Here is a 115,343-nt window from a genome sequence, read left to right as displayed (position 1 = left end):
TTTTATGGTTAATTTCGTCTATGTACTCGCCAGTTGAGTCCGATCAAGGATTTAATTTTAAACCTGAACCGCCTACGAGTTCTGCATATTATCGCCTATTGAAAAAACTTCGCCGTCAAGTAGGTCATGCGATCCGTGATTATAAGATGATCGAAGAGGGTGATAAGGTCATGGTCTGCGTGTCTGGTGGTAAAGACAGTTACACCATGCTCGATATTTTGTTGCAGTTCAAACGTATCGCACCGATCAATTTTGACGTTGTCGCAGTGAACCTTGACCAAAAGCAACCCGGTTTCCCTGAGGATATCTTGCCACGATATATGGAAGAAAATAACATTCCGTATTATATCTTGGAAAAAGATACCTATAGCATCACGAAGAAGTTGACCCCGGAAGGGAAAACCTATTGTGCCGTATGTTCACGTCTACGTCGTGGCTCATTGTACGGTTTTGCTCAAGAGATTGGCGCGACTAAAGTGGCTTTGGGGCATCATCGTGATGACATCATGGCAACATTCTTCTTGAATCTTTTCCATGGTGGTAGCTTAAAAGCAATGCCGCCTAAATTGTTATCTTCTGACAAAAAGAACATTTTGATTCGTCCTTTGGCTTATGTTGAAGAGAAGGACATTATCAAATATGCAGAAATGCGTAATTTTCCGATCATTCCGTGTAATTTATGTGGTTCGCAGGAAAATCTGCAACGTGCCATCATCAACGACATGTTGCGTGAGTGGGATAAAGCGCATCCTAAGCGCTTGCACAGCATTTTTGGTGCAATGCAGAATGTGTCGCCATCTCAATTGGCAGATCGTGACTTATTTGATTTTGAAGCCTTAGATGCGCAACGTGAACTTGATTTCACGGGTAGTTGCTCAACTGAGGAAGATACAATTCAAAACAAGCGAATTAATATGGTCAATTTAGGCTTTGCAGCAGAATAATATCTGCTGAGTCAGACCATGTTTTGATAAGAAAGGCGCTTTTTAAAAGCGCCTTTTTTTACGTCTTTCAAAAAGGTGATTTTGGATTGTTGCTATAAATAACCCGAATCGCGGATAAGGATTCTTCTTTAAAATCATAATATAAATATAATTTTATGATTGATTTTTAGCGCTATCAGATCAAGGAACAGACTTTTTTATGATCAAAATGATGGATAAGCCTCAAGATAAATGGTCTTATTTTCTTAAGCAGGATTCGGGTTATAAATAAAATTGTACTTTAAATAAAACTGAACTTTTGATTATTTGAATAGACGATGAAACATTAAAAAAATGGATGAAAAAAAGTGAATCTTTTTGAGAAAATGATTTTTTATATCATTTTTTTAAACGGCAAGATATTTTAAATCATTGACTAAAATAGCTTCGAAACCAAATTTAGATTTGTTAATGATTTAATAATAAATTCCGATAAAAATTGAACAGTGAGTACAAAAAAAGGGGTGGATTAATGAAATTTACGTGCTATAACAATAAGCAAGCATTATGCTTCATCATGTGGTTATCTTGGATTGGTAACACAATAAATTGAATAAATATATCGAGGAAAGAACATGCCTGCATTTTTAACTGATGATTGGTTTGCGAATGTTGAAAAATTAACTGCTGAAGCTGGTGACTTAAATCTACCTGCATCATTATCTAACCTAGCATTGAATTTGGTGGTTACTGGTGGTGAAGGAACAACTGAACTTGCATTAGACAGCGGTAAAATCGTAAAGGGCGCGTCTGCAAATGCAAAAACGACATTAACGCTCGATGCTGAAACACTTCGTAAAGTGTTCCTTGAGTTTGATATGGCTGCAGCAATGCAAGCATTTATGACAGGAAAAATCAAAGTACAAGGTGATATGTCTCAATTGATGGCGCTTCAAACAGCGAAGCCAAGTCAAGAGCAAAAAGATCTATTCAAAAAAGTACTAGAGCAAACTTCTTAAGTTTTATCTTGATTCTTTTGAATCAAAAAAAGCTTACCCGAGGGTAAGCTTTTTTATTGCATTTAAGAAAGTATCTTAGATCTAATTAGATAAATCCCAATTAAATGCTCTGGAGTTGGGGGGTAGTCTTAATATGCTCTAAATAGGCACGAATACGTGTTACATATTGAACAGCTTGCTTGTAGCGACTGTTACGAGATTGATTGCGATTTAAGTACTCATACACTTCAATCCAATCATGTGGGTTTTTACCTTGAGCGCGTAAACGCTTCATGATTTGATCTGTCGCACCAGGTCCCATGTTATAAGCAATCAAAGCATACCAATAACGATCTCGTAATGGGATTTGCGCATAGCGCGACATCATGAGATCAAAGTATTTTGCACCACCGTGTATACTTTGTGATGGATCTACTCGATTAGAAACACCCATCGCACGGGCAGTACCGTTCGTTAGCATCATAATGCCACGTACACCTGTTGGTGATACTGAGTCTGGCTTAAGATAAGACTCTTGATAACCGACTGCTGCTAGGAAATGCCAATCGAGATTGTATTTTTTTGCAGACTGTTTAAAGCTGGCTTTATAAATCGGCATACGATTACGTAGATCACGTTGAATCGTTTTCCAATCATTTTCCTTCACAACTTTACGGTTGTAGAAAGAAGCCATTTGCTGAATCGAACCATCTTGTTTACTTTGGCATACAAATCCGCTGGCAATGTCTGTCAGAGGATCATCAGCACGTTTGAACACCCAGTTAATGTCGGCATTCAAACCATTTTTGTTCAGACTATTCAAATCACCGCAGGCAGCTGAAAAGCCAGTGAGGTTTTTAGATTCGATGGTGGCGGTTGAGGCCGTGGTCATAGCAAAGTTAGCCTTACCTTGCTGAACCATTTTCAAAGCAGCTTCATTTGAGGAAACTGTTTTAAAATCAAGTTTTACATTCAGACTTTCTGCATAGCTGGTGACTAAGTCATAACCGAAACCATGCTTGAAGTTACCATCTTTAAATACAACCGTAGGATTGGATACAGCAACGACAGTTAATTTATTGCTGTTGACCACTGAGTTGTACTGATTGGTCTTTGTTGCATTGATCGAATGAAATGGAATAAATGCTGTAGCGAGAACCAACGCTTTAAATGTGAGAGAGGAAGTAAAAGAATTAAGGCTAGGCCTAGATCCTGACTGTGAACTACTGTGCATGTTGTCTCCGCTACAAGTAATTTATGCCCAAAAAAAGCAAAAGCGAACCCGCTTTAAAACTTTAATTTAAAGTTGATAAATTCAATAAGGGTGGGCGTCATGAACGTCATTCAAAATGACATGTGGGTGATGAAAAATAAAGAAGAAACCTTCTTTGTATAAAAAGTAAGCAAGCTAAACAATGAGCGCATAATAAACATCGAAATATACATTGTCAAATTTTGTACATGAAAAAAAGAAAATTTGACAATTAACACCATGATAAATATAAGAAATAAAAATTATAAAATGATTGTTTGTGGAAATAGGGTATAAAATATTGCAATGTGTAGCCACTTTGTAAGCAAATTTGCTGAAAAATTAATGAAAAAATCGAACCTGATTACACGTTCTGGACACGATAAGTTGGTCGCAGAATTAAAGCATTTATGGCATGAAGAACGTCCTGAAATCACTCAAAAAGTCAATTGGGCGGCCAGTCTCGGCGATCGTTCTGAAAATGCAGATTATCAATACAACAAGCAAATTTTAAGAAAAATAGATCGCCGTGTTCGCTATTTGGGAAAAAGACTTGAGGAGCTCAGAATTATAGATTTTTCACCTGAACAGGAAGGGAAAGTTTATTTTGGTGCTTGGGTCGAAATAGAAAATGAACAAGGCGAAGTGAAGACTGTGCGTATCGTGGGCATTGATGAAATTTATGATCATCACCCACAACATATCTCGATTGATGCTCCTATGGCACGAGCGATGTTGTCAAAACAAGTCGATGATGAGTTTGAAGTCATTACACCTCTTGGTAAAAAAACCTGGTTCATCAATAGTATTCGATATGAAAAACTCGATAATTCATAAAATCATCCCATATTGAATTAATTTTGAACATTCGCGAATAAAAATGAATAAAAGTATTTGCCAAGCTTGGTTTTTATTTATATGATAGCCGCCATTGGAAGCGTGGCAGAGCGGTTTAATGCACCGGTCTTGAAAACCGACGAGGGCTTATACCCCTCCGTGAGTTCGAATCTCACCGCTTCCGCCAAATACAAAAAACCCTGATCATTGATCAGGGTTTTTTATTTTTAGTTGCTTATTTACAGTCAATTAATTTTCATTGTGATGTGCTAATGAAAATCATGCGAGTATTACAAGCAAGGAGCAGTGAGTGATAGATCAAATTCTTCGATTTTATATTCAAGTTATAGATAAATAGCTTTATAACTTGAATAGTCGACACTGAAATTAGCGAGGTAAATCAAACCAAATCATTTGTGTGTTTTGATTTGCTTTAACACTGGAATCCTCATCAAACATCAGTGCATCGCCTGTTTTTACAATCTGACCTGCAATTTCAACTTCTCCTTCAACCACATGAATATAGTTAAAAGTTTGCGTTTTATTTACATCCAAACATTGACCTGCTTCTAATACAGCAGTTTTCACCTCAGCATCTTGACGTAAATGCATAAGGGCATTGTCATTTGGACCTGCAATCAAGTGCCACTGATTCGGTATATCTTTAGGATCAAGTTTAATCTGTTGATAGGTTGGGTCGGCATCTTTAATATTGGGAATAATCCAGATTTGAAATAGATGGACATCTTCGTCATATTGATTGATCTCGCTATGGCGAACACCTGTACCTGCACTCATCAACTGCCATTCGCCAGCATTGATATCACCCGCATTTCCCATACTGTCTTTATGGGAAATGGCACCTTTAAGCACACAAGTGAGAATTTCCATATTGTCATGTGGATGTGTCCCAAAACCATTATATGCTGCAATATGATCATCATTAATCACACGTAGCGGGCCAACACCCATCAAGTCAGGGTTATACCAGCTACCGAATGAAAAGCTGTGATGCGTGTTGAGCCAACCTGCTTGAACATGACCACGATCTTCACTGCGGTGTAAATAAGTTGTCATCTCGGTTCTCCAATTCTTAGTATATGTTTAATAAAGCTATCTTAGCTGAGCTTTGATTGAGATGAAATTGAATAAAAGAGACATATTGTTTTATTTATAGGATGATGACTGATTATTTTTTGAGTGTAATTGAGCTTAATGTTTGATAGAAAAAAACCCACCCGAAGGTAGGTTTTAATATTCCTTTGAAACCAGCTTCGATTACTCTAGGAAACGAACCGTCACGCCAGATTTCACTTTTTTACCTAAATCATTTGCATCCCAGTTGGTTAAGCGAATACAGCCATGGGAAGCAGTTTTAGAAATAGTCGATGGGTTTGGTGTGCCGTGAATACCAAATGATTTTTTACTCAAACCAATCCAAATATTACCCACTGGACCATTTGGGCCTGGTGGTAAAGATAATGGTTTTAAGTTTTTACCTTGTACGAAGTTACTTGGTGAATAGCTATACCATGGATTTGGTGCTACACCTGTTATTTTATACGTACCTGTAGGTGATGGTGTGTCTGAGCTACCAATCGTTGCAGGGAATGATCCCACCATTTGGTTTTGCGCATTAAACAGGTACAACTGTTTTGCACCTTTATGTGCAACGATCAAATGAATGTTCTCTGGTAATTCATTGCGAATATTCGTCACAATGATTTTTTCACCCACTTTGTTAAATGTTGCTTTTGGATTCAGTTTCTTCAAGAAACCTTCATCCATGTGAAATTTTTCACCCAACATTTCACTAACACGTGTGTAATACAATCCTTTCATTTTTGATTGTAATGCATAGTCATGTGGAATTGATTTCGCATATGGACCTTTTAAATCCGCGGCAGTAATGGTGTATTCCACATAAGCAGGTTTACCCGCTTGACGTGCAACCAAAGCATCCCAAGTTTCTTGCGTCAATACGCCAGTGGCTTTGATTCCATTCATCTGTTGGAAAGAAGCAATGGCTTTCAGCGTATTTTTACCGCTAGTACCATCAATTGCACCTGGAGAAGCGTGTGCATTGTTCAACATCACGTGAGCACGTGCATAAACAGGGAATTGACCTTTACCAATATTATCTGACCACGATGCGTTATTTAAACCATCGAGTGTCCATGAGGCTTTCGCTGCAGAACTGGTTGCTTCAGAAGAAGCAGTAGTATCAGGTGTAAAGGTTGTTGCAGTTGATGCTGGAGCAGCACCAATATCAGCTGTCGTATCTTCAGTACTTTCTAAGTTTTGTAATGTTGAAGCAGCTTGATTTAAATCTTTTTGTTCTTGCTGAGAAATTTGAGCTTCACCGCCCTGTGTACCTGCAGATGAATCAACAGCTAAAGGATCAATCGGATCTTGGATAGCAGCAACTTGATTCACTTTTTTGGGTGCTAGGGGTTGTTCCGCATTTGTATTTGCGGCAAATGCCGTACCTGACAAAATACAACTCAGACTCAAAGCAAGGATTGAGCGAACGAACATGTAATTCAACCTTAAGAATTATTCATTTAGAATTTTAAAAAACCTGTCAAAGTATTGCAGAAAAAATAACGTTATGCAGTAATTGTTTTGTTTAAAATCACATTTTTTAGATCGTGATCATCATGATTTTTAATCTTGGGAATCGTTCCAGTCACACCCTTTTTTGGTATGATGAATGAAAATTAACTTTTGCATTGGAAAAGTAAATGACGACCCTAAAGAATGATCGTTTTCTACGTGCTTTATTACGTGAACCTGTAGATTGCACGCCAGTATGGATGATGCGCCAAGCAGGCCGTTATTTACCTGAATATCGTGCGACACGAGCAACTGCGGGTGATTTTCTTTCACTGTGCAAAAACCAAGATTTTGCTTGTGAAGTGACTTTACAACCACTGCGCCGTTACGATCTTGATGCTGCGATTTTATTTTCTGATATTTTGACTGTGCCCGATGCATTAGGTTTAGGCTTATATTTTGAAACGGGTGAAGGACCAAAATTCCATAAAACGATTCGTACAGAGCAAGATGTCGCAAACTTACCTAAGTTTGATGCCAAGTCCGATTTGGATTATGTGATGCGTGCAGTGAGTACGATTCGTTCTGCATTGGGTGGTCAAGTGCCACTCATTGGTTTCTCTGGCAGTCCATGGACACTTGCAACTTACATGATTGAAGGCGGGTCAAGCAAAGACTTCCGTTTCACGAAGCAAATGATGTACTCGCAGCCTGAAGTGTTGCATGCGCTTTTAGATCGACTAGCAGATGCCGTCATTGATTATTTGAATGCGCAGATTGATGCAGGGGCTCAAGCGGTTCAAATTTTTGATAGTTGGGGTGGGGCGCTTGCACACCGTGAATACTTAGAATTTTCGCTTAAATACATGCAAAAAATTGTTGCAGGTTTAAAACGTGAAAATGAAGGACGAAAAGTACCTGTCATTTTATTCACTAAAGGTGGTGGTCAGTGGTTAGAGCCAATGATTGCGACAGGTGCAGATGCATTTGGTTTAGATTGGACAACGCCGTTAAATGTAGCGCGTCAAACCGTAAATGGTCGTGCCGCATTGCAAGGTAACTTAGATCCTGCAACGTTGTATGGCTCACCAGCAAGTATTGAAAAAGCAGTAAAGTTAATGCTTGATGATGCTTATGCCAATGGTGAAAAAACCGGTTATGTGGCAAATCTTGGACATGGCATTACTCAATGGGTAGATCCTGAACATCCCAAAGCTTTCATTGATACGGTGCATGAATACAGCGCAAAATATCTATAATAAATCCCTTAAAATTGAGTACTATATAGAGGTACCCAATTTTAGAAAATCGATAATGATCTTTTTAAAAGGAATTTTAGAGTTCATCCATAAGGCAGCCTTCGCTGCCTTATTTGGTATTTTATTACTTATTGCATTTGCAGTGACCGCACCAATGGGTAGTCAGGAATATTGGGGTTTTTTTCGTTATGATTATTTGTTGTTCTATGCACTCATTATTCAAATTTGTTTAATCTATACCAAGCTTGAATCTTGGGCTGAAGCAAAAGTGATTGCGCTGTTCCATATATTGGCGATGATTATGGAGATTTTCCTCACTCATCCGCAGATCGCTTCATGGGTCTATCCCCAACCCGCTCTATTCAAAATCATGACTGTGCCGCTTTTTGCAGGCTTTATGTACTCTGCTGTCGGGAGCTTCTTTGCACGTTGTTTAAGATTATATAAGGTTTCTTTTACTCAGTTACCTACTTTTTCAATGATGCTGACCTTATCAGTCCTTGCTTATATTAACTTCATGTCGAAATTTTTTATCCATGATTTTAGATATCTATTGTTTTTGTGGAGTATGGTGATTTTTTGGAATACCAAAATTCACTTTGAACTTCAACAATACAAAGTTAGGCTGCCGATGTTGCCCATTTTGTTGGTGTTGGCCTTTATTATTTGGGTGGCGGAAAACATCAGTACTTTTTATCAGATTTGGCTTTATCCGTCACAGCAAGATGGTTGGCATATGGTGGGGTGGGGGAAACTCGGATCATGGTATTTATTGTTGTTATTGAGCTTAGTGTTGGTGCTCAAAATCCTCGGTACGCGTGAAAAAGATGGAGCATGGAAACTAAAAGATAAATAACCCGAATCGCGGATAAGGATTTTTCTTTAAAATCATAAGCTCAATGTAATTTTATGATTATTTTTTAGTGTTATCAGACCAAAGCATAGACTTTTTTATGCTCAAAATGATGGATAAGTCTCAAGATGAATGATCTCATTTCCTTAAGCAGGATTCGGGTTATTTTATGATTTTTTTTAAATTTTTAGATGGTTTCAATGTTGAATGTGTACTCTATTTTAAATAACCCGAATCGCGGATAAGAAATTGACTTGAAAAATAAGAGGACTAGAGCCATCAGTTGAGTTACCACACCAAACTCATAGCTCTAGTCCTAATGTTCAATAGTACAGAATTATTCTGCGTAATTGATGATTTCTTTCTCAAATTTGAAGCAACCTATTGGAATTTTCTTAAGCAAAGTAATCGTTCCTTAAGAATCAGAACTGCTCATTTAACCATTTCAGAAATCTGTTTTATCGCTATTTGGTACAAATGTTCTCATTTCAATAATTTCAAAGCCTTTTTCACTTGGTTAAAAGAAGATAAAAACCATTTATTTAAGTACTTGCCTTGCTACCAACGGATGATTCATCTAATCAATAGGCATCAATTAGCACTACATGCTTTACATGTGTCGCTGATGAAAGACCAAGACACACAATATTTATGGATTGATTCAACAACTCTGCCAGTTTGTAAAAATCAACGTATTCAGCGCCATAAATCATTAGTCCAAATTGCATCACGTGGTAAAAGCTCAATGGGCTGGTTTTATGGCTGTAAATTACATATTGCGATGAATCAATTTGGTGAAATTGCCTGTTCTGCTTTGTCGAATGGACATGTTGCTGACATAAAAATGGTTGAACAATTGGTTGCTGGTATAAAAGCAAAACTTTATGGGGATCGAGGTTACATCAGCCAAGAATTAAAAAGCAGGTTACAAGATCAAGGTATTGATTTGATTACTTATCATCGGAAGAACATGGAATCTGTTCAACTCAGTGCATCAGATGAATATCACCTAAGGCAACGCAATAAGATAGAAACGTTATTCAGCTTATTGAAAGGTCAATACAATTTAGTGACAAGTAAAGCACGCAGTGTTCGTGGATTTCTCAGTGGAATTTACGCCTCGTTATGTGCATATCAATTAGCTCATCAAAATAAACCAACAATTCAAATTATTGATTCATCGGCTTAAGCAGGATTCGGGTTAAATAAGATGAGTGATTTAAAAAATAATCATCAAAAATGAATAATTTTGTTTTGCGTTATCAAAAAGATAACGTTATCTTAGCTGAATGCTAATTAAGCATTAATAATGAAATAAAATATTCTAAAATTGATAAATCTGGAGAACTATTATGTTAAAAAAAATCGCTTTAGCTGCTGTTTTGGCTGTAGGTTCAACTGCTGCATTTGCTGATAAAGATGTAGGTTGTGGTATCGGTTCTCAGGTGTGGGCTGGTCAATCTGGTAAAGTGCCTAAAATTTTAGCTGCAACAACCAATGGTTTGTTTGCTAACCAATTGTTTGGTATTACTTTTGGTACTTTAGGTTGTAGCGGTACAGGTACGGTTACTGCTCAGGCTGTGACTTTTACCAATGAAAACGCTGAAACGATTGCACGTGATATGGCTGTTGGTCAAGGCGAAAGCTTGAATGTTTTAGCTTCACTTCTTAATATTAAAGCTGAAGACAAAGCACGTTTCTTCGCTGTATCTAAGCAAAATTTCTCTGAAATCTATTCAGCTGACAACAAAGATTCTTTACAAGTATTGGCTTCTTTACAGTCAGTGATGGCGAAAGACGAAGTATTGAAAGCTTACGTTTAATACTTGATTAAAACCCTGTCACATGACGGGGTTTTTTCTATCTAAAATTATTAAACCTTAAAAAGGTTATATCAAAATTTCAGCCATCCGATTGAACAGATTTGCATGATCAAACAAAAGTTATCTCTTATTTTACTTAGTCTTTGTGTATTGACGCCTCAAATTGTATTTTCAGAAATGATTGAGCATCCAAATTCTTCACTCAATAGTAACCTCGCTGATCACACACAAAAATATATTATAAAAGCAGATGCATTGAATCTAGAAAATCATCAAACATGGCAAGGGCTGATGTATGTTGATCCTAAAAATCAGCAAAGTGACATCACGTATAAGGGCTACTTTTTTTCTGATTTAAGTTCATTTAATTTAAAACAAGAGTTACAAGCGAATATTCAACAACTTTTTCTAACGACAGATGCAAATCAATCCATTCGATGTCGTTTTCCTGCGAGAAGCGAATGGCTCATACAACAACTGTCGATTCAAAAAGATGAATTACCACAAGTGCAATGCCCTGAGTTAGAGGAATGGCTCGGGCAGATCAAGCCTCACAAAGCCACATTAATCTACGCAACAGATTTTATGGGTAATCCAAGCTCCATGTTTGGGCATACTTTATTGCGGTTAGATCCTAAGGATCAGCAAGAATTAAATTTAGTCTCGTATGCGGTAAATTACGCGGCAACAGTCACCAGTGGTGATGATTTGGCTTTTGCATGGAAAGGCCTAACAGGACAATATCCGGGCGAGTACTCGTTGATGCCATATTATCGAAAGGTCAAGGAATATGGTGATTTTGAAAGTCGTGATTTATGGGAATATGAACTGGCACTGAATCCTGAAGAAACCTCATTTTTAGTTAAACATATTTGGGAAATGAAGCATGTCACTTTCCCTTATTATTTTGTCAGTGATAATTGTGCCTATCGACTCTTGGGTTTAATTGATCTCGTGAGACCTGAGGCAAATTTGACGGAAAAATTCAAAGTTGCAGCAATTCCCATTGAAACCATTAAAGCTGTACAACAACAAGGGTTAATTAAAGATACAGTTTATCGCCCAGCTTTAGAGACGCAATTGTTGGCACAAGCTAAGCGACATGGATATGACTTGGCGAAAGTGGCACATCAAGTTGGATTTACTGAACCTGAACTGATGTCTGAATCTTTGGATAAATACTCGGTATTAGATCAAGCTAAGATTCTAGAAATGGCGTATGACGATTTATATCTACATTTTATTGGGCGTAAAGTAGAGGAGTCTTTTGCGCAACCTAGACTGAGGACGTTATTGCAATTGAGAAGTCGTAGTACGGCAGACAAACAAAGAGCGAATCCTGAACAGCCTAAAACAGATCCAACGGCATCACATAAAGCTCGCCAGTTATCATTTCAAGCAGGCGAAGTTCAGGGTCAGAAATATGTGGAGCTGGGTCATCGTCAGGCTTATCACGATTTAATCGATCCTCAAGGTGGGTTTCGTACAGGAACTCAGTTGATGTTCTGGGATGGATCAATTCAGTATCGTGATGATGAATTGAAATTTAATCATTTTGATTTTCTGAGTGTGAATTCCTATAACCCCATCACGCCATTTAAAATGCCACTCAGTTGGGGCTTTAATTTGGGCTGGCAACAAGAGGCATTGGATGCCGATGGAGAGTTTAGTGAATTCGAGCAGCATGGCGTTGCAAGCCTGAAAACACAGTTTGGCTACACGATGGCGGATCAAGATCGCCAGCATCTATGTTATGCACAAATTCAGAATCAGGTTCAAGCATCGAAAGTACTAGATCAAGGTTGGCGAATTGGGGTGGGGCCAACCTTAGGCTGTCAAAATATTTGGTCAGATCAAGTAAATTCCTTGGTACAAGTTGAATTGCCGTATTGGGAAGACCATCATCAATGGAATTTAAAGCTCAAGACACATCTTCAATATGTTTTAAATCAGCAAAATGCATTAAGACTGGGTTGGGAATATCAATCGCAAAAGGGTCTGGATTGGGATAAATGGAGTTTAAGCTACGTCAAATTTTTCTAAGTTCGCATTATCAATTTTTTCTAAGTTCGTATTATATGGATAATGAAATACATAAGAATATAGAGTTATCTAAATTGACTAAAGCAATGAAACATTTTTGGATCATTGCTTTTAATTTGCTTACACGACTCGAAAATCAGCATCATTTTTAGCATAATATAAGTATTACTAATTATTTATATCATGTTTTATTATGAATGAGTTGTTGTCGGCTTTTATTGGCGGTGCCCTACTTGGTTTGTCGGTCATTGGTTATTTGTATGTGCATGGTCGAATTGCAGGGATTAGTGGTTTAATCGGTCAAATCTTAAATCCAAAGACAATCTTCAAAACGCCTGCGCTATGGTTTATTCTGGGTATTTTAATCGTCCCATTTTTCTTTCAAACTCAATTTAGTCAATCTGTCGAATTAAATGCTACGCCGTGGTTGATGGTGATGGCAGGTTTAATTGTCGGTATAGGAACTCGAATAGGTTCGGGATGTACCAGTGGTCATGGTATATGCGGAATTAGTCGTCTATCCAAACGTTCGTTGATTGCGACAGCTTGTTTCATGTTGACAGGAGCGTTCACTGTATTTGTGATGCGTCATGTGTTGGGAGCAAATGGATGAAAAATTTAATTGCCTTTGGATTGGGTGGATTATTTTCATTGGGCTTGATGTTGTCTGGTATGGCAAATCCTGAAAAAGTATTGAACTTCTTAGATGTTTTTGGTGCATGGGACCCAAGTCTTGCATTGGTGATGGCAGGTGCGATTGCTGTCGCATTTATACCGTTCCAAAAAGTGCTTCGACATCCTGAAATGAAGACTATTTATGGTGAAAAAATTCAATTACCCACCAAGCAAAACATCGATAAAAAACTCGTTTTAGGAAGCGCTTTATTTGGTATAGGTTGGGGCATAGCAGGGATTTGTCCAGCGCCAAGTTTCACCTTGATTGGTCTAGGTCATTATCAAGCACTGTACTTTATCTTTGCTATGTTTCTCGGTATATGGATTTATGACTTTTTTAAGCGCTAAGTTCATGTGATTTGATTAGATTTAGATGCCTATAAGACGATAAATCCTCGGCGGAGGACAACAGTGAGGTCAATAGGAAAGCAGGTAAACTGGGCGAGCCTGAATCCAATGGTTAGAGTTAGTTAAAATTAATGTTGAATTGCTTTCAATAGGGTTATTCATATTATGAGCGTTGTGTTCACGTATTAATTTCTGCTCCAATAATAAAAAACCTGCCGAAGCAGGTTTTTTTAATTAAGCAGGTATTGCTTTGGCTTTTTCTTCACGTTCCCACAGTCGATGGGATTGAATTGCTTTTTTAAAGTCTTTTTGAACATCTTTAAACGATTTAGAAATAAAGATCGCATCATCTTTTTCTAAACCAAGTTGTTCAAGAAGTGTCTCTTTGTCACCTAACAGGACAAAGGGTTTTAAATGCTTATAAGTTTCTTGAACATAATGTTTTGCAACACCATCTGCTTTGAAAGCATCTAAATTATTACCATCAATAACAACTACTGCATCATAAGTAATCGAAGGCTCACCATTTTGTCGACCATCAACCGCAATTTCCTCACCATTTTTTGATTTAACTGGTGCCGCATTTGGAGCGAGCACTTCAGCGATGGCATTCTCTGATTTAGCCCAAGCTTTGACTGCATCCACCGAAGCAGAATTTGCACCATCATGCACTAAAACGGCAATTTTACGTTGTTTAATATCGGGTGCAGGGAAGGCTTCAATGGATAACTTTTTAGACACCTGAATCGAAGATTTTGATTTAGGTGTTTTTGTCGCATCTTGAGTTACTTTTTTAGACACTTTAAGACCAAGTTCATCTGCAACAAACTTTGCTAGATCAACATCAATATTTACTAAAACTTCGTCAATCACACGTTGTCGAATCGCAACACGATTGACTTTAGAAAGTTCAAAAGCATAAGCGTCCTTAATATGTTGCTGTTCGTGTTTTTCTAGACTGCTATAGTTTAACGTTGCTTGTGAGAAATGATCGGCAAAGCTTTCTGGTCGAACTCTTAACTTGCTGCCTTCCACTTTTTCTGCATGTGTGCGATAAGCATGCTGATCCTCAGTAGCTTCACGCGGATAGTTATCATCTATAGAGTTGGGTTCATAATTGGCTTGACCCTTATGAATATGATGATTTGCGAAACCGCCACGTCGGTTGGTATGGAAAGGGCAGACAGGCTTGTTAATTGGAATTTGATTAAAGTTAGGCGTGCCTAGGCGATGTAAATGCGTGTCTGTATAACTAAATAAACGACCTTGTAGTAATGGATCATTACTGAAATCAATACCTGGAACTATATTCGCAGGGCTGAAAGCAACTTGCTCCGTTTCAGCAAAGAACTCATCGGTATTGCGATTGAGCACAAACTTACCCAATGGCGTTACAGGGACTAATTCTTCAGGTACGAGTTTTGTCGGGTCAAGAACATCAAAATCCCATTTCGCTGCATCTTCTTCAGTAAATATTTGTGCACCAAGTTCCCATTCAGGATAGTTACCTTGATTAATCGCATCCGTTAAATCACGACGATGGAAGTCGGGATCTTTACCATTCAGTTTTAAAGCTTCATCCCAGACCACTTGAGCAACCCCTTGCTTAGGCGTCCAATGGAACTTGACTAAATGAGCTTCGTTCTTTGCATTAATCAATCTAAAGGTATGAACACCAAAACCTTGAATGCTTCTTAAATTTCGTGGAATAGCTCGATCTGACATGACCCATGTGGTCATATGTGCGGTTTCAGTGTTTAAGGAAATGAAGTCCCAAAATGTATCGTGTGCAGATTGACCCGTTGGGATTTCATTATGATCCTCAGGTTTAACCGCATGTACAAAGTCTGGAAACTTGATTGCATCTTGAATAAAGAATACAGGAATATTATTGCCGACTAAATCATAGTTGCCATCTTGTGTATAAAATTTAATGGAAAAACCACGAACATCGCGGACGACATCAGCTGAACCACGTCCCCCTTGGACAGTTGAAATACGTACAAATATAGGTGTTTGGTTTTTTGTATCTGTTAAAAATTGTGCTTTAGTCCATTTTCCATTGCCTTCATAAGCCTCAAAATAACCATGTGCACCAACACCACGCGCATGTACAACGCGCTCAGGAATACGTTCACGATCAAAGTGAATCAGTTTATCTCGTAGTAAGAAATCCTCAAGCAATGTCGGTCCGGTACTACCCGCTTTTAAGCTATTTTGATTATCTGTAACTTTCACCCCAAGTGAAGTGGTCAGCGTTGTATTTTGAGGGTCTGAAAAAGCTTCATTTTCAAATTGTTTAATTTTTTGATTGTCTTTCTTTTTCATGTTCATCTCGCTATAGATTAAATATCAATAATAATTTGGCTGATGAAAAAACTTTTAGGTCATTAAAGACTTTCTAACTATGATTAGTTGTAGATAGTAAAGAGCACCTCAAAGTGATTCACTCTTTGAGGTGTCAAAATTTATTTTGCTTTAGATTTAGTTGGCTTTTTAGCAGTTGCTTTTACGCCTTTGGATGTGTCACTTTTAGACTGAGTCGTGGCTTTAGTCTTTGATGTTTTAGAGGTCGATTTTGCTTTACTCTCCTTCGCTTTTGAGTCTTTTGACTTAGAATCTTTATCTTGAGTCTCTTTAGCTTTAGCGGATTTTGTACTCGTTTTCTTGTTGGATTCTGCTGCTTTACCATCTTTTGCTTTGCTATCTTTTTTAGCAGCCGTTTTCGTTGATGATTTGGCTTTAGAATCCTTTGTGCTCGATTTTTCAGCAGATTTTTTAGTCGATTTCTCTGCCTTACTATCTGCTTTGTCATCTTTGGCTTTTGTCGATGATTTGGCAGGTGTTTTCTTTTTGGTTTCTGCAGTTTTTTTAGATTTTGAACCTTTATCTTTATCTAAAGATTCAATGGTTTTTTCAAGTTCTTCTTTTACAGTTTTTAAAAGCTCTTTTGCTTTGCTAGAACCTTTAGAATTAGTGGTTTGAGTCGTAGATTTCTTAGAAGTGTTTGTTTTCTTTTGTGTAGTAGCCATGGGCAAAATCCTTTATCAAATACGTTGTTGGAATGCCGAAAAAATTCGTCACAACTTCAATGTAACGTTTTAAAAATTAAGTTGTGTGTACAATATGTGACCAATTATTTAATTGTAAATTTTAAATTATAAGAGCTTGATAAACTTATGAAAATTAAAGTTTAAATGTAATTTGTATTACATTATTATTACATATAAGGTGAGAAATCTAAAATTAGTTGAAGAGAATGAGTATATATCTATCTTAGAAATAGCAAATTATATTGAATAAATTTAAAGTCTTAGAGTGAGACTTCAATATTTTAAAGAATCATTTATTAAAAATTGATAAGTTCAGACTTCAACGACAACATAATATTTTTTAACTGCTTTAATCACTTCAAAAGTCCCCTGAAATGCAGGAGGAATAATGCCTGCTTGACCCTCTGTCACTTCAATGAAGTTTCCTGAATGATCGTGTATACGGACTAGACCTTCAATCACAGTAAAGAATTCTTGTTTATTGTCCGCGAATACAATATTCCAAGCACCCACTTCGCACTCCCAAAGGCCGCAGTTCATATTTGGATGTTCATAAAGAATATGTGTAATTCTTTGAGGATTTCCTGAAACCAAACGATCTGGTCTAGGATAATCGATCGTCGGTTCTGCTTGGCTGAGACCTTGACCTGCAATAAAAATAGATGTCATTTTAAATATTCCTAAATACACATTAGAAATCAGAAAGTACTAAAACATGTTTTAAAGTTAAGACAAAATAAAACCCCAACATGGGTTGAGGTTTTGAGACAACATTAATGGCTTTCAGGGACGGCACTTAAGAATTCACGACGGTCTTCTTTATTGGTTTTGAAGTCACCGATGAATGACACGGTTCGAGTCGTAGACGCTTGTTTACCCACACCACGCATCATCATGCACATATGCGCAGAATCAATCACGACAGCTACACCGCGAGCACCTGTCACCTCAGCAACAGCTTCAGCAATTTGCTGTGTTAGATTTTCTTGAATCTGTAAGCGACGTGCAAACATTTCCGTGATTCGAGCAAATTTAGATAAGCCCAAAACATTGCCTTCAGGTAAGTATGCAATATGCACACGTCCATAGAACGGCAGTAAATGATGTTCACATAATGAATAAAATTCGATGTTTTTCACCAAAACCATTTCACGGTTATCTGAAGGGAAGACCGCATTGTTGGTCACTTCTTCAAGCGTTTGGCTGTAGCCCGACGTTAAATACGAAAAAGCTTTTGCAGCACGCATTGGCGTATCTTTTAGACCAGGACGAGTAAGATCTTCACCAACGGCTGTAAGGATGTTGGCGTAGGATTGCTGCATAGACATAAGACGTGTTCACTTACACTGATATCGAACAAGGACGGCATTGTAGCAGAAAACTATTACAATGCCCTGATTTGGGGAAAAAATCCGATTATTGATTAAATTTTGGGTTCTTTTCACTGCGTTTGAGTAAAACAAGCACAGCACCTGTGCCGCCTTGCTTTTCAGGTGCGCTGACAAATGCCAAAACATCACGATGTTGACGAAGCCAACCATTGACATACGTCTTTAAAATCGCATCAGGCCCTTTACCATGTACAATTTTTAAGACATTTTGATTTTCGTCTTTGGCAATTTGAATGATCTGTAATACAGCCTGACGTGCTTCTTCTACGGTACAGCCATGTAAGTCGACCGCTTCAAACCAACGTAGATTTCCAGCTTTTAAATCTTCAAACACTTTATGTTGAAGCGTAGCAATTCGATAGCTGAGATTCGCTTGACTGCCAACAGGGTTGAGCATTGCTTGAGTATCTGATAATTCAGCTAAGTCCGTTTGCATTGGACCTTCTGCAGCAGCACGTTTTGCAAGAATTTGAGCACTGGGCTTTTTTGAATTTGATTTGTCAATTTTCGCAATATTGCTGTTATCCATTTTTTGGACACCTTGCATTTGTTTGCGAAATAATTCGAGATCATCTTCAGGCTCGGATTGGACTTGAGCTTGTTCCTCGACAGCCTGTTTGATGGCTGCGGTGTGAGGATGGGTGATTTGCTTTTTAAATGATTTCAATAAGTCATACTGCGCTTTTGAAAGCGAAGAATCATGTTTACTCATAGTTGAATGAAACATCTAAATAGAGGGATTTGAAGCTTATTATAGTCGGAATACTGATAATTTTGAACAGGATTGGGATTTCAGGTGATTTTTTAATCGTCTTATCCGTAGCTTGATAACAACCTTATTAGAAGAAATAGGAAACCTTCTTAGCAGTTTCCTTAAGAGAATATAGTTTAATTTTTTGTGATGCTTAAATTTTTCAATTTTTTTTTATAGTCCGTCTTCTCGATAAGATAAGTATGAGGCGTATCTTTGTTTCAACTGATTGATGAGATTCTCGTTGGGAATGATAAGATCTATCCCACCATCATAAGGGGCAATAATGATATTTTTTTCAAAAGAAATGAAAAAAGCATGAGTTTCGTCATTGGCTATTTGGGTGAGTAAGCCATCGTGTAAATTTTTCGACCATATTGATTGAATAAAGTGTGGAATAAAGTATCGATTGTTATCTTCACCATCATCAAAATATGTTGGATCTATAGTATGTAAATGAATTGGTTTACCTATTTCAAAATCATAAAGATGAAAGGGACTGAGACTGTCATCAGGTGAGCTAATATCTCCATAGGAATATTGACCCGAAACAATATGGATCATAGCTTCTGAGCCAAAACAATCTGAAATGATTTGGTTTTGATGGCGTAGCAACTGTTTCAGCTCAATTTTGCTTTCAGCGTACCTTTTGGCATGAGGAAGACTGTAAATGCGTAGCCAGCTTTCAGAAAAATAATATTTAAACAAATAGCTTATTGGAATTTTTTGAGGGTAAAAGAGATTCCACGAAATTTCAAAATTATGATCTGATGAATTATTCATATTTTTTTAATGATCAAATTGAAGTAAAAAAGAAGAGGGTAAACAAACCCTCTTCTTAAATTTAGTTATAACTGTATTGGCTTACCAAACAATTCTGCAAATGCATGATCAGGGCGTGGCTGTTTCATAAAACTTTCCCCAACTAAAAATGAATGAATGTTATTTTCTTGCATCATGGCAACGTCAGCAGGCGTCGCAATACCGCTTTCAGTCACCAACAGGCGAGACGGTTCTAATAACTTCTTCAAACGGATCGATGTATTTAAATCGACATCAAATGTTTTCAGATTTCGATTATTGACACCTAAGATACAACGCTCATTCAAGAGAAGTGCACGTTCCAATTCTTCTTCATCATGTACTTCCACCAAAACATCTAAGTTCTGCTCAAACGCAGTTTTAGACATTTCTTCCAGTTGTTGATCCGATAAACACGCCACGATCAATAAAATACAGTCAGCATGCAAAGCACGAGCTTCGATCACACCATAAGGATCAATTAAGAAATCCTTACGTAATGCGGGTAAAGCGCAATGATTACGTGCAATCTGAATATTTTCATCCGCGCCTTGGAAGAAATCCACATCAGTCAAAACCGATAAGCAAGCAGCACCTGCAATTTCATATTGCTCAGCAATTTCTGCTGGATTAAAGTTTTCACGAATAATCCCTTTAGACGGAGACGCTTTTTTAATTTCAGCAATCACGCCTGGTTGTTTACTCATTAAAGATTGAGCAAAACCACGAACAGGTGTTGCGGCTTGAGCAAATTGTTCTACATCATACAAACTATGTTGCTTTAAACGAAGTGCAAACTCTTCATGTTTACGATCAATAATTTTACCTAAAATCGTATTTGCGATATTCACCATGAGTCGTTTCCTTGCTTAAGCTTCGTATTGTTTTAGTGTTTTAGTGAATTCAGATAGTACACTGAGTTTTTCTAAAGCTTGTCCACCATAAATAATGTCATGCGCCAGTGCCACGCCTTGTTTATAGCTTGTGGTTAAACCAGAAACATAGATGCCTGCACCTGCATTGAGTGCAATCATGTTGGCAGCTTTCTCACCAATCGCTGATTTCTTTTTACCGAGTGCATCTTGGATCAATTTAAAGCTGTGCGCAGAGTCTTCGATCATCAGACCCGTTAAAGTCTGAGATTCGATATCAACGTCTTCAGGTGTAATGGTATATTCTGTGACTTCACCATTTTTAAGCTCAGCAACATAGGTGGTTGACGCTAGGCTGATTTCATCTAAGCCATCACGTGAATGAACAACCATTACATGTTCAGCACCAAGTTGTTGCATCACTTCTGCAATCGGACGGCATAGTTCTTGCGAGAACACACCGATCACTAAACGTTTTACTCCTGCCGGATTCGTAAGCGGGCCAAGGAGGTTGAAAATGCTTCGGAATGCCAATTCACGACGTGGACCAACTGCATATTTCATTGCTTTATGATGATTCGGTGCAAACAAGAAACCCACACCCATTTCACGGATACAGCGCTCAGTCTGAGCCATGTTTAGATCAAGATTGATTCCTGCAATTTCTAGCAGATCAGAAGAGCCTGATTTGGTTGAAACACCACGGTTGCCATGCTTTGCAATAGTTGCACCAGCGGCTGCGATGACAAAAGCAGACGCCGTCGATACGTTAAACAAGTTTTGACCGTCACCACCTGTACCCACGATATCAACCAAGTAGGGTACATCGCTGACATCAATCTTGATGGCAAATTCGCGCATCACACGTGCTGCTGCGGTGATTTCATCAATACTTTCACCTTTTTGGCGAAGTCCCATCATCAAAGCGCCAATTTGGGCATCAGTGGCTTCACCATTCATGATGATACGCATCACGTCTTCCATTTGCGGTTGAGTGAGTTCGATATTTTTAGTGATGTTATTTAAAGCTTGTTGCATGTTCATAATCTGTTTCGCACTCTATCTAAGCGTAAATTTCTAAAAAGTTTTTAAAGACTTGATGACCGTGTTCACTGAGAATTGACTCTGGGTGATACTGCACGCCTTCAATAGGCAATGTCTTATGTTTCACACCCATAATTTCTTCCATCGAACCATTGGCTTGATTGGTCCAGCATGTGACCTCTAGGCATTCCGGTACAGTCGCCTGATCAATCACCAAAGAGTGATAACGCGTTGCAGCAAATGGAGAAGGTAAATTACTGAAAATACCAGTATTTGAATGATACATATCTGAAAGACGACCATGCATCACTGTTTTTGCACGAATGATATCACCACCAAAAGCTTGCCCAATCGCTTGATGACCAAGACAAACACCTAAAAGTGGAATCTTTCCTGCAAAATGCTGAATCACAGGAATCGAAATCCCTGCTTCAGAAGGGGAACATGGACCAGGACCAATCACGATGTATTTCGGTTGCCATCGCTCAATTTCTTCTAATGTGACTTGATCATTCCGAACAACTTTTACTTGTTGATCTAACTCGCCGAAATATTGGACGATGTTATAAGTAAAGCTATCGTAATTGTCTATCATTAAGAGCATGAGACTGAACCTACTAACCTATTGAAATTTATGCACTGAATTGTGCTTTATAATCCGTTTGCTATCCATGGCATAACGTTTAACATTCATTTGAAGAATGTCCATGTAAGAAATGGATATAGCGCCATCATAGCAAAAAATTAAATATAATCAGTTTAAAAATTAAGTTTTACTGATCACAGTTGCAACTTTTAAAAATGACGCACCTCACTGCATATTCAAGATGATCAAAACAGTATTTTTCAAACAATTTATAAATGTGTGTTTAATTGATATTTAACTGTATCTAAATAATATGCATTAGATCCTATCTGATTGAAAATGAAAACTAAATTTCGTCAATTTTGAGTTATAAAGTTTCGAAACAAATGCTATATTCGAGTTTAAACATAGAGTGATAAATCATCATTTATATGCTTAAAAAATAATTCATAGATCTAGTTAGATGAATATTTTTTACAAAGATACGTCGGCTCTAGTTAGAGTTGTTTTTAAATTTTACATTTTATCGTTATTAAAATGAGAGGGTTGAATGAAAGAACAGATCAAAATTGCAGTCTTTGGTTTGAGCCTGAATGTGCTGGAGAATTTTAAATATAAATTAAGCAGTATGTTCGAAGATCTGTTCAAAATTTCTTGGGTTAATATTGGTGATCCGCAGCTAGAAATTTTATTGGTGAATGATATGTTTTTTGGTTCACCAACCATTCAAAATCTGGTGAGTTCCAAACAGCTCCCGTATTTACGCTTGATTACTCAAGCAGAAAGATCGGGATCGATTGTGAATGACACCCTGTATTTACCCTTTACTGAAAATGATCAGGTGAGAATCTGGTTCAAGGACCGTTATGCCAAAGTTCCGCTTAATCAAAAGTTGAGTAAAGAAGTCACTCAAAAACAGTTTGAAATCTCAAAAATTTTAGAAGAATTGCTAAACGAGCGAAACGGAAACCTACAAGTTTTTGATTCTAATGGCCCTATAGGATTGGTAAATACTCGTTCAGAACAAATTTGGTTAGATCCATCTCGGAAAATTGATGGTACCGATGAAACCTTAAATTATACCTATGCCACCATGCAAATGATGCAAAATGTGAGCTTGACCCAAGGCAACGATTTGCGATCTTTTTTGTGGAATATGATGTGGTCTTCTAATCGGTTGATACAGGTAAAAAACACGCAAAAATATTATAAGTTACAGTACTGGCCACACAGTAATTCAGTCAGAGAGCGTACACAAATTTTTAAAATAGCAGCGTGCTTTGAGCGTGGAAGTAATATTAAGCATGTAGAAAAAAAATTGGGATTATCTGCTGAAATCATTGAAAAATTTGTTTCCATTGGTTTAATCACGCAAATACTCAAAGAAATTGATGAAGAGCAAGCGCAATTTATCTCTGAACAGGTTGTGGAAAAACAAGGTGTGATTAAAGGTTTTTTTGGTAAGTTGAGAAAAAAACTAGGAATTTAAAAGATTCCAATTATTCATAATATTTTGATCGAATTTTATTAAGAGCTTAGGGGACCAAGATGATTCTACAACAATATAAGATTGTATTTGGTGGAAAAATGGGGGCTGGTAAATCTGAGGCAATTCAGTCCATTTCTGAAACAAAGGTTCTTTCCACAGAAGCATTAAACACAGATCAGGATGCACACAGCAAAGCTTTGACAACTGTTGGAATTGATTATGGAGAAATCCAAATCGAAGATGATATTACTGTCGGTTTGTATGGGACACCGGGTCAGGAACGCTTTGATTTTATGTGGCCCGTCATCTGTGAAGGGGCTATTGGCGCGATCATACTGATTGATCATTCTAGCCGCTCAGCTCTAGATGACTTAGCGTATTACTTTGAAACTTTTAGTAAATTTATTTCAAATCTAGTCATTGGAATTACTCATGTTGATGAAGACTCACAACAGTTGTTAAAAAAATACCGAAATTGGATGGATATGAATAATATTCACTTACCAATTTTTGCAGTAGATGCACGTGTAAAAGATGATGTTCTGTTATTAGTTGAAGTGCTTATTGCACGTGCTGAAGTGCAGTATCTTTAGAAAAATCTCTCCGATTTGGTGCAATAAACAATAATAAATACGCAAAGAAATCAAAGATGATTATTTTCTATTTTAATTGAGATTCCGTCTGATCATGTTTAAAAATCCGAATTCTGGTTAAGGAAGTAAGATTTTTCATTTTGAGACCGATTCAGTATTTTAATTATGAAAAAATCTATGATTTGATTTGGTGGCACCAAAATTGGATTCAAATGAACCAAAAATTAAATTTATTTCATAGTCTTGAATAAAAAAGATTAGCCTTGATTCGGGCTAAAGAAGATTTAAATAATCAATAGATAATGGGTAAATGTTGACTGAAGGATTTATTTTTTTCTCAAAGTGGACTTACATTGAGCCTAACGGGGCCTTAAGCTCTTTTTAGAGGTGTAAAATGCACTAAAATGGTGCAGCATAATTTTCTTAAAAATATAAATATAGTTCTATGTGTGAATATGGTGCATTTACTTTTTGACACAGTATAATAAAGACATTAGCAAATAGTCTAAGCTCGTTTTCTCATAAGGATTTCAAGATTTTAGATTTATTTGTGAAAGTTGGTATGAGAATTGCTTAAGCTATATCAACTTCTAACACGCACTTGAAAGTGCAACAAAAAATTCATTGGAGCAAATGAGCATGGCGAACAAGGTCCTTCAACTCATACAAGAAAGTGGCGCAAAATGGGTCGATTTTCGCTTTACTGATACTAAGGGTAAAGAGCAACACGTGACTTACCCCGCTGACACAATCGATGAAGACTCATTCGAAGACGGTAAAATGTTCGATGGTTCATCAATTGCAGGTTGGAAAGGTATTGAAGCGTCTGACATGATTTTACGCCCGGATGCTGAAACTGGTTTTATCGACCCGTTCTTCGCTGAGCCTACAGTTGTTGTGACTTGTGACGTTATCGAACCATCTACAGGTCAAGGTTATGATCGTGATCCACGTTCGATTGCTCGCCGTGCTGAAGAATATTTAAAATCTACAGGTATTGGTGATACAGCATTCTTCGGTCCAGAACCAGAATTCTTCGTATTTGATGAAGTTAAATGGGAAATCGACATGTCTGGCGCTCGCCATACATTGATCGCTGAAGAAGCTGCTTGGTCTACGAACAAAGATTACGAAGGTGGTAACTCAGGGCATCGTCCACATGTTAAAGGCGGTTACTTCCCAGTTCCTCCGGTAGATTCTTCACATGATATGCGTGCAGAAATGTGTGCAAAAATTGAAGACATCATGGGACCTGGTCGTGTAGAAGTTCATCACCACGAAGTTGCATCTTGCCAATTAGAAATTGGTGTGAGTTTCAATACCATGGTGCGTAAAGCGGACGAAGTGCAACAGTTTAAATATGCTGTTTGGAACGTTGCGCACCAATATGCGAAAACTGCGACGTTTATGCCTAAACCAATGGTTGGCGATAATGGTTCTGGTATGCACGTGCATATGTCGATCTCAAAAGATGGCAAGAACTTGTTTGCTGGTGATGAATATGCAGGTTTGTCAGAAATGGCATTGTATTTCATCGGTGGCGTGATCAAGCATGCGCGTTCATTGAATGCAATTACTAACCCTTCTACGAACTCGTACAAGCGTTTAGTGCCACATTATGAAGCACCAATTATGTTGGCTTACTCAGCGCGTAACCGTTCTGCATCTATCCGTATTCCTTATGTTTCTAGCCCGAAAGGCAAACGTATCGAAGCACGCTTCCCTGATCCAATGATGAACCCGTACTTAGGTTTCGCAGCATTATTGATGGCGGGTATCGACGGTATTCAAAATAAGATTCACCCAGGTGAAGCTGCGGATAAAAACTTGTACGATCTTCCTCCTGAAGAAGAAGCAAAAATCCCAACCGTTGCGCATAGCTTGGATATGGCGCTTGAAGCACTTCAAGCGGATCATGACTACCTGCTTAAAGGTGGCGTGTTCACTAAAGAAATGTTGGATGCTTATATCGAGCTTAAAACTGAAGAAGTTCGTCGTTTGAACACGACAACTCACCCAGTTGAATTTGACATGTACTACAGCCTGTAATTTATTTTTAAATAACACTATAAAAAGAACCCGCGCATGTCGCGGGTTTTTTTAATCTCGCGTATTGTTGAGTTAAGATAATGCATTGATTAATAAATTGAGTTGTCATGGCAAAACCACGTAAAAAACATACAGGATTTTTTCCTTGGGTTGATCCACAAGATCATGAAAAAGGTTTTAAGTTGAATTTTTCAGAAGTAATTTATATAGAAATAGGGCGAACGATTGAGGGATATAAGCAAGCTGAATTTATAGAATTGAAAAATCCAGAATTGGCTTTAAGTTTTGATTATCCAAAAAGCTTTTATATCAGTGCTGAAGGTTTGATTTTGATTAAATCACCACAAGGTCAATTTCAAGTGATTGCTAAAACAGACAATGCTTAGTCATTGAAATATTATGGTTTAAATGTATTGATTTGATGAAGTTTTAAAATTAGCCAATGAGTGATTTATGCAGCATATTCCAAAACAACTAAGTCCTTGGCTAAGTGCATCTGGATCATTGACTCAGCAATTGACAGATCTAGCAAACGGATCATTTAGAGTTCAACCTGTTAAAGAGCACTTTCAAAGATTAAGTTTTCAAGATGCCAAATGGATGCAAATGCCCAAGCATCATACTTCATGGGTGCGAGAGAGTTATCTTTACGGTTGTGAAGAACGGCCTTGGGTGAAGGCAAAAAGTATTTTTCCAATCTTAAGTTTGCAAAAAAAAGCGCGAATATTTCAGCACATTGGTACTAAGCCTATAGGATTATTTTTGTTTCAACGGACTCAACCCGCATGTGATCGTCGTGTGATCTTGCTTGAAGATGGTTGGACCCGTCAGAGCTGTTATACTTGGCATGGGTGTAAATTTATTGTTCAAGAAACTTTTTTACAGAGTTTTGAACGATTTATACAACAAAAAACTTAATTAAATGTGGTTAAAGACGAATGACTGTGACGCAGAGTATCACTTGGCGTGAACGCTTAGAAGCCTACTATTATTTATGTCGTTTTGATAAGCCGATTGGTACTGAACTGGTATTTTGGCCAACCATGTGGGCATTGTGGATTGCGAACTCGGGTACACCTAGTTTGCCAATACTGATTCCGATGATTCTCGGGACAGTATTTATGCGTGCCGCTGGCTGTGCCATCAATGATTTTGCAGATCGCAAGGTAGATGGTGCCGTAGAGCGAACTAAAACTCGTCCATTGGCAACAGGTGTGATTCGAGCAAGGGAAGCAATCTACGTATTTTTAGCACTCGTATTCGCCAGTGCGTGTATGTTGTTTTTCTTGCCGATTGAAACGTTTTATTGGTCTTTTGGGGCATTATCTTTAGCTTTCATTTATCCATTTATGAAACGCTACACTCACTTGCCACAAGTGTTTTTAGGCGCAGCATTTTCATGGTCTATTCCTATGGCGTATACCGCCGTTGGGCAAACGCCTGATTTGACATGTTGGTTGCTTTATTTTGGTAATTTGGCGTGGACAGTGGCATATGATACTCAATATGCGATAACTGATCGTGAGGATGATTTAAAAATTGGTGTGAAATCTACCGCGATCTTGTTTGGGCGATTTGATATTCAAATCATTTCAATATTGCAGTTGTTCAGTCTAATTTTATTGGGTTCTGCACTCTGGTTGGAAGGTTTAATCATTCCATTTGGGGGGCTTGCGTTGTTGGTTGTTGCAATGGATTTTATTTATCAATGGACACGAACACGTGATAAAAATCCTCAACAGTGTTTCTGGGCATTTAGACATAACCGATGGGTGGGACTGATGATTTTTATCGGCATATTCATCGCTACCTTATAATTTTTGGTTTTTTGAATAAAAGCATCCTAGCCAGATGCTTTTTTTTATGCTTAATTAAAACAAGCCAAAATGGCTTTGAAAAATATAAGAAAAGGATTTAATAATGAAAAAGGTATTTCAACGATCACTGATCGCCTTGATGTGTTCATCTATATTGTTATTGACAGCATGTAACGATGACGATGATCACAAAGACTATCAGCAAATGCCCTCGGTATATCAATCTGAAGTGAAGTATCAGCTGGACTCATTAGATGAGGCCTCACAGATTAATATCATGACGTATCTTATGCCCAATGTTCAAGGTAAGACATCAAAAGCAACAGCATTGGTGATGTTTCCTAAGACACCCCAGCCTGCAGGTGGGTGGAAGACTGTGGTTTGGGCGCATGGAACAACGGGGATTGGCGACAGTTGTGCACCAAGTAATAATGTATTCCATGAAAGGTTTGAAATCCTAGCCAAAAGTCTTCTAGCGGCAGGTTATGTGATCGTCGCACCTGATCACGAAGGTTTAGGAACACCAGGGATACATCCTTACCTCAACTTAGACAGTGCTGCAAACTCTGCGTTATATGCTGTTAAAGCGGTTCAGGAGAAGTACAAAAATGAGCTGAGTACGTCATGGATGTCGATTGGTCAATCTCAAGGTGGACATGCGTCATTGGGCATTGCTGAACATGCAAATCAAAATCCTAACTTCAAAGGTGCTGTAGCAACCGCACCTGCATCAAGCTTGGGTTATATCATCACTCAAGTCGCCCCTCAGGCGATTGCAGGAATTGAAGCTGGCGAAGGGGTGGGTGATGCGTACCCTTATCCTGTTGGCGCGTCTATAGCTGTATATGCAGAGCTATTGGCTTATGCGGCACTAACGGGAGTAGGGATTAAAGCCTATGAACCTCAATTTGACTTGAGTCAGATTTTTCAGGATGACGCAAAACTGATTGCAGAAAAAGCTGAAGGAACCACGGGTGAGAATGGCTTGTGTTTGGAGCCATTAATGGGCGCATTCATGGCTGATATTACTAAGTTTAAGTTGAGTAATCCTGATAAAAAAATTATGGATTACCCAGGGCTTAAAGCTGGTTTTGAGAAGGATCCCGTGATTGCTAAATTCTTAATTGAAAACCAGCCTGCAACCAAGACCATGAATAAGCCGATTTATGTGGTACAAGGTGAAAAAGATACAGCAGTACCTTATCAAGTAACGGCAGAGCTGGTTCGTAAACTCAATGAGGACTTAAAATCTAATCCTAAAGTACTCCTTGAAATTGTAGCAGATGCAAGTCATACCGAGGCAATTGTCAAAAGAAATGCTGAAGTTGTTGCGTTTATTCAAAAAAATATGCCGGCTCAGTAGTTGAATTAATCATGACTGCATAAGTATGGTATAGGTCTAAAAAGAGGGCATAGTTCCTCTTTTTTGTATATTGATGTTTATGAAAGAAAGGCAGCCGATGTGGCAAACTAAAGATCAATCTTTGACGCTTTGATTGCTCCTGATCATTTGCTTTTCATTGAAGAGTTTAAATAGGCATTGAGCGTGTATAGTCATTTTAAACCTTTTTATCACCTTTTAACTCTGAGTAATATTCGTGTATGGAAATCGAAAGTGATTTGTCATGACGAATGTGTATAATTCGAAGGCTAAGCTGAGACCTATAGGGAGACTACATGATCTTCAATATAAGTTCAGGCTGACGAGATCTATATTTCTTCTGTTCAAGCAGTTAAGGGCAAACGGCATGTCTCAATCTCAAAAAATCCCTAAAGCATTTATATTCGGGGTGATAGGAATGATGATTCCTGCCATCATTATCGCGATTGCATTTATGGCTATTCAAAGTGATGCTAAAAATAAGGCTGAATATGATCGCTTACGTGCAGAACAAGCGCAGCATATCACCGATAAAGCTAAATCTGATGCTACATTGGTACATCAACAAGCAACTTCTACAGCACAGATACTAGAATAAAATCACGAGACAATATCTTTTCTTAAAACTTTAATTGTTGGGATATCTGTATAACGATAAACCTGATATCCCGCTTCATATAGCATCGCATCACGTTGTGCATCTTCAACTTCTTTACCGATATGCGATGGATCGTCAAGTTCAATAATCGCGATGACTTTTAATTCTTGATCTAATAATACAAAGTCAGTGACTTTACGATTAAATTTGGATCGAATTTTTAAATGATCATTGGTGATGAGTGCGCTAAAAGCCACTTGCGCCATCACATGATATTGTGGAAAAGCTTCTTTTAGCCGATAAAACATTTTAGTTTCATAACGTGTGATGATGCGCTTTGCATAATATTTTTGCTTAGGGCGATATAGCTGTTGTAGGAAAATAGTTAGTAATGCAAGACTCGCAATACACCCAATGATAAAGAAAGTAATTTGACTAGAATCGAACACGAACGAAATTTCTAATAAGTAGATAAGAAAAAACCCACTCGATGAGTGGGTTTTTAGAATCTTGGCTCTCCAACCTGGGCTCGAACCAGGGACCTGCGGATTAACAGTCCGTCGCTCTACCGACTGAGCTATTGGAGAATCTGGTACGCATTCTAGGGATGAAAAGTAAATGGGTCAAGGATAAATTGCTAAATTCCACATTAAAAAGTATTGTTTGATAAATATTTGATCAGTATTTGCAAGAATGAACAAATTTTATGAAAATTATAACTTGAATGTTTTGAGGATTTTAATTGTATCGAGTGTACTCAATTTTTGTTGGTGCCAAGGCATTCTTGTGCTATTACTAAAAATAAATTGTTAGGGTGAGTAAATGGTAAATAAAGATGTGAAGATTTTAATCGCTGAATTACTTCGTGAAAAAGAATGGGATGAAGTGTATGAAATGTTCCCTACACAAAATGGTCAAGAGCTCAGTGTACGAACCTTAGTCGAGTATATTCAAGATAATTTTAGTGTACATGAAACAGGGGCTGGAAATACTGGTGTGGCTTTAGGTGAAAATGAAATCAATGTGAAATCTGAGTATGCGGTTGTCAGTCGAAGTGATGAAAACTATATTTTGGAATTAATGGACGATAGTCTCGAATTTTCGATACCACTAAATTTTGATGAGTTTTCAACTGTCCAATTTAAATCAATGGATAGTCCTTATTTTCAATGCTTATCTGTAGGTAGTGATGCGCAAGTGATTGCAACTATGAAATTGGTTTTATTTCGTAGTGCTTTAAATATGTACTTGTATGACGCGAAGGATCGTGGGTATTTATGAGAGAGAACGAAGCTAATCTTCGCTTTTTTGGGGGAATTGAATTTTTATGTTGTTGATTATTCGTATTTTTAACATTTAAATAATGGTTTATTTCTTGTTCATTTCTTTGATGCCACGGTTCAATGATTTGATTTTTAATCGAATGGTCAGCTTTTTTTAAAGTGTCATCTAATTGAAAATTTAAAATAGATTAAATGATATTTTTGAGGTAATAGGCGAATTTGCATGATTTCAATGCGGCTCCCTTATCTTGTTTTTGCTGCCAAAAAGCATTTCATATTATTCCGTGATTACCGATCTTTGATTCACGATTTTATTTAATTATATAAAGCACACAAAACAATGGACAAGTATAAAAATAGGTAATACCAATTTTGATTGAACTTTTTAAAGTTAAAAAATATGTTTATGAGTAGACATGAGGTTTCAGTATTTTTATTAATAATTAGATTTTCATGATCTTTTAAGCTTGTCATAAAAAAAGCCCACTTCATCATGAGTGGGCTTTTTAGAATCTGGCTCTTCCACCTGGGCTCGAACCAGGGACCTGCGGATTAACAGTCCGTCGCTCTACCAACTGAGCTATGGAAGAATAGATGGCTCTCCAACCTGGGCTCGAACCAGGGACCTGCGGATTAACAGTCCGTCGCTCTACCGACTGAGCTATTGGAGAATCTGATGCGGATTTTAGAGATGAAAACCAATAAGGTCAACAGCTTAATTCAAAGAAAGTGTACGATTGCTTTATAAATATTCAGATCTGCACCAAAAAATAAAAAATCACCCATAAAGGGTGATTTTTTAAACTAGAAATCAGGCTTTAAGAAAACCTTATTTCTCTACGCCAGCTTCTTGACCAGCATATTTCGCGTTAGCGTAATCCCAGTTTACAAGGCTTTCTAAGAAAGTTTTGATGTAAACAGGACGTGCATTACGGAAATCGATGTAGTAAGCATGTTCCCAAACATCGATTGTTAATACTGCAACTTTGCCATGAGCAAGTGGAGTATCAGCATTTGAAGTTTTAAGAATAGATAAGTTACCGTTTACTTCATCAGCAACTAACCACGCCCAACCTGAACCGAACTGAGTTGTTGCAGCAGCAGCAAATTCTTCAGCGAATTTTTCATAAGAACCGAACGCTTCATCAATTTTAGCAGCTAAAGCGCCAGTTGCTTTACCGCCGCCGTTTTTAGCCATACAGTTCCAGTAGAATGTATGGTTCCAAACTTGAGCAGCATTGTTGAAAATCCCTGCTTTAGATGCATCACCAGCAGAAGCTTCAATGATTTCTTCTAAAGTTTTGCCTTCAAGATCAGTACCTTTAATTAAGTTGTTTAAGTTAACAACATAAGTATTGTGATGCTTGTCATGATGGAATTCTAAAGTTTCTTTGCTGATGTGTGGAGCAAGATCTTCGTAACCGTATGGTAAAGCCGGTAAAGTAATCGTTGTCATGTTTTCAATTCCTTGCATTGTGCTGGGTTTTGACATTAAGTGGCTTTATTGTAATAGATTCTGAGGGCAAATTGCGCATTGCTTATAAATAACAATACAGAATAAAGCCCGAATTTATACGTATAAAGAAAAATGCCAAACGCAGTCTAGATGAAATTAAATCGGGTTATTTAATTCGAAATAACTATACTCAATATTAAACTGTTCTGAAATAGCTTTGGCTAAACGCTGAACGCCATATTTTTCAGTAGCATGGTGACCACAAGCATAATAATGCACATTCAATTCTTGCGCCTGATAAAAGGTGCGTTCACTGACTTCACCTGAAATATAAGCATCACAATTTTGATCAGCAGCTTTATAAATGTAATCTTGCGCGCCTCCTGTACAGAAACCTACTTTGTAAATAGATGTTTTGTCCGAAGGTAAATGGATTGCATCAAAGCCTAAACGTTCAGAAACATACGTTTTAAATGCTTCAGGTGACATTGCTTGCTTTAAATAGCCGATATTCCCAATTGGATGTCGCTCAGTCGGATCAAGTTGTTCAAGATTTCGCAGTTCGAGTAAGTCGGCAATGGCAGCGTTATTACCTAAAGTAGGGTGACTATCTAAAGGTAAGTGATATCCGACCAGAGAAATATCATTTTGAATGAGGCTTTTGATTCTTTTTCCACGCATACCTGTAATGGGGTAGGGCTCGCCTTTCCAAAAGTAACCATGATGTACCAGTAGCATGTCAGCGCCATATGCAATGGCCGCTTCGATTGCAGTTTGGGATGCAGTCACCGCACAGAGAATTTTTTTAACCTCGGGTTTGCCTTCAATCTGCAGTCCATTGGGTGCATAGTCTTTAAATTCGGGCGATTTCAGGTTTTGATCGCACCATTGAATAATCTCGTTTAACGTTGCCATAAATGTCCAAAAAGCTAAGATATTGAGTAAATCAAAACATATTTTTTATTGTAACTAAAGCTGAACAAAAGTCTTTTGTGAAATTTATGTATAAGTGGCAATTTTGATTACAATAAGCAAATAGAAAATGCTTTCGCATCAATAAATTAAATAATTCTTAGAGGTAAATCAAGTGCGCCGGTCCTTTACATGGTTACCATGGGTGTTACTCATTATTGTGATTATCAGTTTTGTTACTTGGCAGAAGGTACATCAGCCGAAAGCGCCAATAGCAGCTGATGGGGTAAAAATGCCTGCTGAAAAAGTTAAGCCTTTGGTGGACACTTCGCGTTCAGGTGGAGTGGTGTCGTATAGTGCTGCGGTTAAAGTGGCAGCGCCAGCCGTGGTCAATATTTTCACCACGCAGAAAGTTAAACAAATGAATCATCCAGTGCTCAATGATCCTATGTTCAGAGAGTTTTTCGGAGATCAATTACCAGAACAATTCAAACAAGGCCCGAATGAGAATAGTTTAGGTTCGGGTGTCATTGTTCGTCCAGATGGATATATTTTGACCAACAATCATGTGATTGCTCAGGCTGACCAAATTGTAGTCGCGTTACAGGATGGCAGACGTGCTGTTGCCAAAGTGATTGGTACAGATCCTGAAAGTGATTTGGCAGTGATTAAAATTGAACTGGATAAATTGCCGGTATTGCCATTCAAATTAAGTGGTAATGAAGTAGGGGATGTCGTCCTTGCGATTGGTAATCCATTCGGTGTAGGGCAAACGGTTACTCAAGGAATTATTTCTGCGACAGGTCGCTCTGATTTAGGGATCAATACCTATGAGGACTTCATTCAAACCGATGCTGCAATTAACCCAGGTAATTCGGGTGGTGCTTTGATTGATGTGGCAGGTAACCTGATCGGTGTTAATACCGCAATCTTCTCGCAATCTGGTGGTTCAATGGGGATCGGTTTTGCGATTCCAGCGAAGATCTGTCAGCAAGTCATGAATGCGATTTTGAAAGATGGTCGCGTCATTCGTGGATGGCTAGGGATTAGTTTGGTTCCACCTAATCAAGAGGATGTACTTAAACCACGTGAAATGGGTGTAGTGATTGCTGATGTACTTCAGAATGGCCCAGCTGCTGGGGCGGGTTTGAAAGTTGGCGACAAAATTATGCAAGTGAATGGTGAAGTGATTAGTTCATCATCACATCTAATTAATTATGTTGCGCTACAAGCACCCAAGACCACGATTAAAATTTCGATCATTCGTAATGAACAACCTATGGATGTAGATGTTGTTGTGGGAGAGCGTAAAGTTCAACATTCGGATGATTCACAATTCATCCCATTGCCGCAACGTTAATCGTCTATATATTAAAATAAAAAAACCCTCTCTGGAGGGTTTTTTTGATTCAAAATGCTATGCGAATAATTAAATTATTCATTAGTATAAAACCATCTATGGAATACAAAGCAATAAAATGAAAACAATAGGATTAATTGGTGGGATGAGTTGGGAGTCGACAGATTTATATTATCAAAAGATTAATCGGCAAATTCAAGCAAAGCGAGGTGGGCTAAATTCAGCGCAAATTATTCTGTACAGTGTCAATTTTCAAATCATTGAACAGTTTCAACGAGAAAGTAAATGGGATGAAGCTGCTACATATTTAGCGAATATCGCTCATAAGCTAGAAGTTGCGGAAGTAGATGTGATTGGTTTGTGTACCAATACTATGCATAAAGTCGCAACTGATATTCAAAAACAATGTTCGATTCCTTTGATGCATATTGCAGATCCAACGATTAGTGCAATTCAAAGTCAAGCTTTAAAGAAAATTGGGCTTTTAGGGACTCAATTTACCATGGAGCAAGATTTTTATATTTCCAAGTTTATTGAAAAGAATATTGAAGTTATTGTTCCAAACTCTAAAGAAAGATTAAATGTTCATCAGATTATTTTTAATGAGTTGTGCCAAGGCATAGTACGAGCAGAATCCAAAAAAGAATTTCTTAAAATTATCCATACCATGATCAATGATGGAACAGAGGGCATCATTTTAGGATGTACTGAGATAGGGTTACTGATACAACAAGAAGATTTAAATATTCCTGTTTTTGATACAACAGAATTGCATGTTAATGCATTGGTGGCATTTGCATTAAATGAATCATAATTTTTGAGAGTCATTGATCAATATTTAAAAACTTAAATTCTTAAATAAAAAAACCAGTGACGAGTCACTGGTTTTTTTTGAACCAATTAGAAATTAGCTTTCTTGCTGAATACCAGCCACTAACCAATCCTGCGTTGAACCAGCAGGTTTAACAAAATGCCAAACTTCTGCAAATGGTTGAGGCAAGCTGTTTAAGTCTTCACTGACAGTACCTGTAAAACGCACGCTTACAACATACTGACCATTTTCAGTTGCAGTATCAGCAACCATCGCATTCAAGTTTGAAAACTCTGCAACATCTTGATCTTGGTTGGCCATGATGTCTTGATACATTGATGAATAAAGATCAGGTGTTAAATAACGCTGAATTTCACTAATGTTGCTTGCAGTATTCATGGATTGAATATGGTTAAAACGCTGACGTGCAATACGCAAAAACGCAGCAGGTTCAGTACCATCAGGAAGCTGACTACCACTGTTGGTATAAGCCGAACCAAAAGGTGCGTTGTTTACAGGTGTAGCACCGAAAGGAGCATTATTCGCAGTATTTCCACCTACGTTTTGACCGAAGATGTTGCTGTTATCGCCTGTAGAGCGTGGTGCATTGGTTTGACCAAATGGTGCAGATGTTGGACCTGCACTATTTGGTGCATACGGGTTATTCGCTGCTAATTTTTTTTTTGCTCCGAATTTACGGAAGATGAAGAATGCAGCACCAGCAATTAAAAGAATCCAGATCCAACTCGGGATCCCACCTTCTTCTTTTTGCTCTTCAGCGACTTGAGCTTGGCTTGCTGGCGCTGTATCGTCAGCCATCGCATTCGCAGCTACTGCACCAATCGCAGCACCTGCAACACCCGCAGCCACCATACCACCTACGCCTGGACCTGATTTTTGAGGTGCAGTCGCTGGAGCGGCAGGTTGTTGAGCTGGAGTAGCTTGACGAGGTTGTTGGTAAGATTGGCTAGGTGCAGCAGAACGGTTCATACCATGACTTTTACCGCCACCGGCACGTTTCGCTTCCGCAAAAGGAGCAACCAATAATGTTGCAGCTAAAATGGCTGTAACCAAACCACGCTGTCGAACTTCCATCTATTTCTTCCTAAACTTAAAAGTGAATTTGTTAGACTGTATATATGCAGTCTTTTTACTGTTTTTTCAATCAATATTCACAATATTTCAATAAATTTTTTTTAAAATATTTTGTAATGATTAAGTGAGTTCATCAGTTAACTGCATCGCTTCATTGAGTGCTTCATGCAAACGTGCAACTGAAATAATTGTGACACCGCTAATACTTTTTTGAGGGGCATTGCCTCGAGGGACAATAATGTATTTAAAGCCATGTTTAATCGCTTCTTTTAAACGTTCTTGACCATTTGGCACAGGACGAATTTCACCTGATAGTCCAACTTCACCAAAAACTGCCAATTGTTGCGGTAGCGCTTTAGAGCGTAAACTGGATGCACACGCCAAAAGCACAGCCAAGTCTGAACCCGTTTCTGTGATTTTTAAACCCCCAACCACATTGACATAGACATCTTGACCAGAGGTTTGAACACCCCCATGACGGTGCATCACAGCAAGTAGCATGTTTAATCGGTTTTGATCTAAGCCCAGTGCAACACGTCGTGGTTGTCCATGGGCGTCATCCACCAAGGCTTGAACTTCGACTAAAAGAGGGCGAGTGCCTTCACGACTGATCATCACCACTGAACCTGGAATGGCTTCATCATAACGACTGAGGAAAATGGCAGAAGGATTTGAAACCTCTTTCAATCCTTTATCCGTCATACCAAACACACCCAGTTCATTCACCGCACCAAAACGGTTTTTCACAGCACGAATCATTCGGTAACGTGAATCAGATTGTCCTTCAAAATATAGGACACAATCGACCATATGTTCTAAAACACGTGGGCCTGCTAAAGCACCTTCTTTAGTGACATGTCCAACAAGGAATAATGCAGTGCCACTGTTTTTGGCAAAGCGGGTTAATAGTGCGGCAGACTCACGAATTTGAGAAACCCCACCCGGGGCAGATTGAAGTGTTTCGGTATACAGCGTTTGAATAGAATCTAAAATGGCAACCGCAGGGCGAACTTGAGCTAAGACTTCACAGATACGTTCAACACATGTTTCAGCCATGACTTTTAAATGGTCTGTAGGGAGGTCTAAACGCTGTGCTCGTAATGCAACCTGCGAAAGTGATTCCTCACCAGTGACATAAAGCGCAGAGCTTTTTGCAGAAGCCATATGTGTTGCTGTTTGTAGCAAAATAGTAGATTTACCAATGCCAGGGTCACCACCAATCAACACTACCGAACCAGTAACCAATCCACCACCAAGCACACGATCAAACTCGCTGATTCCTGTTTGTAAACGAGTTTCATGAGATACAGAAATTTGATTGAGCGTGGTAATAGCTGAGGCTTGACCTGCATAGCCACCTGTTTTAGGTTGCGCTCGATGTGTGACCGCAGGAGCGATAGTAACTTCTAATAAGCTATTCCATGCACCACATTCAGCGCATTGACCAGACCATTTGGGATGATCTGCACCACATTGTTCACAGCGATAGACACTTTTAGCTTTAGCCATAGATTCAAAAAAAATAAAGCAAATTGGTTTTTACAGCATAGCGTTGAATGTTAGTGAAAACAAAGTCTTTCAATTTTAAAAAAGAAGATTGAGACAATCTATGTCGCTTTGATCAATTATGGCTGTCATCTCATAACATACGAACTATAATGGTGATTAGACTAATTTGAATGGAACACGTCATGCCACAATTACTGAAACATATTGATGCGATAGCGCGTGAAAAAAATCGTGATGTGTTATTTATTCATTTTGAGCATTATGAATTCAGTGAAGAGGGTGAGGAAGACACTGATTCAGTTCGAGATATTGTGATCGCTTGGCTTGAGGATCATGGTATTGGCTATGATCTATGCATGGGTCTAGAGCAAGAAGGCCTCGTTGATACTTATGCGGGGGATATTTATATTGATCTACCTTATGATGAATCTAACCCTGCATATCGTGAATTAAGTCTGTATTTAGAAGATGATCAAGGCAATATGATGATTGAGGGTGTTCTCTTCTTTGTTTTGTCATTGGAGCTTGCTTTGGAAATTGAAGCAGAGCGAAAAGTGTCTGAATTAGATGAACAACTTTGGGCGGGTAAGCCTTCTTAAAAAATAGTGATTTTAAACCGATTTAAGTTCTCTTAATTAAAAAAGCCACTTTTTAAAAGTGGCTTTAATTTAATACATTATAGTTAAGATTGTAGTTTTGGAGTCTGGTGTCGGCTTAGTACAGCTCGCCAGTTTTACGTCGAGCAATGAAGTCTTTTGATTCCTTCACAATCACACTAGAAAGAAGCAAGAGTGCGATACAGTTTGGTGCAGCCATTAAACCATTGAAGGTATCGGCAAATAACCAAACAAGATCAAGCGTCACAACACAGCCAATAAATACCGAAGCGATATAGATCAGGCGATAGATCAATACTGATTTTTCACCTAATAGATAGGTGCAACATTTTTCACCATAATAGCTCCAACCTAAAATGGTTGAATAGGCGAAGAAAATAATACCAAATGTCACCACCCAGCCACCAAAACCTGGAAGGAGTTGGTCAAATACGCTAATCGTCAGCACAGCACCCGTTTGATCACCAAAGCTATTTCCAGCCATGATGAATCCCATTACCAATACAATACCTGTGATTGAACAGACGATAATCGTATCGAGAAATGTTCCTGTCATAGAAACTAAACCTTGACGCGCAGGGTGATCTGTTTGTGCAGCAGCGGCAGCAATCGGTGCAGAACCCATACCTGCTTCGTTTGAAAAAACACCACGAGCCACACCGTAACGAATCGCAGCACCAATCGCACCGCCAGCAGCAGCTTCACCTGTAAAGGCATAGGTGAAAATCATTTCTAAGGCAGGAAGAATTAAATGGGTATTGTTTAAAATGATAATTAGACCACCAATGACATATCCTAATGCCATAATGGGAACAATGATTGACGAAGCTTTAGCAATGGTTTTGATACCACCCAAGATGACAAGTGCAGAAAATGCAGTAATGGCAATTGCAGTTATCCATGTTTCAATACCTAAACTATTCTCTACTGCTAGTGCTACTGTATTCGATTGAACAGAACTGCCAATACCAAAGGATGCAAGTGTTCCAAACAACGCAAAGAGCACAGCTAACCATTTCCATTTAGGGCCTAAACCGCGTTCAATGTAATACATTGGACCACCGTTCATTTCCCCCTTTTCATTTTTATGACGATACTTAACGGCAAGTACACCTTCTCCATATTTGGTTGCCATACCAAATAACGCCGTCATCCACATCCAAAATACAGCCCCAGGTCCACCCAAAACGCATGCCGTTGCAACCCCTGCAATATTACCTGTACCAATAGTTGCAGAAAGAGCAGTCATAAGGGATGCAAACTGAGAAATATCTCCTGAGTCTTTTTTATTGGGATGTTTTCCAAACACTTGTTTAAAGGCCAATGGCAACATACGGAATTGCCAAAACAACAGTCTAAAGGTGAGAAATACACCTGTACCCACAATGAGTACCAGCATGTAAGGGCCCCAAACCAGCCCACTTAAGGTTTCCATAATCGATTGTAATTGTTGCATCATTCATCCTTATTCTTGCTAATGTTATTAACTTTCTTCAAAGCAAGGCCTGTGCCACAACTTTGTTTTAATAGCGAAACTCCTTTCGCACTCTTATTTTTGATACTTAACGTATTCATTCTATTAGTTACATATCTATGATTATTTTTCAATCGATTTGTAGGTTGTATCCTTGATGAATCATCGAGTTGTTGCACAAAAAATAGAGGTATAAGAAAAAGGAATAATATTTTGCAAATAAAAAGAAAATTTAGATGGTCACAGATTTCTTTTTGCAATCATCAGTTTTTGGAGTAATTTGACGACTTGAGTACATAAGGTGAACTTAATAATGTCGGATCAAATAACAAATTCGCCTACTGAAGATGGTGATTTACAACGTAGTTTGTCAAATCGGCACTTGCAGCTGATTGCAATTGGTGGGGCGATAGGAACAGGATTGTTCATGGGTTCAGGGAAAACCATTAGCCTTGCAGGACCTTCAATTCTATTTATTTACATGATTATCGGTCTAATGGTTTTTCTCGTCATGCGTGCATTGGGCGAGCTATTACTATCAAACTTGCAATATAAATCGTTTATCGATTTTTCAACGGATCTGATTGGTCCTTGGGCAGGCTATTTTGTCGGATGGACGTACTGGCTGTGCTGGATCACGATTGGTATCGCGGATCTGTCAGCCATTATTTATTATTTACAGTTCTTTAATAATGGTTTGCCCTTTACGCCTCTAGAAGGGGTGTTGATTAGTGTTGCTGCAATCATTTTCATCACAGGTTTAAACCTTGCAACCGTAAAACTCTTTGGTGAGATGGAGTTTTGGTTTGCGATGATTAAGATCATCGCAATTGTGGTATTGATTGCTGTCGGTGCATGGATGGTCTTTACAGGCTTTACATCTACTGCAGGCGAAGTCGCAGCATTTTCGAATCTGTGGAGTCATGGTGGCATGTTCCCAACAGGCTTGGGTGGTTTCTTAGCGGGCTTCCAGATTGCAATTTTTGCTTTCGTGGGTGTTGAGCTCGTCGGTACGACGGCCGCTGAGACCAAAGATCCTGAAAAGAACTTACCAAAAGCAGTGAACTCTATTCCAATTCGTATCATCATTTTCTACGTACTGGCACTCGTGATTGTGATGGCAGTAACGCCATGGAACAAAATTGATCCGTCGATCAGTCCATTTGTAAACTTGTTTAGCCAAGCCGGTATTGCTGCTGCAGCGATTATCATGAACTTGGTAGTATTGTCATCAGTCATGTCCTCTATGAACAGTGGTGTATTTTCAACGTCACGTATGCTGTTCGGTTTGTCTCGTGATGAACAAGGTCCTAAATCATTTGGTAAATTGAATAAGCGCGCAGTTCCTGCGAATGCTTTATATTTCTCTACCGTGTGTCTGTTGGCAGGTGCTGCACTTCAGTACTTTGTTCCAAATACAGTTGAAGCATTTACTTTGGCAACTACCTTGTCAACGATCTTGTTCATTTGTGTGTGGTTGATGATTATTTGGAGCTACATGGTGTATTACAAAACACGCCCTGAACTTCATGCAAAATCAACCTTTAAATTACCTGGTGGATTATTCACCTGTTGGATTGTGATTATTTTCTTTATTGGGATGATCTATGTTCTTTCACTTGAAGCGGATACTTTAAGAGCGCTGATGGTGAGTCCAATCTGGTTTGTGATTTTGATCATTGGTTATTATGGTTTCTTCAAAAAGCGTTTGAATAAATAAAACCAAGATGAAATAAGCTAGGTTCATTTCAATAATACACAGATAAAAACGTCAGCAATGTGCTGGCGTTTTTTTTGACTTATCTTATAAACTCACTGCTTAAACACTTTGGTCGAAAGCTTGATCAATGTATACTTTCCAAAATTTATAGGATTGGGTGAACAGATGCGTATCGCCATTTGCAGCATGGGTTTATTGGCAACGACACTATTAATAGGGTGTGGGCAAACAGGTAATTTGCAGTTACCGACTGATCCGAATTACGATAAACGTGCTCAATACTTACTCTATAAAGATGGTGAAAAGTCAGTCAATGTGCAGCAAAGTGATGCCTCTCGAGCCACTGAAAAAGTTTCATTAGAAAATAAAGATTTAGATAAAGCAGACTTAGAACGCGCAGATAAGCAACCTGCAGCTTCAGACCTTATTGAAACAAATTAATCTCTCGTTACCGCTTCATTGAAAGGATACATTCATGGGTTTTTCTCGTATTGAAGGTGTTTTGCACGCAGAACAATGTTCATTGGATCAACTTGCTCAGCAGTTTGGCACACCACTTTATGTTTATTCAAAAGCATCATTTGAAAAACATTATTTAGATATGGATCGTGCATTTAGCTTTATTGATCATCAAATCTGTTTTGCTGTGAAATCAAATTCGAATATCGCAGTATTGAATGTATTGGCTAAGCTTGGTGCGGGTTTTGATATCGTCACTGGCGGTGAATTGGCAAGAGTTTTGGCTGCTGGCGGTGATGCATCTAAAATTGTATTTTCAGGATTAGGCAAGTCTGAAGCAGATATTCGTAAAGCACTTGAAGTGGGGATTGCATGCTTCAATGTTGAGTCTTATGCAGAACTTGATCGTATTCAAAAAGTAGCGGCTGAATTTGGCAAAAAAGCCCCAATTTCTCTACGTGTCAATCCAGATGTTGATGCAAAAACACATCCATATATTTCAACGGGTTTGAAAGAAAACAAATTTGGTATTCCTTCAGATGCTGTATTTGAAACTTATGCGTATGCAGCCTCATTACCTAACTTAGATGTTGTGGGTATTGATTGCCATATCGGTTCACAGTTGACTGAAACGCAACCATTCGTTGATGCGCTTGATCGTGTAATCGCAATGATTGATCGCTTGAAAACGATGGGTATTACCCTCACTCATATTGATATTGGTGGTGGCCTTGGTGTGACGTATAAAGATGAAGTTCCACCTACAGTTGCTGAATATGCCAATGCAATGAAACCTGCTTTAGAAAAGTTAGGTTTAAAAGTGTATATGGAACCGGGTCGTAGTATTTCTGCCAATGCAGGTGTACTTGTGACTAAAGTTGATTTATTGAAACCCACCAATCATCGTAACTTTGCGATTGTCGATGCTGCAATGAACGATTTGATTCGTCCTTCTTTATACGAAGCGTGGATGGATATTCAAGAAGTAAATGCAAATAACACGACAGAGAAGAAAGAGTGGGATGTCGTTGGTGCAATTTGTGAAACGGGTGATTTCTTAGGTAAAGAACGCCAATTGGCAATTCAAGCCAACGATAACCTTGCGGTATTGGGTGCGGGTGCATACGGTTTTGTGATGAGCTCGAACTATAATTCACGCGGTCGTGCTGCTGAGGTCATGGTAGATGGTGAAGTTGCACACTTGATTCGTGAACGTGAAACAATTGAATCATTGTGGGAAAAGGAACGTTTATTACCTGCGGAGTAAATGACGATGTTATTAGAATTTACAAAAATGCATGGCTTGGGTAATGATTTCATGGTGGTTGATTTGATCAGCCAACGTGCTTATTTGGATACTATGACGATTCGCCGTTTGGCAGATCGTAACTTCGGTATTGGCTTTGATCAATTACTGATAGTTGAAGCGCCTGAGCATCCTAACGTTGATTTTAAATATCGAATTTTCAATGCAGACGGTTCTGAAGTAGAACAATGCGGTAATGGTGTGCGTTGCTTCGCCAAGTTTGTGCATGACCGTAAGTTGACCAACAAAACCAAATTTAAAGTTCAAACCAAAGCAGGCATTGTTGAACCTGAATTGGGTTTAAATGGTTGGGTTCGTGTCAATATGGGTATGCCGAAATTTTTACCGAATCAAATTCCATTCATGGCTGACCAGCCTGCGGATGTTTATGATATCACTTTGTCCAATAATGAAAGTCTGACGATTGATGTCGTGAATATGGGCAATCCTCATGCGGTCACCATTGTTCCTGATGTATTAAAAGCTGACGTCGCAAAGATTGGACCGCAAGTTGAATCACATGAGCGATTCCCAGAGCGTGTGAATGCAGGCTTTATGCAAATTGTGGATGAAAACAATGTACGTCTACGCGTTTTTGAGCGTGGCGTTGGTGAGACTTTAGCCTGCGGTACAGGGGCTTGTGCTGCAGCTGTATCGGGTATGCGCCGTGGTTTATTGTCCAATAACGTGAAGATTGAGCTGGCTGGTGGGACTTTGCAAATCGAATGGAAAGAGGGAGATGTGGTTTGGATGACCGGTCCAACGGCAACCGTCTATGAAGGTCGATTGGATTTAAGATACTTTCAACCTGAGCAATAATGGATAACTGATGAGTTGTTGCTCTGAAAAGCGCTGATTGATCAGCGCTTTTTTATGCGCTCAATATTTCTATATATGCGAAAATTTATGGTTTGAAACGAATACTCTTCCTTTAAACAAAAACTTTGTGAAGATGAATAGTTTGCTAAACTGTATTTCAATTTGATTCACTTAAAAACGAGGAGGGCTAAATGCAACAAGGCGCAATGCAATTGCTCTCTATATGGCTGAAAGAGCGTAAAATTCAAAATCAATCCGAACATACTTTAGATGCATATTTTAGAGATGTATCAGGCTTTATTGATTTTTGTTATGCCAAAAATCTTGAGTTAAATGCGGTTGAGGCTTCTGATTTACGTGAATATCTTACTTATAAAGTGGAAAATGATGGACTGAATTCAACCAGTTTACAGCGTCATCTCACCTCTATTCGTCAATTTATGAAATGGGCGAATGAAGCCAAACATTTACACATGAATCCTGTGAATGACTTTAAAATCAAACGCCAGTCTCGTCCCTTACCCGGGATGATTGATATAGACACAGTCAAACAAATACTGGATCAAAAAGCTCCAGAAAAACCTTTAGAACATCAACTTTGGCTCAGAGATAAGGCGATTTTAGAGTTACTCTACTCAAGTGGATTACGTTTGGCTGAAGTTCAAGGATTGAATATTCGCGATATTGATTTTAGTCGACAACTTGTGCGAATCACAGGTAAGGGGAATAAAACCCGTATTATCCCTTTCGGTTCAAAAGCTCGGGAGAGTTTAGTTGAGTGGCTTAAAGTTTACCAAATCTGGATGGGTAAGTTTGTTCAAGATTCTCCAGTTTTTATTAGTCAAAAAGGCAATGCACTGACACCACGACAAATAGAAAATAGAGTGAAGTTGCAAGCTCAGCGAGCAGGGGTAAGTGTAGATTTACATCCACATTTACTTAGACATTGTTTTGCCAGTCATATGTTGTCAAACAGTGGTGATCTTCGAGCAGTACAAGAAATGTTAGGGCATAGCAGTTTGTCGACGACACAAATTTATACGCAACTCGACTTCGATCGTTTGGCGCAGGTTTATGATCAAACTCACCCGCGCGCAAGTAAAGTTAAAGCCTAAATGAAATCAAAAATTTCAAATTTAAAAAATAGCATTGAGTGCATCTATTGTAAATTTATCACGAGAAAATAAGCTAAAGGATAATTGTTTTACCTAAAAGTCTACTGTATATGTTTTATACAGATTGAAGTGTTGTGGCAAAGTATGCTGCTGAGCTTTCAATCTGAATAAATGGACAGAATCTTCAATACATTAATTGGACTAGTTAGGCTTAAAAATGATTTCCGACATTCAAATAAAATATGAACAACTGAGTGCCAAGCAAAAAGAAATATTTGCGGGCTATGGTTTACGTCAGGTCAAACACTTTGTGGAAATTAGCCTACCCAATATAGAAGCCGTTTTACCTGATGGCGCAAAGGTTCAAGGGATTAATGGTGAAGGTAAAGTTCAAGCCATTAATGCGCAGAATAACAAAACCTATCTCTGGATTTCGGATCTTCAGTGGCAAGAACGAGCAATTTCTACAGGCAAAGTTGATTTAAAAGAAGATTTAATTGCAGTCTGGAAAATATTTGGTTTAGATCAGTATGAGTTGATTGATTTAAGTCATGTGCATCGTGACTTTTTAAATGAACTTTCTGTCTGATCACATGCAGATTCATTTATTAGGCGTTGCTGTTTTATATGTGAATTAGGTCAAATTCTAAAAGCATAGTTTTATTATGCTTTATGTATTGGGATTTTGAATTTTATACAGAATATGCGGGTTCAAAGCGCTCTTTTCATTAAGATCTGGGTGAATAAATGATTTTACTTTCTTCATGCCTAAGCGTTTCATTAGCTTCTGAGATGGAAGATTTGAGTGAGCTGTAAAAGCCACTATTTCATGGAGTTTTAAATCCTGAAAGCCAAAATCTAAACTCGCCTGTGCTGCTTCAAAAGCAAAGCCTCTTCCCCAAGCTGAACGTTTTAAGCGCCATCCAATTTCAGTGCATGGTGAAAAATCATATTTTGTAGGTTGATGATGTAAGCCTGTGAATCCAATAAACTCTTGCGTTTCTTTTAACGCTAAAGCCCAAAATCCCCAACCTTGAGCATCAATAAAACTTTGGATCAGATTTGCTAATTCGTGACTTTCAGGTTGGGTCAGAATATTTGGAAAATAACGCATGACTTCACTGTCTCGCGACATCTCTGTAAAGGCTGTTAAATCGGATTTTTTCCAAGGTCTTAAGATGAGTCGATCGGTTAGGATTGATATACTCATTAGTAATTACCTGATTCAGATCTGATCCAGGGGTAATTGGAAACTTTGTTTAATAATTTGGCTAGGTAAGTCAGTCTTAACACTGGTAATCCCATTTTTCTTGGTCAAATGAGCCGATTGGAATTTTCGGTAACTTTCCAAATCAGCAACTACAACTTTGAGCATTGCATCACATTCACCTAAAATAATATAGCACTCCATCACTTGGGGAAGTTCTTTCATCGCCTCAATAAACGTGTCAATCGTTTCGGCATCCTGACCGACCAACCAAATTCTTGAAAATAAAATCAGTTGTAAACCAATTTTTTGTGGATCGACAATGGTGGTGTAATTCTGAATGACGTGAGCCTCTTCAAGTAATTTCACTCGTCTGAGACAAGATGAAGGAGAGAGTCCAATTTCTTTAGCAAGATCGTTATTCTGAATTCGACCATTTTTTTGCAAAAACCGAATGATACTTTTATCGATTCGATCTAATTTTACTGAAATTGATTTAGATATAATTTTCATAAATTAGAATTTAATTCGAAAAATAATTTTAATTATAAAATATTTTGAAATCCTATTTTACATATTTTCGCAGATACTATTTTTTCAATTTCAGTTGATTGAAAGGAAAAAGAAATGTCTGTGTACTTACTCTTTGCGCTCACAATCATTCCTCTAATTTTTACTCCTGGTCCAGATATGCTTTTTATCTTGTCGCAAGTTATGGGTAAAGGTACAAAGGCAGGCATTATGGCGACGCTAGGCGTATGTTCTGGATATTTAGTTCATTCGATCTTGGTTGCTTTGGGTATAGCAGCGATTATTGTTTCGTTTCCTGTGCTCTTTGAAACGATTCGTTGGCTGGGGATCGCTTATTTACTTTTTTTGGCACTGACATTAATTAAATCAGTATTTACTCAAAATGAAATTATCATTGAAAATAAGCAAACCTCCTCACCAATCACAAAAGGTTTTTTTACATCTTTACTGAATCCAAAAGGGATGTTGATTTACTTTGCAATTCTTCCGCAATTTATGGATAAATCTGGCAATACCATTGCACAGGGATTATTGCTGTCTTTTATTTTTATTAGCTTGTGTTTGATTATTTATAGTGGATTAAGTGTCGGATTGGCTAAATTGACTCAAAAGACTGCTATCGATGTGAAGAAGCAAAAATGGATTGATGGCGGTTCTGGTGCACTGTTGGCCGGAGCTGCCACATGGTTGATGATGAACTAATCTATTTCCTTCATAGCAAAATTGCGAATGAATTTAAAGGATATAAATTAAAACAGTACTTTAGTATAAAGTACTGTTTTAATTTTAGCCGATAAGGTATACATTGAGTTTAGAAAAAAGAAATGTATCTTTTATGCAAATAATTGATTGAAAATGTCACTAGATTTTATTTTTTCTATCCGAATTGACAGTCTGACTCTCAGGCGAAATGGGCGATTTATTCTCTTAACTAAGCTCAAACAACCTGAGAAAAAAGAAGAGAAAGATCAGAACTTTTGATGAACTAAATCAAATAAAAAAATATTAAAAATCAATATTTAAAATATAAATTAAAAATTTATAGATCTGAACTAATTATTCAACAATTGAAATCTTTGAACGCACCGTTCAACTAAAAATACGCTTTTTTACAACTCTTTTAGTAATTGTGACTTGACCGAAATGCCAAACGCATTGCAAGATAGGACACCTAAAAAATTTGCATGAAGAGTTACTATAACTTTTCTAAACTTTTACTTTTGTTATAACAGCCGAGGATTACATGAAGGCTCTTGTTGCTGTAAAACGTGTGGTTGATGCCAACGTTAAAGTTCGTGTTAAAGCGGACAATAGTGGGGTAGATCTTACTAACGTTAAAATGTCGATCAACCCATTCTGTGAAATCGCTGTTGAAGAAGCGGTTCGACTAAAAGAAAAAGGGACTGTGACTGAAATCGTTGTTGTTTCAATTGGTCCTAAAGAAGCTCAAGAACAAATTCGTTCTGCAATGGCTCTAGGTGCTGATCGTGGTATCTTGGTTGAAGCAAATGATATCGAATTGGGCGCTTTAGAAGTTGCTAAAATTCTAAAAGGTATTGTAGAACAAGAACAACCAGAATTAATTCTTCTTGGTAAACAAGCAATTGATGATGACTCTAACCAAGTGGGTCAGATGCTGGGTGCTTTACTTGGCGCTGGACAAGGTACATTCGCTTCAGTAGTTAAAGTTGAAGGTACGAAAGTACAAGTGACTCGTGAAATCGACGGTGGTTTACAAACTGTTGAATTAAACACTCCTGCAATTATCACAACAGATTTACGTTTGAATGAGCCACGTTATGCTGCTCTTCCAAACATCATGAAAGCGCGTAAAAAACCGCTGGATACTAAATCTCCTGCTGATTATGGCGTTTCTGCTTCAACTAAACTTAAAACAGTTAAAGTTGAGCCACCAGCAGAGCGTAAAGCTGGTGTACAAGTGAAATCTGTAGATGAGCTTGTTGAAAAACTTAAAAATGAAGCGAAAGTGATCTAATACAGAAGGATAAAAATCATGAGTATTTTAGTTATCGCTGAGCACGACAATAAAGCACTTAACGGTGCAACACTAAATGTTGTAGCTGCAGCACAAAAAATCGGTGGTGATATCACTGTATTGGTTGCTGGTTCAGGTGCACAAGCTGTAGCTGACCAAGCAGCTAAAGTTGCAGGGGTAAGCAAAGTATTACTTGCTGACAATGCTGTTTATGCGAACCAATTGGCTGAAAACGTTGCTGCACTTGTGGCCGATTTAGGCAAAGGTTATACACATATCCTTGCTGCATCGACTACAACCGGTAAAAACGTACTTCCGCGTGCTGCTGCATTACTTGATTCAAGTATGATTACAGACATCATTGCGGTTGACAGTGCTAAAACTTTCAAGCGTCCTATCTATGCGGGTAATGCGATTGCAACTGTAGAATCTGCTGAAGCAATCGTTATTGCTACAGTACGTGGTACTGCTTTTGATGGTGTTGCTGCTGAAGGCGGTTCTGCGACTGTCGAAGCTATTAGTGATGTTAAAGATGCTGGTATTTCTAAGTTTATTTCTGAAGAAATCGTGAAATCAGAACGTCCAGAATTAACAGCTGCGCGTATCGTGGTTTCAGGTGGTCGTGGTGTGGGTTCAGGTGAGAACTATCATACGGTACTTGATCCACTGGCTGACAAGTTGGGTGCTGCACAAGGTGCATCACGTGCTGCAGTGGATGCTGGTTTCGTACCAAACGACATGCAAGTGGGTCAAACAGGTAAAATTGTTGCTCCTGACTTGTATATCGCAGTAGGTATTTCTGGTGCAATTCAGCATTTGGCAGGTATGAAAGACTCTAAGGTGATCGTTGCGATCAATAAAGATGAAGAAGCGCCAATCAATGCAGTTGCTGACTACTGGTTAGTGGGTGATTTAAATACTGTTGTTCCTGAATTGGTTTCTAAAATCTAATTCTTTGGAATAACAGAAAGCCCTGTTATTTTGCAGGGCTTTTTTGTATTCTAAATATAATGAAGCCTAATGATAATTGTTATGTTATGTAATGTGAAGTAATTGATAAGATTGGGGAAATATGAATATTTAAGTATGTGGATAGCAGAATTGTTGTTCAATATAGTCTTAATAATCATAAATATACAACAGAGCATTCTGTTTTTAAGACATTATTTTTCTTATAGAAATACTCTGAAATATGATACTATTCGTCCTCATTTTTAAGCTTTACTCATTATTTAATCTATGAATGAGTGAGGGGTGACGATCTTGTTGTTAGATACGCGGCTGACTTGGCCTATTGCTTTTATCCTAATCTTAAGCTGTATATTCCCTGTAATAGAAGCATTTAATCTGTTAAGTTATCTAGCAATTTCAGTACGTTCCATTGAAAATATTCAAGCGATTCTTCTGCTGTCTTTTGCCATTTTCACTTTTGCATTTATGCGTCCTATTCAATTACAGAGTGGCCAAAAACAATTCTGGCTTTGGGCTGTGTGTTGGTGGTTACTGCTATTTGGTCGTAGTACCAGTTGGGGGCGTGATTATTTCCCGGAAGTCCCTAAAGGCTTTTTTAGAGCAATTTCGGTGGTACTCATAGGTTCAGTGTTATTTCCATTAATAAATGGTGTATTACGTCGTGAGATTGCACTCAAGTTTAAAACTGCATCTATTTCATTATGGGGTGTTGTTCTAGCTGTATCAGGTTTGATTATCTCGGATTCTATCGAACATGATCGGATGATCAGTGCTTTTTTTTTACATGATCAAGCACATAAAAATTTTGTAGAAGAGGTATTTGAGTTTCCTCTTATTTTGGGCTTGTTTATCGTCGCTTATGGTTTGATGGTGCAAGATAAGACAAAGTCGACCCAATAAAAAATATTGAATCATTTAAACCTCCGATAAAGGAGGTTTTTTTATAAATGGATGATCAATAATAATCAAATTTAGTGAATAATTTGATGAAAAATAAGGTCATTTCAAAAGCGATAAAAAAACTTAAAAATTTAAGAAAATTAACAAGATTAAGATCAATGATAAGACACAAGAAATTGACTTTTTGTGCTATAATATTTGGCTGAATTTTAGATTTTAACTCTTCATTTTTGGAGTTAATTTTTTACAAGATTGATATATAAAACGAGCGGTTTATTGCTGTTTGTAATAAGGAGTATGCATGAGCCTATCGGAAATTAAACCGATTGCCATTGAGGATGAGTTAAAGAGCTCATATCTCGACTATGCGATGAGTGTAATTGTTTCTCGTGCATTACCAGACGTGAGAGATGGCTTGAAGCCAGTTCACCGTCGTGTGTTATTTGCAATGCACGAGCTCGGCAATGACTATAACAAAGCTTATAAAAAATCTGCGCGTGTAGTCGGTGACGTTATCGGTAAATATCACCCACATGGTGATTCTGCGGTGTACGAAACAATTGTACGTATGGCTCAAGATTTTAGCTTGCGTTATCAATTGGTTGATGGTCAAGGTAACTTCGGTTCTGTCGATGGCGATAGTGCAGCAGCAATGCGTTATACCGAAGTTCGTATGCGTAAGTTAACCCATGAACTTTTAGCTGATCTTGAAAAAGATACCGTTGAGTGGGAAGACAACTACGATGGTTCTGAGCGTATTCCTCAGGTGATGCCTACACGTGTTCCTAACTTATTGGTGAATGGTGTAACGGGTATTGCAGTCGGTATGGCGACCAATATGGCGCCACACAACATGACTGAAGTTGTGAATGCGTGTTTGGCTTATGCAAATAATCCGAATATCAGTATCGAAGGGTTGATGGAACATATCTCTGGTCCAGATTTCCCGACTGGCGGTATTATTTATGGTAAATCAGGCATTGTAGATGCATACCGCACAGGTAAAGGTCGTCTGCATATCCGTGGTAAATATCATTTTGAAGAAGATCCAAAAAACGGTCGTACCACGATTGTCTTCACTGAAATCCCATATCAAGTCAACAAAGCAAAAACTATTGAGCGTATTGCTGAGTTAGTGAAAGAGAAAAAGCTTGAAGGTATTTCTGAGCTTCGTGATGAATCTGACAAAGATGGCATGCGTATTGCGATTGATTTAAAGCGTGGTGAAAACGCTGAAGTGATCGTGAATAATCTGTTCCAAAATACGCAGCTTGAAAACTCTTTCAGTATTAACATGGTTTGCCTAGACAATGGCCAACCGAAGTTAATGAATTTAAAAGATATCATTGCTGCGTTTATTCGTCATCGTCAAGAAGTCGTCACACGTCGTACCATGTACGAGCTACGCAAAGCACGTGAGCGTGGTCATATCTTAGAAGGTTTGACGGTTGCACTTGCAAATATCGATCAAATTATTGAAACCATCAAAACGTCTGCAAACCCTGCCGAAGCTCGCGAACGCTTACAAGCGGGTGAGTGGGCCGCGGGTGGTGTAACAGCTTTACTTGAAAAAGCAGGTTCTGTTTCAGTTCGTCCAGATGTGATCGAAGGCGAAGATCTTGCCAAACCATTTGGCTTTGATGGCAATATCTACCGTCTTTCACCAACGCAAGTGGGTGCGATTCTAGAATTACGTTTACATCGTTTAACGGGTCTTGAACAAGATAAGTTACACGCTGAATATTCTGATATCTTGGCACAAATCGCTGAGTACACAGCGATCTTGAATGACTTCAATTTATTGATGGATGTGATTAAAGAAGAGCTTGCTTTAATTCTTCAAAATTACGGCGATGCACGTAAAACATCGATTATTGAATCTCGTATTGATTTCTCCCGTGAAGATTTGATTCCAGAAGAGCAAATGGTTCTGACGGTTTCAAAAACTGGTTATGCGAAAACTCAACCACTGTCTGACTATGCTGCTCAGCGTCGTGGTGGTCGTGGTAAGTCTGCAACAAGCATGAAAGAAGATGATTACATTCAACATCTGATTGTAACGTCGAACCATGCGACAGTGCTTTGCTTTACCAATGTTGGTAAGGTTTATCGACTGAAAGTATATGAAGTGCCACAAGCATCTCGTGGCTCTAAAGGTCGCCCAATGGTGAACTTGCTACCATTGGATGAGAATGAAACCATTACAGCGATCTTGCCTGTCATTGATGCACCGAAAAAATTTAAAGATCGTTTAACAGATTTCAAAGCGTTTGTGAAAACCAATGCGGCGAAACTTCAAGAAAATGAAGTAATTAATGGTCATTTTGTAGAGCTTGAAGCGGCACTCAATGATTCAGAAGACGGTGCAGATGATATTTCGGAAGCATTGCGTACGCAGTTAAAACAGCTTGGTCTAGAACTTTCTACGACTGATCTTGATGACGACATTATCAATGACTTTGCTCAGCAAGCAGAAGCAGTTCGTAAGAACTTCTATGTGTTTATGGCGACTGAGTACGGCACGATCAAACGTGTTGAGTTAGAACAGTTCTCTAATGTTCGTTCTAACGGTTTACGTGCGATTGAATTGAATGGCGATGACACGTTGATTGGTGTTGCGATTACGGATGGTGAACAGCAAATTATGTTGTTCTCTAATGAAGGTAAAGCAATCCGCTTCGCTGAAACTGACGTACGCTCAATGGGTCGTTCTGCTAAAGGTGTACGTGGTATGCGTGTCACCATTGGTGCGGCAGCGTTACTTGAAGAAAATGATGATAACGACGTTGATTCTGATGATGAAGATGGTTCAGATTCAGCATTGATCAGCCGTATTGTGTCATTGGTGGTTGTGCCTGAAACAGGTGAAGTGCTGTGTGCTTCTGAAAATGGTTACGGTAAACGTACCCCTGTAGATGACTTCCCAACCAAGAAACGTGGCGGTAAAGGTGTGATCGCAATCAAAACTTCTGAGCGTAATGGTCAGTTGGTTGGTGCGGTAGCGATTGATGAAACCAAAGAATTGATGTTGATTTCTGATGGTGGAACTTTAGTCCGTACTCGTGCTTCTGAAGTAGCTCAAACCGGTCGTAACGCTCAAGGTGTTCGTCTAATCCGTCTAGGTAAAGAAGAATTGCTTGTGGGCGTGGTGTCAGTTGAAGCTGTGGAAGAAGAGGAGTTTGTAGAAGCTGTTGAGGGTGCAGAAGTTTCAACAGATTTAGTTGAAAATACTGAAGCACAGGAAGTGGATACAACGGATAATGATGAAAAGTCTACAGATGAATAATCTGTAGAAAATTAAAAAAAGGATGCTGAGGCGTCCTTTTTTTATATTTTTTATTAATTGGTTTAAAGCCGCATTATTGAGTAGAGATTTATTACCAGTATAGTTAAGTTCCATATATTGATTTTATGGAAGATGTATCTTTTATAAAATAAGAAATATAAAAAAGTTAAATTTTTATAATCCAAGGGTAAGCAATGAAAATGTTGAAGCAAATCCTACTGTCTGTCCTATTACTAGGATCACTAACAGCATGTTATAAGTCGGAATCGGCGACTGGTCATGAAGCTGTGGTTTCTAAAGATAAAGAAAGGGCTGCAAGCGCTGTCTATCGTGGCTTAATGTATGGAAAGCTTGAGCAAATCCAACCTTATGTGTCGGTTGATCTATATGAAATATTATCAACCGATTCAGCTCAACTAAAACAAATTCGAGCCACGATTCCTAAGCAAGAGATACTGGAAAAAGAAGTCTATGCAACCAAGTCGAAAATGAACTTACTTTTTTTTAAACATGAGCTATTAGAGGTGGTTTATCATTATAAGTATTCAGATAAAATAGTGGTCTATACGGTTCATTTTGATCATAAAACGTCGCAGATTGTTGAATTTACAATACAGAATACTCCTATGTTCGTAATTGAATAGAAATGGATCAAAGTCTATGTTAGATATTGAACGTAGTGTGATTAAAAATTTATCTATGATCTTAATTGAGTTTTTAACTATAAATAAAAATTTGCATTGAAATTATTGAAGCTTAAATTAATGCAAGCTATGGCGATCTATGATTAAATGCCATGATTTTACTGTGTTTCACTTTGAAAGGAAAAAACATGCGCGCGTACAACTTCTGTGCTGGTCCAGCTGCATTACCCACTGCCGTTTTAGAAAAAGCTCAAGCTGAAATGCTCGATTGGCAAGGCAAGGGACTTTCCATTATGGAAATGAGTCACCGTAGCAAAGACTATGTCGCTGTCGCAGAAAAAGCAGAAGCAGATTTACGTAAACTCATGAATATCCCTGAGAATTACAAAGTCCTGTTCTTACAAGGTGGGGCATCATTACAGTTCTCTGCGATTCCACTGAATTTGTTGGGTAAAAACAATAAAGCAGATTATATTCATACAGGGATTTGGTCTGAGAAAGCATTAAAAGAAGCACAGCGCTATGGCGACATCAATGTCGTTAAAGCAGGTACAACGATTGATGGTAAAAGTGCAATTACAGATCAAAGCACTTGGAATTTATCTGATGATGCAGCCTATGTACATTATGCAGATAATGAAACCATTGGAGGTCTTCAGTTTACTGAAATCCCAAAAACAGATAAACCATTGGTTGTAGATTTATCTTCAAGTATTTTATCTGCACCGATTGATGTAACAAAGTTTGGTTTAATCTATGCAGGTGCTCAAAAGAATATTGGTCCTGCAGGTTTAACATTGGTCATCATTCGTGATGATTTATTGGATCAAGCAAAGCCTGAAATTCCAAGCATTCTGAAATATGCAGACCAAGCAAAAAATGATTCTATGGTAAACACACCATCAACCTATGCATGGTATTTATCGGGTCTAGTATTCGAATGGTTGTTGGCGCAAGGTGGGGTAGAAGCAATTCATAAAGCGAATATCGCTAAAGCTGAATTGTTATATGGCTATATTGATTCTAGTGATTTCTATGCCAATCCAATTGCAGTAGAAAATCGTTCGATCATGAATGTGCCATTTACATTGGCGAAGCCTGAACTTGAAAAGCAATTCCTTCAAGAAGCTGAAGCACATCATTTGTTGAATTTAGCAGGTCATCGCTCTGTGGGTGGTATGCGTGCAAGTATTTATAATGCTGTACCTTTAGAGGGTGTTCAAGCGCTTGTAGACTTTATGGATGATTTTGCGAAACGTAATGCTTAAAATGCATCAATGATTTAAATGTTCCTATAAAAAGCCCTCATATTTGAGGGCTTTTTTGAATTCATCGATAGGAATCAAAACGATTTGATTAAAGTAAAACTAGAATGTTGGTAAAATGCCAGTCATGTGTAAAATTATCGCGGACAGAAACATACCTAAAACAAAAAAGCAAAAAGCACCCGTGTCCACTCGAAAACGAAGACTGCTATGTGAGATTAGAGTTGTTGATTGTTCCGGTATAATTTTCATTTAGGAGCCTAAATTCTAATTTATAGTTAAATCCTATTTATTTGATGTATTTTTAGCATAAATATTCGCCTGAATCCATATGTTTCCACGAATATATTGTCCAATTTCGAATTTTTTATATAAATTATCTTTAGTTGCGATTCGAATCAGGGTTGCAGGCTGATTTTCATCTAAAATCAAGGTCACATCGTAGAGTGTAAAGGTATCATTCATAAATGACATTTCGGTTTTGCCGACAACTTTACCCTGAAACCAAGCCTCATCTTCTAAGCCCATTGTTTCGCCGTACAGATAAGCCACCATCTTCGAAAAATCAACAGTCACAGGCTCTTTGTCGGCTTCAGTTGTAGGTTGCCATGCATCAATTTGTTCTTGCAAGTTGGAAGGTGCAACACCCTTATTTTCACTTAAAATTTCATTTAAAGCACGGTGATGTTTAATCGATGCAGGATCATCCACAATGATTTGTTCATGGTCAGAAACTTTTTCTAGTTCATAAGCCCAAGCATTGAGTTGAACTTTATATTCTTGGTCTTTCTCATATTGGTTGTGATTGACTGAATAAAGAGAATCAAAAGCATAGACGACACTATTAGGGCTCACCTGAAGTTGCAACACAGCTTGTGTATTGGACTTACACGTGATGATACGATCGATTTTAGCAGAAAGCGTATATGGGCTACTAAAAATAGGGAAAGCAGTCTTCACTGTTTTAGGCTTATTGCCTTCAACTTCGATCACTTGTGCAAATTGAACAGCGGATTGATTTGGGCCTTGGATCAACCAAGTGGATGGATCCATATCTGCTTCGTTTAAACACAGTCCCATTGGCATCACAGGAGCATCTAAAGCTAGACCTAACCATTTTGGAACTTCGGTTGCTGGGTTGTCTGTAAGTAAATTCCAGTGCTCTACGTGGCTTCCAAAGTTTTGATCTTCAATGGTAATGATATCTGGTCTATTTTGATTGTTCATATGCTCATTTTGATAGTGAGTGACTTATGACATTAATATCGTGGGTAAATGCTAGATTTCAAGTCCGAATATGTTTTTTTGTGATTTAAAGCAGAGATTTAGATGGATTTTTTTTTCAAGGCTAAAAAAAGAGCACTGAATGTGCTCTTTTTTTGTAAGACATTAGAATTTAAAGGTGATATCAGCGATGAACTGGCGACCGATTTCAGGGTGTGAAGTTCCATCACTCGCGGTAATCGTATTATTCTTATTCGTCACATTGTTAATGGTTAAACCCAAAATGCCTTCATATTGATTTTGAATTGCGAGCTTATAGCTGGCACGGATATCCCAGCTAAACGTACTTTTGTTTTCGTAAGGCATATAGGTGTCATAAGCATTACCATTGTCATCTTTGTAGCTGTCTTTATGTAAATAGCTATATTTTTTCATAACATCGTATGAACTTTTATAGCTTAGAAAGTTGCTGATAGTGAGCGGTAGATTGTTAAAGCCTAGATTCCATGTTGCACGCATAGTCCATGGAATATTGAAATTACTGGATGGAACATCTTCAGCATCAATCAACTTGCCGTCATACATGGCTTGTGTTGTACCATCAATAATACTGTTTGCATAAGTTTCAAAGTTGCGTGTAGATTGGGTATAGTCAGCAGCTAAGCTGAAGTGATGTAGTGAGCCTTTGAATTGTAGAGATTCGATATTTTTGATCGTGAAGGTATAAATATCTGATGCTGAGCGACCTGAATTGTCATAGGTTTTTGATCTCTGATTGGCGTTGCCTGTAATGTTAAAATTTGGTTCACTAACAGTCTGTTTCAGTTGATCTTTATTTTCACGGTTTACCCATTTCAGTCCTATATTTACATTTTGATATTCACCATTAATTCCAAAAACAATTTCATCAGAATGTGGTGTTTTTAAATTAGAGCGATAAGTTGCTGTTGCTCCTGTATAACTTGTATCTTTACCCCAGTTATTTGTCCATTGATTTAAAGCGTCTTTTTGACGGTTTTCACGGATTTGGTATTGATCAACCCGATCCATTAACTCATTCGAATATGAGTTTAGACCGTAGTAGCGATTCCAGCCTGTAAATAGCTGTAAGCGCCGCTCGCCTAACGGACGATAACTGAAACTACTACGAGGGGAAAAATTAGTATCTTTTGTAAGAGAGTCATAATCAGCACGTAAGCCTAGAGTTGTGCTTAGGTATGGATTAAATTTCATGCTATCTTCAAGGTAGAAGTGTAAGCGGTCTTGTGAAACATCAATCTCATGCGCGTAATATGCCGTGCGTTGATCAAAAATATTATTCTTTGTACTCGAGTCATCACAAGCGATCAGATCTATTTCATTTACACAGCTAGCACTATTTGTACGTCTGCTATAAACATAGGTGTTGTCCACACGCTGAGACTTAGCATCATAACGACCATACCCTGTACCTAATTTAATATTGTGTTGAATGAAAGCCGTATTAATGGGTTTAAATTCAGATTTTAATTGGTATTCAAATTTTTCCTCTTGCTGTTTTAAATGACCTAAATTGCCTTGTTGTTGAAATCCATTGAGCAGTGACCAGTCCTTTGCAGGTGACTTTGTCCAGTTGTAAGTGTTAAGTGCAGCTTTTCGCTCAGCTGTTTGGCTTTGAAAATTGAATTGCTGAGTCAACTTGAATAGATCAAATTGATTATCTAGTTTGATGTATATGCTTTGGCTATCTGAACGATGTGTGGAATCTGAATCTTTAATATTGGATTTAAAGTATTCACCATCATTTTCAAATAACTGCGCGCCAATTTTTAATGCAGTTTTGTCATCAGGGGTATACAAAAGCTCTAAGCCAGCATTACTGGAAGTACGATTTTGTTCAAAACTTGTTGGTTCTTTGAGCGTTGTTTTTAATGGAATATCTGAATTACGAAAAGAACCAAAAGCATTAAAACCTAAATGTTCCGAAACATTACCATAAATGTTTGCACTAATACCTTGTTTGGTAAAGAAAGGTTGGCTGTGTTCATCAGTAGATTCCTCAAACGTTGTCTGTTCTTCAGGGGTGGAAAAATTGATTTTAGACCAGTCATCAGAAGTATAGTCATAAGTAATACTACCGTGTATTTCTCCTACAGACGTCGTTGGTTTACAGGTTTCTGCAATGACCACACCGCCTGTAAACTCTCCATATTCTGCACTGACATTGCTATCCAGCAAGGTAATATTGCAGAGCAAGTCTGTATTCACTGAAACCGTTTGAGAGTTTCCAAATAGACTATTAGGGTCATTTGATTGTTGGGCACCAATAGGATTGATATTGTTATTGATGCTCATGCCATTGATAAGGATTTTATTTTCGTATGGCTGTGAACCATTAATGCTGATGTCACTCGCACTGAGCTTACCTTGTTGTAATCCGCTTCGTACATTGTGATCAAATTGCACATTTGGATTCACTTTTAAAAAATCCGTAATATTTTTCGAGCTATTCGGCGTGTTTTGTAGATCTTCTTTTGTATAAACAGTTTTACCCACTTCATTATTCTTATCTGCTTCAACCACAATGGTATTTAGACTGACTAAAGGATCGTCATTGTTGGTTTGAGTCTGGTTTTCGTTAGCAAATGCAGGCGTTGTTAATGTAGCAATGATGGCTAAACTTAATTGTGAGCGAACGAATGACATATTGGTTTAATAGATAATAATAACGAGATTGATTATCATTAAATAATTATAATTAATCAATAATAATGAGAATTATTTGCAATAGAAATAAACAATTAACTCATCGCTCTTGGGTATAAGAATAAAAAAAGATTTTTAGAGGGGAAGGGTAAAACGAGATTGGCGTCCCTACGGGGATTCGAACCCCGGTTACCGCCGTGAAAGGGCGATGTCCTAGGCCTCTAGACGATAGGGACGTTTAGAAGTAGCGGTATCTTATTGATCCGCTACCAAAGTGTCAAGCAGGTGAGGGCTGAGTTTGTTCAAAATATAGCAGAACAGTTCTGCAGTTTTCTGAGTGTCGTAAAGTGCAGAGTGTGCCTCTTTACCATCAAACTCAATTCCAGCTTGAATACATGATTTTGCTAACACAGTTTGACCAAACATCACCGCACTGAGAGTCACTGTATCGAATACAGAAAAACTATGGAAAGGGTTCTGATTTTTAGTCCCTGTACGTGCAATCGCTGCTTTTACAAAACCTAAATCGAAGTGTGCATTGTGACCAACAAGAACTGCATGTGTACATTCTTGTTGCTTACGAACTTCATTGATCGCTTTAAACATCCGCTTTAAGGCAGATTTTTCATCTTCAGCCATAGCAACACGCATAGGATTGAAAGGATCAATACCAATAAAGTCTAATGAGCGTCGATCAAGGTTTGCACCTTCAAAAGGATTAATATGTGCATGGTGAGCTTCACCTGGAACAAATTGACCTTCATCATTGTAAATAATCGGAATACATGCGATTTCAAGTAATGCATCAGTATCCGCATTAAAACCTGCAGTTTCTACATCAACAACGACTGGCAAAAAGCCACGAAATCGTTGTCCAATCACAGGTTGTTTTTCAGTTGTCACACCTTTCTCCAATGGATGGTTTTACCCGCATATAAAGGAATGATTTTCTCTCCATCCAGATAGTCGAAACTTTCAGGGATGATTTGATCTTCCTTCACAAGTGTAATGGTATTGGTATTACGAGGTAAACCGTAGAAGTCAGCACCAAAATGGCTTGCAAAACCTTCTAAACGTTCGATTTTGCCCACTTGATCAAATGCTTGTGCATAGAGTTCAATCGCTGTTGGTGCACTATAGCAACCTGCACATCCACATGCATTTTCTTTCGCATTTTTAGAATGCGGGGCACTATCAGTACCTAAGAAAAATTTAGGGTTGCCACTGGTTGCCACTTCAAGCAAAGTTTGTTGATGTGTTTGGCGTTTTAAAATCGGTAAGCAGTAAAAATGGGGCTTTACACCGCCAACCAGCATATCATTACGATTAAACAATAAATGCTGTGGAGTAATGGTTGCAGCAATATGGCGATCATGTTCTAACACAAAGTGAGCGGCTTCGCTTGTTGTGATGTGCTCAAGCACCAATTTTAATTTTGGAAATTGTTTAAGCAATGGCGCTAACACTTCATCAAGGAAACGTTTTTCACGATCAAAAATATCAACGTGATTATGGGTCACTTCACCATGCAGTAATAAGGGAACTTGATATGCTTCAAGTTGCTCAATTACGCTATACACTTTACGAATGTCGCTTACACCATTATCCGAGTTGGTGGTCGCACCAGCAGGATATAATTTGATTGCATTTACAAACTCAGAATCTTTTATTTTCTTGATTTCATCTGGTGAAGTTTGATCTGTAAAGTAAAGCACCATACGTGGATCAAATTGAACCCCTTCAGGCACATGTGCCATGATGCGTTCACGATAAGCATTTGCTTCTTCAACTGTTTTAACTGGGGGAACGGTATTCGGCATACAGATCGCACGGTGAAATTGTTGTGCAAGATCAGGAACAGTTCGTTTCAGTGCAAGCCCATCACGTAAGTGAGCATGCCAATCATCAGGTTGCAGCAGAGTAATCGTATTCAAGGCAATATACTGAAAAAAATAAATCAAATGATAATCGAATTCTCCCTAAATTGATAACCACAAAAATGAATAAAGCCCATTAATCATGCAGAACTAAAACCATATTTTTTAGAATGGTTTGCTTTCGTATGTTTTGTATTCAATTTGAGCTTGGATTAAATATGAGATGCTTGAATAGTACTGAATCGTAGTCAATTCTCGTTTACAAATAAATTGTTAGACTAGGTTTTATTAATCTTAATATAAGTGTGATATATGTCTCGTATGTTTAATGAGTTCATAAAATAATATTTTGATTTAATTGAATAAATGTTAATCTATATCTATAAGCAATCATAAAATATTAATGGAAAAGGAAAGTAGCTTCCTCGTACATTATTTAAAAATATGAAATTAGAATCAGACGTAGATCAGCTTCAAATTCAAAAAGCGAAGATAGAACAGCTGCTTGAGAATCAGAAGCTCAACATTAATTCCAAGTTTGATGCGGATTTCGAAGCACAGTTTTGGAAGGATCGTGAAGATCGTCTTGTTAAGATGATTGTTAGAGCAATTCGTCCAGCGATTATCATTTTTATTATTTTTGAGCTCATCAGTTTACCGCTTAATTATTTAACCACGACACCAGAACACCGTTTTCATGACGTTGGTTTGACCATGATTTCATATTCAGCGGGATGGATCGCGTTATTTACTATCTTTGCTATGGCTAAAAGACCAGCATGGAATAAATATTATGCACAAGTTGTCGCAAGTATTATTTGCTTTGGATTAACGATTGTCCAAAGTGTTTTGTTATCTACCCATGCATTATCAATGACTTGGCGTGGAACACTGATTATTGCTTTTGCAATCATGTTCGCCTATTTATGTTCTGGGCTGCGACCAAGAGTTACTTTTTTAGCATCAATCAGTGCAGGATTGTTGACTACTATTTTCTTAATATTGACTGGATTTGATTTACCAGCTTGGGTGGTTACGAATACTTTAATTTTATCGAATCTTGTAGGTTTGGCTTTAGCAACATTGACAATTTCTACTGAAAGAATTCGATTTTTACAATCGATTATTATTGATTACGATAAGCAAATTTATTCGAAATTAAATCAGCATTTTATTCTTTTAAGCCATCAAGATACTTTAACCTTATTAGGTAATCGACGTGGTTTTGAACAACAATTGAAAGCGTGTATTGATCATACCAAACTGACGAATTCGCCATTCGCCATTTTGTTCATCGATGTTGATTATTTCAAACTATATAACGATCTATATGGTCATGATCATGGTGATAATGCGTTAATTCGCGTTGCGCAAACTTTGCTTAGACACATTGATGAAGGTGATACTGCGATTCGTTATGGTGGTGAAGAATTTGTGGTTTTAATTAAAGACACAACCCATGATGAAGCAGAAGCCATTGCAAAAGATATATTGGAAGATGTTCGCAATCAAAAAATTGAGCATAAAAACTCATCAATTGCTGATTATCTAACGGTAAGTATCGGTCTGACTTTGTATAATGGTGAGGACGATGTCACTTATCCGGAAATACTTAAATTGGCAGATCAAGCACTGTACTTGGCGAAAAATGAAGGGCGAGATCGTTATCAAGTGCTTAAGATTAATAGTACTTCTGATTTGTATCAGACATCTTAAATTCACAATTAAAAATTATTACTCTGCGCTTATGTAGCTTATGTAATAGGATAAAGTTGTTTTTTGAGCATTAACAAAATATTTTTTAGCTTTATCAATGACAAGCTAATTACTCTTATTGGGTAGGTGTGTTGTTAAATTCACAAAATATTTTTAGTTGTTTTAACAATCAGTAATAAAAAACCGCTCAGTGAGCGGTTTTTTTGACTTTAAACAAACTTATTTGTTTTTGTCTTTCAACTGTGGAACAGCAGAACCTGTACCTACAGCCAATAAACCAGAGTTTGTATAAATACCTAGTTTTTGACGTGTATCAGTAATGTCCAAGTTACGCATGGTTAACTGACCAATACGATCCATTGGAGAGAACATTGAATCACCTTTTTCCATCGTTAAGCGTTCAGCTTCGTAGGTCAGGTTTTCAGATTCAGTGTTCATGATGGTGTAATCATTACCACGACGAAGTTCTAAAGTCACAGTACCTGTCACTGCTTTCGCAACCCAACGTTGAGCAGTTTCACGAAGCATTAGCGCTTGAGAATCGAACCAACGACCTTGGTAAAGTAAACGACCTAGACGTAAACCATTGATACGGTATTGTTCGATCGTATCTTCGTTATGAATACCTGTTACAAGGCGCTCATAAGCAATATGAAGAAGCGCCATACCCGGAGCTTCGTAAATACCACGAGATTTCGCTTCAATAATCCGGTTTTCGATTTGATCCGACATACCTAGACCATGACGACCACCGATACGGTTCGCTTCAAGAATGAACTCAACTGGATCTTCGATACGACGACCGTTGATTGCAACAGGGAAGCCTTCTTCAAAAGTAATTGATACTTCTTCAGCTTTAACTTCTACGTCATCTTTCCAGAACGCAACGCCCATGATTGGATCAACAATTTTGATGCCTGCATCAAGGTATTCAAGATCTTTGGCTTCATGCGTCGCACCCAACATGTTTGAATCTGTTGAATATGCTTTCTCTTTTGACATTTTGTAGTCAAAACCATTGTCGATCAGGAACTGTGACATTTCTGCACGGCCACCGAGTTCGTCAATAAACGTTTGGTCTAACCAAGGCTTATAAATTTTAAGCGCAGGGTTGGTCAATAAACCGTAACGGTAGAAACGTTCAATATCGTTTCCTTTATACGTAGAACCATCACCCCAGATATTTACATCATCTTCTTTCATTGCTGTAACAAGCATAGTACCTGTTACTGCACGACCTAATGGAGTCGTGTTGAAGTAAGGAACACCGCCAGTCGAGATGTGGAACGCGCCACATTGAATTGCAGCAATCCCTTCGAGCGCAAGCTGTAATCGGCAATCAACTAAGCGAGCTTTCACTGCGCCATACGCTTCCGCTTTTTTAGGAATCGCATCGTAGTCGTCTTCATCAGGCTGACCTAAGTTTGCTGTATAAGCATAAGGTTCTGCGCCTTTTTGTTTCATCCACAAAAGAGCAGCCGAAGTATCTAGACCACCAGAGAAGGCAATACCCACTTTTTTGCCAACTGGGACATTCTGCAAGATAGTTGCATTATCAGTCATTGTTAATCCTAATGATAGAAAATAGGTACCAAGAAAAGGTGACCTAGGAGAATACATATTTCTTTAATTGTAGCACTTTTGAATGCAGAATTTTTCTTTAAAAAGTCACTCTACTCAAAAATATTAGATCAAAGTCATGACTTTAATCGTTTCAGAAAATGTTAATTTAATAAAATAGGATGGTTCTTGAGTAGAAGAATCACTAGAAATTAGATTTAAAATGCTGAAAATACAGGAATTGAAGAAATAATGATTGAAGAATTACCTCCTAAAAACAAGGTATTGTCATGGTTGCACTATATCGTTGCGGTGGTTGTCGTTTTTGATGCGGTATATATTTTAAATTACAGCTTGGATTTATCTCAAGACAATTCGAGTTACTTGATTGGAAGTGTGGTCGGGAAGATCATTTTAGTGGCGCTACATGTAACCGCTGCCAAAACAGTGAAAAATGGTCGAACGAAAGATCGTATTTTTTCTCTATTTCTCACATTCTTTGTTTTGGCATCATTTCCAATTGGGACAATGATGGGCATCGTGATGCTATTTTTTATATTTAGATGGCAAGCTGAAACGACTAAATCGACAGTGGATGTTTGATAAGATTAAAAAGATTCATAACTCGTGTTTTGTGATTTGAAGCATTCAAGCTATTTCTTGATAGAGGAAATTGACTTTAGGGTCAGCAAAAAAAAAATTATCAGTCATCCAATATTTAAAAAAACACGTTAATATTTTATGCAACAAGTTGCAAAGCTTATAATTAAAGGACATGCCATGACAACTCGCTATGCAAATATATTAAAACCATTAGATTTAGGCTTCACGACCCTTAAAAACCGTATCGTGATGGGTTCAATGCATACAGGCTTAGAAGACCGCTTTTATAATTATCCAAAGTTAGCCGCTTATTTTGGGGAGCGTGCAAAAGGTGGGGTGGGCTTATTGATTACAGGCGGTATTTCACCTAACCGTTCTGGATGGCTGCTTCCTGCTGGCGGAACGATGAATACTTTGGGTGATGTGGCGCCGCATCGTTTAGTCACTCACGCTGTGCATAAGCATGGCGCCAAAATTCTGATGCAGATTTTGCATGCAGGGCGTTATGGATATCAACCATTTGTTGTTTCTTCAAGTCCAATTAAATCTCCAATTTCCCCGTTCAAACCTCGTCAAATGTCTGAAAAGCAAATTCTAAGTACGATTGATGATTATGCAAATACGGCGAGTATTGCTAAAAAGGCGGGATATGATGGCGTTGAAATTATGGGTTCGGAAGGCTACTTACTGAATCAGTTCTTAAGTCGCCATGTCAACCAACGAACAGACCGTTGGGGTGGGGATATTGAAAATCGTATGCGCTTTGCTGTCGAAATCGTAAAAGCGATCCGTGCAAAAGTTGGTGAAAAATTTATTATTTGCTTCCGGTTGTCGATGCTTGATCTTGTTCACGACGGTAATACCATGGATGAAGTGATTGTCGTTGCTAAAGCTTTAGAAAAAGCAGGTGTAACTTTACTGAACACGGGTATTGGTTGGCATGAAGCACGTATTCCTACGATTGTGACCTCTGTACCCCGTGCGGCATTTGTTGATTATACCGCTGAAGTTAAGAAGCATGTTTCAATTCCTGTGATTGCTTCAAACCGAATCAATATGCCAGATACCGCTGAAGAGATTTTGGCGACAGGCAAGGCTGATATGGTTCAAATGGCTCGTCCATTACTTGCTGATCCTTTTTGGGTGAATAAAGTTGCGACGAACCGTGTTGATGAAATTAATACGTGTATCGCATGTAACCAAGCCTGCTTAGACCACACCTTTAAAAATAAACGTGCAACGTGCTTGGTGAATCCGCAAGCCGCTTATGAGACCGAACTGGTCTACCTCAAAACGAAGAAACCTAAAAAAGTCGCTGTTGTTGGTGGTGGTGTCGCTGGGATGTCTGCTGCGACTGTGGCTGCAAGTCGAGGTCATCAGGTGACATTATTTGAAGCGAGTCACGAAGTCGGTGGTCAGTTCAATTTAGCCAAAGTTGTACCAGGTAAAGAAGAATTTCATGAAACTATTCGTTATTTCAAAGTTCAAATTGAAAAAACAGGCGTAGAGCTTCGTTTGAATACCAAAGTGAATCGTGAGCAACTTGAACGTGAAGGCTTTGAAGAAATTATTGTTGCAACAGGTGTTATTCCGCGTGCACTAAAAATTGATGGCAGTGATGCACCACAAGTGCTGTCCTATGCTGAAGTTTTACGTGGCGCACCAGTGGGTCAAAAGGTTGCTGTCATCGGTGCTGGAGGTATCGGGTTTGATGTCTCTGAGTACTTGCTTAAACCTGAACATCAACCACAACCGCAACCGTTAGAAGATTGGAAACGTGAGTGGGGAGTAGATCCTAATCCGAACTATTTGACTGAAGGTGGTTCTGTGCCTGCACAGGTAGATCATCCTGTACGCGAAATTTATCTACTGCAACGTAAAACCACACCTTTAGGTGCTGGCTTGGGTAAAACGTCGGGTTGGGTACATAGAGCACAATTGAAAAAGCATGCAGTACGCATGCTCCGTGGTGTCCAGTATAAAGCAGTAACGGATGAAGGTTTATGGATTGAGACGGATGGTCAAGCACAACTTTTACGTGTGGATACCGTTGTTGTATGTGCAGGTCAAGAGTCTGTAAAAGACATCATGCCTAGTGAAACAGATAAAACACTGGCAAAATTCCACATTATAGGTGGAGCAAAGCTGGCTGCTGAGCTTGATGCTAAACGTGCAATCCGTGATGGCGCTGAAATTGCAGCCAAAATTTAATGCTTTTGAGTGTTTTTGCTGAAACATTATGCAGTTAGATGCTTTAGTTGAATTTTTTACTTGTCATACTACGAAAAGCTTCGTATTATGGCGCACATGGAAGCGTGGCAGAGCGGTTTAATGCACCGGTCTTGAAAACCGACGAGGGCTTATACCCCTCCGTGAGTTCGAATCTCACCGCTTCCGCCAAATTCAAAAAGCCCCAATCGAAAGATTGGGGCTTTTTTATATTTTACTTATAATAAAAAATCTTATTTTTCATATTTAATGATCTGATTTTAAAAGATTTAATTAATTTTTTTTATAAATAGAATAAGTATATCTAATATTAATGGTTCAACATTTTTTCGATCATTTTTAGACTCATACTCTTAAGCATGGATAAAATAATTTTTAACCATAAGAAACTTAATAGAAATATAAAATGTTAGGGAGGTGTATTTGAATTGGATATATATACAGAGTGTTTTACCTCAGTTTTATACTGCTACGCTCACCACACTAAAGATCTCGATCATTGCGATTATCATTTCGATCATCGTGGGCTTAGTTTGTAGCCTGATTACGATTCATCGTGTTTTTATTTTGAGTAAAATCGTTGCCATTTACATCGAGCTTTCAAGAAATACCCCACTATTAATTCAGCTTTTCTTTCTGTATTACGGCTTACCTAAAATGGGTTTAAAAATTGATGGATTTACTTGTGGAATTATCGGATTAACTTTCTTGGGTGGAAGTTACATGGCAGAAGCATTCCGCGCCGGTTTACAGTCAGTTTCAACAGGACAGATTGATTCAGCCAAGAGCGTGGGTTTAAGCTCATTTCAGGTCTTTCGTTATGTCACTTTGCCACAAGCTTTGGCGTTGTCTATTCCTGCCATTGGCGCAAATTGTCTATTTCTGATTAAAGAAAGTTCAGTTTTAAGTGCCATTGCCATTGTTGAACTTTTATTTGTCACCAAAGACTTGATTGGTATGAATTATAAAACCACGGAAGCACTGTTTTTATTGATTTGTGCTTATCTCATTATTCTATTGCCTGTCTCGGCATTGACCCGTTATTTCGAGTATCGCAGCCGGAAGGTCAGCCATGGGACTTGATTTTCTATTTCAACCCAGCCATGTGCTCAGGCTGCTCTCTGGTTTATGGGTGACGATTCAAATTGCACTGATTTCGGTATTTCTGTCCGCCTTATTGGGCGCCGTTTTGGGTGTGATGATGACCTCAAAAAATGTGCTGATCAAAATCCTCTGTTTTATCTATTTAGAAACGATGCGCGTCATTCCGATTTTGGTTTTGCTGTTTGTTTTCTACTTTGGTTTTGCAACATGGTTGAATTGGCAATTTTCTGCATTTTGGGTCTGCATCTTTGTCTTTGTCCTCTGGGGAACCGCAGAAATGGGAGATCTCGTCAGAGCAGGGATTACTTCTATTGATCAACATCAACGTGATTCGGCTGCCGCATTAGGGTTGAGTACATTTCAAGTGCTTATTTTTGTCGTATTCCCACAAAGTTTAAAAAGAATAACACCAGGTGCGATCAACTTATTTACTCGAATGGTGAAAACCAGTTCTTTGGCGGTGTTAATTGGCGTGGTTGAAGTCTTAAAAGTGGGGCAACAAATTATTGAAAATTCGTTACTGGTTGTCTCGAACGCCTCACTTTGGATTTATGGCTTAATTTTCTGTATGTATTTTATCATTTGTTATCCCTTATCACTGTTATCGCGCCATTTAGAGAAAATTTGGGAATAGCCATGTCATTACTACAAATAAAAAATTTAAAAAAATCGTTTGGTGAATCAGAAATTTTAAAAGGAATTGATCTTGAGGTATCTAAAGGCGAAGTGATTGTTATTTTAGGACCATCAGGTTGCGGTAAAAGTACGCTGTTACGATGTATTAATGGTTTAGAGTCCATTCAAGAAGGACGCATCATTTTAGACAATGTGGGTGTATTAGGCAAAGATCTGCCTTGGAGCCATGTGCGTCAAGAAATCGGCATGGTATTTCAAAATTATGAGTTATTCGGTCATATGAACGTGATCGACAATATTCTATTGGGTCCGGTTCAAGCACAAAAAAGAAAACGTGCTGAAGCAGAGCAGGTTGCCGATGCATTGCTTAAACGAGTCGGTCTTTATGATCGAAAATTAGATTATCCAAGACAATTATCAGGTGGGCAGAAACAACGAATAGCCATTGTACGTTCTTTGGTGATGCAACCTAAAGTGATGCTGATGGATGAAATCACCGCAGCGCTTGATCCTGAAATGGTGCGTGAAGTTTTGGATGTGGTCTTGGGTTTGGCACAGGAAGGTATGACGATGCTGATCGTAACCCACGAAATGGGTTTTGCTCAAAAAGTGGCGGATCGAATCATTTTTATGGATCAAGGCAAAATTATTGAAGAATCCACGCCAGAAACATTTTTCAGTCAGCCCAAAACAGAACGTGCCCGATCATTTTTAAATATTTTAAGTTACTAAACAAATGAATCAGAATAAGAGGATAAAAATGAATCTAACTCAATCCATCACAACCATAAGTACATTGATTGGAGCATGTTTTCTCAGTGCATGCCAGCCAGCTCAACCGACAAAAGATCAATCAGCTTCTTCACAAATATCAACCATTGAGCAGATTAAGAAAAATGATGTGATTCGAGTTGGCGTATTTGCAGACAATCCGCCGTTTGGTTATGTCGATAGTCAAGGTAAACATCAAGGTTTTGATATCGCTTTGGCAAAACGAGTGGCACATGACTTATTGGGTGATGAGAACAAAATTCAATATGTCGTGACTGAAGTGGCTAATCGGGTTGAATTTTTAAAATCAGACAAAGTCGATATGGTGTTTGCCAGTTTTTCAGTGACGCCTGAGCGTAAGGAGGTGGTTGATTTTGCTGAACCTTATTTAAAAGCGTCACTTGGCATCACGTCTCCAAAATCCAATCCGATTACGGATATCAAACAACTGCAAAATCGAACATTAATCGTCAATAAAGGCTCGAGTTCTGACAGTTTCTTCAGCAAAAATTATCCAAAAGTTAAGTTACTTAAATTTGAACAAAATACCGATGCATTTAATGCATTAAAAGATGGTCGAGGCGATGCAATTTCCCAAGACAGTACTTATGCATTGGCTTGGGCTGCACAAAACCCTGACTTTACTGTTGGAATCCCGCAAATTGGTAATGAAGACTTTATTGCGCCTGCAGTCAAAAAAGGCAATGTTGAATTACTCAATTGGCTCAATACTGAAATAAAAGCATTAAGAGAAAGTGGTGAAGTTCAAAAAATTTATGATCAGACTTTGAAACCAATTTATGGGGATAAAGTCGATTCTAAAATTTTCCTTGAAGTTCAAACTAACTCAAAATGAGGTTGAATTTTCTATAGATGATGAAAAGAGTTTATTCAAATCATTGAAAAGAGGTATAAAAATGAATATTAAATTACATTTTAAAAAAGCATTTACAGTTTCATTATTAGGTTTAAGTAGCTTAAGTCTGATTGCATGTAATCAAAGCGCCACACCCAAAAAAGCAGAAGATGAAAACGCTCAAATTTCATCAATTGAACAAATCAAAAAAAATGGGGTGGTGCGTATCGGGGTGTTTAGTGATAAACCACCTTTTGGATATCTGGATGCGCAAGGCAAGAATCAAGGTTTTGATGTGGAAATTGCCAAACATGTGGCTAAAGACTTATTAGGTGATGAAAATAAAGTGGAATTCGTGCTGACTGAAGCCGCGAATCGTGTTGAATATTTAAAGGCCAATAAAGTCGATATTATCTTTGCAAACTTTACGGTCACGCCTGAGCGTAAAGAAGTGGTTGATTTTGCTCAGCCTTATTTGAAAGTGGCTTTGGGGGTTGTGTCCTCAAAAGATCAACCGATTACTGACATTAATCAATTAAAGGATAAAATTTTATTGGTCAATAAAGGCACAACAGCGGATTCGTTTTTCACCAAACAACATCCTGAGATTAAATTGCAAAAGTATGAGCAAAATACAGAGACCTTTGATGCATTAAAGGATAAGCGTGGTGTGGCTTTAGCGCATGATAATTTATTGGTTCTGGCTTGGGCGAAAGAGAATCCTGATTACACAGTAGGGATCGCCCATTTAGGTGAGCAAGATTTCATTGCACCTGCGGTTAAAAAAGGCAACACCGAATTGTTGGATTGGCTAAATAAAGATTTAGAAAAACTTTCAAAGGAAGGTGTGATCCAACAAGCCTATGAAAAAACACTGAAACCTGTTTATGGAAATGGGATTTCTCAGAAAGATTTGTTGGTTGAATAATGGGTTCATTGCATCGATTGAACCGTCTTATGACGGTTTTTTATTTGCTGAGTGTAGATACCATGTTGATATCACAAGGCTCGACATAGTCAGCTTAAGATCAAAGCGCTATCATAGGGTGAATTGGCATTTGGGTTGAATTATGAAAATCGTTGCAGATGAAAATCTAGCATTTACCGACTACTTCTTTTCTGAATTTGGACAGATTGAGCACAGAGCAGGGCGGACACTGACACACACAGATGTGAAAGATGCAGAAGCACTTTTGGTTCGCTCAGTGACTCAAGTCAATGAAACACTGATTCAAAATACAGCCTTAAAGTTTGTAGGGAGTGCAACGATTGGCACGGATCATCTTGATATTCAAGCTTTAGATCAGCATCAAATTGCATGGTCAAATGCAGCAGGCTGTAATGCTCAAGCGGTTGCAGAATATGTCATCACAGCACTGTTAAAATTACGTCCTGAACTGATTGATGCCAATGAAAGCTTTACGCTTGGTATTGTAGGTTTAGGTAACGTCGGGTCGCGTTTAGCGTACATGGCAGGCTTGTTGGGTTGGAATGTGATTGGGACAGATCCATTTGTACAGCATCAGAACATCAAACAAGTCGATTTTAAACAGTTGCTTGAGCAAGCCGATGCGATGTCAATTCATGTACCACTGACCCAGTCAGGTGAATATCCGACCTATCATTTAATCAATGCAGAGGCTTTATCGAAAATGAAGCCTGAAGCGATTTTGATTAACTCTGCACGTGGTCCTGTAGTTGAAGAATCAGCCTTAATCTCAGATATTCAAAATACCCAACGTCAAGTGGTCCTCGATGTGTTCGAACATGAACCTGTTATTTCAGAAGCGTTGCTCAACTTGATTGCATTGGTGACACCGCATATTGCAGGTTATAGCTTAGAAGGTAAAGCACGTGGGACACAGATGATTTATGAGGCATTTTGTAGAACATTTAATCACGACATAAATAAGCGGTTCGAAACACAATTACCTGAATGTGAAGCGTTCCTTCAAGGACAAGATTTGAAAGTTGTCTTAAAAGAAAAGTTATCAGAAATCTATGATATAGAGCGCGATGATCGAAACTTAAGAGCATGCTTAAAAGATGCAAAGGTGGATCAGAAAGCCTTTGATCATTTACGCAAAACCTATCCATTACGCCGCGAATGGGCTGCTTATGGAGGACCGAAAGCGTGAATCACTTGGATCAAATTCAGTATCAACCGACATGCGATTTAAAAGCCATTCAAGCTCGTGCCAAAATGTATGCTCAACTTCGTCAGTTTTTTGCTGAACGTGATGTCATGGAAGTAGAAACCCCAGTTTTGTCGCAAGCAGGAGTGACCGATGTGCATTTGGCGTCAGTTCAAGCATTACGTCATATCGGGGGGCGAAAACAAACGCATTATTTGCAAACTTCTCCTGAATTTCCAATGAAGCGATTACTCGCGAGTGGGAGCGGAGCAATTTATCAAATCTGTAAAGTCTTCCGTGATGATGAACATGGACGTAAACATAACAGTGAATTTACCATGTTGGAATGGTATCGCCCTTCATTCACCCTTAAGGATTTGATGTTTGAAGTCAGTGACTTACTCAATGTAACTTTGGGACATCGCTTCGGTGAAATTCGCCCGACAGTGCTCAGTTATAAACATGCATTTATGGATCGCTTGGATATCAATCCTTTGCAGGCATCTTTGACGGATTTAAAGGATGCTTGCCATCGAGTGGGGTTAACCCTTGATTTGGGTGATGATCGATTAGGCTATATGGATCTGTTGTTTTCACATATGGTTGAACCCAGTCTAGGATTTGATACAGCAGTATTTTTGACCGATTTTCCACCTGAAATGGCATCACTTGCAAAAACGAGAACTGATGAAGAGGGTGAGTTGGTCGCAGCACGGTTTGAACTGTATATCGAGGGTCTAGAACTCGCCAATGCCTATGATGAATTGATCGATGCAGATGTGCTACGTTCACGCTTTGAAGCTGATAATGCAGCGCGTGAAAAGCTCGGCTTGCATGTCATGCCACTCGATGAATATTTGTTGGCAGCTTTACCCAATATGCCTGAATGTTCAGGAATTGCTTTAGGTATTGATCGTTTATTGATGGTTGCGACTGAGAACATGAAGTTGGAGCAAGTGCTAACTTTCCCTGCTGAACGATCTTAAATCAATGTCTAAATACATCCTGAATACATCGTTAACGTTGTATTCAGGCTATGATACTGATCCACATCATTAGATCATGATCTAAAAAATAATCATAAAAGGTAGCGTATGGATGTTCGATTAAGACAATTGGCGATATATCGTTCACTGTATTGCTCTCAACGATCAAAGTGCTCCAATCCATTCCCTAAATCTGATTCTATTCCACAAGGAACACGTGCAACCTTGGATATTATTCAACATTTGGGATATGTTCAGATTGATACGATTTCAGTGGTTGAGCGTGCACATCATCACGTACTTTGGAGTCGTGTAGATGATTACCAACAAGATCATATAAATACATTACTGGAAAATAAACAGATCTTTGAGTATTGGTTTCACGCAGCTTCATATATGCCTATGTGTGACTACCGTTATGCACTTCGACAAATGAATGCCGTGAGACGAGGGGACAGTAAGTATTTTAATCGTGGTGATCAACATCTCATGCGAGAAATTTTAGCGAGAGCAAAATCAGAAGGGGAGATCAGGTCGCGCGATTTTATCGACAAAAATCAAAAGTCTAATCAAACGTGGTGGAACTCAGGAATTGTAAGAAACTCTATTGAGCAACTGTATATGCAAGGCGACCTGATGGTATGTCAGCGTTCAGGTGTAGAAAAAGTCTATGCATTGACAGAGGATTATCTGAGTTCAAGTGTCGATTTGACTGAGCCTTCAATAGCTGAATATGCACGTTACTTATATGACACAGTTAAAAGGTCACAAGGCGTTTTTACATGGAAACAGTTGATTCATTTAAAGACAGGCGCTGAGCTTAAAAAAGCAATGCAAAGCATCATCGATGAGCAACTGGATGCAAAAGTGATTCAACAGATGCGTTTAGCATCAGGTGAATTGGTGTATGTGTATGCGGAAGGAATTGAACAGATCCCTAATATTGAAAGCGTGGTGAAAATCCTTTCTCCTTTTGATAATTTGATAATTTGGTGATTCATCGTGATCGCTTAATGGCATTATTTAATTTTAACTATCGTTTAGAATGCTATGTTAAACCTGAAAAACGTCAATACGGTTACTTCAGTTTGCCTATTCTTTATGGAACAGATTTCGTTGCAAAAATAGACTGTAAGGCGCATCGTGCGCAAGGTATCTTAGAAATTCTGAGCTTTCATCTAGAAGCAGTGATCGATCATCAAGCTCATTTTATAGCGCTGTTAAGTGCGGAACTTGAGCGATTTGCAGCATTTAACAATTGTCAGCTCAGTCATAATTTTTATCATAAGTTAAAACTATAAAATTTCGGTGTAAATATTCTTATGTCTTTTACGGTCTTTCTCTCATTTGTACTTTATTCATTTGTCACGTCAATCACTCCTGGTCCTAACAATATTATGCTCGCTGCATCTGGAGTGAATTTTGGCTTTAAGCGGTCGGTTCCTCATATTTTAGGCATTGGTTGTGGCTTTGGTTTTATGGTTGCAGTTGTAGGTCTGGGCATAGGTTCATTCATCAGTTCAAACGTCATACTCTATGAGTGCTTGAAAATTATCGGGATCATATATCTACTTTATTTGGCTTCTAAGATTTATGGTTCAGGTGGGATGGATACAGATGCCAAGCAGTCTAAACCGTTGACTTTTATACAGGCTGCCATGTTTCAGTGGGTAAATCCAAAAGCTTGGGTGATGGCTTTGGGCGCAGTAACAACCTATCTGGCGGCTGATAGCGCAGCGTATTGGTATTTAATACTGGGTTTGACGTATGGTCTGGTAGGTATACCGAGTACAGGTGTGTGGGCACTCATCGGTGAAAAATTACAAAATGTGATCCATGATGCCAAACGTTTAAAATTATTTAATACCACGATGGCACTTTTATTGGTCGCATCTGTACTGAAGCCGATGTGGGATTCTTTATTTTTTATTGGCACGTTAGTGAGTGAAATTTGGGGTTAATAAAGAATCTTTTTAAACCCTAAACTGGTGACTTCAAAACCTTGTTTTTTATAAAATTTATGTGCATCTAAACGTTCAGGTCGATTCCCACTATTTAAGCAAATCATGCTGATATGTTCACGTAGTGCAATTTTTTCAATGTCTTGAATAAATAATGTTCCGAAACCTTTGCTACGATATTTTTCATCAATCACAAAAGCTTGAATCACTAGAATTTCACCATCGAATTGCCAACTAAACTGCTGTATAAGACCAGCATAGCCAATGATTTTATTTTGATATTCAGCGACTAATGTAGTGTATTTCGGATCTTGCTGTAATGTTTTGATGCGATGCTTTAATTGTTCGGGAGCAATTGGGTAGCCTAATTGTGCAGTTAATTCAGTGAGTGTATCTAGGTCATGAATTAAATCGGCAGGACGCATTTTGAGAACAGACATATTATTTCGATTTGAATCTATTGAAATATAATTTTCATTTTAATCACTGAATATGGGTTTAAGCCACATAAAATTTTTCAATATTTAGAATAATTTTTGCGTTATTTAGTAGTAATTATTGTAGCTATGCAGTGAAAAAAGCCCCAAAAATCTGGGGCTAATAATTTCGATTCACTATGAGAGATGCTCTGAAAAATTTTGTTTTAATTTTGCGAGAGCCTCAATGCGCTTTTGAATCAGCATTTCACCAATATCAGGTCCTTTTACTTCAGCTGGAAGGTCAGATGCTTTAATGGTGCGAACCAATTGCATGGCTTCTGTTAAATAGCGAGCTTGAGGATAATCACGATCCTCTAAGCCCAAACGACCTTTCGCATCACATTCACAGGCTTGTATAAAAGCTTCAACGCGCTCAGGTCGTCGAAGGACATCTAAACGTTGAAGTAACCGCCATAAAGTGCCTGCTTTTAAAGTAAATGCTTGATGAGATTTGAGGTGTTCCTTACATACAGCAATCGCAAGTTGTTTGGTATTGGTCGGGACTTTGAGACGATCACAAATGTCATTCACAGGTGCTACGCCACGTTCTTCATGCATAATATGACGTGGTAATTGATCTTTAGGGGTGAGGGCTTTGCCTAAGTCATGAACCAAAACAGCAAAACGTACATCGAGCGAATAATTGGCTTTACAAGCTTGCTGTAATGACATGAGAGTATGAATCCCACAATCAATTTCAGGATGATATTCAGGGCGTTGTGGAATACCAAACAGGGCATCAATTTCTGGGAATAAAATCTTCAAAGCACCGCACTGACGTAATGTCTCAAAATAAACATCCGCATCACGTTCCATCAATGCTCTTGATGTCTCTTTCCAAACACGTTCAGGCGTCAATGCTTTTAACTCACCAGAATCCGCGAGTTGTTGCATCAAGGCTAAGGTTTCTTCTGCGACGGTAAAGCCATACTGATGATAACGAGCAGCGAATCGAGCCACACGGAGTACACGCAGAGGATCTTCTGCAAAAGCAGTGGATACATGACGTAAAATTTTATGGTTTAAATCGTCATGCCCATGATAAGGGTCATAGATTTTTCCATCATCATCCATCGCGATGGCATTGATGGTCAAGTCACGACGGATCAAATCATCTTCAAGCGTAACGCTGATATCCGTATAAAACTCAAAACCATGATAGCCATGACCTGATTTACGTTCAGTACGGGCTAACGCATATTCATCTTTGGTTTCTGGATGTAAAAAAACAGGGAAATCCTTCCCCACAGGTTGGTAACCTTGAGCTAAAAGTTGTTCTGGCGTTGCACCAACAACCACATAATCTTTTTCGTGATAGGGGTGTCCGAGCAACTGATCTCTGACAGCACCACCTACTAAATAAACTTGCATGAAAAAACCTCTATTCTTCAAGCAATCATGCTACAGAATAGAGGTTTTCTCAAGTCACATCATGTGACTTCGATAATAAATAGCCTCAACTTTGGTGGAAGCTATAATCTGATTCTATATCAAAGTGCTGCATTCTCAGCTTCTTGAATTTCTGCAACAGTCAAAGCCGTCATATTGACTACACGACGAGTCGTTGCTGTTGGTGTCAAGATATGAGCAGGTTTGGCAGCACCGAGTAAAATAGGACCGATGGTCACATTGTTACCTGAAGTCGCTTTCAACAAGTTAAATGAAATGTTCGCTGCATCCAAGTTAGGCATAATCAACAGATTCGCCGAACCTTTAAAGCGTGAGTTCGGGAATGCAAAATGACGAATATTCTCATCTAAAGCTGCATCACCGTGCATTTCACCTTCCACTTCAAGCTCAGGTGCAATTTCACTTAAGAGATCAAATACTTTACGCATTTTTTGAGCGCTTACATCATCTTGATCCGAACCGAAACTGGAATGAGAAAGAAGCGCAACGCGAGGTGTGATACCAAAACGACGAACTTCTTCAGCCGCTAAAATCGTCATCTCGGCCAATTGTTCCGCCGTTGGATTACGGTTGATATACGTATCTGCAATAAACAGGTTACGATCTTCAAGCATCAAAGCATTCAGCGTAAAGAATGTGTTACGACCCTCTTGAAGCCCGATGATATTACTCACGAAATCCAAATGGATGTCATAGCTTGAATAAGTACCACACAACATACCATCTGCTAAACCATGTTTAACCAACATTGCTGCGATCAAGGTAGAGCGACGACGAGTTTCACGCTGTGCATATTCAGGCGTTACACCTTTGCGCTGCATAATGCTGTAGTAATCATCCGCAAATTTTTCGTAATTAGGATTTTTCTCTTGATCGACGATGGTGATATTTACACCATGCTCAAGACGTAAACCGAGTTTCTTAATATTTGCTTCAATGACCGCTGTACGACCCACCAAGATCGGGAAAGCTAAGCCTTCATCGACCGCGATTTGAACGGCACGTAGAACACGTAAGTCTTCACCTTCAGCATATGCAATACGCTTAGGATCAGATTTTGCTTGAGCAAAAATAGGTTTCATCATAAATGCTGAGTTATAAACAAACTCAGACAAGCGCTGACGATAATGAGAGAAATCTTGAATTGGGCGAGTGGCTACACCCGAATCCATTGCAGCTTGTGCAATTGCAGGTGCAATTTCAAGAATTAAGCGTTGGTCAAGTGGACGTGGAATTAAGTAATCACGACCAAAAGATGCAGATTTTTCACCATAAGATGCAGCATCTGCTTCAACGTGCGCCATACGAGCAATCGCATGAACACAAGCAATTTTCATTTCTTCATTAATCGTCGTTGCACCAACATCAAGCGCACCACGGAAAATGTATGGGAAACAAAGTGCATTGTTCACTTGGTTCGGATAGTCAGAACGACCTGTCGCCATGATCACGTCATCACGTACTTCATGTGCGTGTTCAGGTAGAATTTCTGGATCTGGGTTGGCCAACGCAAAGATAATTGGATCTTTCGCCATCACTTTAACCATCTCTTTGGTTAAAATGCCTGCAGCTGAAAGACCCAAGAACATATCAGCATCAGCAATCACATCTGCAATTTGAGAGCCTTCAATGTCTTGCACATAAGCTTTCTTAGATTCATCTAATCCTTCACGCTTTGTTGTAAGCAAACCACGTGAGTCAGCAACGACGATATTTTCTTTTTTCGCACCAAGGGCACAAAGCAAGTTTAGGCAAGACAGGGCAGCAGCGCCGGCACCTGAAGCAACAATCTTGATTTCATCAATTTTCTTGCCGTTTAACTGTAAAGCGTTCAGCAATGCTGAACCCACAATGATCGAAGTACCATGTTGATCATCGTGGAACACAGGAATGTTCATGCGCTCACGAAGCTTTTGCTCAATATAGAAGCATTCTGGTGCCTTGATATCTTCAAGGTTAATACCACCAAACGTTGGTTCTAATGCAGCAATGATATCAACAATCTTATCTGGATTGTTTTCGTCAATTTCGATATCGAATACATCAACACCTGCGAACTTCTTAAACAGTACGCCTTTACCTTCCATCACAGGTTTTGAAGCTAAAGGACCAATATTGCCTAAGCCAAGTACCGCAGTACCATTGGTGATCACAGCAACCAAATTACCACGTGCAGTATAAAGCGCAGCCTTTGATGGATCTTTTTCAATTTCTAAACATGGAGCTGCTACACCTGGAGAGTAAGCTAACGCTAAATCATGTTGGTTAATAAGTTGTTTGCTTGGTGTGACACTAATTTTTCCTGGAGTGGGAAATTCGTGATAATAAAGTGCTTGCTCTTTTAAAGATTGATCGTCCATCTGAATCCCAGTTTTTACAGTATCCCAGCGTTGCTGGTTTTTTGATTATTTCACTTTGAATATACCACTAGTTCCACATTGATCCCAGTTAAAAAGTCGATAATTTACACAGCTTAAGACTATGGTTTTAGGAAAAACATTGTTATTGGATCAGTTTTTCTCGAATGAGGAATTCTGTACAATCTTCAGCATTTAAAGGGCGTGAGAAGTAATAGCCTTGGAAATAATCACAACCTTGTTGTTTTAAGTATTTAATTTGCTCTAAATTTTCGACACCTTCAGCCACAAGTTTCATCCCCATTGCTTTACCCATGGCAATAATTGCATTCACAATGGCATTATCTTTAGTCGAACCAATTTTAGTGATAAATGCACGGTCAATCTTAAGCGTGTCAATGGGGTAAGCCGCCAGATAAGCCAATGATGAATACCCTGTGCCAAAATCATCTAAAGCAATTTTGATATTTCGATCTTTAATTTGTTGTAATAAGTCAACCACAGATTCTGACTTATCTAAAAGTGAGGATTCGGTCAGTTCAAGTTCAATGAATTGAGGGTCAAGCTCATAGCGAGTAAGGGCTTCATCAATTTGATTGAGGAGTAATCCACGATGAATTTGTTGCGCAACAATATTAATAGAAATTCGTATATTGCTGAGACCTTGAGCTTGCCATTGTTTGATTTGTCTGCATGTTTCAAAAAAAACGAACTCACCAATCTCAGAGATCATGCTGGTTTCTTCTGCGATCCCTAAGAAGCGATCGGGCATGATCATGCCATGTTTAGGATGATTCCAGCGAATCAATGCTTCGAAGCCAATCGTTTTCATGGTCTCGCTATCGACTTTTGCTTGATAATAGATTTGAAATTGATTGTTCTTGACCGCATTTTTCATATCGATTTCAAGTTGTAAGTCGCTACCTTGGATGGTATCTGATTTGTTTTTATAATAATAAGCTGTATTTCCACCGAGCTTTTTGGCTTTCAAAAGCGCAATTTCTGCGTGGCTGTTGAGACTACCAATTTGACGACCATGATCAGGATAGATCGCCACCCCTAAAGATACCGTAACTGCATGTTCTTCATCGTAAATTTTAAATGGTCTGCTACACACTGCGATGATTTCGTCGATCTTTTGTTGAATCGTGAAATGTGTATTGCTTAAATTATAGATAATTGCAAAATCATCATTGTTCAGATAGGCAATCAGCACCGCATCTGGGCAGGTATTTTTAAGTCTTTTAGATATTCTTTTCAATAACTCATCGCCAGCTTGATGAGTAAGAAACTCATTAAAGTTTCTAAATCGGTCAACATTTAATCTTAAAATAGCAAAATGATTCAAAGGTTTGGTTTTGTTAATAAGGTACTGATGCATCTGCAGATTAAAATAAACGCGGTTAGGCAAATCTGTTAATAGATCGTAGTTCTCTAAATAGGCCAGTCTTTCTTCATGCTGTCGACGTTCTGTTAAATCTGTAACCGCGCCAACATAGTTGATAATTCTGTTTTTATCGTCATATACGGCATTAATATGTAGCCATACGGTCAGTGATTTTCCAGAAATAAACTCATCATTGACTTCAGCATTAAAATATCCTGTATTCAACACTTTTTGAGAAATTTCAGCGTGTATTTTACTGATCTCAAAGTGAGTATTAATCGTGATATCAAACATATGTTTTGCAATGATTTGCTCACGTGGAATATTGACTAACTCACAGAAATAGGGGTTAGCATCCAAAAAACATAGATTGGTATCTAAAACGAAAATCCCTTGAGCCGCTTGATTAAATACAATGGATGCCAGTTTCAATTGATCTTGGTCGATTTTTTCTTGTTCAATATCCTGATGAATCCCAACCATTCTCAAAGGTAAACGCGTTTGTGGATCACGTGCAATGACTTTACCGATATCTTTAATCCAACGCCATTTTCGATTATGAAACACCCGATAGTTGGCTTCAAAACGATCAGAATACCCTCTGAGGTGGCGTCTCATCAGTCGGTTGTAAATGGGTTTGTCATCGGGGTGAATCAATACATCGATTTGATCTTTATTATCATATTGGATCACTTTAACTTCTGACTTTTTGCCAGACAGTTCGATGGTTCTTTTATCAATATTCCATAACCAAGAGTGTATGCCTGCGGTTTCATGAGCAAAATCTAAGTTGGCTTGATGATTCTGTAAGCTTTCATTGATGCGATTAATATCATAAGTACGTTCTTTCACTTTTTGCTCAAGTAATTGATTGCTGAGCTGCAACTCGTTTTCTATATTTTTGGATTTAGAGATTTCTTGCTGAAGCTGTTTTTGGAGGACTTCGGATTCAGTCAAATGAATTTTCGATTGCTTTAAATACAGTTGATTGTGAGTATTAAGTCGATTTAAATGACGATGAATTTTATGGGTTAAAACAGCACTGACCAGAACAACCGCAGACCATGAGTAGAAAATAAAATTATAAACATCGGGAACATTGTCATGAAAAAATGTTTTGGCAAGTAATACCGGCACTGTAGTGGGTATAAACATAAATAAAAAGTAACGTAATCTTTGCGTGAGATAAACGATACCGATAATGTAAATACTTGAGGTCATCAGGCTTGAAAGTAGAATGTGTACGCCTGTAATTTGACTGTTTTCCACGATCAGGAAATGGTTGATGATCAGTACACCAATACCGAGGCTAGTCCCACTGATGAGACAGACCAATTGGCACCATGCATCTAAATTAAATAAACTAATTTTTTTGGAATCGATCAACTGCTGGGTAATAAACCAAGCCGCAATGTTAATTGAACTATTTATAAAAAACCAAATATTGTAATTGGCAGATTGATAGTTGAAAAATTGATGATAAGTAACAATGTTATAAAAAGTAGTAAATACCACCCATACGAGAAAAAATCGTAAATGATATGCCGCTGTTTTGATTTGTGATTCAGTAACACCTTTAGAAAGATGTTCATCCTGAACGTCATACATAATGGGGAGTTACCTTTTCATTATTTCATTTTGATTATTAGAATATATAATTCTTAGGATTATTTAATTCAGTTAAAAATATCGGCTGATGACATAGTTGAAGTTACTGTTAATTGTTGCAAAAATCAACAAAAACGTAATGTAATTAACATATTTTTTTTATTCATGATTTAAATTCTATAGTTCAAAATAGAAAGAGCAACAACAGGCGCTGTCTCTGTTCTCAGAACACGCTCTCCAATACACCAATTGATAAAACCTTTCTGATTTGAAGCAATAATTTCTTCTTCGCTCAAGCCGCCTTCAGGACCAATGAGTAAAGCGATATCTGAAGTAACATCTGTTAATACATCGACTTCATCTTTGTTCGGTGCAAGCACCAACTTTGTCGTAGGTAGTGCTGATTCAAGCCATTTTTCAAGTGAAATAGGCGCTAAAATTTTTGGCACAATATTGAGACCACATTGTTCGCAGGCCGCAATGGCAATACCTTGCCAATGATCAATTTTCTTTTGATCGCGATCATATTTAAGTCGCATTTCACAACGATCAGATGTGAGGAGTTGAATTTGGGAGACACCCAGTTCAACCGCTTTTTGAATGGCATAATCCATCCGATCGCCTTTACTCATCACCTGACCCAATAGGGCCTGAAACTTGGGTGTGCGATTGGCAGGATTAAATGCTGAAATGAAAACTGACGCAGATTTTTTTGCAACATCAACCAATTCAACTTCGTACTCGCCACCTTGTCCGTTAAACAAAGTGGCTTTTTCACCATTTTGAGCACGTAAAACTTTAACCCAATGATGAAATACAGTTTCAGTCAGTTCAACGGTGGTATCTACTGCTAAATCAGTTTCAATATAAAAACGTGGCATTAAAGTTTCACTCTCAAAATATAGAACGGTTACTTAAGCAAGACCAAGGTCTTGAACAAGTCGGCGTGTAGGATCAGTGGTATTCATGGTATAGAAATGCAAACTTGGCGCGCCACCTGCAATCAGGCGTTCGCACAGTTTGACAATCACTTCATAACCAAAAGCTTTGATCGAAGCGGTGTCATCACCATAAGTTGCGAGTTGCTTGCGAATCCAACGTGGCACTTCAGCACCTGTACCATCCGCAAAACGAATCAGGTTGCTGGCATTGGTGATTGGCATGATGCCCGGCGCAACGGGAATATTGACCCCTTCTTTTTGGATGCGTTCTATAAAGTAGAAGTATGCATCTGGATTAAAGAAGAATTGAGTCAAAGCTGCATTTGCACCTGCATGGGCTTTTTCACAAAAACGTTGAATGTCTTTGTCAAAACTGTCTGCTTGGGGATGCATTTCAGGATATGCCGCCACTTCAATATGAAAATGATCGCCTGAATGTTCACGGATAAAGCGAACCAAGTCTTGTGCATAAGGCAATTCGCCTAAACCCACTTGACCTGAAGGTAAGTCACCACGAAGCGCAACAATTCGATCAATCCCTTGAGATTTATATAAATCTAAAAGTTCAGCAATACGTTGTTTGCTGTCACCAATACAAGACAGGTGAGGGGCAACAGGTGTGCCTTTTCCATTGAAGTCATTCAATGTGGACAACGTGCGTTCACGAGTTGACCCCCCTGCACCGTAAGTCACAGAGAAAAATTCTGGATTAAGCAGTTGTAGTTCTTTGTGAACCGTAATGAGTTTTTCCGCACCCGCATCAGTTTTGGTTGGGAAAAACTCAAAAGAAATTGGAATCTGTTTTGACATGTTCAAATCCTATTTTTATAAATACTGATTCATATTTTCACCTCTCCTAAGTCCTCTCCTGAAAGGAGAGGACTTACCCTCGAAAATATTCATGTTGTAATGAATATTCCCACTCCTGAACGTGCTTTAAGCATTGCTTTAAAGTTCAGTGCAAGAGAGGGTTAGGGAAAGGGATTAAAAACTTAGTATTTATAAGTCTCAGATTTAAATGGACCTTCAACAGCAACACCTAAGTAGTCTGCTTGTTCTTGAGTCAATTGAGTCAGAACACCACCAAAACCTGCAACCATTGCTGCAGCAACTTCTTCATCTAATTTTTTCGGAATCAGTTCTACACGGATTTTTGCAGCTTTTTCAGCTTCTGGAAGATCAGCAAATTTCTCAGCGAATAAATGCATTTGACCTAAGACTTGGTTGGCAAAAGAACCATCCATAATGCGTGATGGGTGACCTGTTGCATTACCAAGATTCACTAAACGACCTTCAGAAAGAAGGATCAGATAGTTATTTTCATCTTCAGAACGATATACTTGGTGAACTTGTGGCTTCACTTCAACCCACTTGTAACCACGTAAGTAGTTGGTGTCGATTTCAGTATCAAAGTGACCGATGTTACATACAACAGCGCCTGCTTTGAGTGAATCAAGCATTGCTGAGTCACATACGTGGTAGTTACCTGTGGTCGTCACGATGAGGTCAGTATTTTGAAGAAGATCAACGTTTACGTCTTCTTTTTTACCGGTTTGTACGCCATTTTTGTATGGAGATACAACTTCATAACCGTCCATGCATGCTTGCATCGCACAGATTGGATCTACTTCAGTCACACGGACAATCATGCCTTCTTGACGAAGTGATTGCGCAGAACCTTTACCCACATCACCGTAACCAATCACAAGCGCACGACGGCCAGATAAAAGCATATCTGTACCACGTTTGATGGCATCGTTAAGTGAGTGGCGGCAACCGTATTTGTTGTCGTTTTTAGACTTAGTCACAGAGTCATTTACGTTGATCGCAGGCACTTTTAACGTACCATCACGTAACATTTCATATAGACGTTGAACACCTGTGGTGGTTTCTTCAGTTACACCGTGAATTTTAGCAATCACTTCTGGGTATTTTTCATGAACAAGTAGCGTTAAGTCACCGCCATCATCCAGAATCATGTTAGCATCCCAAGGTGTACCATTCACATTGATTTGTTGTTCCAGGCACCACATGTATTCTTCTTCAGTTTCGCCTTTCCAAGCAAAAACAGGAATACCCGCAGCAGCAATGGCAGCAGCAGCATGGTCTTGAGTAGAGAAAATGTTACAAGAGGTCCAGCGAACTTCTGCGCCCAATTCAACCAAAGTTTCAATGAGAACTGCAGTTTGAATGGTCATGTGGATACAGCCGAGAATTTTCGCGCCTGCAAGGGGTTTCGCTGCAGCATAACGCTTACGCAAACCCATTAAAGCGGGCATTTCAGCTTCTGCAAGTTTGATTTCTTTACGGCCGTAATCAGCAAGTGAAATATCGGCAACTTTATAATCTGTAAATGAAGCATTAACCGCGTTCATCAGGATCTCCTCGTTATTAGATGTGTAATAACAGTAAAAAATGGATTGGATCGTTATGTTCGCGGATGCCGTTTTTGGTTCAAAAGAGTGTTTGAACCGATGGTCGAGCCTAGCGATCTCATATTGAGAATTTTAAAATCTATCTATGAGAAAGTCGCAGCATCCCTCGACTAGGGCAGTATTGTACTTGTAAATTGATTGTGTTCCAATCTTGTTTTGTTGCTTTATTCATCAAGCTGTAATTCAACACCTAAATTTTTTAAACGTGATGAAATTCCACCTTCGGTTCTTTGGAACAACTGTGTGAGTTCTAATAGCGTATGACCCTCGTCATATTTTTGAATGAGTAAATCCATTTCATAGTCCGACCACTTATATGAACTACGCGGAAATTTTTCACGACTTTTAATAACATGGGGGAGCTTAGATGTAGTGCAATAATCAACATCGTTTTGAGAAAAGTCTAATGGCACAAGTAATGGTTCTGTTAAGCTAGTGACACCATTCAGGATATTAGGTACGACATTTTGAACAAGTTGATTCTCTTGATAACGATATGTTTCAAAACGTACGCGTTTGTTTTCTATTGCATATTGAATTACTTTTTCAACTCTCGTGAGAGAAGATCTACCTGTTTTGACTTCCAAAAATACAATTTCAATATCATCTAAACCTATATTACTTTCATTATCGCGGTATTTTTCAACATTTTTAAAAATGATAAAATCAATAGGTTTACCTAAGAATGAACAATCTGCGGGAGAATAGGCGAAATCATCTTGAAAAGGGCAGAATTTTTCACTCATTGTGCCTTTAATGGTGTTTCTAGAACCTGTTAATGCAGTTTTCTTTACGCGCTGTTTCTCTTCTTCAAAATCAATTTGCATTTGTTTGATTGTTTCTTGATGTTCTATAAAAACTTGATGTAATTGTGCTTGATTTTGAAAATTATGACGATTGTTTTTTTTGTTTAGGTAAACAATCACCCCAATTAAAATAAGACAAATCAAAGATAAAAATAGAATGATTACTTCCATTGTATTTCCTTTATTTATTAGACTTCTTGCATAAATCATTTTTTGATCAGTTTTAAACTTTATTTTAGTAAGCTAAAGATTATATGATCTAAGGCTTACAGCATTTAATTGATTAGAAATAAAATAGTTATGAGAGATCCATTGTATGAAAAATCTAGATTGCTTATTATAATTCAATCAATTTATAAGCGACTAAGACCTAACTAAAGTATGACTAGACCTCTTGCGTTGGTCAAAATTTGAGCAGGTATAGCCTTTAATTTATAAGGTATTGCGTAAATCGAAAATGAATAAAAACCCTACTTACGCAACAGGTCTAATGAAAAAATATATTGAATTTTAGATAAATAATTACAAGGTTTTAATTTTATGCATCTTTGGCTTCAAAAGCTTCAGCCTTCTTCGTCCAATAATCCGCTTGCTCTTCATTCGCTTCTACACCCATCCCATTTTCATAGATGAATGCTAGATCACGCATCGCTTGAACATCACCAAGCTCAGCTGCTTGTTTGACTAAAGCGACAGATTTCGCTTCATCTTTTTCAATCACATCTCCTCGACGGTAATAGCCTGCAAGCTCTAAAGTCGCAGCAGCGTGTTTTTGGATATTGGCTTTAGATAACCAGTAATAGGCTAACTCAAAGTGAGCTTTAGATTCTTCAGGGTCTTCTTCTCGAAGTTCTTTGGCATAAACGGTATAGCCTTCGCCTAACCAATACATTGCTTCAACTTGACCATTTTCAGCAGCTTTGAGCGCCCATTCCTCAGCTAAAGTAATGTCATCATCATGCTCACTTTGCATATATAAATCAGCAAGCTCAAACTGAGCTTCCGCATTTCCAGCAAGTGCACGATTTGCAAGTTCAGTTGGGACAGTAATACGTTTAGGCATAAAAATTCCAAAGCCACTTCATAAAGCAGACGATTAAAAATAAAAAAAGCCAATATATAAATTAGCCTGTTCATTATAGCTTAGATTAAGGATTCATAATGTTGAAAAAACAAACCAAACAATTCATTTGGATGATGAGGAAACCTTGCAAAGTTCTGTAATTTCTTAAAATCATGTCAAATGATCAAGTGATTAAGACTTAAAAAATAGCTTATGAAATCTTATACATATTAGTTGGGTGTGATGACTTAGAGTCTGGTCAAATAACGATATGAAATACGAATCCAACGATAACTCAATCCTATCGTTCATTGCTGATTTGATGCTAAAAATACTAAAAATGGTCGTATTTGATGCTTTTAGTAGATTTTATAAGACTTTTGCATAACTTTTTCCTATCGCTAAAAACATGCTTAATAGCCTCAATTGAGGAGTTTTTGACATGACGACAGCAAAAAAATATAGCACTGACGTGATTATTATTGGTGCAGGCCCAGTCGGCTTAACCATTGCCAATGGTCTAGGACAATCGGGCGTGAATGTGACAGTCGTAGAGCAGTTGGATCAGTTGATTGACTATCCACGTGCGATTGGTATTGATGATGAGTCACTCAGAACCCTTCAATCAGTCGGTTTGATTGATCAAGTTTTACCACATACGACACCTGACCATGCGATGCGTTTTTTAACGCCTTCAGGTCGTTGTTTTGCAGATATTCAACCGAAAACACGTGAATTTGGTTGGCCTCGCCGTAATGCATTTGTTCAACCCTTGGTTGATGCTGTATTACTGGAAGGTTTAGAGCGTTTTAAAAATGTAGAGGTTCGTTTTTCACGTAGCGTGCAAACATTTAAACAATTCCAAGACCATGTTGAAGTTCAAGTACAAAATAAAGACGGTGAGATTGAAGTCATCACTTCAAAATATTTGGTTGCATGTGATGGCGGGAACAGCTATGTACGCCGTATGCTCAATATTCCATTTGAAGGTGAAACTGCGCCAAATCAATGGATTGTCGTGGACATCGCCAATGATCCATTAGCAACGCCACATATCTACCTATGCTGTGATCCTGTGCGTCCATATGTGTCGGCAGCATTACCCCATGGTATTCGCCGTTTTGAATTTATGGTGATGCCAGGTGAAACTCAAGAAGAATTGAGCCAACCTGAAAATATGGCAAAACTTCTTTCTAAAGTTTTACCGAATACTGAAAATATCGATGTGATTCGTAATCGTGTTTATACCCACAATGCCCGTATCGCCAGTCGTTTCAGAGAGGGTCGCGTATTGTTGGCAGGTGATGCAGCCCACATCATGCCAGTATGGCAAGGTCAGGGTTATAACAGTGGCTTGCGTGATGCATTTAACTTGTCATGGAAACTTGCCATGGTTGTTCAAGGCAAGGTTTCAGAAAAAGTATTGGATACATATCAACTTGAACGTCATGACCATGCTAAAGCCATGATTGATTTATCAGTCACTGCAGGTCATGTACTTGCGCCACCGAAGAAATGGCAAGGTACCGCGCGTGATGCGATTTCTTATGTATTGAATTACATCAAACCTGCGAAGCAATATTTATTGGAAATGCGTTTTAAACCGATGCCACAGTACAAAGCAGGTGTGTTGGTCGGTCAAGTCAGTAAAACCTCACCTATTGGGAAAATGTTTATTCAACCCAAAATGCAAGACCGTTCAGGCAAAATTCAATTACTGGATGAGTTTATCGGAACGGATTTTGCCGTGATTGCTTGGGGGGTCAACCCAACTTGGGGCTTAAAACCTCAGACATTGGCGAAATGGAAAGCACTCGGTGTAAAATTTATCAAAGTGATTCCACCTGAGCAGATGTCTACTACACCTCAAGAAAATGATGACGTTCTGACTTTAGGCGATACTGAGCATGCGATTCGTGCTTGGTTTGGCAAAACTAGTGATTCAATGGTGTTCTTACGTCCAGATAAGTTTGTTGCTGCTTTGGCAATTCCACAAATTAGTGAACAAACCAGCCAAGCGATTTTTGAAAAGTTGGGTGTTTAATCGTATTTTGAACCTAAAGTTTCATTTGAGATGAAATGTATTTTCAAAATCTCTCGATGAAAACCGTTGAGTAAACTTATTTCAGGACGGGACGAAATACCTTAAAAAAAAGCCTGTATTGATTGCAGGCTTTTTATATATTCACTTTCTTTACTCAATGTATGTATCGCTAAAACAGCATAATGAAGTATTAAAAAATATCACAATGAAAATGTTGACTCAGAATAGATTTGACTAACTTTAAACGATCACTTTCATCATTTTTACGGTAGTTCAAATACAGTCCAATATTGGGTAGAGGAACAGATGTTTTTTTAATCATAACATTCGGTCCTAAGAAATCTTCAACATAGGCAGGGACAATGGTCCAGCCCATCTGCATACCGACCAAATTGACATTCATCAAAATATTACTCGAATGCTGTGAGATCTGCATCGTGGCATTCAAATTTTGAAAAATCTGTTGGGTCTTTTGAAAAAGTACTGGTGAAGCCATTTCTTCACTGAGAATAAACTTTTGTTGTATCAAATCTTGTTTTGAAATCAATTCAGTCTGTGCAAAAGGAGATTGGCTAGGAATCAAGAGCACTAAAGGTTCATTAAATAATTCAATCGAAGCGATATGATCATCATTGATGCATTGACGGGTAAAGGCAACATCAATTTTATTGTCTTTTAAAGCTTGGATTTGAGCCAGACAACTTAAGCTATGAAATTGAATATCCAACTGTTCTTGCTGCGCGCGGATGATCGGCATGACATAGGGAAATATTTTCATTTCAGCAATGGGTAAGAAGCCGATATTAAGCTTATTCTTTTTGGCATCACTGATGGTTTTTACATTTTGAATGGCTTGTTGAGACAGCTCTACAATATGTTTTGCATCCCGATAAAATTGTTGTCCTTCTTCAGTCAGGCTGAGCGAACGGTTTTTACGTGAGAATAATAGGCAACCTAATTCATTTTCAAGGTCTTTGATTTGTTGGCTTAATGAAGGCTGTGCGATAAAAAGCTTTTCAGAGGCACGGGTAAAATTCAGTTCTTCGGCAATACAAATAAAATAGCGTAAATGTCGAAGTTCCATGTAACAGCCTGATAAATGAAAAAATGAACGTGAATTATATCGTGTTGGTTTTCAAATGCGAATGAAAGGAAAGAGCATAGTTAGAGCATGATTGAAAATTTGATTGCAACAATGGAGGTTCAAGCAAACTCAATGCACTAGGCTTTATCGTGATATTGCTAAATTCTGAAATGAAATTTTAAAAAAAGGTCACTCATACTGAGATGAGCGAACCTTTTTTTAATGAATCAAGTCAATGTATTGAAGTTTTAAATGATTTTTAGATGAAATACAAAATCAGACTGATGATCGCAATGATGCCTGTGGCGATCCAAATCTGTTTCACTTTCGATTCAAAATAACTCAGACTCAGTCCAACCCATAAGCTTGCAAAAGTGATTACACCAATCCAATAGCTAATCATATTACTGAGCTGAGCGTGTTGGATGCTGAGGATCAGCGCAATGATGAGTAAAACCCAACCTAAAATAGTCGCAAGTCGTATTTTTTTGCTCGGAAGCTTTTGACCAAAGATTTGTTTTTGGTGTTTTTCCATGGAACTTGCCAAGGCAAAAAGACCAACGGAGCAAATCGACCAAATCATGAAGAAGAAAATCATCCGTCTTGCTCCTCAACATGGGTCACTGCTTTGCCATTTTTAGCGGCTAAGCCTTTGTGGTTTTTAACTTTAATGAAGCTAAAGAAGAATAATGCAGCCAATACCCACATCGCTAAGTCGAATGAAGCAATCACCCATTGACCATTGGTAATGGTATTCCACAGCGCTTGACCACCAGTCATAAAGTTCATGATTGGTAAGAGTGCAAAAGCAATGGTGGCAATCATTAAAAGTTCTAACCATGCTTGACGATGTGTACGACACGCCGCATAAATTAGGGTCAACAGCCATACGATAAAGAAGGTTCGGATTTCCCAGTTAAGGCGCATAGGCAAGTCAGCAGGGATGAAACGATTGGCATAAAAATATGCAGCACAGGCAATCGGTAATCCAATAATGGCAGCAATATTGGTCACTTCAACCACGCGATAACCCAAAGATTTAAAGCCTTGTTTCTGTTGTTGAGGCGCACGTTTTACACACCACAAGATTAAACCTGTTGCGATCATAATGGTGCCGACAACACCGGATAGGAATAAGATCCAACGCAATGCCAAATCCACACCGCGAGCTTCATGCAAAACAGTTACAACATTATATATTCCGTTGGGAATCGATGGATTTTTTAACTTGGCAGATTCATCGGTAATGTTTTGACCTGTAACGCCATTGAAGTCTAAGGTTTCATAAACGCCACGATGTGCCACACTCACTGCATTCAATGCACGTAATTCAATTTTGGCTTGAGTGGTATTTGGTGCGGTGATGCTAATGCTCGCAACTGGATTGTCTTTCCATTTTTCTTCAGCTTGACTCAGAATCGGTTCTATATCTGCCAAGGGTGCAGGTTGAGTGCGCTCTTTATTTCGACCACGTCCTTCACCACGACCACTGCGCTGTTCACGTGCTTCATTGTTTCCAGCTTGAGCTAGGTTATTTTGAGCTGAACGTGCTTCGCTACGAGCTTGGGTATTTTCTCCGATTGTAGATGGGCGGTTAGCATGCTGTTCACGATTTTGATTTTCACCCCGTGTTTGATGGTCACCACGAGCCGTTTGTTCTGGCTGATTTTCAATATTTTGTTCTATTAAAGAACGTCGCTGATCTTGTAAGAAAGCACCGCGATTTTCATAAATCTGATTAACACCCCAAGGCATGATGGTGAAGAGCAATAAAAGCAATCCACTAAAAGTAATCATGATATGGAAGGGAAGTGCAAATACTGCGGTCGCATTATGTGCATCTAACCAAGAGCGTTGCCCTTTACCTGATCGGAATGTAAAGAAATCTTTGAAAATTTTCTTGTGGGTAATGATGCCGCTAATCATCGCCACCAACATGAACATGGTGGCAATACCGACGATCCAACGAGACCAAATGCGTGGCATACCATAAAGTTCAAAGTGGAAACGATAAAGGAAACTACCGCCACGCGTTTCACGTGCTTCTAGAACTTCGCCTGTACGACTATCAATCGTAACCCGTTCACCACCACGGCGTGCACGTGGGTCTTCGCCTGTTTTACGAATATTCAGTGTCGTGACATTTTGACGTGAATTGGGCAGTTGAATCGTCCAACTACCTGCATTGGCGTGATGTTCTTGTAAATAATTTAACGCCACTTGGGTATGTTGAATTTGTGATTGACTCGGAACAGACTGATGGAACTCAGGTTTCATCCATGTGGTGATTTCAGTTTGAAAAAAACTCAGTGTTCCTGTTAAGAAAATTGCATACAGCAGCCAACCCAGAATCAAACTTGACCAAGTATGTAACCAAGACATGGATTGGCGAGGACCTTCGACTTTTCCATCTATTCTCATTTTTAGTTACCTATGGCCTTATAGCAAATAAATAAAATCAGGCTTGGAATCATGATGCCTAGACTGGCTTTGAGGGTTTTATTGACCATAAACACCCAAATAAAAGCTGCACAACTGAGGCTAAACGCAATCAAAGTTGCAGCCATCGCTGCGCTGGATTGATATGCGGCGAAATACTGAGCAATGACCACAGCTGAAAGTGATGCAAGAACGTATCCACCGACAGAAGCCAATAGAAATCGATAGGCAATCATGATGCGATAGGGAGTTAGTTCAGGTTTCGTTTTAGTTTTGGTTTTTTGGGATTTGGTCGTTATAGAAGGCGTACTCTGTAACTCAAATTCAGTGCTAGACATAGAACTATCAATTGTGAAAAGGTGTAATTAATGCAAATGATAACAATTATTATTACAGTTTAGAATAGGAGAATTTGTGTTAATGAATAATTATGAACCTAAAAATCGATTTAATCCGAAGTATCGTGCTTTAAAAAAAGACTAAAAGTTACTGATTAGTTGCATTTTTAAGTAGGGTGATAATACGGACTTTAAACACTAAAAATGTTGGTTCACTTTAATTGGCTGTAAACAATGTATATAAAAAATGAAGGAATCCAAGTATCTTTAAAATGGGAGAGTGAGCAAGAGTGAAATGTATAGGGGTACGCAAAGCTGATTTCAATCATAAATGCTGAAATCAGCTGAGTTTAAAACCATAGCTTTAAAGTTTAATTTTAAAGTCTAGTTTCAATGCTTAATTTCAAGGTTGAGTCTCAAAGTATGCAGATTTTAAGATCTAGAATATTTTAAACGTTAAGATCAATGAACGAAATTTTATGCATTGTCTTCATTTATGCATTGCCCTCATTCTGTTGATATTCTTGAATCACTTCTAAGGCTGCTCGAAAGGCTTCTTGCGTTGTAGGCGCACCACAATAAGGCAAACTATGCAGTAAGACTTCTTGTATTTCTTCAACGGTTGCGCCGTTATTCAATGCACCACGAACATGACCTTTGAGTTCCATCGGGCTTTTTTGCGCCGTTAAAAATGCAATGGTAATGAGCGAACGATATTTACGCGGTAATACGCCTTCACGTTGCCATGTTGAACCCCAAGCATGTTCATTGATCCAGTCTTGTAGAGGTTGAGTAAAAGGAACGGTATTGTCTTGAGCACGTTTTACAAAAGATTCGCCCATGACTTCTGTTCGAACTTTCAAACCATTTTCATAATCTTGTTTTGACATTTTAAGCTCTCTAAAAAAACGCATCCGAAGATGCGTTGTTGAATCAAAAATTAGGCTGGAATCTCAATGGCAATCGCAGTGGCTTCACCACCACCAATACATAATGTTGCGATACCTTTGGTTTTTCCTAAACGCTTTAATGCATAAATGAGCGTTAAAATAATACGTGAACCAGAAGAACCCAATGGATGACCGAGCGCACATGCACCGCCATTGATATTTACTTTTTCAATATCTAGATCAAAGGCGTCAATCGCTGCCATGGTCACCATGGCAAAGGCTTCATTAATTTCCCATAAATCAACATCTGCAACAGACCAACCAGTTTTTGCTAAAACTTTCTCAATGGCACCCACGGGTGCAATGGTAAATTCAGATGGATGTTGTGAATGGCTCGCATAGGCTTTAATGCTTGCTAAAGTGCTTAAACCTTGTGCTGTAGCATAATCAGCAGACGTTACCACAAATGCAGATGATCCATCGCTGATGGAGCTGGCATTGGCTGCTGTAATGGTGCCATCTTTGGCAAAAGCAGGACGAAGCGTTGGAATTTTATCTATTTTGGCATTGAATGGATTTTCATCTTGAGCAACAGTCACATCACCTTTGCGGCCACTGACGGTTACAGGTGTAATTTCATCTTTGAAATAACCTTGTTCAGTTGCATGTTGTGCGCGTGTTAAAGAGCGAATGGCAAATTCATCTTGTTGTGCGCGGGTATAGGATTTTTTATTCGCCATTTCCTGAGCCAATACACCCATCGAGAGTCCTGTTTCTGCATCTTCCAAGCCTTCTTGAAACATGTGATCGGTGACTTTGCCATGACCCATACGAAAGCCCGCACGTGCTTTGTCCATCAGATAGGGTGCATTACTCATTGACTCCATACCCCCAGCAACAACGAGTTTCGCAGAGCCAGCTTTGATTGCATCTGCAGCTTGCATGACCGCTTTCATCCCTGAACCACAAATTTTATTGATTGTTGTTGCACCGACATGATCTGGGATACCTGCAATACGCATCGCTTGGCGTGCAGGACCTTGTTTTAAACCTGCTGGGAGGACACAACCCATAATCACTTCATCAACATTTTCAGCTGAAACATGGGCGCGCGCGAGGGCAGATTTGATTGACTCAGCACCGAGCTGAGGAGCGGTTAAACTTGCAAGGCTACCTTGGAAACTTCCCATTGCTGTACGGCTTCCTGCCACAATCACGATGTCTTGACTCATTATTTTCTCCATTAAATTATTCGATCTTGCATTATTCAATACTGAGTCCATAGACCCTTGATGCCATGCTTAAGCTTTTTATAAACCAAATTCTATTCGCGTTATCTTGATTTTCAACCAAAGCGAAACTCACTCATTTTATGGATAAAACCATATCATAAAAAATGAATAATGATTCATTAATTTGCAATGAAATTTATTTTGACAGTTTTTGCTTTGATTACCATTGCACTAAAGTCAAAGTTTATGTGCTAAGCAAAGAGGGAATATTTTCTAAATGAATAAAAAAATGATGCTGAACACAGCATAAGTCAGCCGAAAGTATTCATCTGGACGATTTATCAATATTTCTTAATAAAAAAACGGCTTCTTTAAGCCGTTTTTCTCTAAAAATTAAAAAATTAATAGTTATCGTGTTTCAAAATCATAATGCTCTATAAAACGATGCAGACCAGTAGAAGCACGTCATTTGGCTCAACTGTATCTCGCTATAATGTTTGAGTAGAGGGGGCTCCATTCTGTGGATCAGACTGATTGAGATGCGGATTCTCTAAATCTAAATGTTGATTCAGCTCAATATCAAAAATATCGGTCAACATGCTATCAAAGCGTTTGGCATTGTAAGTCGTCAACTGATCAGCTTCCGCTTGATTGATAAAGTTTGTCTTCAAAGCCGCCTCGATGTGGGCTTCAAAAGTTAAACCTTCAAACTGTCCTTTAGATTCAGCCTTTTTGAACTTATTCCAAAGCTCCTCGACTTCAAGCAACATCAGGAAAGTTGATTCCATACGACCTGTGACATCATCTGCGTCTGTGCTGTAATAAACATGCTGTTTCAGTTGATCGCGGAAGGCATTTTCTTGCATGATCAATTCGCCCGCTTGCAGTTTAAGTTTGTCACTCGGTTTTTGTACCGGGCGACCCAGTGGGAAGCAAATCAATTTAATCAGTCCCGATGCAAGTTTGATTGGGAAATTATCAAATAGTCCAAAGAATGCTTCTTGTGCATTAAATAAGGCTTTTTCTAAAGCCAACTGCGCATGGATCTGTTCGGCTTCTGTACGTTGTCCATATTCATAAAATTTTAAGATCGCTGTCGCAATAAATAAATTCGAATGAATATCGGCAAGACGACCTGACAGCATCTCTTTACGTTTGATATCACCCGCCAATAAACCTAAGCACATATCAGCAGTCAAGGCGAAGTTGGCACTGAGACGATTGATGGTTTTATAATAAGGACGACTAAATGCATCGGATTTTTCAGAGGCATCCGAAGGTCCACCGATATAGCCATAGGCAAAAGAACGCGCGGTACGGTTAAAGGTATAACCTAAATGTTTGTACAGCATCTCATTAAAAGTATTTAATGCAGTGTCTTTATCCTCAGCTTGTAAAAGCTGTAATTCTTCAAATAGATAAGGGTGACAACGCATAGAACCTTGACCAAAAATCATCAAAGAACGACTCAGAATATTGGCACCTTCAACCGTGATGGAAACAGGAATCGCTTGATAATTTAAAGCCAAAAAGTTACGTGGCCCCATTTGAATGGCACGCCCACCGACCACATCCATGCCATGATTCACCACTTTACGCATGGTTTCCGTGGCATAGTATTTGGCCATAGCGGTCATCACCGCAGGTTTACCGCCTTGATTGAGACCACACGTGACTAAATATCTAAACGCTTCCAGCATATAGGTGTCCGAAGCAATATCACTCGTCGCTTCTTGAACACCTTCAAATTTACCGACAGAAATTTTGAATTGTTGACGGATTTTGGCAAATGCACCGACTGTTAAATAACTCATTTCACCCGCAGCGGTAGATAGCGCAGGCAGGGAGATACCACGCCCTACTGCAAGGCATTCCATCAGCATACGCCAACCTTTACCTGCATTTTTAACGCCACCAATAATCCAATCGAGTGGGATAAAGACATCCTTTCCATCCACCGTACCATTCATAAAGGGAGAACCTGGATTATGGCGAGCACCGACCTTGACACCGTCATGATTAGCAGGCAATAGCGCACAGGTAATGCCATATTCAGTTTTTGATTTATCACCCAATAAACCTTCTGGGTCATAGAGCTTGAACGCTAAACCGACCACTGTGGCAATGGGTGCAAGGGTAATCCAACGTTTGGAGAAATTCATGCGTAGTCCGAGCACTTGTTTGCCTTCAAATTCTCCATAACACACCACACCTGTATCTGGAATGGCACCTGCATCCGATCCTGCTTCAGGGCTGGTTAAACCGAAACAAGGAATTTCTTCACCTTTGGCTAAACCCGGTAAATACCGATTTTTTTGCTCTTCTGTACCGTAATGAAGTAATAATTCACCCGGTCCAAGTGAGTTCGGTACCATACAGCTGACAGCGGTCGTGAGTGAGCGCGAAGCGATTTTGCTCATGATGCGACTTTGTGCAAATGAGCTAAAGGCTTTACCACCATATTCTTTAGGAATGATTAAGCCTAGAAAACCTTTTTCTTTAATGAACGCCCATACTTCAGGTGGTAAATCTTTTAAATGATGATGGATTTCCCATTCATTCAGCATCGCGCAGAGCTGCTGCACTTCGTTGTCTAAGAATGATTGTTCCTCGATTGAAAGGGTCGGGTAAGGGTAAGCATCAAATTTTTTCCAATCGGGCGCCCCCATAAACAGTTCTTTTTCCCACCAACTGGTTCCAGCATCCAAAGCTTCTCGCTCCGTGGTGCTCATACTCGGCATGGCATTGGCTAAAGTTTTATAAGCAGGTTTAGTGATGACTGCCATGCGTAACGGATCAATCATCATAATCAGGCTGATGAGTATCAGCGGGAGACCTAGCAATAGTGACCAAGGACTGAGTATGGCTGTTGCAATCGACACAATAATGGTCAAGATTGAACCAGATGTCCGAGACAACGAGCAGAAAAAGATCAGCCATAATATAAAAATCTGAATCAGTATCGCGATAAGAAAAAGCACAAAAGACATATAACCACTCCGCATTTCGAATTTAGGTTGGATGGTCTTGAGTTGAGCAATAGAAAATTAAAAGTTATTTGAATGAAGCTTTTCTATAGGGGCTTAATGAAGCTCAACTGAAGGATTTAGAAATGAATTTTTCGAAAGTTTATTTTTTAATCAATGTCTAGTGTAGGTTATAAATCAAAAAGAAGTATGGTCTAGAACCAAAAGGATACATATGTAGAGTGAAAATTCACTTAATGTATTAGCTGTAACATTTTATATATCTAAAATATTTAACATTAATTTTTTAATAATAATTGGATGGATTGAAAAGCATGGACAATTTATATCAACGGATTGCACTGCTGATGACTTTATCGGTGGCATGTACTTTAAGCTTTGCTGCGACTTGCTCTAAAACCATGAGTAACAATATGGTCAATGATAATTTGAAAATTCCAGCCAATGCGGTCTGTGTTTTAAATGGAACGATGGTCAATGGCAATATTGAAGGTCAATGTCGTTAATTGATGATTCAATCTCAAATTGATTTCAATAATTTACAGACATAAAAAAGCCCTCTGAATTCAGTTCTAGAGGACTTTTCATTGAAGTTTAAAAGAATTAAGCTTCGATCACTTGGACTGCAATTTTCTTTGCAGGATCGGCTTTACGGCGGACTGCTGGAACAGGTTCACCATAGTATTGACGATCAGCAAAGTAACTTGAGCGAACCATTGGCGCTGCCCAAATATTACGGAAACCTAATTTTTGACCATGAGCTGTATAACGTTCAAATTCTTCAGGAGTTACAAAGCGGTCAATGGGAGCGTGCTCTTTTGAAGGCTGTAAATACTGACCAATGGTCACGTAATCCACGCCGTGTGCATGCAAGTCATCAAGTAATGCAATCACTTCTTCTTCAGTTTCACCAATACCCACCATCAAACCACATTTAGTTGGAATATCTGGGCAGTATTCTTTGAACATTTTCAATAAATTGAGTGAATGCTGATAGTCAGAACCTGGACGCATTGCTTTGTATAAACGAGGCACAGTTTCAATGTTGTGGTTAAACACATCAGGTGGACATTCTGTCATGATCCGTAGGGCAATATCCATACGACCACGGAAGTCAGGCACTAAAATTTCTAATAAGGTTGTTGGACTTAAAGCACGTGCTTCTTTAATACAGTCCACAAAATGTTGCGCACCACCATCCAATAGATCATCACGGTCTACAGAAGTGATCACCGCATATTTCAAACCTAAGTTGGCGATAGTCTCTGCCATGTGGCGTGGTTCATCTGCATCTAAAGCATTTGGACGACCATGGGCCACATCACAGAACGGGCAACGACGGGTACAAATATCACCCATAATCATAAAGGTTGCAGTACCACCACCGAAACATTCTGGTAGGTTCGGGCAAGCAGCTTCTTCACAAACGGTATGTAATTTTTGAGCGCGTAATGTTGTTTTAATACGTTGAACTTCTTCAGGCGCTGCCATTTTCACACGAATCCAATCGGGCTTTCGTGGAGTTTCAACCGTAGGAATAACTTTTACAGGTATACGAGCAACTTTCTCAGCGCCACGAAGTTTTTCACCCTGTACTGGTTTACGGTTATCAGACATATTCAACTATTCCACTGTTTTTGGACGGGGGATATTTTAAAAAAATAGCGCTATTAGTATAACGAAATTGCACTGAAATGGGGTAAAAACGATATTCATTTAATAAATGTCGTCATCAAGCAATATATGAAATTGAAATAAAGCAAAGTCATATAAATTCAGTCATAATAGGGTATAGATATAAATGATATGAACATTAGGAGCATTGAATGGCGCGTAAGAAAGAGGTCGTGAGTGGAACCTTTGTAAAATACGATGCAGTTGTTTTAGGTTCGGGACCTGCAGGTGAAGGTGCTGCAATGAAGCTTGCCAAGTCAGGTATGCGCGTTGCAATCGTTGATATACGTGAACAATTGGGTGGCAACTGTACCCATGTGGGAACGATTCCAAGTAAAGCGTTACGTCAAACGGTTTCAAGCATTATTCGCTATCAACGTGATCCAATGTTTCAAAAAGTGGGTGAGTGGAAACAGTTCACCATGAAACAAGTGCTGCAAAATGCACATAAAGTCATTCAACAACAAGTACAAACGCATTCACGGTTTTATGATCGTAACCGTATCGATATCTTCCACGGTCGTGCGTACATTCAAGACAAAAATACAGTATTGGTCTTTAACCCTGAAGGTGTGACGGAAACCATCGTATTCAAGCAATTGGTTGTCGCTACAGGTTCACGTCCTTACCGTCCTTCGGTCCTTGATTTTAATCATAAGCGTGTATTTGATTCAGACAAAATTTTGGATCTTGATTTTACAATCCAAAAAATCATCATTTACGGTGCGGGCGTGATTGGTTGTGAATATGCATCGATCTTTATTGGTCTAGATCATAAAGTGGATTTGATTAATACACAGCCAAAGCTACTTAGCTACCTCGATGATGAAATTTCTGATGCATTGTCGTATCGCTTGCGTGAGCAAGGTGTACTGATTCGACATAATGAGCAAATTGATCATCTTGAAACTTTTGATGATCACGTTGTATTGCATTTACAAAGTGGTAAAAAGATTAAAGCGGATGCGATCCTGTGGTGTAACGGACGTTCAGGCAATACTGATGGTTTAGGTCTTGAAAATGTAGGGATCACGCCGAATAGCCGTGGTCAATTAACAGTCAATGATCAATACCAAACTGAAGTTGAAAATATTTATGCTGCGGGGGATGTGATCGGTTGGCCATCTCTTGCTTCGGCTGCTTATGACCAAGGTCGTTGTGCAGGTTCGAACATGAGCGGTGAAATTGGTGTTGCTCCTGTGACAGATATCCCAACAGGAATTTATACGATTCCTGAAATTTCTTCAATTGGTAAAACTGAACAACAGTTGACTGAAGAAAAGATTCCTTATGAAGTGGGTCAAGCATCCTTCCGTCACTTGGCACGTGCTCAAATTACAGGCGATACAGTGGGCGAACTTAAGATTTTGTTCCACCGTGATACTTTAGAAATTTTAGGTGTGCATTGCTTCGGGAATAACGCGGCTGAAATTATCCATATTGGACAAGCTGTGATGCAAAGTGGCAGAAATACCATTAAGTATTTCGTTGAAACCACATTCAACTATCCAACCATGGCAGAAGCGTACCGTGTTGCAACTTTAAACGGAATGAACCGTTTATTCTAAGTTGATGTTTGGTATAGAAATGCAAAGCCCGTGAGTGAAAACTTGCGGGCTTTTGGTTTTATAGCTATGTTAAAAACATAAAAATGTACAAATAAATAAAAGAGTTTTATTCATGATTCGCTCTATAACCATTAAAGGCTTTCGTTCTGTTCGAAATCTAACATTACCTCTAGCACAGCTTAATTTGATCAGTGGGGCAAATGGTTGCGGAAAATCAAATCTTTATAAAGCTGTACGATTATTGCATGAGGCTGCCAATGGACATTTATCTCAAGCCATAGCATTGGAAGGTGGTATCCAAAAAATTATGTGGGCAGGTGGCGGGCGCAAAGGGGATTTTGCCAAAGACCCTAAGCGTATGAAGCTGGCTGTAGAAATGGAGCATTATGAATACCAACTTGAAATTGGTTTTCCTGAACCTTTAATCAGCTTATTTGGTTTAGATCCATTGGTAAAGAAAGAAAATATTTGGATGAGTGGCTATCAACGCCGTAACATGAGTGTGTTGATGGAGCGTACCAATCAAGCGGCATTTCTCAAAAATATAGAGGGAGAAAAGATCACTTATCCGATGACACTGACACAGGAAGATTCAGTGTTTGGACAGCTATCCGATCCACATTTATATCCTGAAGTTTCTCAAGTGAGAGAAAGCATGAAAAATTGGCGCTTTTATCATGAGTTTTCGGTAAGTTCACATTCACCGATGCGAATGCCACAGGTGGGAATACGCTCTCCGATTTTGTCGCATGATGGTACCAATTTGGCAGCTGCATTTGAGACACTGAGAGAGCGTGGACAAACAGAAACACTTTATGAGGTTTTAGATAAGGCTTTTCCGAACACACGTTTTTTTGTTGATGCGCAGGGTGGACGCTTCCAAATGATGATGCAACGAGAAGGCATATTGAGACCACTTGAAAGTGCAGAGTTCTCAGATGGAACCTTACGTTTTTTATGCTTGGCAGTTGCTTTACTCAGCCCGAGACCGCCGTTGTTTATGGCACTGAATGAGCCTGAAAATAGTTTACACCCGAATCTGTTGCCTGCATTAGCGATGTTGATTGCTGAAGCCAGTCGATATACTCAACTTTGGGTCACCAGCCATTCAACTGTTTTGGTGGAAATGATCCAACAATATTGTGAAGTACAGCATTTTCAGTTGGATCAGAAAGAGGGTGAAACGGTTGTGGTTGCCATCAATAGACAGGCAACATGATTTAAATTTTAAGTAATTTAAAACCTTTGCTCTTCAATGTTTTTTAAAAAGAATGAATCGACATCAATAAAAAATAATAAGCACTAAAACTTGAAATAATCGTGACGACAACAGGTATTTTCGTACGAAGTAAAAGTACGATCCATATCACAAAGCCAATATCTATCCAGCTTTTGATATAACTTTCTGTCATTTGCACAATCAAACACAGTAATAGACCAATCACCGCAGCATTGATGCCTTCAACAGCGCGATAGATTTTTTCCTGTTTCATCAGCCAAGACCAATACGGCAATGTGCCAAAGATGAGAAAAAATGAAGGCAGAAAAATAGCACAGGTTGCAATAACAGCATTGAATAGCATGGAATTGGTGATGGGCAATAACGCTCCCAAATAACTTGCAAAGCTGAAAAGAGGACCGGGCATTAACTGGACAACAGCATAGCCTAAATCAAATTTTTCATTGGAAATGAATCCACTGTCCACAAAGTCTTGATGCAACAAAGGTAATACAATGTGACCGTTGCCAAACACCATCGAAGCTGAAGCGTAAAAGCCTTCGATGCTGAGTAGTGCAGGATGGTTGAACTGAGTTTTTAATACTGCAAAGATCGCAAAAGGGGCAATAAAAGCAACCAGCCATAGATATGAAGCTTTCAATGCTTGAGGACATTTAAAATGATTTGATGAAGCACGAGTCGGAGGTGCTTTTGTACCATTTTTCGTTAAGCTTTTCGTATTGTTATGCTTACTATTTTTCTTGATTGTTGTCTTTGAAAAAATCAGGCCACAGAGTGCTGCGACAAAAATTAAAATGATTTGGCTGAAACTTAAGTCACTCGTGTAGATAAATAAAGCGGATAGAAGCATGAGTAAGTATTGCCAAACCGTATTACAAGCGCTTTTCAGCATTTGCCAGAATGCAAAAATCACAACTGCCAATACGATCAGTTTTAAAATGTGAAATATTTCTACATTTAAATGACTAAAAAAATATTGTCCAAAATAAGCCACACACGTCATAAGGATAAAGGAGGGGAGTGTGAATCCTAACCATGCACTAAGAGATCCCAAATAACCTTTGGTCAAATAGCCAATGGCAATACCCACCTGACTACTACTCGGTCCGGGAATGATTTGTGACAATGCCACCAGTTGAGTGTATTGTTCACCAGTGAGCCATTTTAACTGTTGAACAAATCGTTGATGGAAAAACACCAAGTGTGCGGCTGGACCACCAAAAGATATACATCCTAATTTAAAAAAGATGAGAAAAATTTGAAACTGAGTGATGTGTAAAGATCTACGCTGATCCATGGATGGGGTATGTTCAGGACTTGTATTTTGATGAAGTTGAACAGGAGATTTGATCATGGCAGTCTTAATAGTTTTTAAAAATATGATAGCGCTCGAACATGACATTCTGTTGAAAAAAATAAGATAAGTTTAGATATATAAATGAATAACCCACACGAGGTGGGTTATTGCAAACGAGCATGTGGCTTTACTGAATGGTTTTGCATGTCGTTATATCCACAGTTTAAGCAACTGATTATGCAAGTGATTAAGTAAAGGTTAAGCAAATTGACCTTTTTGGAAATCGGCAAAGGCTTGATGAATTTCAGCCTCACTGTTCATGACAAACGGACCATGTGCCACGATGGGTTCATGAATTGGCTCACCACTACCGATGAGTAATTTACTCTCTTCAAGCACTTCAATGTCGACCTCGGAAACATCATGGTTCAGATATACCGTTTGAAGGTGATTAAAGATTTGACCATCAATTTTAATCGAACCACTGAGTACAAATATGATGTTGTTCCAAGTTGGATCAAAGTTAAATTGAACAGATTTACCTGCATTTAATCTTGCATCTAATAGGTTTAAAGGACTATAAGTCAATGCAGGACCTTGTGCCATTGTTTTAGCATGAACGTATTCACCCGCAATGACTCGAATGATTCCCTGACCATCCTTCAACGTAATTTCAGGAATATTCTGCTCGTTAAGTTCCTGATAACGAGGTTCAACCATTTTCGAGTGACTTGGTAAGTTTACCCAAAGTTGAACCATATCAAGATGACCACCATTTCTTGCAAATGCTTTTGAATGATGTTCTTCATGCATGATGCCACGACCTGCAGTCATCCATTGCACTTCATTTTGACCAATCGTGCCGTGATTACCTTTTGAATCTCGATGTTCTAACTCACCTTCATAGACAATGGTCACTGTTTCAAAGCCGCGGTGAGGATGCATACCAACGCCACGCTGATGCGAAGTTGGTGCAAATGGATATTTTTCAGTATATCCCATCACTAAAAATGGACTGGTTGCGCTACTCATGTCGCTCATTGGTAACATCGAGTTGGTTTTAAAACCATCACCGACCCAAGTACTGCGATCACTGGTATATACTTTCCGGATTGAGTTCATTGATTTACCTTTAGATTATGTTTGTCTTAAAGATAAAATGGCGTTCATTCGGTATAATTACAGGCAGTTCAGCACAACAGATAATTCTAAAAATGGAACAATTATGCAAAATTTGAATGATTATTATCATTTTGTTCAGGTCGTGAAATATCAAGGTTATACCAAAGCCAGTGAAACCTTAGGGATTACCAAATCCAAATTGTCACGCAGGATTACAGATTTAGAAGAACGTCTTGGGGTTCGACTCATTCAGCGCAATACACGTAAATTTACGGTGACTGAAATGGGGCAAAAGTTTTATGAATATTGTTTAAAAATATTAGACGATGTCACTGCTGCTGAAAACTTTATCCAAAGTGCAAAGTCGGATGAGCCGTCAGGGCTGATCAAGTTGTCATGTCCGATAGCGTTGGTTGAAATGCCAGTGGGTGAAATGGTGGCGCAGTTTATGCGGACATATCCTGAGGTTCAGGTGCATTTATTGGCGAGCAATCATCGTGTGGATTTGATCGAAGAAGGGGTGGATTTAGCGATTCGCGTGCGTAATTCAGCGCTTGAAGATAGTGAATTGATCGTGCGTGATTTAGATGCCTGGGAACACGTATTGGTTGCTGTTCCTGAATTATTCAAACGATTTAAACATCCACAGACTTTGGACGATTTAAAAGGATTACCCAGTATCGGTTTTCAAAGTCCAAAACAATCATGGCGATTTAAAAATCAACAAGATGAAATCGTGGAAATCGAATTTGAACCGCGTTTAAAAACCGATAATTTTTCAGCAATGAAAACAAGCGTTCTTAATGCGGTGGGTATTGCTTCATTGCCCCGTGTTTTTGTATTTGAGGAATTAAAAAGTGGAGCATTGATAGAGGTATTGCCTGAGTGGCATTTACCTAGAGGCGTGATCCATATTGCCTATGCTTCGAGACAAGGCATGATGCCTGCGATGCGTTTGCTCTTAGAATATTTGATTGAGCAGTTTAAAATTCGTAATTGCGGAGCAAAGACTCGAGTTTAAGTTTTCGTTGATATTTCCATGTTTTAGTCTATCTTTTAGAATAGAGTAAAGTAATGAACTGAAAGTTTTATACTTTCAGTTCATATTTATCTTCATTTTATATTCATCTTTCAATGTGCACAGAATGCTTGGTTGAAGTATTCAAACATATCAGGGGTTTGCCACCACAACGTTATTGCGAGCAACATAAATAAAATCACCATGACTGCAATGGAGGATTTTAACCAAAAGTCTGAATTAGTCATGAACAATTGCCTCCTCATTGACATATAAATGAACCAAAACACCAAAAACACTGAGTGCGATAGAAAGTGCCCAAATGATGTTGTAGTTTCCAGTTATATCATGATTTAAGCCACCCAACCAACCACCGAAAAATGAACCAACTTGATGGGTAAAAAATACAATCCCGCTGAGCATGCTGAGGTATTTAACACCAAACATATTGGCAACGATTCCGTTGGTGAGAGGTACAGTAGAAAGCCAGAGTACTCCCATGATCATGGCAAATGCGTAGATCGTCCATGTGCTGAGCGGTAACATTAAAAAGGCAATCATGGCAATGCCACGAAAACCATATAATCCCATCAATAACTTGGGTTTAGAGTATTTATCTCCTAACCAACCTGCGGTATATGTCCCAACAATATTGAATAATCCCACTAAGGCAAGAAATACGGTGCCTGTTGTGGTACTAAATCCATGATCAGTGAGATAACCTGGAATGTGAATACCTAAAAAGACCACTTGGAAACCACAAACCAAGAAGCCTAATGCAAGCCAAATAAACGGTTTGTGGTTTTTAGCAATGATCAGAATTTCTTTAAAGCTCATGGAGGGTTTAGTAATGACAGGAGCATTTGGATCGACGTACATCGGTGCTTTTAACATGAACGCTAAAGGTACGATCATGACCACTAAAATGGCAGTGATCAGTAAGGCAGATGACCAGCCAAATTGTTTGAGTAATAAGAGGGTGGTCGGCAACATGATAAATTGACCAAATGAACCAGCAGCACTAGCAATACCCATGGCTAGGCTTCGTTTGCTTGGATGCGCTGCGCGTCCGACAGCTGATAAAAGGATAGGGAATGAGGTTGCCGATAAGGCTAAACCGATGACTAAACCTAGACTCATATTAATGAGTAACCCCGTGGAGCTGAATGCCATCATGACTAAACCAATGGCATACAGTAATCCACCACCAACAACAATAAGCTTGCTGCCATATTTATCGGCTAGAGCTCCTGTAAAGGGTTGAACAGCACCCCAGAGTAAGTTTTGAAAAGCGATCGCTAAACTAAAGACTTGATGACTCCAGCCAAACTCATGACTCATAGGGACTAAGTAAAGTCCAAATCCATGTCGAATACCTAAAGACAGCGCTAAAATAAAAGCACTACCAATCAGCATAAATATGAGTGGTTTGGAAAAACGTGTATCCGTGGTCATCGCGAATCCTGAGACTATGTCAGCGGTTATTGTAATTTACGCACTAAATCATGACGACAGAATAAAAATTTATCAATCAATAAAAAATATTCATGAGTGTATTAAATGACACAGAAGTGAACTATCACCAAAAAAAAAGCGATCTACTGGAGATCGCTTTTTTTGCTCAAATGAAACTCATATTAGAAGCGGTAACCCACACCTGCATAGCCTAAAATTGGATTAATTTCGATATCAGATTTAGCATCAATCAGTTTTCCTAGTTTTTCATCTGTCACCGTAATGGTTGTTTCACCAGTGAGGTGGGCGTAGGAAACAGAGCCAACTGCAAACCAACGATCATTAAAGTCATAGGTGAAACCAGCAGTCGCTACAGGTGCAAAGGCATCACTGGCATCTAATTTAACTTTAGGGTTGGCACTACTTGCTATTCCATCTAAAGCTTTCCCTGCCTCGCCATTTTTAATGTTGGCAATCTTATGCCCTGCATTGATTAGATCTTTCTCAAGATTAGGATTCATTTCGAGATCATTGAAGTAGGCATACATCATGCCTAAACCAACGTATGGGCGGAATTTATTCACGCCTGTTTTACCGAAGTGATATTGGAATTCAAAGGCAGGTGTCCAAGCACGTGCTTCAGCGACTTTTCCATGTGCTGATAAATCAGTGATAAAGATATCTTGTTTTAAGGGTAAATCACCACCTAACACTAAGCCAGCGTCTAAATCTGCAACGATTAAATCAACACTTCCTGGATCAGCTTTTCCTCTCAAAGGCGCATGAATTTGACCTTTACCTTGTATATCTACTTTTGGTGGAATACCCGCTTTTACTTCAAGTGAAATATTATCGGTAAAGAAATAGTTGGTCATGATTCCTAAAGTGGTGACATCATCAGCTTCTAAGCCTGTACCTTGGGCTTTCCATTGCGAGAGACCATCAATAGTCGCAGTCCCTGCAACATTTGGTTTTAAATACTTTTCACCATTGATCGTGTCAACGATTAAAGGGCTAATCAGTCCAGAATTAGTTAAAGTTTCTAATTTGTTATGTTTAGACCGACCATCTTCAGTTGAGGTGTCGATAGCATTTAATACTGACTTCGTTGTAACACTTCCAACGGCAGCTTTTTGTCCTTCAGCAACCGCAGTATTGATATTAATAGGTTGTGCCTTACCTTGTGGCATCACATGTAATGCACCTACAGATACAGAGAAACGCTTAAATCCATCGCCATCTTTAAAACTAAAATAAGGCGAATCAGCGTAACTGATCATTGGTAAAGTTAAAATTGATACGGAAATTGCTGTATGAAGCAAAGTTTTTTTCATCTCGGGACTCCGTGTCCAAAAAATTAATGTATTTGTTTTTGTATGGGAGAGTATGAAAACAAAATTTGATCACATTGTTGTTTTAAAAAGAGCCATCAGTGGTAATCGTGTAATTTTTGAATGAATATGTATTAATTATTTTATTGGCATGCTTTAATTTTGTAATGTCTTCTCTATTTAATTTCAATAGCTTAATAAAGGGTTAAATATGATTGTAAATTTTCTGTGATCTGATGTGCATCTAACTAACTCATTCATTTAGAAGAATAAACATCGAATAAAATATCTTACATCTGAGTTTTTAGTCTTTTCAGGAAATAGAGTTTCTGTGATAAGTGTGCCTATAATTTAAAAGACCCGAGAGTTCGGGCCTTTTAAATCTATATTCTTAAATTAGAAATTACTGAAAACGAGAAAGATCTTCCTCAGGACGTGCAGTCAAAACTTCTAAGCCCGTTTTAGTCACGAGAATCGTGTGTTCATATTGTGCTGATAAACTATGGTCTTTAGTCACGACAGTCCATTTGTCACCGAGAAGTTTAGTTTTCCAGTCACCACCATTGACCATCGGTTCGATAGTAAAGGTCATGCCTTCCTCTAAAATCATGCCTGAATTGGCCTGACCATAATGAAGAACTTGTGGCTCATCATGAAACACTGTACCAATACCATGACCGCAATATTCACGAACGACGCCGAAACGTTCAGACTCAACGTATTTTTGAATCGCGTGCCCAATATCCCCGATGGTAGAACCCGGTTTTACTGTTTCCATACCGCGATACATTGCTTCTTGAGCGACTTTGCATAAACGATCAGCAAGAATTGAGGTCTCGCCACCCACGATATACATCATATTAGTATCGCCGTGATAACCATCTTTAATCACGGTCACATCAATATTTAAGATGTCGCCTTTTTTTAACTTTTTAGCATCGGATGGAACACCGTGACAAACGACATGGTTTACAGATGTACAAATCACATGTTGAAAAGCAGGGCGTCCAGGTGCTGCGCCGTAGCCTAAGCAAGCTGGAATAGCATCTTGTTTATTCACGATATAGTCATGACAAATCGTATCAAGCTCTAAGGTGGTTACCCCTGGAACAATATGCGGTTTGATCATATCCAAAACTTCTGCCGCCAGTCGTCCCGCCACACGCATTTTTTCAATTTCTTCAGGTGTTTTAATCAGTCGACGTGGAGCCTCGTAAGTACTGTTCATGATCTTTAAAAACTTTTGGAAATTTGTGTGTGACTATGGTATAAATAGCCGCCCAATTTATCAAATGCTTTTTCGTGTATCTATGCACGAATGTTATTTGAAATAGGCGAAACTAAATCCGCACATATGTCGTCACATTACTCTGGGTGCCCTTTAGGGTGGAGAATGCTGGACATATGGAGGCCTAACCCAAACTTTAAGGTAAAGAAAATGGCAGATTACAACGTAAGTATGCGTGACCTTCTTCAAGCAGGCGCGCACTTTGGTCACCAAACTCGCTTCTGGAACCCAAAAATGCGTGAATACATTTTTGGTGCGCGTAACAAAATTCACATCATTAACCTTGAGCACACTGTTCCTGCGTTAAACGATGCTTTGAACTTCGTTAACAATCTTGCTAGCAAAAAGAACAAAGTATTATTCGTTGGTACTAAACGCGCTGCTTCTAACATCATCCGTGAGCAAGCTCAACGCGCTGGTCAACCCTATGTAGATCACCGTTGGTTAGGTGGTATGTTGACGAACTGGAAAACACTTCGTCAATCAATCAACCGTTTGAAAGATCTTCAAACTCAATCTCAAGACGGTACTTTCCTTAAGCTAACTAAACGTGAAGCTTTAGAACGTACTCGTGAGATGGAAAAACTTGAACGTTCTTTAGGCGGTGTTAAGAACATGGGTGGTTTACCTGACGCATTGTTCATCATCGACGTTGATCACGAAGCGATCGCGATTAAAGAAGCTAAAAACCTTGGTATTCCAGTAATCGGTATCGTTGATACAAACTCTAACCCAGATAACGTAGATTTCGTTATTCCTGGTAACGACGATGCGATCCGTGCTGTAACACTTTATGCTTCTGCTATGGCTGATGCGATTCTTGCTGGTAAAGAATATGCTCAAACTCAAGCTAATGCGCAAGCTAAAGGCGAAGAAGCTGCTAAAGAAGCTCCTGAGGCTTAATGCGATTTGACGCGGACTTGTCATTTTTGCGACATCTGCTGGTGGCAAACTAAGCGTTGAAATGCAAAACGGCCCAGAGAACACTTTGGGCCGTTTTTGTTGAACAGATTCATTTTCTACCGTATTTAGGAGAATAACATGACTGCTATTACTGCAAGCATGGTTAAAGAATTACGCGACCGTACTGGTCTTGCGATGATGGAATGCAAAAAAGCATTAACAGAATCAAATGGTGATGTTGAGTTAGCGATTGATAACCTTCGTAAATCTGGTCAAGCTAAAGCAGCTAAAAAAGCGGGTAACATCGCAGCTGACGGCGCGATCACAATTGCTCAAGAAGGTAACAAAGCTTTACTTTTAGAAGTGAACTGCCAAACTGACTTCGTTGCTAAAGACGAAAACTTTGCTGGTTTCTCTGCTAAAGTTGCCGCTGCTGCGCTTGCTGCTAACGAAACTGATGCTGCTAAAATTGCTGAATTAAAATTAGAAGATGGTGCTACTGTTGAAGAAGCACGTATTGCTCTAGTTCAAAAAATCGGTGAAAACATCCAAGTTCGTCGCGCAACTATCGTTGAAGGCGAAAACATTGCTGTTTACAAACACGGTTTAAAAATCGGTGTTGTTGTATCTTACACAGGTGATGCTGCGACTGGTAAAGGTATTGCAATGCACGTTGCTGCGTTCAATCCAGTAGCTGTAAATGCTGAAGGTGTTTCTGCTGAACTTATCGCTAAAGAGAAAGAAATTGCTGAAGCTAAAGCAATCGAATCTGGTAAGCCTGCAAACATCGTTGAGAAAATGGTGACTGGTTCTGTTGAGAAATACTTGAACGAAGTTGCACTTGATCGTCAAATGTATGTAATCGACAATGACAAAAAAGTTGCTGACGTTCTTAAATCAACAGGTACTGTTGTTGCACAATTCGTTCGCTTCGAAGTAGGTGAAGGTATTGAGAAGAAAGCGGAAATGAGCTTCGCTGACGAAGTTGCTGCTGCTCAAGCCGCTGCTGCACAATAATTTTTGCCTTTAGGTGAAAGTTAAAAAAAGCCCCATTTGGGGCTTTTTTTAGACTATAAATTTTCTAATAAGTGCTCAAATGTATAGCTTTCTTGCTGATCGGAGAGATAAAGCGAAACATGACTTTCAGGGTAAATTGAACACAGGTGTTCTGCTAATGTTTCGAGTTTCTCAGTGTGGTGTTGAGTGGGAATAAAATGAGTATTTTCGCCATGATCAATTACAATCACGTTTAAGTGATGACACAACAGGTGGTGAGTAATATTATCCAGTGCAATTGCATATTGAGTTTCAAAATCTATTTCGTCATCATCTTTAAATAAGCTGTCATAATTAAATTCTGCGGCAGAATCGATTTGATCGAGTTCCAAATTTTCTTCAAGATTTTCATATTGTTCAAAATAATTGAAAATTTTCTCTAAAATGATCGAGATATCATAGTTCGCGTCTTTTATTACATTTAAGTTTTTGAATTTTTTCTCTAATAACCAACTAAAATTATTAAACTCGCATCCAGCTAAGATAGAATTTGAAATTTCGCAATCTGACATCCATGTCATCATCCAATCTGAAGCTGATTCTTGTTCGTTAATTTGGGGGAAGTCTGTGAAATTAAGGGTTGGAAAATTCTGGATAAAGAGTGTTCTTATAGCCAAATATGAAACATAAGCTACATCATCTTAAATACGATATCCAGAGCTTCCTGAATGGTTTTATTGTTCTGAGCAATGATGTGCCTGACTTTACTTTTTAAGACAGACCATGCTTTTTCAATAGGATTGAGGTCGGGACTATACGCAGGTAGATAAACGATTCTTGTCTTATATTTTGCTGCTAAATCATCAATCGCTTGACCTT

The 115,343-nt window shown here is 38.7% G+C and carries 102 protein-coding genes, 6 tRNA genes and 2 pseudogenes; 56 read left to right on the top strand and 54 right to left on the bottom strand.

Translation table 11 applies throughout. The features are described from left to right. Positions 1-20 precede the first annotated feature (20 nt). Together ttcA and AC5YD2_RS03840 are read left to right on the top strand one after the other, a co-directional pair. Positions 21-944, top strand: coding sequence for a tRNA 2-thiocytidine(32) synthetase TtcA (gene ttcA / locus AC5YD2_RS03845; RefSeq protein ID WP_496125047.1), 924 nt, complete (start codon positions 21-23; stop codon positions 942-944). Between the two features lie 614 nt (positions 945-1,558). Then, entirely contained in the window at positions 1,559-1,942 is a 384-nt protein-coding gene (locus AC5YD2_RS03840) for an SCP2 sterol-binding domain-containing protein (RefSeq protein WP_496125046.1), read from the top strand. A 100-nt stretch (positions 1,943-2,042) separates the two neighbouring features. Here the strand turns inward: AC5YD2_RS03840 and AC5YD2_RS03835 are convergent, their stop codons facing one another. Beyond that, positions 2,043-3,155, bottom strand: coding sequence for a transglycosylase SLT domain-containing protein (locus tag AC5YD2_RS03835; RefSeq protein WP_496125045.1), 1,113 nt, complete (start codon positions 3,153-3,155; stop codon positions 2,043-2,045). A gap of 363 nt (positions 3,156-3,518) precedes the next feature. On the opposite strand from AC5YD2_RS03835, the gene greB reads away from it, so the two are divergent. Next, the gene (gene greB / locus AC5YD2_RS03830; RefSeq protein WP_496125044.1) at positions 3,519-4,010 is read left to right on the top strand and encodes a transcription elongation factor GreB; all 492 of its coding nucleotides are present in this window, start codon (positions 3,519-3,521) and stop codon (positions 4,008-4,010) included. Positions 4,011-4,106: 96 nt separating this feature from the next. Continuing rightward, positions 4,107-4,197, top strand: a tRNA-Ser gene (locus AC5YD2_RS03825). A gap of 200 nt (positions 4,198-4,397) precedes the next feature. Here the strand turns inward: AC5YD2_RS03825 and AC5YD2_RS03820 are convergent. Together AC5YD2_RS03820 and AC5YD2_RS03815 are read right to left on the bottom strand one after the other, a co-directional pair. Next, positions 4,398-5,087, bottom strand: a complete 690-nt coding sequence (locus AC5YD2_RS03820; protein ID WP_496125043.1) for a pirin family protein — start codon at positions 5,085-5,087, stop codon at positions 4,398-4,400. A gap of 201 nt (positions 5,088-5,288) precedes the next feature. Beyond that, positions 5,289-6,548, bottom strand: a complete 1,260-nt coding sequence (locus tag AC5YD2_RS03815) for a L,D-transpeptidase family protein (protein ID WP_496125042.1) — start codon at positions 6,546-6,548, stop codon at positions 5,289-5,291. Between the two features lie 206 nt (positions 6,549-6,754). Here AC5YD2_RS03815 and hemE point away from each other — a divergent pair, with 206 nt between their 5' ends. From hemE to AC5YD2_RS03780, 7 genes are all read left to right on the top strand, one after another. Then, a complete protein-coding gene (gene hemE / locus AC5YD2_RS03810) occupies positions 6,755-7,825 on the top strand; it encodes a uroporphyrinogen decarboxylase (protein ID WP_496125041.1) in 1,071 nt (356 codons plus the stop codon). Positions 7,826-7,880: 55 nt separating this feature from the next. Then, positions 7,881-8,681: a DUF817 family protein gene (locus tag AC5YD2_RS03805; RefSeq protein WP_496125040.1), complete on the top strand. Its 801-nt coding sequence runs from the start codon at positions 7,881-7,883 to the stop codon at positions 8,679-8,681. Positions 8,682-8,997: 316 nt separating this feature from the next. Then, positions 8,998-9,867, top strand: coding sequence for an IS982 family transposase (locus AC5YD2_RS03800; protein WP_496125039.1), 870 nt, complete (start codon positions 8,998-9,000; stop codon positions 9,865-9,867). A 163-nt stretch (positions 9,868-10,030) separates the two neighbouring features. Then, positions 10,031-10,501: a DUF3015 family protein gene (locus tag AC5YD2_RS03795; protein WP_496125038.1), complete on the top strand. Its 471-nt coding sequence runs from the start codon at positions 10,031-10,033 to the stop codon at positions 10,499-10,501. Between the two features lie 177 nt (positions 10,502-10,678). Next, a complete protein-coding gene (locus AC5YD2_RS03790; RefSeq protein ID WP_496125069.1) occupies positions 10,679-12,544 on the top strand; it encodes an Lnb N-terminal periplasmic domain-containing protein in 1,866 nt (621 codons plus the stop codon). A gap of 193 nt (positions 12,545-12,737) precedes the next feature. Then, positions 12,738-13,157 carry a YeeE/YedE family protein gene (locus tag AC5YD2_RS03785; protein ID WP_496125037.1) on the top strand — a complete coding sequence of 140 codons (420 nt, stop codon included), beginning with the start codon at positions 12,738-12,740 and terminating at the stop codon, positions 13,155-13,157. Next, positions 13,154-13,567 (top strand): DUF6691 family protein, encoded by a 414-nt coding sequence (locus AC5YD2_RS03780; protein WP_496125036.1) that lies wholly within the window; start codon positions 13,154-13,156, stop codon positions 13,565-13,567. Before AC5YD2_RS03785 ends, AC5YD2_RS03780 begins: the two co-directional genes overlap by 4 nt. 234 nt (positions 13,568-13,801) lie before the next feature. On the opposite strand, the gene AC5YD2_RS03775 is transcribed toward AC5YD2_RS03780, so the two are convergent. The 9 genes from AC5YD2_RS03775 to AC5YD2_RS03735 all read right to left on the bottom strand — a co-directional run bounded on the left by AC5YD2_RS03775 (position 13,802) and on the right by AC5YD2_RS03735 (position 22,083). After that, on the bottom strand, positions 13,802-15,895 hold the full coding sequence (locus AC5YD2_RS03775; RefSeq protein WP_496125035.1) for a catalase: 2,094 nt from the start codon (positions 15,893-15,895) through the stop codon (positions 13,802-13,804). A gap of 140 nt (positions 15,896-16,035) precedes the next feature. Beyond that, on the bottom strand, positions 16,036-16,599 hold the full coding sequence (locus tag AC5YD2_RS03770) for a hypothetical protein (protein WP_496125034.1): 564 nt from the start codon (positions 16,597-16,599) through the stop codon (positions 16,036-16,038). Between the two features lie 333 nt (positions 16,600-16,932). After that, positions 16,933-17,289: a cupin domain-containing protein gene (locus AC5YD2_RS03765; RefSeq protein ID WP_496125033.1), complete on the bottom strand. Its 357-nt coding sequence runs from the start codon at positions 17,287-17,289 to the stop codon at positions 16,933-16,935. Between the two features lie 104 nt (positions 17,290-17,393). Beyond that, positions 17,394-17,942 (bottom strand): GTP cyclohydrolase I FolE, encoded by a 549-nt coding sequence (folE, locus tag AC5YD2_RS03760; RefSeq protein ID WP_496125068.1) that lies wholly within the window; start codon positions 17,940-17,942, stop codon positions 17,394-17,396. Between the two features lie 94 nt (positions 17,943-18,036). Next, complete coding sequence (locus tag AC5YD2_RS03755; RefSeq protein WP_496125032.1) at positions 18,037-18,723, bottom strand: Smr/MutS family protein; 687 nt, start codon at positions 18,721-18,723, stop codon at positions 18,037-18,039. Positions 18,724-18,936: 213 nt separating this feature from the next. Further along, positions 18,937-19,545 carry a DUF3885 domain-containing protein gene (locus tag AC5YD2_RS03750; protein ID WP_496125031.1) on the bottom strand — a complete coding sequence of 203 codons (609 nt, stop codon included), beginning with the start codon at positions 19,543-19,545 and terminating at the stop codon, positions 18,937-18,939. Positions 19,546-19,610: 65 nt separating this feature from the next. After that, positions 19,611-20,417, bottom strand: a complete 807-nt coding sequence (gene trpC / locus AC5YD2_RS03745; RefSeq protein WP_496125030.1) for an indole-3-glycerol phosphate synthase TrpC — start codon at positions 20,415-20,417, stop codon at positions 19,611-19,613. Positions 20,418-20,432: 15 nt separating this feature from the next. Next, entirely contained in the window at positions 20,433-21,479 is a 1,047-nt protein-coding gene (gene trpD, locus AC5YD2_RS03740; protein ID WP_496125029.1) for an anthranilate phosphoribosyltransferase, read from the bottom strand. Positions 21,480-21,498: 19 nt separating this feature from the next. Beyond that, positions 21,499-22,083 (bottom strand): anthranilate synthase component II, encoded by a 585-nt coding sequence (locus AC5YD2_RS03735; RefSeq protein ID WP_496125028.1) that lies wholly within the window; start codon positions 22,081-22,083, stop codon positions 21,499-21,501. Between the two features lie 532 nt (positions 22,084-22,615). Here AC5YD2_RS03735 and AC5YD2_RS03730 point away from each other — a divergent pair. From AC5YD2_RS03730 to AC5YD2_RS03695, 8 genes are all read left to right on the top strand, one after another. After that, entirely contained in the window at positions 22,616-23,554 is a 939-nt protein-coding gene (locus AC5YD2_RS03730) for a hypothetical protein (protein WP_496125027.1), read from the top strand. Positions 23,555-23,613: 59 nt separating this feature from the next. Beyond that, positions 23,614-24,147, top strand: a complete 534-nt coding sequence (locus tag AC5YD2_RS03725; RefSeq protein WP_496125026.1) for a GTP-binding protein — start codon at positions 23,614-23,616, stop codon at positions 24,145-24,147. A gap of 633 nt (positions 24,148-24,780) precedes the next feature. Then, positions 24,781-26,196, top strand: coding sequence for a type I glutamate--ammonia ligase (gene glnA / locus AC5YD2_RS03720; protein WP_496125025.1), 1,416 nt, complete (start codon positions 24,781-24,783; stop codon positions 26,194-26,196). Between the two features lie 107 nt (positions 26,197-26,303). After that, complete coding sequence (locus AC5YD2_RS03715) at positions 26,304-26,582, top strand: hypothetical protein (RefSeq protein ID WP_496125024.1); 279 nt, start codon at positions 26,304-26,306, stop codon at positions 26,580-26,582. A gap of 67 nt (positions 26,583-26,649) precedes the next feature. After that, entirely contained in the window at positions 26,650-27,114 is a 465-nt protein-coding gene (locus AC5YD2_RS03710; RefSeq protein ID WP_496125023.1) for a chorismate--pyruvate lyase family protein, read from the top strand. A 20-nt stretch (positions 27,115-27,134) separates the two neighbouring features. Beyond that, complete coding sequence (gene ubiA, locus AC5YD2_RS03705; protein ID WP_496125022.1) at positions 27,135-28,013, top strand: 4-hydroxybenzoate octaprenyltransferase; 879 nt, start codon at positions 27,135-27,137, stop codon at positions 28,011-28,013. A gap of 103 nt (positions 28,014-28,116) precedes the next feature. Further along, the gene (locus tag AC5YD2_RS03700; RefSeq protein ID WP_496125021.1) at positions 28,117-29,376 is read left to right on the top strand and encodes a prolyl oligopeptidase family serine peptidase; all 1,260 of its coding nucleotides are present in this window, start codon (positions 28,117-28,119) and stop codon (positions 29,374-29,376) included. Between the two features lie 385 nt (positions 29,377-29,761). After that, positions 29,762-29,992: a hypothetical protein gene (locus tag AC5YD2_RS03695; RefSeq protein WP_496125020.1), complete on the top strand. Its 231-nt coding sequence runs from the start codon at positions 29,762-29,764 to the stop codon at positions 29,990-29,992. A 2-nt stretch (positions 29,993-29,994) separates the two neighbouring features. Here the strand turns inward: AC5YD2_RS03695 and AC5YD2_RS03690 are convergent, their stop codons facing one another. Both AC5YD2_RS03690 and AC5YD2_RS03685 read right to left on the bottom strand, forming a co-directional pair. Further along, a complete protein-coding gene (locus tag AC5YD2_RS03690; RefSeq protein ID WP_496125019.1) occupies positions 29,995-30,441 on the bottom strand; it encodes a DUF2726 domain-containing protein in 447 nt (148 codons plus the stop codon). A gap of 62 nt (positions 30,442-30,503) precedes the next feature. Then, positions 30,504-30,579: transfer RNA gene (locus tag AC5YD2_RS03685), tRNA-Asn, on the bottom strand. Between the two features lie 235 nt (positions 30,580-30,814). Between AC5YD2_RS03685 and AC5YD2_RS03680 the strand changes: the two genes are divergently transcribed. Next, positions 30,815-31,273, top strand: coding sequence for a hypothetical protein (locus tag AC5YD2_RS03680; RefSeq protein WP_496125018.1), 459 nt, complete (start codon positions 30,815-30,817; stop codon positions 31,271-31,273). A gap of 516 nt (positions 31,274-31,789) precedes the next feature. Here AC5YD2_RS03680 and AC5YD2_RS03675 read toward each other — a convergent pair. From AC5YD2_RS03675 to AC5YD2_RS03660, 4 genes are all read right to left on the bottom strand, one after another. Next, positions 31,790-31,865 (bottom strand) — tRNA-Asn (locus AC5YD2_RS03675). Between the two features lie 5 nt (positions 31,866-31,870). Next, positions 31,871-31,946, bottom strand: a tRNA-Asn gene (locus tag AC5YD2_RS03670). 158 nt (positions 31,947-32,104) lie between these two features. Next, the gene (gene sodB / locus AC5YD2_RS03665; RefSeq protein WP_496125017.1) at positions 32,105-32,731 is read right to left on the bottom strand and encodes a superoxide dismutase SodB; all 627 of its coding nucleotides are present in this window, start codon (positions 32,729-32,731) and stop codon (positions 32,105-32,107) included. Positions 32,732-32,887: 156 nt separating this feature from the next. Further along, positions 32,888-33,646 (bottom strand): Nif3-like dinuclear metal center hexameric protein, encoded by a 759-nt coding sequence (locus AC5YD2_RS03660; protein ID WP_496125016.1) that lies wholly within the window; start codon positions 33,644-33,646, stop codon positions 32,888-32,890. A 172-nt stretch (positions 33,647-33,818) separates the two neighbouring features. Here AC5YD2_RS03660 and AC5YD2_RS03655 point away from each other — a divergent pair, with 172 nt between their 5' ends. Together AC5YD2_RS03655 and AC5YD2_RS03650 are read left to right on the top strand one after the other, a co-directional pair. Beyond that, positions 33,819-35,003, top strand: a complete 1,185-nt coding sequence (locus tag AC5YD2_RS03655; protein WP_496125015.1) for a trypsin-like peptidase domain-containing protein — start codon at positions 33,819-33,821, stop codon at positions 35,001-35,003. A gap of 118 nt (positions 35,004-35,121) precedes the next feature. Then, entirely contained in the window at positions 35,122-35,817 is a 696-nt protein-coding gene (locus tag AC5YD2_RS03650; RefSeq protein WP_496125014.1) for an aspartate/glutamate racemase family protein, read from the top strand. 93 nt (positions 35,818-35,910) lie between these two features. Here AC5YD2_RS03650 and AC5YD2_RS03645 read toward each other — a convergent pair whose 3' ends face one another. After that, on the bottom strand, positions 35,911-36,909 hold the full coding sequence (locus AC5YD2_RS03645) for a Tim44 domain-containing protein (RefSeq protein WP_496125013.1): 999 nt from the start codon (positions 36,907-36,909) through the stop codon (positions 35,911-35,913). A gap of 120 nt (positions 36,910-37,029) precedes the next feature. Further along, complete coding sequence (gene radA, locus AC5YD2_RS03640; RefSeq protein ID WP_496125012.1) at positions 37,030-38,418, bottom strand: DNA repair protein RadA; 1,389 nt, start codon at positions 38,416-38,418, stop codon at positions 37,030-37,032. Positions 38,419-38,600: 182 nt separating this feature from the next. Between radA and AC5YD2_RS03635 the strand changes: the two genes are divergently transcribed. Then, positions 38,601-39,017: a hypothetical protein gene (locus AC5YD2_RS03635; RefSeq protein WP_496125011.1), complete on the top strand. Its 417-nt coding sequence runs from the start codon at positions 38,601-38,603 to the stop codon at positions 39,015-39,017. A gap of 115 nt (positions 39,018-39,132) precedes the next feature. On the opposite strand, the gene AC5YD2_RS03630 is transcribed toward AC5YD2_RS03635, so the two are convergent. Then, complete coding sequence (locus tag AC5YD2_RS03630) at positions 39,133-40,491, bottom strand: alanine/glycine:cation symporter family protein (RefSeq protein ID WP_496125010.1); 1,359 nt, start codon at positions 40,489-40,491, stop codon at positions 39,133-39,135. 331 nt (positions 40,492-40,822) lie between these two features. Between AC5YD2_RS03630 and AC5YD2_RS03625 the strand changes: the two genes are divergently transcribed. The 6 genes from AC5YD2_RS03625 (at position 40,823) to AC5YD2_RS03600 (ending at position 46,517) form a co-directional block, all read left to right on the top strand. Next, positions 40,823-42,229, top strand: a complete 1,407-nt coding sequence (locus tag AC5YD2_RS03625; RefSeq protein ID WP_496125009.1) for an amino acid permease — start codon at positions 40,823-40,825, stop codon at positions 42,227-42,229. Positions 42,230-42,394: 165 nt separating this feature from the next. Next, a complete protein-coding gene (locus AC5YD2_RS03620) occupies positions 42,395-42,670 on the top strand; it encodes an LPS translocon maturation chaperone LptM (RefSeq protein ID WP_496125008.1) in 276 nt (91 codons plus the stop codon). Positions 42,671-42,704: 34 nt separating this feature from the next. After that, positions 42,705-43,955, top strand: a complete 1,251-nt coding sequence (gene lysA / locus AC5YD2_RS03615) for a diaminopimelate decarboxylase (RefSeq protein WP_496125007.1) — start codon at positions 42,705-42,707, stop codon at positions 43,953-43,955. Positions 43,956-43,961: 6 nt separating this feature from the next. Beyond that, positions 43,962-44,813, top strand: a complete 852-nt coding sequence (dapF, locus tag AC5YD2_RS03610; RefSeq protein ID WP_496125006.1) for a diaminopimelate epimerase — start codon at positions 43,962-43,964, stop codon at positions 44,811-44,813. Between the two features lie 221 nt (positions 44,814-45,034). Then, positions 45,035-45,928 carry a tyrosine recombinase XerC gene (locus AC5YD2_RS03605; RefSeq protein WP_496125067.1) on the top strand — a complete coding sequence of 298 codons (894 nt, stop codon included), beginning with the start codon at positions 45,035-45,037 and terminating at the stop codon, positions 45,926-45,928. A gap of 217 nt (positions 45,929-46,145) precedes the next feature. Continuing rightward, complete coding sequence (locus tag AC5YD2_RS03600) at positions 46,146-46,517, top strand: hypothetical protein (RefSeq protein WP_496125005.1); 372 nt, start codon at positions 46,146-46,148, stop codon at positions 46,515-46,517. Positions 46,518-46,598: 81 nt separating this feature from the next. Here the strand turns inward: AC5YD2_RS03600 and AC5YD2_RS03595 are convergent, their stop codons facing one another. Continuing rightward, positions 46,599-47,138: a GNAT family N-acetyltransferase gene (locus AC5YD2_RS03595; protein WP_496125004.1), complete on the bottom strand. Its 540-nt coding sequence runs from the start codon at positions 47,136-47,138 to the stop codon at positions 46,599-46,601. A 15-nt stretch (positions 47,139-47,153) separates the two neighbouring features. Beyond that, the gene (locus tag AC5YD2_RS03590) at positions 47,154-47,648 is read right to left on the bottom strand and encodes an Lrp/AsnC family transcriptional regulator (protein ID WP_496125003.1); all 495 of its coding nucleotides are present in this window, start codon (positions 47,646-47,648) and stop codon (positions 47,154-47,156) included. Positions 47,649-47,762: 114 nt separating this feature from the next. On the opposite strand from AC5YD2_RS03590, the gene AC5YD2_RS03585 reads away from it, so the two are divergent. From AC5YD2_RS03585 to serC, 7 genes are all read left to right on the top strand, one after another. Continuing rightward, positions 47,763-48,368, top strand: coding sequence for a LysE family translocator (locus AC5YD2_RS03585; protein WP_496125002.1), 606 nt, complete (start codon positions 47,763-47,765; stop codon positions 48,366-48,368). 541 nt (positions 48,369-48,909) lie between these two features. Then, positions 48,910-49,662 (top strand): electron transfer flavoprotein subunit beta/FixA family protein, encoded by a 753-nt coding sequence (locus AC5YD2_RS03580; RefSeq protein ID WP_496125001.1) that lies wholly within the window; start codon positions 48,910-48,912, stop codon positions 49,660-49,662. Between the two features lie 18 nt (positions 49,663-49,680). Then, positions 49,681-50,613: an electron transfer flavoprotein subunit alpha/FixB family protein gene (locus tag AC5YD2_RS03575; protein WP_496125000.1), complete on the top strand. Its 933-nt coding sequence runs from the start codon at positions 49,681-49,683 to the stop codon at positions 50,611-50,613. 303 nt (positions 50,614-50,916) lie between these two features. Then, positions 50,917-51,534 carry a hypothetical protein gene (locus AC5YD2_RS03570; RefSeq protein ID WP_496124999.1) on the top strand — a complete coding sequence of 206 codons (618 nt, stop codon included), beginning with the start codon at positions 50,917-50,919 and terminating at the stop codon, positions 51,532-51,534. Positions 51,535-51,835: 301 nt separating this feature from the next. Next, the gene (gyrA, locus tag AC5YD2_RS03565; protein WP_496124998.1) at positions 51,836-54,820 is read left to right on the top strand and encodes a DNA gyrase subunit A; all 2,985 of its coding nucleotides are present in this window, start codon (positions 51,836-51,838) and stop codon (positions 54,818-54,820) included. A gap of 194 nt (positions 54,821-55,014) precedes the next feature. Continuing rightward, a complete protein-coding gene (locus AC5YD2_RS03560) occupies positions 55,015-55,464 on the top strand; it encodes a hypothetical protein (RefSeq protein WP_496124997.1) in 450 nt (149 codons plus the stop codon). A 188-nt stretch (positions 55,465-55,652) separates the two neighbouring features. After that, a complete protein-coding gene (gene serC / locus AC5YD2_RS03555) occupies positions 55,653-56,732 on the top strand; it encodes a 3-phosphoserine/phosphohydroxythreonine transaminase (RefSeq protein ID WP_496124996.1) in 1,080 nt (359 codons plus the stop codon). 282 nt (positions 56,733-57,014) lie between these two features. On the opposite strand, the gene AC5YD2_RS03550 is transcribed toward serC, so the two are convergent. From AC5YD2_RS03550 to pyrC, 5 genes are all read right to left on the bottom strand, one after another. Beyond that, positions 57,015-57,956 (bottom strand): hypothetical protein, encoded by a 942-nt coding sequence (locus AC5YD2_RS03550; RefSeq protein WP_496124995.1) that lies wholly within the window; start codon positions 57,954-57,956, stop codon positions 57,015-57,017. 162 nt (positions 57,957-58,118) lie between these two features. Further along, a complete protein-coding gene (locus AC5YD2_RS03545) occupies positions 58,119-60,638 on the bottom strand; it encodes a TonB-dependent receptor domain-containing protein (RefSeq protein ID WP_496124994.1) in 2,520 nt (839 codons plus the stop codon). Between the two features lie 160 nt (positions 60,639-60,798). Continuing rightward, a tRNA-Glu gene (locus AC5YD2_RS03540) sits at positions 60,799-60,874 on the bottom strand. 19 nt (positions 60,875-60,893) lie between these two features. Continuing rightward, positions 60,894-61,553 carry a ribonuclease T gene (gene rnt, locus AC5YD2_RS03535; RefSeq protein ID WP_496124993.1) on the bottom strand — a complete coding sequence of 220 codons (660 nt, stop codon included), beginning with the start codon at positions 61,551-61,553 and terminating at the stop codon, positions 60,894-60,896. Beyond that, positions 61,538-62,572 carry a dihydroorotase gene (gene pyrC / locus AC5YD2_RS03530; protein WP_496124992.1) on the bottom strand — a complete coding sequence of 345 codons (1,035 nt, stop codon included), beginning with the start codon at positions 62,570-62,572 and terminating at the stop codon, positions 61,538-61,540. Before pyrC ends, rnt begins: the two co-directional genes overlap by 16 nt. Before the next feature lie 387 nt (positions 62,573-62,959). Here pyrC and AC5YD2_RS03525 point away from each other — a divergent pair, with 387 nt between their 5' ends. Then, positions 62,960-64,231 carry a GGDEF domain-containing protein gene (locus AC5YD2_RS03525; protein ID WP_496124991.1) on the top strand — a complete coding sequence of 424 codons (1,272 nt, stop codon included), beginning with the start codon at positions 62,960-62,962 and terminating at the stop codon, positions 64,229-64,231. 219 nt (positions 64,232-64,450) lie between these two features. Here the strand turns inward: AC5YD2_RS03525 and argG are convergent, their stop codons facing one another. After that, the gene (gene argG / locus AC5YD2_RS03520; RefSeq protein WP_496124990.1) at positions 64,451-65,794 is read right to left on the bottom strand and encodes an argininosuccinate synthase; all 1,344 of its coding nucleotides are present in this window, start codon (positions 65,792-65,794) and stop codon (positions 64,451-64,453) included. A 249-nt stretch (positions 65,795-66,043) separates the two neighbouring features. On the opposite strand from argG, the gene AC5YD2_RS03515 reads away from it, so the two are divergent. From AC5YD2_RS03515 to AC5YD2_RS03460, 12 genes and pseudogenes are all read left to right on the top strand, one after another. Beyond that, entirely contained in the window at positions 66,044-66,394 is a 351-nt protein-coding gene (locus AC5YD2_RS03515; RefSeq protein WP_496124989.1) for a hypothetical protein, read from the top strand. Between the two features lie 177 nt (positions 66,395-66,571). Further along, positions 66,572-68,605, top strand: a complete 2,034-nt coding sequence (locus AC5YD2_RS03510) for an FAD-dependent oxidoreductase (RefSeq protein ID WP_496124988.1) — start codon at positions 66,572-66,574, stop codon at positions 68,603-68,605. Between the two features lie 98 nt (positions 68,606-68,703). Then, positions 68,704-68,794: transfer RNA gene (locus AC5YD2_RS03505), tRNA-Ser, on the top strand. A 252-nt stretch (positions 68,795-69,046) separates the two neighbouring features. Continuing rightward, entirely contained in the window at positions 69,047-69,706 is a 660-nt protein-coding gene (locus AC5YD2_RS03500) for an amino acid ABC transporter permease (RefSeq protein WP_496124987.1), read from the top strand. Beyond that, a complete protein-coding gene (locus tag AC5YD2_RS03495; protein ID WP_496124986.1) occupies positions 69,696-70,361 on the top strand; it encodes an amino acid ABC transporter permease in 666 nt (221 codons plus the stop codon). Before AC5YD2_RS03500 ends, AC5YD2_RS03495 begins: the two co-directional genes overlap by 11 nt. Positions 70,362-70,363: 2 nt before the next feature. Continuing rightward, positions 70,364-71,095, top strand: a complete 732-nt coding sequence (locus tag AC5YD2_RS03490; RefSeq protein WP_496124985.1) for an amino acid ABC transporter ATP-binding protein — start codon at positions 70,364-70,366, stop codon at positions 71,093-71,095. 28 nt (positions 71,096-71,123) lie between these two features. Further along, entirely contained in the window at positions 71,124-71,990 is an 867-nt protein-coding gene (locus tag AC5YD2_RS03485) for a transporter substrate-binding domain-containing protein (RefSeq protein ID WP_496124984.1), read from the top strand. A gap of 61 nt (positions 71,991-72,051) precedes the next feature. Then, positions 72,052-72,918 (top strand): cysteine ABC transporter substrate-binding protein, encoded by an 867-nt coding sequence (locus tag AC5YD2_RS03480; RefSeq protein WP_496124983.1) that lies wholly within the window; start codon positions 72,052-72,054, stop codon positions 72,916-72,918. A gap of 142 nt (positions 72,919-73,060) precedes the next feature. Further along, the gene (locus AC5YD2_RS03475) at positions 73,061-74,128 is read left to right on the top strand and encodes a 4-phosphoerythronate dehydrogenase (protein ID WP_496124982.1); all 1,068 of its coding nucleotides are present in this window, start codon (positions 73,061-73,063) and stop codon (positions 74,126-74,128) included. Positions 74,129-74,133: 5 nt separating this feature from the next. After that, positions 74,134-75,111 carry an EF-P lysine aminoacylase EpmA gene (epmA, locus tag AC5YD2_RS03470; RefSeq protein WP_496125066.1) on the top strand — a complete coding sequence of 326 codons (978 nt, stop codon included), beginning with the start codon at positions 74,134-74,136 and terminating at the stop codon, positions 75,109-75,111. 108 nt (positions 75,112-75,219) lie between these two features. Next, a pseudogene (locus AC5YD2_RS03465) lies at positions 75,220-76,412 on the top strand (winged helix-turn-helix domain-containing protein). Between the two features lie 21 nt (positions 76,413-76,433). Then, positions 76,434-77,072 carry a LysE family translocator gene (locus AC5YD2_RS03460; protein WP_496124981.1) on the top strand — a complete coding sequence of 213 codons (639 nt, stop codon included), beginning with the start codon at positions 76,434-76,436 and terminating at the stop codon, positions 77,070-77,072. On the opposite strand, the gene AC5YD2_RS03455 is transcribed toward AC5YD2_RS03460, so the two are convergent. The 9 genes and pseudogenes from AC5YD2_RS03455 to AC5YD2_RS03415 all read right to left on the bottom strand — a co-directional run bounded on the left by AC5YD2_RS03455 (position 77,069) and on the right by AC5YD2_RS03415 (position 89,558). Continuing rightward, complete coding sequence (locus tag AC5YD2_RS03455) at positions 77,069-77,512, bottom strand: GNAT family N-acetyltransferase (RefSeq protein ID WP_496124980.1); 444 nt, start codon at positions 77,510-77,512, stop codon at positions 77,069-77,071. The two genes, AC5YD2_RS03460 and AC5YD2_RS03455, sit on opposite strands and share 4 nt — an antisense overlap. 173 nt (positions 77,513-77,685) lie before the next feature. After that, positions 77,686-78,922: pseudogene (locus AC5YD2_RS03450) on the bottom strand (multifunctional CCA addition/repair protein); the annotation flags it as partial. 119 nt (positions 78,923-79,041) lie between these two features. Next, positions 79,042-81,321: an NADP-dependent malic enzyme gene (locus AC5YD2_RS03445; RefSeq protein WP_496124979.1), complete on the bottom strand. Its 2,280-nt coding sequence runs from the start codon at positions 81,319-81,321 to the stop codon at positions 79,042-79,044. A gap of 142 nt (positions 81,322-81,463) precedes the next feature. Then, the gene (locus tag AC5YD2_RS03440) at positions 81,464-84,313 is read right to left on the bottom strand and encodes a sensor domain-containing protein (RefSeq protein WP_496124978.1); all 2,850 of its coding nucleotides are present in this window, start codon (positions 84,311-84,313) and stop codon (positions 81,464-81,466) included. A gap of 170 nt (positions 84,314-84,483) precedes the next feature. Continuing rightward, a complete protein-coding gene (locus tag AC5YD2_RS03435; RefSeq protein WP_496124977.1) occupies positions 84,484-85,194 on the bottom strand; it encodes a 16S rRNA (uracil(1498)-N(3))-methyltransferase in 711 nt (236 codons plus the stop codon). A 33-nt stretch (positions 85,195-85,227) separates the two neighbouring features. Beyond that, positions 85,228-86,064 carry a methylenetetrahydrofolate reductase [NAD(P)H] gene (gene metF / locus AC5YD2_RS03430; protein WP_496124976.1) on the bottom strand — a complete coding sequence of 279 codons (837 nt, stop codon included), beginning with the start codon at positions 86,062-86,064 and terminating at the stop codon, positions 85,228-85,230. Positions 86,065-86,246: 182 nt separating this feature from the next. After that, a complete protein-coding gene (ahcY, locus tag AC5YD2_RS03425; protein ID WP_496124975.1) occupies positions 86,247-87,629 on the bottom strand; it encodes an adenosylhomocysteinase in 1,383 nt (460 codons plus the stop codon). A 224-nt stretch (positions 87,630-87,853) separates the two neighbouring features. Next, entirely contained in the window at positions 87,854-88,666 is an 813-nt protein-coding gene (locus tag AC5YD2_RS03420) for a Holliday junction resolvase-like protein (protein WP_496124974.1), read from the bottom strand. Between the two features lie 367 nt (positions 88,667-89,033). Next, positions 89,034-89,558, bottom strand: a complete 525-nt coding sequence (locus tag AC5YD2_RS03415) for a tetratricopeptide repeat protein (protein ID WP_496124973.1) — start codon at positions 89,556-89,558, stop codon at positions 89,034-89,036. Positions 89,559-90,000: 442 nt separating this feature from the next. On the opposite strand from AC5YD2_RS03415, the gene AC5YD2_RS03410 reads away from it, so the two are divergent. Continuing rightward, entirely contained in the window at positions 90,001-91,602 is a 1,602-nt protein-coding gene (locus AC5YD2_RS03410) for a bifunctional 3-(3-hydroxy-phenyl)propionate/3-hydroxycinnamic acid hydroxylase (RefSeq protein ID WP_496124972.1), read from the top strand. 190 nt (positions 91,603-91,792) lie between these two features. On the opposite strand, the gene AC5YD2_RS03405 is transcribed toward AC5YD2_RS03410, so the two are convergent. The 7 genes from AC5YD2_RS03405 to AC5YD2_RS03375 form a co-directional block, all read right to left on the bottom strand. Next, the gene (locus AC5YD2_RS03405) at positions 91,793-92,686 is read right to left on the bottom strand and encodes a LysR substrate-binding domain-containing protein (RefSeq protein WP_496124971.1); all 894 of its coding nucleotides are present in this window, start codon (positions 92,684-92,686) and stop codon (positions 91,793-91,795) included. A gap of 259 nt (positions 92,687-92,945) precedes the next feature. Beyond that, positions 92,946-93,284 (bottom strand): DUF3325 domain-containing protein, encoded by a 339-nt coding sequence (locus AC5YD2_RS03400; RefSeq protein WP_496124970.1) that lies wholly within the window; start codon positions 93,282-93,284, stop codon positions 92,946-92,948. Beyond that, on the bottom strand, positions 93,281-95,107 hold the full coding sequence (locus AC5YD2_RS03395) for a PepSY-associated TM helix domain-containing protein (RefSeq protein WP_496124969.1): 1,827 nt from the start codon (positions 95,105-95,107) through the stop codon (positions 93,281-93,283). The genes AC5YD2_RS03400 and AC5YD2_RS03395 overlap by 4 nt, the downstream gene beginning before the upstream one ends. A 2-nt stretch (positions 95,108-95,109) precedes the next feature. Continuing rightward, positions 95,110-95,463 carry a hypothetical protein gene (locus AC5YD2_RS03390; protein ID WP_496124968.1) on the bottom strand — a complete coding sequence of 118 codons (354 nt, stop codon included), beginning with the start codon at positions 95,461-95,463 and terminating at the stop codon, positions 95,110-95,112. Positions 95,464-95,957: 494 nt separating this feature from the next. Then, on the bottom strand, positions 95,958-96,353 hold the full coding sequence (locus AC5YD2_RS03385) for a carboxymuconolactone decarboxylase family protein (RefSeq protein ID WP_496124967.1): 396 nt from the start codon (positions 96,351-96,353) through the stop codon (positions 95,958-95,960). A 50-nt stretch (positions 96,354-96,403) separates the two neighbouring features. Then, positions 96,404-97,585, bottom strand: coding sequence for a thiolase family protein (locus tag AC5YD2_RS03380; protein ID WP_496124966.1), 1,182 nt, complete (start codon positions 97,583-97,585; stop codon positions 96,404-96,406). 488 nt (positions 97,586-98,073) lie between these two features. Further along, on the bottom strand, positions 98,074-100,575 hold the full coding sequence (locus tag AC5YD2_RS03375) for an acyl-CoA dehydrogenase (RefSeq protein ID WP_496124965.1): 2,502 nt from the start codon (positions 100,573-100,575) through the stop codon (positions 98,074-98,076). A gap of 311 nt (positions 100,576-100,886) precedes the next feature. Here AC5YD2_RS03375 and AC5YD2_RS03370 point away from each other — a divergent pair, with 311 nt between their 5' ends. Next, the gene (locus AC5YD2_RS03370; RefSeq protein WP_496124964.1) at positions 100,887-101,078 is read left to right on the top strand and encodes a hypothetical protein; all 192 of its coding nucleotides are present in this window, start codon (positions 100,887-100,889) and stop codon (positions 101,076-101,078) included. 97 nt (positions 101,079-101,175) lie between these two features. Here the strand turns inward: AC5YD2_RS03370 and lipA are convergent, their stop codons facing one another. Next, the gene (lipA, locus tag AC5YD2_RS03365) at positions 101,176-102,189 is read right to left on the bottom strand and encodes a lipoyl synthase (protein WP_496124963.1); all 1,014 of its coding nucleotides are present in this window, start codon (positions 102,187-102,189) and stop codon (positions 101,176-101,178) included. Positions 102,190-102,398: 209 nt separating this feature from the next. Here lipA and sthA point away from each other — a divergent pair, with 209 nt between their 5' ends. Both sthA and AC5YD2_RS03355 read left to right on the top strand, forming a co-directional pair. Next, entirely contained in the window at positions 102,399-103,814 is a 1,416-nt protein-coding gene (gene sthA / locus AC5YD2_RS03360) for a Si-specific NAD(P)(+) transhydrogenase (RefSeq protein ID WP_496124962.1), read from the top strand. Positions 103,815-103,926: 112 nt separating this feature from the next. Beyond that, entirely contained in the window at positions 103,927-105,033 is a 1,107-nt protein-coding gene (locus tag AC5YD2_RS03355) for an AAA family ATPase (RefSeq protein ID WP_496124961.1), read from the top strand. A 43-nt stretch (positions 105,034-105,076) separates the two neighbouring features. Here the strand turns inward: AC5YD2_RS03355 and chrA are convergent, their stop codons facing one another. After that, positions 105,077-106,351 (bottom strand): chromate efflux transporter, encoded by a 1,275-nt coding sequence (chrA, locus tag AC5YD2_RS03350; protein ID WP_496125065.1) that lies wholly within the window; start codon positions 106,349-106,351, stop codon positions 105,077-105,079. 258 nt (positions 106,352-106,609) lie between these two features. After that, complete coding sequence (locus tag AC5YD2_RS03345; protein WP_496124960.1) at positions 106,610-107,473, bottom strand: pirin family protein; 864 nt, start codon at positions 107,471-107,473, stop codon at positions 106,610-106,612. A 103-nt stretch (positions 107,474-107,576) separates the two neighbouring features. On the opposite strand from AC5YD2_RS03345, the gene AC5YD2_RS03340 reads away from it, so the two are divergent. Continuing rightward, positions 107,577-108,494 carry a LysR substrate-binding domain-containing protein gene (locus AC5YD2_RS03340; protein ID WP_496124959.1) on the top strand — a complete coding sequence of 306 codons (918 nt, stop codon included), beginning with the start codon at positions 107,577-107,579 and terminating at the stop codon, positions 108,492-108,494. Between the two features lie 110 nt (positions 108,495-108,604). Here the strand turns inward: AC5YD2_RS03340 and AC5YD2_RS03335 are convergent, their stop codons facing one another. From AC5YD2_RS03335 to map, 4 genes are all read right to left on the bottom strand, one after another. Continuing rightward, positions 108,605-108,739: a hypothetical protein gene (locus AC5YD2_RS03335; protein WP_496124958.1), complete on the bottom strand. Its 135-nt coding sequence runs from the start codon at positions 108,737-108,739 to the stop codon at positions 108,605-108,607. After that, positions 108,732-109,946 (bottom strand): MFS transporter, encoded by a 1,215-nt coding sequence (locus AC5YD2_RS03330; RefSeq protein ID WP_496124957.1) that lies wholly within the window; start codon positions 109,944-109,946, stop codon positions 108,732-108,734. The genes AC5YD2_RS03335 and AC5YD2_RS03330 overlap by 8 nt, the downstream gene beginning before the upstream one ends. A 182-nt stretch (positions 109,947-110,128) precedes the next feature. After that, entirely contained in the window at positions 110,129-111,280 is a 1,152-nt protein-coding gene (locus AC5YD2_RS03325; protein WP_496124956.1) for an OmpW/AlkL family protein, read from the bottom strand. 400 nt (positions 111,281-111,680) lie between these two features. Beyond that, complete coding sequence (gene map / locus AC5YD2_RS03320) at positions 111,681-112,505, bottom strand: type I methionyl aminopeptidase (protein ID WP_496124955.1); 825 nt, start codon at positions 112,503-112,505, stop codon at positions 111,681-111,683. Between the two features lie 210 nt (positions 112,506-112,715). Between map and rpsB the strand changes: the two genes are divergently transcribed. Beyond that, entirely contained in the window at positions 112,716-113,468 is a 753-nt protein-coding gene (rpsB, locus tag AC5YD2_RS03315; RefSeq protein ID WP_496124954.1) for a 30S ribosomal protein S2, read from the top strand. Positions 113,469-113,606: 138 nt separating this feature from the next. Next, entirely contained in the window at positions 113,607-114,485 is an 879-nt protein-coding gene (gene tsf / locus AC5YD2_RS03310; protein ID WP_496124953.1) for a translation elongation factor Ts, read from the top strand. A 53-nt stretch (positions 114,486-114,538) separates the two neighbouring features. Here the strand turns inward: tsf and AC5YD2_RS03305 are convergent, their stop codons facing one another. Further along, positions 114,539-115,036, bottom strand: a complete 498-nt coding sequence (locus AC5YD2_RS03305; protein WP_496124952.1) for a hypothetical protein — start codon at positions 115,034-115,036, stop codon at positions 114,539-114,541. Positions 115,037-115,155: 119 nt separating this feature from the next. Further along, positions 115,156-115,343: transposase (locus AC5YD2_RS03300; protein ID WP_496124951.1), on the bottom strand; the 188-nt coding region annotated here is incomplete at its 5' end.

It is taken from the genome of Acinetobacter sp. CY73, assembly GCF_059515865.1.
The sequence above is the reverse complement of the archived record's forward strand: the minus strand, read 5'-3'. Positions and strand labels throughout refer to the sequence as shown.

Coding starts and splice junctions, on each gene's coding strand:
- AC5YD2_RS03600 (WP_496125005.1), top strand. CDS start 46,146: ATGATTTCCGACATTCAAATAAAATATGAACAACTGAGTGCCAAGCAA.
- ubiA (WP_496125022.1), top strand. CDS start 27,135: ATGACTGTGACGCAGAGTATCACTTGGCGTGAACGCTTAGAAGCCTAC.
- ahcY (WP_496124975.1), bottom strand. CDS start 87,629: ATGAACGCGGTTAATGCTTCATTTACAGATTATAAAGTTGCCGATATT.
- rpsB (WP_496124954.1), top strand. CDS start 112,716: ATGGCAGATTACAACGTAAGTATGCGTGACCTTCTTCAAGCAGGCGCG.
- AC5YD2_RS03715 (WP_496125024.1), top strand. CDS start 26,304: ATGGCAAAACCACGTAAAAAACATACAGGATTTTTTCCTTGGGTTGAT.
- AC5YD2_RS03650 (WP_496125014.1), top strand. CDS start 35,122: ATGAAAACAATAGGATTAATTGGTGGGATGAGTTGGGAGTCGACAGAT.
- AC5YD2_RS03455 (WP_496124980.1), bottom strand. CDS start 77,512: ATGTCTGTTCTCAAAATGCGTCCTGCCGATTTAATTCATGACCTAGAT.
- AC5YD2_RS03435 (WP_496124977.1), bottom strand. CDS start 85,194: ATGCCACGTTTTTATATTGAAACTGATTTAGCAGTAGATACCACCGTT.
- AC5YD2_RS03630 (WP_496125010.1), bottom strand. CDS start 40,491: ATGCAACAATTACAATCGATTATGGAAACCTTAAGTGGGCTGGTTTGG.
- AC5YD2_RS03375 (WP_496124965.1), bottom strand. CDS start 100,575: ATGTCTTTTGTGCTTTTTCTTATCGCGATACTGATTCAGATTTTTATA.
- AC5YD2_RS03400 (WP_496124970.1), bottom strand. CDS start 93,284: ATGATTTTCTTCTTCATGATTTGGTCGATTTGCTCCGTTGGTCTTTTT.
- AC5YD2_RS03370 (WP_496124964.1), top strand. CDS start 100,887: ATGGACAATTTATATCAACGGATTGCACTGCTGATGACTTTATCGGTG.
- AC5YD2_RS03420 (WP_496124974.1), bottom strand. CDS start 88,666: ATGGAAGTAATCATTCTATTTTTATCTTTGATTTGTCTTATTTTAATT.
- AC5YD2_RS03635 (WP_496125011.1), top strand. CDS start 38,601: ATGCCACAATTACTGAAACATATTGATGCGATAGCGCGTGAAAAAAAT.
- AC5YD2_RS03835 (WP_496125045.1), bottom strand. CDS start 3,155: ATGCACAGTAGTTCACAGTCAGGATCTAGGCCTAGCCTTAATTCTTTT.
- AC5YD2_RS03410 (WP_496124972.1), top strand. CDS start 90,001: ATGACGACAGCAAAAAAATATAGCACTGACGTGATTATTATTGGTGCA.
- gyrA (WP_496124998.1), top strand. CDS start 51,836: ATGAGCCTATCGGAAATTAAACCGATTGCCATTGAGGATGAGTTAAAG.
- AC5YD2_RS03695 (WP_496125020.1), top strand. CDS start 29,762: ATGTCTCAATCTCAAAAAATCCCTAAAGCATTTATATTCGGGGTGATA.
- AC5YD2_RS03800 (WP_496125039.1), top strand. CDS start 8,998: ATGTTCAATAGTACAGAATTATTCTGCGTAATTGATGATTTCTTTCTC.
- AC5YD2_RS03820 (WP_496125043.1), bottom strand. CDS start 5,087: ATGACAACTTATTTACACCGCAGTGAAGATCGTGGTCATGTTCAAGCA.
- AC5YD2_RS03380 (WP_496124966.1), bottom strand. CDS start 97,585: ATGAGTCAAGACATCGTGATTGTGGCAGGAAGCCGTACAGCAATGGGA.
- AC5YD2_RS03515 (WP_496124989.1), top strand. CDS start 66,044: ATGATTGAAGAATTACCTCCTAAAAACAAGGTATTGTCATGGTTGCAC.
- AC5YD2_RS03545 (WP_496124994.1), bottom strand. CDS start 60,638: ATGTCATTCGTTCGCTCACAATTAAGTTTAGCCATCATTGCTACATTA.
- AC5YD2_RS03840 (WP_496125046.1), top strand. CDS start 1,559: ATGCCTGCATTTTTAACTGATGATTGGTTTGCGAATGTTGAAAAATTA.
- AC5YD2_RS03660 (WP_496125016.1), bottom strand. CDS start 33,646: ATGGCAACGTTAAACGAGATTATTCAATGGTGCGATCAAAACCTGAAA.
- AC5YD2_RS03495 (WP_496124986.1), top strand. CDS start 69,696: ATGGGACTTGATTTTCTATTTCAACCCAGCCATGTGCTCAGGCTGCTC.
- AC5YD2_RS03305 (WP_496124952.1), bottom strand. CDS start 115,036: ATGTCAGATTGCGAAATTTCAAATTCTATCTTAGCTGGATGCGAGTTT.
- lipA (WP_496124963.1), bottom strand. CDS start 102,189: ATGTCTGATAACCGTAAACCAGTACAGGGTGAAAAACTTCGTGGCGCT.
- AC5YD2_RS03765 (WP_496125033.1), bottom strand. CDS start 17,289: ATGACATCTATTTTTATTGCAGGTCAAGGTCTCAGCCAAGCAGAACCG.
- AC5YD2_RS03785 (WP_496125037.1), top strand. CDS start 12,738: ATGAATGAGTTGTTGTCGGCTTTTATTGGCGGTGCCCTACTTGGTTTG.
- AC5YD2_RS03575 (WP_496125000.1), top strand. CDS start 49,681: ATGAGTATTTTAGTTATCGCTGAGCACGACAATAAAGCACTTAACGGT.
- AC5YD2_RS03710 (WP_496125023.1), top strand. CDS start 26,650: ATGCAGCATATTCCAAAACAACTAAGTCCTTGGCTAAGTGCATCTGGA.
- greB (WP_496125044.1), top strand. CDS start 3,519: ATGAAAAAATCGAACCTGATTACACGTTCTGGACACGATAAGTTGGTC.
- AC5YD2_RS03625 (WP_496125009.1), top strand. CDS start 40,823: ATGTCGGATCAAATAACAAATTCGCCTACTGAAGATGGTGATTTACAA.
- ttcA (WP_496125047.1), top strand. CDS start 21: ATGTACTCGCCAGTTGAGTCCGATCAAGGATTTAATTTTAAACCTGAA.
- AC5YD2_RS03330 (WP_496124957.1), bottom strand. CDS start 109,946: ATGACCACGGATACACGTTTTTCCAAACCACTCATATTTATGCTGATT.
- AC5YD2_RS03700 (WP_496125021.1), top strand. CDS start 28,117: ATGAAAAAGGTATTTCAACGATCACTGATCGCCTTGATGTGTTCATCT.
- AC5YD2_RS03680 (WP_496125018.1), top strand. CDS start 30,815: ATGGTAAATAAAGATGTGAAGATTTTAATCGCTGAATTACTTCGTGAA.
- AC5YD2_RS03590 (WP_496125003.1), bottom strand. CDS start 47,648: ATGAAAATTATATCTAAATCAATTTCAGTAAAATTAGATCGAATCGAT.
- AC5YD2_RS03445 (WP_496124979.1), bottom strand. CDS start 81,321: ATGGACGATCAATCTTTAAAAGAGCAAGCACTTTATTATCACGAATTT.
- AC5YD2_RS03750 (WP_496125031.1), bottom strand. CDS start 19,545: ATGAATAATTCATCAGATCATAATTTTGAAATTTCGTGGAATCTCTTT.
- AC5YD2_RS03355 (WP_496124961.1), top strand. CDS start 103,927: ATGATTCGCTCTATAACCATTAAAGGCTTTCGTTCTGTTCGAAATCTA.
- chrA (WP_496125065.1), bottom strand. CDS start 106,351: ATGGATCAGCGTAGATCTTTACACATCACTCAGTTTCAAATTTTTCTC.
- AC5YD2_RS03335 (WP_496124958.1), bottom strand. CDS start 108,739: ATGACTAATTCAGACTTTTGGTTAAAATCCTCCATTGCAGTCATGGTG.
- map (WP_496124955.1), bottom strand. CDS start 112,505: ATGAACAGTACTTACGAGGCTCCACGTCGACTGATTAAAACACCTGAA.
- argG (WP_496124990.1), bottom strand. CDS start 65,794: ATGACTGATAATGCAACTATCTTGCAGAATGTCCCAGTTGGCAAAAAA.
- AC5YD2_RS03510 (WP_496124988.1), top strand. CDS start 66,572: ATGACAACTCGCTATGCAAATATATTAAAACCATTAGATTTAGGCTTC.
- AC5YD2_RS03595 (WP_496125004.1), bottom strand. CDS start 47,138: ATGAGTATATCAATCCTAACCGATCGACTCATCTTAAGACCTTGGAAA.
- AC5YD2_RS03560 (WP_496124997.1), top strand. CDS start 55,015: ATGAAAATGTTGAAGCAAATCCTACTGTCTGTCCTATTACTAGGATCA.
- AC5YD2_RS03485 (WP_496124984.1), top strand. CDS start 71,124: ATGAATCTAACTCAATCCATCACAACCATAAGTACATTGATTGGAGCA.
- tsf (WP_496124953.1), top strand. CDS start 113,607: ATGACTGCTATTACTGCAAGCATGGTTAAAGAATTACGCGACCGTACT.
- lysA (WP_496125007.1), top strand. CDS start 42,705: ATGGGTTTTTCTCGTATTGAAGGTGTTTTGCACGCAGAACAATGTTCA.
- folE (WP_496125068.1), bottom strand. CDS start 17,942: ATGCAGCAATCCTACGCCAACATCCTTACAGCCGTTGGTGAAGATCTT.
- trpC (WP_496125030.1), bottom strand. CDS start 20,417: ATGGTGAATATCGCAAATACGATTTTAGGTAAAATTATTGATCGTAAA.
- AC5YD2_RS03480 (WP_496124983.1), top strand. CDS start 72,052: ATGAATATTAAATTACATTTTAAAAAAGCATTTACAGTTTCATTATTA.
- AC5YD2_RS03815 (WP_496125042.1), bottom strand. CDS start 6,548: ATGTTCGTTCGCTCAATCCTTGCTTTGAGTCTGAGTTGTATTTTGTCA.
- AC5YD2_RS03645 (WP_496125013.1), bottom strand. CDS start 36,909: ATGGAAGTTCGACAGCGTGGTTTGGTTACAGCCATTTTAGCTGCAACA.
- AC5YD2_RS03415 (WP_496124973.1), bottom strand. CDS start 89,558: ATGCCTAAACGTATTACTGTCCCAACTGAACTTGCAAATCGTGCACTT.
- sodB (WP_496125017.1), bottom strand. CDS start 32,731: ATGACAACGATTACTTTACCGGCTTTACCATACGGTTACGAAGATCTT.
- AC5YD2_RS03390 (WP_496124968.1), bottom strand. CDS start 95,463: ATGTCTAGCACTGAATTTGAGTTACAGAGTACGCCTTCTATAACGACC.
- trpD (WP_496125029.1), bottom strand. CDS start 21,479: ATGAACATGCAACAAGCTTTAAATAACATCACTAAAAATATCGAACTC.
- metF (WP_496124976.1), bottom strand. CDS start 86,064: ATGTCAAAACAGATTCCAATTTCTTTTGAGTTTTTCCCAACCAAAACT.
- AC5YD2_RS03395 (WP_496124969.1), bottom strand. CDS start 95,107: ATGAGAATAGATGGAAAAGTCGAAGGTCCTCGCCAATCCATGTCTTGG.
- AC5YD2_RS03620 (WP_496125008.1), top strand. CDS start 42,395: ATGCGTATCGCCATTTGCAGCATGGGTTTATTGGCAACGACACTATTA.
- AC5YD2_RS03730 (WP_496125027.1), top strand. CDS start 22,616: ATGAAAGAACAGATCAAAATTGCAGTCTTTGGTTTGAGCCTGAATGTG.
- AC5YD2_RS03805 (WP_496125040.1), top strand. CDS start 7,881: ATGATCTTTTTAAAAGGAATTTTAGAGTTCATCCATAAGGCAGCCTTC.
- AC5YD2_RS03490 (WP_496124985.1), top strand. CDS start 70,364: ATGTCATTACTACAAATAAAAAATTTAAAAAAATCGTTTGGTGAATCA.
- AC5YD2_RS03550 (WP_496124995.1), bottom strand. CDS start 57,956: ATGAACAATCAAAATAGACCAGATATCATTACCATTGAAGATCAAAAC.
- AC5YD2_RS03525 (WP_496124991.1), top strand. CDS start 62,960: ATGAAATTAGAATCAGACGTAGATCAGCTTCAAATTCAAAAAGCGAAG.
- dapF (WP_496125006.1), top strand. CDS start 43,962: ATGTTATTAGAATTTACAAAAATGCATGGCTTGGGTAATGATTTCATG.
- AC5YD2_RS03385 (WP_496124967.1), bottom strand. CDS start 96,353: ATGTCAAAACAAGATTATGAAAATGGTTTGAAAGTTCGAACAGAAGTC.
- AC5YD2_RS03725 (WP_496125026.1), top strand. CDS start 23,614: ATGATTCTACAACAATATAAGATTGTATTTGGTGGAAAAATGGGGGCT.
- AC5YD2_RS03775 (WP_496125035.1), bottom strand. CDS start 15,895: ATGAAAAAGAAAGACAATCAAAAAATTAAACAATTTGAAAATGAAGCT.
- AC5YD2_RS03475 (WP_496124982.1), top strand. CDS start 73,061: ATGAAAATCGTTGCAGATGAAAATCTAGCATTTACCGACTACTTCTTT.
- AC5YD2_RS03780 (WP_496125036.1), top strand. CDS start 13,154: ATGAAAAATTTAATTGCCTTTGGATTGGGTGGATTATTTTCATTGGGC.
- AC5YD2_RS03755 (WP_496125032.1), bottom strand. CDS start 18,723: ATGAGTAAACATGATTCTTCGCTTTCAAAAGCGCAGTATGACTTATTG.
- AC5YD2_RS03405 (WP_496124971.1), bottom strand. CDS start 92,686: ATGGAACTTCGACATTTACGCTATTTTATTTGTATTGCCGAAGAACTG.
- AC5YD2_RS03345 (WP_496124960.1), bottom strand. CDS start 107,473: ATGAACTCAATCCGGAAAGTATATACCAGTGATCGCAGTACTTGGGTC.
- radA (WP_496125012.1), bottom strand. CDS start 38,418: ATGGCTAAAGCTAAAAGTGTCTATCGCTGTGAACAATGTGGTGCAGAT.
- AC5YD2_RS03585 (WP_496125002.1), top strand. CDS start 47,763: ATGTCTGTGTACTTACTCTTTGCGCTCACAATCATTCCTCTAATTTTT.
- AC5YD2_RS03460 (WP_496124981.1), top strand. CDS start 76,434: ATGTCTTTTACGGTCTTTCTCTCATTTGTACTTTATTCATTTGTCACG.
- AC5YD2_RS03440 (WP_496124978.1), bottom strand. CDS start 84,313: ATGTATGACGTTCAGGATGAACATCTTTCTAAAGGTGTTACTGAATCA.
- AC5YD2_RS03340 (WP_496124959.1), top strand. CDS start 107,577: ATGCAAAATTTGAATGATTATTATCATTTTGTTCAGGTCGTGAAATAT.
- hemE (WP_496125041.1), top strand. CDS start 6,755: ATGACGACCCTAAAGAATGATCGTTTTCTACGTGCTTTATTACGTGAA.
- AC5YD2_RS03325 (WP_496124956.1), bottom strand. CDS start 111,280: ATGAAAAAAACTTTGCTTCATACAGCAATTTCCGTATCAATTTTAACT.
- sthA (WP_496124962.1), top strand. CDS start 102,399: ATGGCGCGTAAGAAAGAGGTCGTGAGTGGAACCTTTGTAAAATACGAT.
- AC5YD2_RS03580 (WP_496125001.1), top strand. CDS start 48,910: ATGAAGGCTCTTGTTGCTGTAAAACGTGTGGTTGATGCCAACGTTAAA.
- glnA (WP_496125025.1), top strand. CDS start 24,781: ATGAGCATGGCGAACAAGGTCCTTCAACTCATACAAGAAAGTGGCGCA.
- AC5YD2_RS03770 (WP_496125034.1), bottom strand. CDS start 16,599: ATGGCTACTACACAAAAGAAAACAAACACTTCTAAGAAATCTACGACT.
- AC5YD2_RS03735 (WP_496125028.1), bottom strand. CDS start 22,083: ATGCTCTTAATGATAGACAATTACGATAGCTTTACTTATAACATCGTC.
- AC5YD2_RS03790 (WP_496125069.1), top strand. CDS start 10,679: ATGATTGAGCATCCAAATTCTTCACTCAATAGTAACCTCGCTGATCAC.
- serC (WP_496124996.1), top strand. CDS start 55,653: ATGCGCGCGTACAACTTCTGTGCTGGTCCAGCTGCATTACCCACTGCC.
- AC5YD2_RS03795 (WP_496125038.1), top strand. CDS start 10,031: ATGTTAAAAAAAATCGCTTTAGCTGCTGTTTTGGCTGTAGGTTCAACT.